We start from the raw sequence: 111,918 nt of genomic DNA on the forward strand, positions 1-111,918 counted from the left end.
CGGTCAGTGGCTGAACCCTTGCCTGCCGGGCCCTCGGGCCAGGCGGCGTCTGTTTCGTTCAGGGTTTCCACGCCGTTGTCCCAGCCGGTGACCCAGCCCTTGCCCGTCCGGGACCGGCCAGCCCGTGCGGCGTCCGCGGCGGCAATGGCCTGGTTTCGGGTGCGGTCTACGGTACCGGCGGCGAGGACCTGCAGGTACTCCATGGACCGGGACGCCTCCTCCACGGTGCCGGCGAAATTGGCGGCCTCGACATAGTCGGCCGCGGCGAGCATCGCGGGCGCGGCAGCGGCGGCAGCAACCAGCAGCCTATTAATTTCCGTCAGGCTCAGCGGCGCGTCAGGACCCGGCACGGTGGCCGGGGCGAGCGGCTCAGCAACGTGGGTCGCCACGGTGGCCGGGGCTTGGGGCCCAGCGTCATCCGTCCCAGCATCGTCCGGCCCAGCAGCGTCAGTGGAGACCGTGCCGGGAATGACGCGAAGGTGACCGGTCAGACTATGACCAGCGTCGTCGTCGTACGCCTGAGGATCACACGAGGGACTGCCACCAGCCCGCGTCAGCACGGCGGTCGAACCGCCGAACTGCGCAAGCTGATCCCCCATGGCCACCATAGGACAACTCTGCCAAAGACCACTGACATTCCTGCCCGCCAAGAACGCTATGTGGAAAACTGCGTCCGCCCTTGAGAGAGCAGAAAAAAAGCGCGCCCCGGGCCGCGGGCTGGAACCCGAGGCCGGGGCCTGCAAGGAGCTGTCAGTCCTCCGCAATCACCGCAACACTGCCGGCTGGCACAACCCCGTCAAAGCGCTGGCCGGACAGCAGGTCCACGCCGGATGCCTGGACAGCGCCGGAAGAACGGGTGTGGTTGATGGCGAACAGGAAGCTGCGGCCGTCGTCGGAACGCCGTCGCGTCAGCTCCACTCCCGGGTCGGCCGCTGCAACGGGCGCAACGCCGGACTCCTCCAGCAGCCGGTCCACGAGCGACTCGATCCCGTCCCGGTCCGGGAACGTGGCAAGGTACCACGCCGCGCCGGAGCCCACGGTACGCCGGGTCAGCGAGGGCACGCCCTCCAGCGGGTACTCCGTGAAGGTCTGGACCGCTTCGGCGCCGGCAAGGTGGACGTGCTCGCTCCAGGTAGAAGAGACACCGCCGTCGCTCAGTTTCAGCTGGCCGCCGGCAAGCAGCGGGTGGAATTCCTCGACGCGCACGCCCAGCAGCTCGCGGAATGCGCCCGGGTAGCCACCCAGCCGCACGTGGTCCTTCCCGTCCACAATCCCGCTGAAGTAGCTCACCAGGACGGTTGCGCCGGCAGAAGCAGCAGCTGAAACATTCGCGGCGGCCTCATCGGTGACTGAGTAGAGGGTGCACACCAGGACCAGGTCGTAACCTTCAAGCGAGGCCGACGGATGCACCATATCCACGGACACCCCCCGCAGGAACAGGGACCGGTGGAAGGCCCGCAACACGTCCAGGTACTTCACGTCCTGGCTCGGCTTGGAATCGATTTCGCTTGCCCACCAGGCCTCGTAGTCGAACACTATGGCAACACGCGATTCCACCCGCGAACCGCGCACCGGGGCCAGTTGCTTGAGGGCGGAGCCGAGGTCCACCACCTCGCGCCACACGCGGGTATCGCGCCCGCCGTGCGGCACCATGGCCGAGTGGAACTTCTCCGAGCCGGCAAAGCTCTGCCGCCACTGGAAGAACATCACGGCGTCCGCGCCGCGCGCTACATGAGCCAGCGAGTTGCGCAGCATCTCACCCGGCATTTTCGGCTGGTTGCGCGGCTGCCAGTTGACGGCCGACGTCGAATGTTCCATCAGGATCCAAGGGGCACCTCCCGCAATGCCACGGGTGAGGTCCGCGCTGAACGCGAGTTCGATCTGCCGCTCCGGATCGGCGGCCACGAGGTAGTGGTCGTTGGCAATGACGTCCAGGTCCTTGGCCCAATCAAAGTAGTCCATGGACTTCGTGGCGCTGGATGCCATCAGGTTGGTGGTGCAGGGGACCCCGGGTGTGACCTCGCGCAGGACGGCAACGAGTTCGCGGTAGTAGTCCATGAGCGCCCAGGAATTGAAGCGCTGGAAGTCCAGCTGCTGGCCGGGGTTCAGGGTGGACGGCGCGACGGCGGGTGGCAGGATCTCCTCGAACGAGCCGTAGTTCTGGGACCAGAATGCCGTACCCCAGGCCGCGTTGAGCACGCCGATGTTCCCGTACCGGCGCTCCAGCCACGTCCGGAAAGCCGCAGCGTCCTCCTCGCCGTAAAACTCGGAGACGTGGCAGCCCAGTTCATTGTCCACGTGCCAGAGCGCCAGGGCCGGATGATTTTTGTAACGCTCGGCCAGCACACGCGTGATGCCGGTGGCGTAGCGGCGGTAAATGGCCGACGACGGCGAGTAGTGCCGCCGGGAGCCCGGTCCCAGCACGGTTCCGTCCGCCGTGACGGGCAGGATTTCCGGATGCTTGCGTACCAGCCACGCCGGGGGAGCGGCCGTGGCAGTGGCCAGGGCAACCATGACGCCGATTCCGGCGAGGTTGTCCATCACCTCGTCCAGCCAGCCGAAATCGTACTTGCCCTCTTCCGGTTCCAACAGCGCCCAGGAGAAAATCCCCACACTGAGGAAGCTCACGCCCGCTTCCTTCATAAGTTCCAGATCCTCCAGCCGGACGCTGACCGGCCACTGTTCCGGGTTATAGTCGCCCCCATAGGCGATACCTTCGATGTTGTTCCAGACGCTGGCCGGGCTGGAGGTTTCCTGCAAAGTCATGGGACTCCTATGTCTGCTTGGAGGATGGAATAGGCCCGAAAACCAGATCTTTGGAAAACGCTTGCCCATTTCCGGGATTGCGGATATTGTATCGTTTCAGAAGCCGTGTAAGCCAGCTCACTACTCACGTTGTAGATTTGGGCGACGGGATTGCACACATCGAGCAAGGAGGCTCCCATGATCAACAGAAGGCATTTCCTCACCACCGTAGCCGTAGGAACCGCATCTGCCGCAGCACTGGCGGCCTGTGGAACGGGCTCCGGCACGAGCGCCGGAGAGACGGGCTCCGCGGAAAACCCTGTCACCATCAACTACACCTGGTGGGGCAACGACGACCGCGCTGAGCGCACCCGCAAGGCGATTGCCCTGTTTGAGTCGAAGAACCCGGACATCAAGGTCAACGGCAACTTCACCGACTTCGCAGGCTACTGGCAGAAGCGTGCCACCGAGGCCGCCGGCGGCGGCCTGCCGGACGTTATGCAGTGGGACCTCTCCTACCTCCGCGATTACGGCCAGCGCAACCAGCTCCTGGACCTGGGCACCGTCAACATCAACACCGATGCCTTTGAGAAGTCCCTCCTGCCCTCGGGCCAGATCAGGGGCAAGACCTACGGCATCCCTACCAGCACCAACGCCTTCGCCGTCTATTACGATCCTGCCAAGCTGGCTTCCCTGGGCATTGCCGAGCCGACCGGAAAGTGGACCTACAAGGAGTTCAACGACTTCCTGACCGAGGTGGGCACCAAGAGCAACAGCGCACTCTTCGGTTCAACCGACTACACCGGAGTGTGGTGGATGTTCAACATCTGGCTCCGCCAGAACAACATCGAGGCCTTCACCGAGGACGGCAAGCTCGGTTTCAGCAAAGACGACATGAAGAAGTGGTGGAACCTCACCGCTGGCCTGCGCGGCACCCCCGCCATCATCACCGAAGAGCGCGTCACCCAGCTTGCCCCCAAGTCACCATTCGGTTCCAATGTCACCGCGACCGAAGTCACCTGGGACAACTTCATGGCTGGCTACCTTGCGGACAGCGGCGCGAAGGAGCTCAAACTCGTGCCGGTCCCCTCTGACGACCCTGACAACCTGGGCCTGTTCCTCAAGCCGTCCATGCTGATGGTGGCCAGTGCCAAGACCAAGTTCAAGGACGCCGCTGCCCGCTTCATCGACTTTATGGTCAACGACCCCGAGGTGGGCCAGATTTTCAAGACCTCCCGCGGCGTCCCGGCCTCCAAGACCCAGCGTGACGGCACCACCTTCGAAGGCACGGACAAACTCGTGGTGGACTACGAGAAGTCCATCGAGCAGTACCTCAAGGACGCTCCCGAGCCGCCCATCGTGGGTTTCGGTACCCTCGAGGCTTCCTTCAAGCGGGTTGCCTCCGACCTGAACTACGGCAAGCTGACCATCGACGGCGCAGCCGACGCATGGTTCAAGGAAGCCGAAGACCTCATCAAGCAGAACGCCTGATTCAGGCCCAACTGACGGATTGAACTCGTGACTCAAAGCCCAACAACGAGCAGGCGTTCGGCGCAGTCCGACTCCACGCTGCCGCGCAAGTCGCGGCAGCGTGGGGGGGACGCCCGCGCCGGCTACACCTTCCTGCTGCCCTGGCTGCTGGGATTCATCATCCTGACCTTGGGTCCGATGATTTCCTCGCTGTACCTGTCCTTCACCAACTACAACCTGTTCGATCCGCCCAAGTGGATCGGCCTGGACAACTACACCACCATGTTCCAGGACGAGCGGTTCCTGCAGTCGGTGGGGGTGACCGTGGGCTACGTGGTCTTCGGTACCCCGCTCAAGCTCGCCGCCGCCCTGGCGGTGGCAATGCTGCTGAACAGCGCACGCCGCGGCCAGGGTTTCTACCGCTCCGCGTTCTACGCACCCTCCCTGATCGGCGCGTCAGTGTCCATCGCGATCGTCTGGAAGGCCATGTTCGGCGATTCCGGCCCGGTGGACCAGGGCCTGTCGCTCTTCGGCATCAACCTCGGCGGCTGGGTGGGCAACCCGTCCATGACCATGCCGATGTTCATCCTGCTGACGGTTTGGCAGTTCGGCGCCCCGATGGTGATCTTCCTGGCCGGCCTGAAGCAGATCCCGGCAGACCTTTACGAGGCGGCGTCCATGGACGGTGCCGGCCCGGTGCGGAAGTTCTTCAACATCACCTGGCCCATGCTCTCTCCGGTGGTCTTCTTCAACCTGCTGATGGAAACCATTCACGCGTTCCAGATCTTCAGCTCGGCCTACATCATCTCCAACGGTGAAGGCGGCCCGGCCGGCTCCACCCTCTTCTACACCCTCTACCTCTACCTGCGGGGCTTCAGCGACTTCCGGATGGGCTACGCCTCGGCCATGGCTTGGCTGCTCCTGATCGTCGTGGGCATCCTCACCCTGGTCATCTTCAAGACCTCCAAAGGCTGGGTCCACTACAGCGGAGACGCAAAATGACAACCACAGCAACCCCCCAGTCCACCATGGACGCCCAGGTGCCCCACTACAACCCCAAGTCCGAATCGGTCGGGGCCAAGCGGGCGAAGAGCACCCTCTTCCACATTGTTGCCCTCGCCCTGACGGCAGTGGTCCTGTACCCGGGCCTGTGGATGATCGCCTCCTCGTTCAAGCCGAACTCCGAGATCGGCGGCGGGAACACCTCGCTGTGGTCGGCCAACTTCAGCCTGGACAACTTCGTCACGGCCATGGAGGGCATCGGCGGGGTATCCACCCTGCAGTTCTTCACCAACTCGCTGGTCCTGGCCATCGGCGCCGTGGTGGGCACCATCCTGTCCGCGTCCGTCTCCGCCTACGCGTTCGCCAGGATCAAGTTCCCCGGCCGTAGCATTTTCTTCGGCATGATGATCGCCACCCTGCTGCTGCCGTTCCACGTGGTGATCATCCCGCAGTACATCGTGTTCCAGCAGCTCGGCCTCATCGACACCTACGTGCCGCTGTTGATCGGCAAATTCCTCGCCGCCGACGCGTTCTTTGTGTTCCTGATGGTCCAGTTCATGCGCAACCTCCCCGGTGAACTGGATGAGGCGGCAAGGATCGACGGCGCCGGGCACGTCCGGATCTTCACCTCCATCATGCTCCCGCTGATGAAACCGGCGCTGATCTCCACCTCGATCTTCTCCTTCATCTGGAGCTGGAACGACTTCCTGGGCCCGCTGCTCTACCTGAACACCCCGGACAAGTACCCGCTGCCGCTGGCGCTGCGGCTCTTCGTGGACCAGACCCAGAGCTCGGACTACGGCGCCATGATTGCCATGTCCGTCCTGGCCCTGCTCCCGGTCCTGATCTTCTTCCTGGTCTTCCAGCGCTACATCGTCGAAGGCGTCTCCACCCAGGGCCTCAAAGGCTGACGGAAGAACACAACAGAAAATGAGCATCATGGACAGCACCACACCCGCCCCCAACCACCATGAACCCGTCCCGGTGAACCGCTTCGCGCTGTTCTCCGAGACCCTCCTGGCAGGGGTGCTGGTGCTGGTGCTGTCCATCCCTTTGGTGACGATCCCTGCCGCCTATGCGGCGGGGACCGCCCACCTGGAACGGCACCTCGCCGGCCGCGACGATTCCGTTCGCGGCCTCTGGGGCACCTTCAAGGCTGCCCTGCCCGGCAGCTGGAAGCTTGGCATCACGACGGCGGCAGCCGCCGTCGTGATTGTCCTTAACCTTTTGCTCGCTTGGGTGGGGCAGCTTCCGGGGCGGGAAGTGGTCCTGCCGGCCACCCTGATCCTCGCCGCCGCGGGAGCCATCCTGCTCCTGCGCACCACCGCCGCCTGGTCCGACTACGCCGGCGCCCACACCGGCGCCGACGCCAAAACCGGCAACGCGGCCTGGCGCTCCGCACTCGAGACCGGCCAGGCGCTCTCCCTCAAAGACTGGACCGGATCCCTCCTGCTGGCCGCCGCGCTCTTCGGGGCCGTGGTGTTCGTCTGGATGCTCGCGGCGCTCTTCGTGGTGGTCCCCGGCACCCTGATCCTCGCCGCCGCAGCAGTCAAACTTCGCTCCACCCGCGCCTGAAGCACCACCTGTTTTCCTGGTTCTGCCCGTCACTAATGTGAGTTGAGTCCGACGTGTCTTCCGACCGCCAGCGTTCCGAACAGTCCCTCCGTTCCCCGAAGAACCAGCCGGCGTGGTACCAGCCCCTGAAACAGCGCAACTACCGGCTCTTCCTGGTCCTGGTATTCACCGGCAGCGTGGGGGTGTGGATGCAGCGGCTCGCCCAGGACTGGCTGGTGCTGCAGCTGACCGGCAGCCCCGCCGCCGTGGGGGTGGCGGTTGCCCTGCAGTTCCTTCCGATGCTGATCGTTGGCCCACTCAGCGGCCTGCTGGTGGACATGTTTCCAAAGCGCCGCATCATGCTGGTCTGCCAGTCGGTCATTGCTTTCCTCGCCCTGGGTTTGGCTGCGTGGGCCGCGAGCGGAACCATCACCGTGTGGGCCGTTTATGCCAGTTGCGTGGCCCTCGGCGTGACCTCAGCCATCAACCAGCCCGCCATGACAGTGTTCGTCAATGAGGTTGTGGGTGACGCTGCGCTCAGGCCCGCCATCGGAATCAACAACGCGATCGGCCAACTCGGCGCGATGGCAGGACCGGCCCTGGCTGGAATAGTGATCGCGCACGTCGGCTCGGCCGCAGCGTTTGCCGCCAACTCACTGCTGGGCCTGTTGGTGCTGTGCCTGATCGCCGCCATCCGTCCGGCCGAATTGCACCCGGGTATTCCCGCGGCGCGCGGGCGGGGCCAGCTCCTGGCCGGGTTCCGCTACGTCAAGGACCGGCCTTCCCTGCTGCTGATCATTGCCCTGGCCGGGCTGCTGGGGATGTTCGGGATGAACGGGCCGGTGGTGCTGGCAGCCTTTGCGGAACGTGTGTGGCACAACGGAGTTGAAGGGTTCGGCCTGTTCAACACCGTGAGTGCCATTGGGGCCCTTGCCGGTGCGTTGCTCGCCGCCCGCCTGCGGAGCCTGGGCCGGAAGGGGATCGTACTGGCGGCAGGCCTCTTTGGGCTCTCCCAGCTGGTTGCGGCCCTCATGCCCAGCCTCATCCTGTTCATGGTGATGCTGGTGGTGGTGGGCCTGATGACCCTGCTGTTCCTGACCAGCGCAGCCACGGCCGTGCAGCTGGAGGCCGGCCCGGAGATCCGCGGCCGGGTTATGGCCCTCTACCTTCCCTTGCTGCTGGGAGGCCACGCCCTCGGCGGGCTGCTGGCCGGCTGGCTGACGGAGCAGTTTGGCGTGCGGCTGGGGCTAGTGGCCACCGGCGGGCTTGGCATGCTGTCCGCCGTGGTGATCGGTGCCCTGCTGTGGCGGAACTCCCGCAGGAGCCAACCCGCCTGACCTCTCCCAACTGAGTAGCACTGGATGTCGTTTTGAGGGTTCAAACCATACTTGCTGCTACCTGGTTTGCAGGGGTGAAGGGTCCGCCGCCGGCGTGAATGTCCAGGCGCCGGCGTGGATCCGGAAGTCCACCTTTTGCCCCCTGCCGGCCGTGCCGCCGTCGGGAGTCATGCCCGCTGTCGCTGCACTTTCCGTACTGATAGGCTCGACGGCGGCCTCCGCCGTGGGGCCTTGGATCCGGTAACTGCCGGCGGGCAGGCGGACCACCGCGGTGGCTCCGGCGGGCACGGTGCACTCCAGCTGCACCCGGGCGGCGGTCCGGTTCCAGCTGACCTCCACGCTGCCACTGCCCGCGGGAACTGTTCCACGGGCATGTTCCAGCCGGCATAGCGGCGGTTCGACCAGGAGTTCCAGGCCGCCGGCCGAGGCGTAGCGGACGCCGAGCAGGTGTTCGAGGATTTCCTTGACCACGGAGGCCGACCAGGCATGCGACTGGCTGTAGTCCGAGCCCTCGGCCAGGTCCCAGGCCTCCCAGGTGAAGGTGGCGCCGCGGTCCAGGAGCCGTGCCCACCCGGGCTGGTCCTTGTTGGTGAGGAGGTCCAGGACAGCATCGGTCTGCCCCTGGGCCAGCAGCGCCCGGACAAGCCGGTGCACCGTCAGCGGCCCCTGTCGCATGCCCATGGCAGCAATCCGCCGGGCATCAGCATGGGCGTGCTCCGCGGCGGTAATTCCCAGGGACAGCGGGAAGGACGTTGCGTGCTGCGACGCGTGGGGGCTCGGTGTCCCGTCCCCATGGAGGCCATCCACCATCACGCCGTCCACGCGGAGGCGGGTGCGGATGGCGTCGGCGAGGGTGCGCGCCTGCCGGGCATACCCGACGGCGTAATCCTCCTGCCCGGCCAGGGCGCAGAGCCGGGAGGTGGAGATGAGAGCGGAGTACGCCTGGGCGTTGACGGTGGTCTTGGCGGCGCAGTCCATGTCGTAGCCGAAGCGGCCGGGCGCAGGCCAGTCCACGATGCCGTGGAGGTAGGGGCCGGAGCCGCCACCCAAGCGGGTGACCAGTCCCGCCGTCGGGCCTTCCGCCGAAATGTACCGCAGCGCGTAGTCCGCCGTGTCGCGAAGGTGCGGCAGCAGGTCTGCCATCAACGCGAGGTCTCCGGTGCGGCGGTAGTACTCCTCGGCCCACTCCGGGACCATGAGGGAAAAATCGGGGATGTCGCGTTTTCCGTCGCCGTTGGGATAAACGGCGTTGTAGCGGCCCTTGTCGTCGCCGTCCGCCCAGTAACGGGCCGCGGACCAGCCAAACTCCCGCAGTGCCTGGGCGGTGTACGCATGCTCGCCGAAAAGGGACATGGTGGCATAGGAGATGTTGACGGCGTCGGCAAGGAACTGGCCCTTCTCCCGCGTGGGTGTGTCCACGAACTGCTCCTGCACCCCGTAGAGCGCCGAATCCCGCAGCAGCCGGAACACGGCGTTCAGCGTGTCATCGCTGCTGCTGAAGCCTCCCTCGCCGGGGTGCCGGCCGTGGACCACCACGGCGCCAACCCGGGACAGGTCCGCCGCGTCCACCCCGGGCAGCTCCAGGTACCGGAAGCCCAGGTGGACCGTGGCCCGGTACTGCTGCGGGCCCGCCGCCTGGGTGTAGGGGAAGGACATGTCGGTGTTCTGGCTCGCCGTTTTGCCCGCGTCCACCCTGCCAACGGAGTCCAGGACGTAACCGGCCCGGATCATCACGGTGCGGCCGGGCACTCCGTCCAGGAAGTCCACCTCGGGCCGGCCGGGAATGACCTGGCCGAAGTCCGCCACGAGGGTCCCGTCGTCGGCCGTCAGGAACGTTTGCGGCGCCACAAACTCCTCCGCCAACTGCGTCCGGCGCGGATGCAGGGCGGGAAACCCGGGGCAGGGGTGGCTGCCGTAACTCAGGGCCGGCGGCATCTGTTCGACGGCGGGCAGTGCCGCTGCGGCCAGCCCGTCCAGGTGCTCCACGGGATCGCCCTCGTCATTGCGGTAGCCCGACTGCCGGTAGGGTGCCTCCGCCGCCAGCCAGTCCGGACCGGAAGCGAAAACCTCTCGCCGTCCGTCCGTGTAGTCAACGCTGAGGCGGACCAGCAGGCCGGGGAGCCCCGCGGCGCGGCCCTGCCCCGGGCCGTACCAGTGCAGCAGCGCGGTCAACGGCACCTCAATGTCCTGCCCCGGTGCCGCTCCGGCAGCCGTCGCGTCCGAAAAAGCCCCGGAGAGGAGGCCCGTGACGTCTGCGGCGTCGTAATATCCCTCGCCGGGATAGCCAAAGGAGGTGGTGCTGAGGCAATGGGTGCCGGCCAGGGAAACCTGGGCATGATGGTTGGCCGCCAGAAAGACACGGGCCCGGGACACCATTCCGGTGAGCCGTATGGCGGTGCTGAACAGCGTCCACTCGTCCGGCTGCCGGTGGGCTGTGGTGCCGGCCCAGTGCGCAAGATAGGCGGCGGCAAGGTCCGCGCCGGCATCGAACTGATGGTCAAGGAACGGCTCAGCGGGGTTCCCGCCGGAGGTGTCAGTGACGCGGAGCGATGCATATTCGGCCTGGCTTCGGGGCCCCTGGTGGAGGGCCAGCCGGCCCTGCCCGCCGGGAGCTGCTGGCTCCTTCCACGCCAGGAGCTCGACGCCGTCCACGGCAACGGTGATGGTTGCGCCGTCGTCCGTCACGTCCAGGTCCCGCCAGTTGCCCTCCGGGCGTGCCTGCGCGCTGGCCAGGATCCCGGTGGCGGGGGCGGACGGCGCGGGAATTTCCCACGCCGCGGCGTGCCGCAGCACTACGTCGCCGCCGGCACTGAGTTCCAGCAGCAGACCGGTTCCCGGACCGGAACTGCGAAGGATGATCCCGGCCGCGCCCATCACCGGGCGGACGCGGGCGTGGAGCCGGACATGGCGAAGCGGTGGGCAGGGGATCGGCAGGAAGGGCGTGCCGGCCACCCGCAGTGAGGAGTCCAGGACCTCCAGCGGAGCGCGGCCGCCCGGCGCGCGGTGCACCCAGTCCGCTCCCCAGCCTGCGCCAGAGAGCCCGGTGCTGAATTGCTGCGGCGCGGACCAGGAGCCCGGCAGGCCTGCCGCGTCCCACACCCGGACCCGCCACGCATAGTCCGCGTCGTCGTCGAGCGCTGGTCCCGCATAGGCTGCACAGGCGGGGGAGCTGGAAGCAATCCGTCCTGAGCTCCACAGCGGCCGCCCCGCGTTGTCCTCAACCACGATTTCGTAGCCGGTCTGGCGGGCCCGGAATGGATCCGAGTCCTCGGGCTGTCCGAGCTGCCAGCTGAAAGAAGGGCGCGGGCCGGCCGTGAGACAGGGGGAGAGGCCGTCCGTCTGCAGGGTGGTGGCCTGCAGCTGCCCTTCAACACTCACGGTGGAGAGCTGCCCGGTCAGCTGGTGCACGGACATTCAGGACGCCGGCAGGTTGAAGACGTGAGGGGCAGAGGTGGCCCAGGGGAGTCCGAGTTCGCTGAAGGTGGCATGCTGCCCGGCGGCCCGTTCCAGGGCCTCCTCGATGCCGGCGACCACTGCGTGCGCCGCATCTTCCGTGCCCTGCCAGCGGACGTGCGCCTCAGCGACGGGCGCCGGCAGCGGGGCGGTGCGGATGGCTTCCAGGACGAGCATAAAAGCGCCGCTGTCCAGGAGCGGGCTGATGAGCGGAGCCCCGCCGGTCCGGTGGTCCAGGAGGTTCTCCGTGAGGTCGTCCCGCCCGAAGGCTTCCTCAGAACGGCCGGCGGCGGTTTCCACCGTGAGGCGGTCCTCGGTGTAGTGGAAAATGGCAGTGCCCTTGGAACCCTGCAGGGTCACGTAGGGTTCCACGGATTCGCTGGCACAGAGTGTCAGGGCACACGTGATGGGCAGCCCCGAGCTGGTCCGGATCCGGATCACCGAGGTGTCGTCGGACTCGATGCTGTTGGCCCGGTACAGCTCGGTTTCCAGGGATGCGATATCAGCCGTGGTACGTGCCCCGGCAATCCTCAGCGCTGTTGCCACCGCATGGGCCAGGGGGTTGGTGGCAACGCCGTCAACAACATCGACGCCATCGATGGTGCGTTTGCCCGCCCAGCGGGACCGCTTGTAGTAGGCCCGGTCCCGGACCCAGCGGCCGGTGGCGGAGATGCCCTGCAAGGTGCCGATGGTTCCGTCCGCGAGGAGCTTTTCGATGGCCTTCAGCGCGTGGGAACCCAGGCTCTGGAAGCCGATCTGGACACTCCGGCCGTTGGCTGCCGCTGCTTCGCCAAGCCGGGTGAAGTCCGCGAGCGATGCGACCGGCGGCTTTTCCAGGTAAAGGTCGGCGGCGGTGGCCAGTGCTGCCAGGCCCAGCGGGGCATGGGTCTGGATGGGGGTGGCGACAATAATCAGATCCAGCCCGCTGGTCTCGGCGAGCAGTTCGGCCAGCCCCGGAAAGACAGCGGCTGTTGCCGGGACTGAGCCGGGAGCCGGGGGATTGGGGTCTGCAACGGCAACAAGGCGTACGACGCTGGCGGCCTGCAGGCGTTCCAGGTTCCGCAGGTGGTGGGTGCCGAAGCCGTGGACACCTACCAGCGCCACCCTTGCTGCAGGCGCTTCGGTGCGCTCCATGAGAGGCTGGGCGGCAGCCTGGGCGGCGGCAGGTGCGGGGTTGCTTGAGTCTCGGGGCTGGGCCCCGGCGACGGTGCCGGCTGGCGTTCCCATGGTGCTCCATTCCGCCCGGACAGGGCAGGGTATTCCTCGGCCCGCCGAGGAGGGCAAGCGCTTTCCGCTTCTCAGTGTGCGCCACCGCAGTCCCCGGCGTCCAGTTATGTAACGATTCAAAAAATGGCTTGACCTACCCTCGGGACGGGGTCTAGATTTCGAGAAACCGATTACTTACGTGACGGGGACCACTGAAGTCCCGTTTCTGCAACGATGGAGAACCGAAGGGAGCCGTGCCATGTCCACGTCGTCATGGAGCGCCCGCGCATACTCGTTCTTTGACACCCTGCTGTGGATCGCCTGCCTGAACATGCTGTGGCTCGCCTTCACCCTCCTGGGCCTCGGCGTCCTGGGTGCGGGACCAGCCACCGCGGCCGCGCAGGTCCTGGTCCGAAAGAGGGCCACCGGCGATACTGCCCGCCTGCTGCCCGGTTTTGCCCGTGAGTACTTCCGCAACTTCGTCCTGGGCAATGCACTGGCTTTGCCCATCATGGGAGTGGCCGTGGCCCTCGCCATGAACTGGAACTACTTTGCCGGCAGGGGCGACCTGCTCTCCCAGCTGGCTGCTGCGGCCACCTTTGTCGGAGCCATCTTTGTGGCCGGCACCGTGTGCTACCTGTTTCCCATGTTCGCCAGGTACCGCCTTCCCCTGGCCCAGTACTTCCTGATGGCGTCACGCTTCGCCCTTCGGCAGCTCGCAGGCACCGTTATCCTGCTGTTCGTGTCCGCAGCCGCGGTGTACGCCAGCGGTGCAGTGCCGGGCCTGATCCCGTTCTTCAGCATCGGAGCCTGGCTCTTCCTCACCGGCTGGCTGTGCGACCGCTTCTTTACTGCCAACGATGACGCCATGGCCGCGCTGGCGGAGCAACAACAGACTTCTGCCCTCCCCGGCAGCAGACCCGCCGGCACCGGCCGTCCGCTGCACGGCGCACTTGAAACCGCGAACGGCTGACGCCCCGGCCGCACTCAAAGGCGGCTGAACCGCAGGATGCCCACCTGCTCAACCCAACAAGAACTGACCTGCTGCTGCCCGGGCTCAACGCTGCCTGGACGCAGAGAAACCAACCCCGAAGAAGTGGAAAAGGAACCAAATGATCCGCAGGAAAATCTCCCTGGCCGCCGCCGTCGTCACCGCGACGGCCCTTACCCTCACGGCATGCGGCGGGGGTGAAACACAGTCCGCAGATATCACGACGGTAAACATCATGGCTCCTTTCCTCGAGGCGCAGCCGCCGTCCGCGGACGGCGCCGTCCAGAAGAAGCTCGAGGAACTGACGGGCAAGGACGTCAACATCACCTGGGCTCCCAACGCCTCATACGAGGACAAAACCAATATCACGCTGGCCTCCTCGGAAATCCCGCACGTGATGGTCATCCAGGGCAAAACGCCAGGCTTCGTCAAGAATGCCGAAGCCGGTGCGTTCTGGGACCTGACGGACAAGCTGGCTGAGTATCCGAACCTGAAGACCACCTTCCCGGACATCCAGCAGAACGCAAGCATCAACGGCAAGGTCTACGGCGTGTACCGCGGCCGCGCCCCCATGCGGGCCGCCGTGATGTTCCGCCAGGACTGGCTGGACAAGCTGGGACTCGAGGCGCCCAAGACCACCGAGGACCTGTACGAGGTTGCCAAGGCATTCACCGAAAAGGACCCGGACGGCAACGGCCAGAACGATACCTGGGGCATCACCATCCCCAAGTGGGGCGCACTCGGAACCAACAGCCCGTACGACTTCATCGAGACCTGGTACGGCGCCGGCAACCGCTGGACCGAAAAAGACGGAAAGCTGATCCCGAGCTTCGAGACCGAGGAATTCCTCGAAGCCAACCGCTTCGTCAAGAAGATGGTGGACGAAAAGCTCATCAACCCGGACTTCGCCACCTTCGACGGCACCAAGTGGAACGAACCGTTCTTCAACGGCAAGGGCGGCATCATTGTCGATGTCGACTCCCGGGTCAGCGTCCTCATCAACCTGTTCAAGCAGGCAGATCCGGCCAGCTTCGACAACAAGGTGGGTTTCGTAGGCAACCTCGAAGGACCGGACGGCAAGCTGAACGCCCACCCCACCGACGGCTACTCCGGCTTCCTGGCCATCCCCAAGTCCAGCGTCCGCACCGAAGCTGAACTGAAGACCGTACTGGAGTTCCTGAACACCATGAACGGCAAAGACGTGGCCGTGCTGATGAACAACGGAATCGAAGGCGTGAACTTCACCCTGGAGGACGGCAAAGCCGCCACCATCAAGCCGGAGACCGAAGAAGCCAAAGCAGTCAACACGGACATCAAGAGCTACGCCCAGCTGGGCATGAACGTTGCCGGAAACACCTTCCACCCGGTCAAGCAGGCCACCGACTACGAACAGCAGGTCTTCGACAAGCGCACCGAGGTTATGGCCGAAGATCTCAAGAGCGCCGTCTACAACCCCGCCGCGCCCTTCGTCTCCGCCACCTATGTATCCAAGGGCGCGCAGCTGGACAACATCGTGGCTGACGCCCGGATTAAGTACCTCGCCGGCCAGATCGACGAGCAGGGCCTGAAGGACGCCATCAAGCTGTGGAACACCAGCGGCGGCGACAAGGTCAAGGAAGAAATCAACAAGCTCTGGCAGGACACCAAGTAAATGACAGCCCCTGTCATTGACCCCAAAGCCGGGGAACGGGTGCAGCCTCCTGCGTCCGTTCCCCGGAAGCGGGGCAGGTTCTCCGTCCACTTCGCGCACTACAAGTGGCTGTACCTGCTGCTACTGCCCGGCGTGGTGTACTTTGCCGTGTTCCGCTACGGACCCATGTACGGGGTCAGTATCGCCTTCAAGGACTACGTCCCGTTCCTTGGCGTCAACGCCAGCCCGTGGGTGGGTTTCCAGCACTTCCAGGACTTCTTCGCCAACCCGGACTTCCCCCGGCTGCTGGGCAACACCCTGATCCTGGCGTTCCTGAACCTGGGCATCGCGTTTCCGCTCACCATCGTCCTGGCGCTGCTGCTGAACGAGGTGCGCCTGAGCATCCTCAAACGCACTGTCCAGACCCTCGTGTACATCCCGCACTTCCTGTCCTGGACCATCGTGGCGTCGCTGAGTTTCCTGCTCTTCGCCCTGGATTTCGGCCCGCTGTTTTTGTTCCTGAACTCGGTGCTGGGCACCAACATCGACTTCCTGTCCGATCCGAACTGGTTCCGGCCCCTGATTGTGCTGCAGGAAATCTGGAAGAACACCGGCTGGGGCACCATCATCTTCCTCGCCGCACTCGCCACCGTGGACCAGGACCAGTACGAGGCAGCGATCATAGACGGCGCCGGCCGCTTCCGCCGGGTCTGGCACATCACGCTGCCCGGGATCCGGTCCACCATCATCGTGATGCTGATCCTGGCGATCGGGCAGATGCTCAACACCGGCTTCGAGCAGATCTACCTGATGACCAACGCCCTGAACCGGTCCGTGGCCGATGTGTTTGACACTTACGTGTACTTCGTGGGCATCACCCAGGGCGCCTACAGCTACTCCACCGCCGTCGGGCTCTTCAAATCCCTGGTGGGCATCGTGCTGATCTTCGGCACCAACGCCCTGGCCAAACGCTTCAACCAGAGCGGACTGTTCTAATGAAGATTCACAACACCACCGGCGGGCGGATCTTCGATGCCGCCAACTACGTTTTCCTGTCACTGATCGGCATCATCACCCTGCTGCCGTTCATTTACGTGATTGCCGGGTCCTTCGCCAACGAAGCGGAAATCACCCGGCGGGCGTTCTTCGTCTGGCCCGAGCAGTTCACCCTGGGCTCCTACGAGTACATCTTCTCCACGCCCGCCTTCATCCGGGCGCTGGTGACCACCGTCCTGGTTACGGCCGTCGGCACCCTGGTCCAGCTCGCCTTCACGGTCACCATGGCCTACCCGCTGGCCAAGAAGACGCTCCGGGGGCGGAACGTCATCATGTCGCTGGTGGTTTTTGCCATGGTGTTCTCCGGCGGCATGATCCCCACCTTCCTTCTGGTGAAGGACCTGGGCCTGCTGAACTCCTACTGGGCCCTGATCCTGCCGGCGGCGATCAACCCGTTTAGCCTGATCATCATCAAGAACTTCTTCCAGGAACTTCCCGCCGAGCTGGAGGAATCGGCCAAGATGGACGGCGCCACCGAGATCGGGATCCTCTGGCGGATCCTGCTCCCGCTGTCCAAACCCGTCCTGGCCACGTTCGCCCTGTTTTACGCCGTGGGGATCTGGAACGACTTTATGTCGCCGCTGCTCTACCTCAGTGACAACTCCAAGTGGACCCTGCAGATGTACCTGCGCCAGGTCACCGCCGCGTCCGACCTTTTGGGCACGGGCAACGTGGACCCCGCCTACATCCCGCCCGAACAGGGCATCAAGTTCGCGGTAATCGTGGTGGCCACCCTGCCCATCCTGATCTTCTACCCGTTCCTGCAGAAGCACTTCGCCAAAGGCATGCTCATCGGCTCCGTCAAGGGCTGACCCACCCTCGCTTGCGCTGTCACTTCTGGTCCCCAAGCCGGCGTTTTAGGGACCACAAGTGATAGGTCAACGGTGCATCCAACAGAAAGCACATCATGAAAATCCTGCTCGCCGGAGACTCCACGGTCGCCAACTGCCCCACGCACGAATACCCCATGAGTGGCTGGGGAGCGCAGCTGCCTCCGCACGTCGTCACGTGGGCTGCCGTGCACAACTTCGCCAAGGGCGGGGCCAGTACCGAATCCTTCCGGGAGGAAGGGCTGTGGGCCCGGCTGCTGGCGGAGGCGGGCGGCGGCGACCTGGTGCTGATCCAGTTCGGCCACAACGACCAGAAAAGGCCGCACCTCGCGGCACGGACGGGTTACGCCGCCAACCTGCGCACCATGGTGGCCGACGTCCGTGCCCTGGGCGCGCTGCCTGTCCTGTGCACCCCGGTGGAGCGGCGGCACTTACTGGACCGCCCGTCGTCGGACGCTGTTTTGGAGGAGAGCCTGGAGGACTACCCGGAGGTGGTCCGCGAACTGGGCCTGGAGCTGGGCCTGCCGGTCATCGACCTGAACGCCTGGACCCGCGGGCTGTACCAGCGGCTGGGCAGGGAGGCTTCGAAGGATCTTTTCTGCCACTTCGGGCCGGGGACGCACGCCTTCTGGCCCGGCGGCCTCACCGACAACACACACTTCTCGCAGGAAGGCGCCGCCCTGGTGGCGGGGCATGTGGCCGCACAGCTTCAGACGCTGGGCTTCGGTCCCCAGCAACGCGGGGTCACATCCGGCCCAAAGAATGGCGAATATTGGGCCCAAAGTGACTCCGCGTTGTCAGGTACGACGGCGGGACGCGGCTAGGTGGGCGCCGCTGGCTTGGGCACGAAGGTGCTCTACAGCAACCCGCTCAGCGGTCCCGCGGACGTGGCGGACTGGGTGGCCGAAGGGCCGCTGAGCATGGGAAACCTTGGCGGCGCGCTGGAACTTTCCGGTTTGCTGGACCACGAGGAGTTTGGCGACCACGCCCACTGGACGTTCTGGTGCCCGGAGCAGTTCCCGGACGGCATCCGGATCAGCTGGGAGTTCTTTCCGGTGGAGGAACCCGGGCTGGCCATGGTGTTCTTTTCAGCGAACGGGCACGGCGGGCGGGATCTGTTTTCCGCCGGGCTCGCGCCGCGGACGGGCTACTACCCGCAGTACCACTCCGGCGACATCGACGCCCTGCACGTCTCCTATTTCCGGCACAAATACCAGTCCGAACGCGCCTTCCGCACCTGCAACCTGCGGAAAAGCGCCGGTTTCGAGCTCGTGGCACAGGGAGCTGACCCATTGCCGCCCGCAGAGGACGCCGTTGATTTCTACCGGATGGAAGTGGTCAAGGACGGCCGGCGGGTGGCCTTTTCCATCAACGGGTTGCCGCTGCTGGACTGGACGGACCCGTCGGAGAAGGTGCTGGGCGGAGGCCATGTGGGGTTCCGGCAGATGGCACCGCTCCGTGCGGCCTACCGGAACCTGGTGGTGGAGAAGCTGTAGCAGGGCAGGCCGATCAGGCCGCGGCTTCCAAGGCGAGTTCCTGGACCGCACACTGAAGGGCCCCAATGTCGAACCACTCGACGGGCAGCACCTCGTGGATGAAGGCATCAAAGTCAAAGGGGTGGCAACGCCCGCCATGGTTCCAGTAGAGGATCCAGAGGTCGATCAGGCCAAGATCATTGCGCTGCAGCAGGTGTCTGGCTGTGTGCCGCAGGTCGTCCATAACCAATCCTTGCTTCTGCTGCCCCTGCCCCACAAGGGCAGCGGCAGGGTTTGGCGGATCAGATTCTCCAGCGCGGCGTCACTGGGGTAAGGACGCTGAAGATGGCAGCGCCGCGGTGATGATCTGCTGTAGCTGCAGCGCGCTGTTTTCGGTGGTGCCGCTTGCGTCGATGACAGCGAAGCCGGGGTACCAGGGCAGCTCGGTGTAGGCCTTGTGGAACCGCTGGAGGTCCTCGAGGGTTTCCTGGTCCTCGCCCCTGAGGGCAATCCGTTCGTGCGCCTGCTCCGCCGGGATGTTGAAGTAGACCACTGCTTGGGCCTGCGGCAGCACCCCGAGCAGGGCTTCGAGCAGCCTGCGGCTGCGGATACCCCGGGCTTTCCGCAACGCCAACTGGCAGTACAGGTGCCTGTCCATGATGACCACCCCGTCAAAGCGGGCGGCGCGCAGGTGGTTGAGCAGGACGCTGAAGACCCTGACAGTGGTTTCAAGGACGTCTGCAACCTGGCCGGGAAGCGGCAACCGAAAGCGCTGGGCCAGGGCGGCGATGGTTTTCCGCCCGGAGTAGTTTCCCAGGACCAGCACCGGCGTGCCGGGCAACAGCCCGGCCACTGCCTCTGCTGCAGTTGATTTTCCGGCACCATCGATTCCCAGCACCACAATAAGGGTGGATGGTCTGATCGCGCGTTGTGTCATGTCTCTTTCTTACGGACGGGCGCTGTGCCTGCGGTTCGGGAAGCCTGTGGGCAGGCTGTGCAACAGGTCAGGGCGGCCGCCGGGTCAAAGTGGGAGCAGAATAGGGGAGTCTGCACTGGGAGGGAGACTGGGTATGGAGCCTGTAGTGGTTGATGGTGGCAAGGGCACCGTGGAGTTGCGTTCCGACGGCGTCATCCACCTTATCTGGGAGCCGCAAGTCCGTATAGAACAGCAGGACGCCCAGGCGGCTATGGCAGCCGTCAACGAGATAGCTGGGGACAGGACTTTTCCCATGCTGGTGGACATGGCCACTACCGAGAACGTCACCAGGGCGGCCCGCTCCGTGTTCTCGATCCCGTGTGCGGCGAACCGGATCGCGCTGCTGGGCTCCAGCCCGGTGGACCGGATCCTGGCCAACTTTTTCCTGGGTGTGCACGTCCCGCCGTGCCCCACCCGCTTCTTTACTTCCAGGCCGGAGTCCATGGCCTGGCTGCGGCAGGCCGGTTAGCCCGCCGCACTGCCAGGCCGGTTAGTTCGCGGACGGCGCCCCGGTACTCTGCCGAACCACCAGCTCGGGGGTGAAGATCACCGCGCGGTGCCGGGGATGCTGGGCTTCAACCTCCTCGGCCAGGAGTTCGATGGCCGTCCTGCCCAGCGCCTCGGTGGGCTGCCGGATGGATGAGAGGGGCACCACGGCGGAGACGGCGAAGTCAATGTCGTCGTAGCCGATCAGGGCAATGTCCTCCGGAATTCGGAAGGTGTGCGTCATGGTGAGTGACTGCATGACGCCGAGCGCCAGGAGGTCGTTGGCGCAGAAGATCCCGTCCGGCAGATCCCCGCGGTCCCGGGCCACCAGCGTGTTGCCCACGCTGCGTCCGGCCAGGACAGTCATGCCGTCTGACTGAAGTACCTCCAGGGTGGCGTCCGGCGCTTCCTTCACCGCACGCCGGGCGCCCTGCAGGCGGTCCGCCACCTGGCGGATGGACGTGGAGCCACCCACAAAGGCGAGCCGACGGCGGCCGGTGTCCAGCAGGTGCCGCGCAGCCAGGTACCCGCCGGCGTCGTCGTCAACGGCAACTGAGCTGAACTTGTCCTCGTCAGCCAGGCGGTCCACCAGCACGGTGGGCACACCGCGCTCGCGGAGATGGTCCAGGCGCTCGGTGACATCGCCCACGGGCGAAATGAGCAGCCCCTGGACGCGCTGCTCCTGGAACAGATCGATGTAGTTGGCCTCGCGGCCGGCGTCGTGCCCGCTGTCGCCCAGCAGCACCGCGCTGCCCTGGAGCGCGGCGGCGTCCTCGGCCGCGCGCACCACGGAGGTGAAGAACGGGTTTCCCACGTCCAGGACGATCAGTCCAATGGTGCGGCTGTGGCCGGCGCGCAGTTGGCGGGCAGCGTCATTTCGGACGAAGCCGAGTTCGTCGATGGCACGCAGCACCCGCTCCTTGGTCCGCTGCGAGACCCTGTCCGGGTAGTTCAGCACATTCGAAACAGTTCCTACCGCCACGCTGGCATGGTTGGCGACGTCCTTGATGCTGGCTGAGCGGTTCATGATTCTCCGTGCTGCTGGGCCGGGCGCATCCGCCTCCCGGTCTTGGTAAGGAACAGGTCCCGGAATGCTTGACACCTGCTCTCGTTCAAGAGTACTTTGAATCGTAACAATGAAACGATTCAAAGATTTGCGAGTTCAGGAGAGTTCCAAATGAGGGTGTGTTTCCGTTCCTCGGTCCAGCCGGCGCTGATTGACGAGTACCGCCGCCGCCACGCTGCCGTGTGGCCGGAGATGCTGCGGGCGCTGAAGGACGCCGGCTGGAACAACTACTCCCTTTTCCTCGGGGAGGACGGGCTCCTGATCGGGTACCTGGAATGCGACGATTTTGACGCAGCCCGGGCACGCATGGCGCTTGCCGGCGTCAACACCCGTTGGCAGGCCGAGATGGCCAAACTTTTCGAAAACACGGACCAGGCGCCCGATGAGGGGTTCCTGATCCTTGAGGAAGTCTTCAACCTCGACAGCCAGCTGGCGGCGGCAGAGGCCTCCGCAAGCTGAGAGGCGCAGGATTCCACACCCAGGGGCTCCAGCAGTGGGGCCGCACCGGAACACATCAGCACCAACCAGACCACAGCTCACCAAGACACCGGAAAGAACCACCATCATGAATGACGTAGCAACGGCGCTGGGCAGGCTCGAGGAGCTTGCCATCGAGGTCCCCTCGTGGGCTTATGGAAATTCCGGTACGCGGTTCAAGGTGTTCGGCACGCCCGGCACCCCGCGCACCGTGCAGGAAAAGCTCGCGGATGCTGCAAAGGTCCACGAGCTGACCGGGCTGGCTCCTACGGTTGCGCTGCACATTCCTTGGGACAAGGTGGATGACTACTCCGCTTTGAAGGAGTACGCTGCAGGGCTGGGCGTTGGCCTGGGCACCATCAATTCCAACACCTTCCAGGATGATGAGTACAAGTTCGGTTCGCTGACGTCCTCGAACGAGTCTGTCCGCCGCCGCGCGATCGATCACCACCTGGACTGCATCGAGATTATGCACGCCACCGGGTCCAAGGACCTGAAGATTTGGCTGGCTGACGGCACCAATTATCCGGGCCAGGATGATATCCGCGGCCGCCAGGACCGCTTGGCCGAGTCCCTGCAGGAGATTTACGCCGCCCTGGGTGCTGAACAGCGGCTGGTGCTGGAGTACAAGTTCTTCGAGCCGGCTTTCTACCACACCGATGTTCCGGACTGGGGCACCTCCTACGCCCAGACCCTCGCGCTGGGGGAGAAGGCGTTTGTCTGCCTGGATACCGGCCACCACGCGCCGGGCACCAACATCGAGTTCATCGTGATGCAGCTGTTGCGCCTGGGCAAGCTGGGCTCGTTCGACTTCAACTCGCGCTTCTACGCCGATGATGACCTGATTGTTGGCGCGGCGGACCCGTTCCAGCTGTTCCGCATCATGCATGAGGTGATCCGCGGCGGCGGCTTCGGCAAGGACTCCGGCGTGGCCCTGATGCTGGACCAGTGCCACAACCTGGAGGAGAAGATCCCGGGCCAGATCCGTTCGGTCCTGAACGTCCAGGAAATGACCGCCCGCGCCCTGCTGATCGACACCGAAGCCCTGGCCGAGGCTCAGCGCGCCGGCGATGTGCTGGCCGCGAACGGCATCTTCAACGATGCCTTCTACACCGACGTCCGCCCGGTCCTGGCCGAGTGGCGTGAATCCCGCGGCCTGCCCGCGGACCCGCTGGCCGCGTTCAAGGCCAGCGGCTACCAGAAGAAGATCAACGAGGACCGCGCAGGCGGCCAGCAAGCCGGATGGGGCGCCTAAGAGTTATGACGAACAAGACTGTTGAAGACCTGATTTCCCGTTCCAACCGCCTGGGCGCGGACAAGCGGAACACCAACTTCGCCGGCGGCAACACCTCGGCCAAGGGCACCGAGAAGGACCCGGTCACGGGTGAGGACGTCCAGCTGCTCTGGGTCAAGGGTTCCGGCGGGGACCTGGGCACGCTGAGGGCCCAGAACCTGGCGGTGCTGCGCCTGGACCGGCTGAACGCGCTGAAGAACGTCTACCCCGGCGTTGAGCGGGAAGACGAGATGGTGGCCGCGTTCGATTACTGCCTGCACGGCAAGGGCGGCGCCGCCCCCTCGATCGACACCGCCATGCACGGCCTGGTGGACGCCGCGCACGTGGACCACCTGCACCCGGACTCCGGCATCGCCATCGCTACCGCGGTGGACGGGGAGGCGCTGACTACGAAGATCTTCGGCAACAAGGTCCTCTGGGTTCCCTGGCGCCGCCCCGGGTTCCAGCTGGGCCTGGACATCGCCGCGATCAAGGAGATGAACCCGCAGGCCATCGGCACCATCCTGGGCGGGCACGGCATCACCGCCTGGGGCGCCACGTCTGAGGAAGCGGAAGCGAACTCGCTGTGGATCATCGATCAGGCCGAGAAATACATCCGCGAGAACGGCAAGGCCGAGCCCTTCGGTCCCAGGCTCCCCGGCTACGGCGCCCTGCCCGAATCGGAGCGCCGCGCGAAGGCAGCAGCCCTGGCGCCGGTGATCCGCGGCCTGGCCTCCACCGACAAGCCGCAGCTGGGGCACTTCAGTGATGACGCCGTCGTCCTTGACTTCCTTGAAGCTGCGGAGCACCCGCGCCTGGGCGCTTTGGGCACCTCCTGCCCGGACCACTTCCTGCGCACCAAGGTAAAGCCGCTCATTCTGGACCTGCCCGCCGACGCGACGGTTGAGGACTCCATTGCCCGGTTGCATGAGCTGCACGCCGACTACCGCGAGGACTACCAGGCCTACTACGACCGCCACGCCGATTCCGAGTCCCCGGCCCTGCGCGGCGCGGACCCGGCCATCGTCCTGGTTCCGGGTGTGGGCATGTTCTCGTACGGTGCGAACAAGCAGACCGCCCGGGTGGCCGGGGAGTTCTACCTCAATGCCATCAACGTGATGCGCGGGGCTGAGGCGATCTCCACCTACGCCCCGATCGAGGAATCCGAAAAGTTCCGGATCGAGTACTGGGCGCTGGAGGAAGCCAAGCTCGCCCGGCTGCCCAAGCCCAAATCCCACGCGACCCGCATCGCACTGGTGACCGGCGCGGCGTCCGGCATCGGCAAGGCCATCGCCACCCGCCTCGCAGCGGAGGGCGCGTGCGTGGTCATCGCTGACCTGAACCTCGAGAACGCCGAAAAGGTCGCCGAAGAGCTGGGCGGGCCGGACGTTGCCATCGGCGTCCAGGCCGACGTCACGGACGAAGCGCAGGTCGCGGCAGCGATCGACGCCGCCGTGCTGGCGTTCGGCGGGGTGGACCTGGTGGTCAACAACGCCGGCTTGTCCATTTCCAAGCCGCTGCTGGAAACCACCGAGAAGGACTGGGACCTGCAGCACAACGTCATGGCGAAGGGCTCGTTCCTGGTGGCCAAGGCCGCCGCGAAGGTCATGATCGCCCAGGGCCTGGGCGGGGACATCATCTACATCTCCTCCAAGAACTCGGTGTTCGCCGGCCCGAACAACATCGCCTACTCCGCCACCAAGGCAGACCAGGCCCACCAGGTGCGGCTGCTCGCCGCGGAACTGGGCGAGCACGGCATCCGCGTCAACGGCATCAACCCCGACGGCGTGGTCCGCGGCTCCGGGATCTTCGCCGGCGGCTGGGGCGCCAAACGCGCCGCCGTCTACGGGGTGGACGAGGAAAAGCTGGGCGAGTACTACGCCCAGCGCACCCTGCTCAAGCGCGAGGTCCTGCCCGAGCACGTGGCCAACGCCGCCGCCGTCCTCACCAGCAACGAACTGTCCCACACCACCGGCCTGCACATCCCCGTGGACGCCGGAGTGGCCGCAGCCTTCCTGCGATGAGCACCGGACGCACCCATGAAACTGCCCCGGCTTCGGCCGGGGCAGTTTCCGCAGGGCCCGCCAAGGTGTTCGCCGCGGTCGATATTGGCGCCTCCTCGGGCAGGGTCATCCTGGGCCGGGTTCGGGCCGGCGGGGACAACAGTGTGGAGCTCGAAGTTGTGCACCGCTTTCCCAACGGTGTGGTGGAGATCGACGGCGGCCTCCGCTGGGACTTCAACGCACTCTTCGGCGAGGTGCTCAAGGGCCTCGCCGCGGCAGCTACCGTCGCCGCCGCGCAGGGTGAGAGGGTGGCCAGCATCGGCATCGACACCTGGGCCGTGGACTACGGCCTGGTCAACGCCGCGGGCGAGCTGACGGGCCAGCCTTTCAGCTACCGCGACGACCGCAGCCGTACCGCCGTCGAGCCCGTGCACCGGAAACTGGACCCCGCGCGCCTGTACGGCACCACGGGGCTGCAGTTCCTGCAGTTCAACACTATCTACCAGCTCGCCTCCGAGCCGGACCTGGCCGGGGTGCAGGCACTCCTGATTCCGGACCTGATCGCGTTCCTCCTCACCGGACAGCGGCGGACCGAGGCGACCAACGCCTCCACCACCGGCCTGTTCGACGCCGTGGCGGGGGAGTGGGCCACCGAGTTCCTCACCGCCCTGGGCCTGCGAAAGGACCTGTTCCCGCCGCTGATCCAGCCCGGGGAAACCGTTGGCACCCTCCTGCCGGCCATCGCCGCGCAGGTGGGACTGCCCCAGGACACCCGGGTGGTGGCAGTGGGCTCGCACGACACAGCCTCCGCCGTCGCCGCCGTCCCCGCGCAGGAGGAAAACTTCGCTTACATCTCCTCCGGCACCTGGTCCCTCGTGGGGCTGGAACTGAAACACCCCGTCCTCACCGAAGCCAGCCGCGAGGCGAACTTCACCAACGAACGCGGCGTGGACGGCACCATCCGCTACCTCCGCAACATGGGCGGACTCTGGCTCCTCAGCGAATGCCAGCGGACCTGGGCCACCGAAGGATTCCGGCCCGAGCTCCCCGCGCTGCTGGCCGCCGCGGCCGCACTGCCGCCCGGCGGGCCGCAGATCAACCCGGATGATCCCTGCTTCATCGCCCCGGACAACATGCCCGAACGCATCCGCGCAGCGGTCCGCCTCGTTGGAGAAGTGCTGCCGGACGATCCCGCGGCCATCACCCGCTGCATCATGGACAGCCTCGCCACCGGCTACGCCCGCACCATCCGCGACGCCGAACGGCTCGCCGACCGTTCGGTGGACGTGGTGCACGTAGTGGGCGGCGGTTCCCAGAACCGGCTGCTCTGCCAGCTCACCGCTGACGCCACCGGCAGGAAAGTGGTGGCAGGTCCGGTGGAGGCCACAGCGCTGGGCAACGTCCTGGTACAGGCGCGCGCTGCGGGGGCCATTGACGGCGTGCTGAGGGACCTCCGGGCCCTGGTGGTTGCCGGCAGCCCCCTGGAGGTCTTCGCGCCGGAGCTTTCGCGGCTGTAACCCACGGCGGCGCCGGGCACATAGGGCGTACAGCAACCACACCAACAGGACGGACTCCGATGCCCCTCTTTGACCTCCCTCTGGCCCAGCTCCGGAACTACACCTCGGAGGTCACGCCGCCGGAGGACTTCCGCGAATTCTGGAATGCCACCATCGAGGAGGCGCAGGCGTTTCCGCTGGCCGCCTCCTTCGAGCCGGTGGAGAACCACCTCTCCGTCATCCACACCTTTGACGTGACGTTTGCCGGGTACGGGGGTGCCCCCATCAAGGGCTGGCTGCACCTTCCCGTCAACCGGGCCGCCGGCAGCAGGTTGCCGGTGGTGGTTCAGTACGTGGGGTATTCGGGCGGCCGGGGACTGGTGAACCAGGACACGAGATGGGCGCAGGCAGGTTACGCGCACTTCATCATGGATACCCGGGGCCAGGGCTACGGCGGGACGCTGGGCGAGACGCCGGATCCGCATCCTTCCGCCGGGGAGGTGGCACATGCGGGCCTGATGACCCGTGGTGCCGTCAGCCGGGAGGACTACTACTACCGCCGCGTGTACGTGGACGCCTTCCGTGCGGTGGAGGCTGCCCAAAGCCACCCGGCCATCGACCCGTCGCGGGTTGTCCTCGCGGGTGTCAGCCAGGGCGGGGGGATCGTTGTGGCTGTTGCCGGCTTGGCGGCAGGCAGGCTCGACGGCGTCGTGGCGGCCATGCCCGATGTCCCGTTCCTGCAGGACTTCCCGCGCGCCATCGACATCACCCCGCGGGGCCCGTACCCGGAAATCGCAGCCTTCCTCGCCCGCCACCGGGACCGGTACGAGCCCATGCTCGCGGTCCTGCGCTATTTCGACGGCGTCAACCTGGCCCGGTGGGCAACGGCACCTGCCTTGTACTCGGCTGCCCGGATGGACGACATCTGCCCGCCATCCACCGTGTTCGCGAGCTTCAATGCCTACGGCGCCGGCGCCGCCGATTCATCCGGTACCGGCGCGCCCAAGGAGATCGAGGTTTACCGGTTCAACAACCACGAAGGCGGCCAGGAACACCACTGGATCAGGCAACTGCTGTTTCTGCGCAAGATTTTGGGGTAAGTTCCTTCCTGCGGGTGTGAGAAAACGGTTTCCGAGCCCGCAGGACAAGGGACTCATGAAGAAGCTCAGCAGGCTCAGTGTTTTCGGCTACGGAGCCGGCGATGCTGCCAACAGCATGATCATCACCACCGGGAACATGTTCCTGCTGGTTTACTACACGGACGTCGCGGGCATCGGCGCCGCGGCGGCAGGAACGCTGCTGCTGGTGGCGCGGGTATTCAACGCCTTCACGGATATTGCGGCCGGCCGCATCGTGGACCGTGTGCACAGCAAACGCTGGGGCAGGTTCCGGCCCTTCCTGATGTTCGGCTTCATCCCCCTGCTGCTGAGCGTTGCGGTCTTCCATGTCCCGGACGTCGACCCCGCACTGAAACTGCTCTACGCGTACTGCACCTACGGGCTCGTGTGCGTTGCCTACAGCATGGTCAACGTTCCTTACGGCTGCCTGGTCGGAGCCATGACGCAGGACGCCAGGGACCGGGCCCGGCTTGGCGGCGCCCGGACCCTTGGCGGGTTGTCCGTGGGCGCCACTCTTGGCTTCTTCATCGCACCGCTCCTCGGGGCGGGGCAGGACATGCAGCAGGTCTTCACCTGGCTCACCATCGCGTTCGCCATTGTGGGATCGGCGCTGTATGCCTTCACGGGCACGATCTGCCTTGAACGGGTTCCCGGCAGTATCCCCAAAATCACCCTCAGCCAGAGCATCGCAGCCCTGAAGGCCAATTCGCCGCTGGTGATCCTGTGCGTCAGTTCCATCCTCTTCGTCACCGGCACATCCGCCACCGCCGCCTCCCAGTTCTACTACCTCCGCGACGTTATATTCCGTGTGGACCTGTTCCCGGTCATGGCCGGCGCGCAGGTGGCCATCACCTTGATATTGGCCGTCCTGATGCCGCGTCCGGTGGCGCGGTGGGGCAAGCGCGCCGTCTACAGCGCGGGCGGGGGACTCGGGACGCTCGGCGGCGCGCTGGTCTTCCTCGCGCCCGCGGACGTTCCACTGCTCGGCTTGGCAGGCCTCGTCCTGGGGCTCCTTGCGTCGGCCTCGGTCAGCATCCTCACGTGGGCTCTGATCGCCGACACCGTGGAGTACGGCGAATGGAAAACCGGAGTCCGGGTCCAGGGCATCAACTACGCACTCCTGGCCGCCACCCGGAAACTGGGCATGGGTTTCGGCGGAGCCCTGGTAGCCTTCTCGCTCGCCTGGGGCGGCTACGTCTCCGGCACGGCCGAGCAATCTGAGGCAGCCACCCTCGCCATCAGGGCAGCGGCGGGGCTGCTCCCCGGAGCGCTGGTGCTGGCCGCCGTCGGGATCATGCACTGGTACCGCCTGACAGACCAAAGGCACGCGGAACTGGTGGCCAGCCTGTCCCGCGATGCGACGTAACACTTTTGCGGCGGCGGCAGCTTCCGGTTATGGTTCATGGCATGACAAACCGTTGGTATGCGTATTTTTCGTTGGCTCTGGAGGGGCCCGCGTCTAACTGACACGCATCCAACTTTCCTTCAGAGCCAACAGGGCAGAGACTATTCTCTGCCCTTCGCCGTTTCTCCGGCGGGTTCTGACTGGGCCCGCTTCCCTTCTGGAACAGGACCCGAACATGAGCACCGCAACAGCCCCCGCAAGCGCCACCGCCGGCAACTCCCGCAGGGAATCCACGGCGAAGTCCACGTCCAACCTGCGCGTCAGCGAATTCACCGCGCTGCCCACCCCTTCCGGACTGATCGCGGAACTGCCGCTGGATGCCCGGGCGGCAGGCGTCGTCGAACGCGGACGTGACGAAGTCCGCGCCATCATGGACGGCGTGGACGACCGCTTGCTGGTGATTGTGGGACCGTGCTCCATCCACGACCCCAAGGCCGGGCTGGAGTACGCACGGCGGCTGGTCAGCCAGGCGGAGAAGCACAAGGAAGACCTGCTGATCGTGATGCGGACCTACTTCGAGAAGCCCCGCACCACCGTCGGCTGGAAGGGCCTGATCAACGATCCGCGCCTGGACGGCAGCCACGACATGGTCACCGGGCTCCGGACGGCACGGCACTTCCTGCAGCAGGTCACCGCGCTCGGACTTCCCACCGCCACCGAATTCCTCGAGCCCATCAGCCCGCAGTACATGGCGGACCTGATCTCCTGGGGTGCCATCGGGGCCCGCACCACCGAGAGCCAGATCCACCGGCAGCTCGCCTCCGGCCTTTCCATGCCCATCGGCTTCAAGAACGGGACCGACGGCGACCTCCAGGTGGCCATCGACGCCTGCGGTGCCGCCGCGGCGGCCCAGGCTTTCCTCGGCATTGACGGCGACGGCCGGGCCGCGCTGGTGGCCACCGCCGGCAACCCGGATACCCACGTCATCCTCCGCGGCGGACGCAAGGGACCGAACTACTCAGCGGCCGACGTCGAAAGCGCCTCTGCCAAGCTCGCCGGCAAGCAGCTGAACCCGCGCCTCATCGTTGACGCCAGCCACGCGAACAGCGGCAAGAGCCACCACCGCCAGGCCGAGGTGGCGCTGGAGATCGGCGCCCAGCTTGAGGACGGCGGGGCTTCGGCGCAGGCCATCGCCGGGGTCATGCTCGAAAGCTTCCTGGTGGGCGGCGCGCAGAACCTCGATGTTGCCGAGCACGCTGCCGGCCGGTCGGAGCTCGTGTACGGGCAGAGCGTGACGGACGCGTGCATGGATTGGGACGTTTCCGTCCCGGTGCTGGACCAGTTGGCTGCGTCCGCACGCAAGCGCAGGACGGCTAAATAGGGGAGTAAGTAGGGGGACGGTACTACTTTCACTTCTGCCACAGGAACATCTAGAGTATCTAGAAGGTGGTTGGTGGATGGCTCAGCATCGGAACACCGCATTGGCACGTACATGGGGTCACTGTTGTCCATCCGTCAGCAAAGGAAAATAGGGAAATGTCTGCAGAACAGAACTTCTCCAACGCGAAGTTCCTGACCGTGGCTGAAGTTGCCCAGGTCATGCGCGTCTCCAAAATGACCGTTTACCGCCTGGTCCACTCCGGGGAGATGCCGGCAGTGCGGTTCGGCCGCTCCTACCGGGTCCCCGAAACCGCTGTGGACCAGTACCTCAAAGGCGCCGTAGTGGACGGCCACACGGAAACAGCCTGAGCCTTCCCGTCGCATTCGCCGTAATTCCGCCGGTCGGAGTCCCTCCGGTCAGAAGCCGCCCCCGATAGGCGGTACCCTGTTAAGGAACGTTTTACGTCATTGTAAGAATCTGTCAGTTGTTCAGTTCGTAGCTCTGTCCACGAACACTTTCCATCAGACAGGTACTGCATCTAGTTTGTGAGGAACTTTCGTGGGTTCAGTTATTAAGAAGCGTCGCAAGCGTATGGCCAAGAAGAAGCACCGCAAGCTGCTTCGCAAGACCCGTCACCAGCGCCGCAACAAGAAGTAGAGATACTTTCAACAGCGTGGAAATGCCCGTCGCCTTCCGAGGCGGCGGGCATTTCTGTTCTACCCAACCAGGTAGCGCCAAGTGTCGCTTTGGGTGCCCGGAACGACACTTCGCGCTACCTAGATGCGGGGGCCACGGATGCGGGCGAAGCCTTTCCACAGTCCGTACACCGCACCGCCGGCGGTGGCTGCCTTGAGGCCGAACGTTGCCGCCCGCCTGCCGGCCCGGAAATCGTAGACCGGCCAGTTGTTATCGCGGGCATGGCGGCGGAGGCGGGCGTCCGGGTTGATGGCCACCGGATGGCCCACCAGGGTGAGCAGCGGGATGTCGTTGTAGGAGTCGCTGTAAGCCCAGCAGCGTTTAAGGTCCAGCTCCTCGGCGTCGGCGATCGCCTGGACGGCCACTGCCTTGGCGGAGCCGTGCAGGATGTCCCCCACCAGGCGGCCGGTGTACATGCCCTCGGAAACCTCCCCGACGGTGCCCAGTGCTCCGGTGAGTCCCAGTCGGGTTGAGATCACGGTGGCAACTTCGATGGGGGTCGCGGTCACCAGCCAGACACGCCGCCCCACCCGCAGATGCTGCTCGGCCAGGGCTTTGGCGCCCGGCCAGATCCGGGAGGCGATCATCTCGTCGTAGACCTCCTCGCCGAGGGCCTTGACGTCGTCCACGGTGATGCCTGCGGCCAGGGTGAGTGCGGAGTCCCGGACGGCGTGGACGTCGTCCATATTCTCGCCGCGGGCCACGAACTTGAATTGCTTCCACGCGAACCCGGCAGCCTGGGCAAGCGTGAAGGCGCCGCGCTGGTGCATCTTGCGGGCAACATGGAAGAGGCTGGCGCCGCGCATGAGGGTGTTGTCCACATCGAAGAACGCCGCCTCGCCGGGCTGCGGCGCCGCAACCGGCTTTGTGACTACGGCGACGTACTTCTCCTCGGGCATAAAGCTGAGTCTAGTCAATCCAGTCGGTGGCCACCGTCGGCGTCGCGGGCCCCAGCCAACGGGGATACGGTTAACCCATGGCTACACCGCGCGTCGTCCTGATCACCAAAGCTGACTGCCACCTGTGCGAAGAAGCGCGGGACGCCGTCGGCCGGGTCACTGCTTCGTTGGGGCTTGAGTGGACGGAAGAGCTGGTGGACCACCAGCCGGAACTGCGGGACCGCTACGCCGAGGAAATCCCGGTGGTGCTGGTGGACGGTGTGCAGCGCGACTTCTGGAAGATCGACGAGACCCGGCTGGAACGCGTGCTGCAGCGGGCCATGGCCCAGTAGGGAAGCAGTGCCGGTGAGCACGTACGTTTTGTGGCCCGCTGCTTTGTTGGCATCGGCCGGAGGGCTCTAGAGTGGAGTCACAACGCGATGCGAGGGAGGGGCTGGTGGCTTCGCTGGATCCAACTCCCCAGGCTGTCCCGGATCTTCCGGACACCACGGGTACGCCGGCCAAACAGATTCCACCCGCAGCGGTGGCCCGGCTGACGCTCTATTTGCGTGCCCTGAACACCCTGCTCGCCGAAGGGGTGGAGCGTGTCTCCTCCGAATCCCTCGCTGAAGCCTCCGGTGTCAGTTCAGCCACGCTGCGCAAGGACCTGTCCCACGTGGGCTCCTACGGTACCCGCGGTGTCGGCTACGAGGTGCAGTACCTCAGCCGTCACATCGCCGCGGCACTGGGACTGACGCACGACTGGAAGGTGGCCATCGTTGGTGCCGGCAACCTCGGCAAGGCCCTGGCGCGGTACGGCGGCTTCGAATCCCGGGGCTTCGACGTCGTGGCCATCTTTGACGCGGACCAGATGGTGGTGGGGAACGAGGTGGGATGGCTGCGCGTCAGCGACGTCGCCGATCTGGAAGCCGTGCTGCACCGGACCGGAGCGAACATGGTGGTACTGGCGCTGCCGGCCGCCGTGGCGCAGGATGTCTGCGACCGGGTGGTGGCCGCGGGGGTCCGCAGCGTCCTGAGCTTCGCCCCCGTGATGCTCCAGGTGCCGGAGGGGGTCAACCTCCGCAAAGTGGACATGGCCACGGAACTGCAGATCCTGGCTTACCACGCACAACGGGCGCAGGCCCCGGGGCAGACCGCCTAGGGTTCAGGCGGTTCCGGGACCCACGCCCGCAGGTGTGGAAAAAGAGCGTTGCTTACCGGCCGTAAGGGTTGCCCATGCCGCCGCCGTACGGATTGGCGAAGGGCTGCTGCTTCTGGAAGTAGGGAGCAGCTGCCGGCAGGTACAGCAGGACGATGGCGGCGATCCCCAGGAGCGTGCCGAGGGTTCCGATGCTCGGGACGCCGAACAGGCCGAAGATGGACAGCGCCGCGAAGACGGTCCCCAGGATCCGGGCCCAGTTCTTGCCCTTGCGGATGAAGAAGGCCACCAGCAGGTAGAGTCCTGCGCCCAGGAGCGCGAAGACCACCAGGGTGCCGGCAATGACGCCCTTGATGTCCTCGTAGGAGACACCGGCTCCGGTGCCCTCCACCTGTTGCTCGAAGGTCTGCCGGAAAACCGGATCATCCAGCTGGGTGAGTCCGGTAAGCATCGAAATGACGAAGATCGCGGCGGAGGCGATCAGCAGCCAGAACGAGATGTTGACCAGCTGCGGCACGCCTTGGCTGCCCGCGGGCTGCGGCTGCTCCGACGGGTACTGGCTGTAGGGGGACTGCCCGTATGGCTGCTGCCCGTACGGCTGCTGGCCGAAGCCCGGAGCCTGCGGTGGGTTCTGGCCATACTGCGGAGTGTTTTCCCCGTACTGCGGCGCACCGGATTGGCCAAACTGTGGCGGGTTCTGGCCATACTGCGGCGGGTTCTGCCCGTACTGGGGAGCGTTCTGCCCGTACTGCGGGGCATTTTCCCCGTAACGCGGCTCCTGGTTGCCCTGCTCCGGATCGTTGGGCACGGGGGGCGGGACGGGAGGATTACTCATGAGCTGTCCTTTGGCGTGGCGGGTTCTGGTAGGCTGCCGGGTTTCGGTCCTGTGCCCTACCCCCAGCATGGCTTAAGTCCACCGTACCCCCGGACCGGCGGCAGATGAGTCATTCCAGGGAGGTATTCCGCCCCCTGCCCGGGCGGTTGTCCTGTGAGGACCCGCTAGCCTCTGTTCCTTACCGCTGCAAACCATGCCTGCGAGTTGGGCAGCCAGAGCAGGACCGTTGCTGCGAGGCTGATCAGGAAGCCCGCCCAGTTGCCGCCTTGGCCAACCCGCATCGCCATGTTGATAAGGGCCAGGAGCAGTGCGACGCCGGTCAGCACCGTGAGGGCCAGCCGCGCCCACTGCTTTCCCTCCTTCATCCTGAGCGCAAAAACGATCTGCGCGGCACCAACGGCAGCGGCCAGCAGCATAAGCAGCACCACCCCAACGGCCGCAGCGGGCGCCGCGGCAAAAAGCACCAGCGAGGCGAGCATGCCCAGCATTCCGCCCAGAAGCCCGAGGATGCCGCCGAGGAACCAGATCCAGAACGAGACCTTGAGCTCGGTGGGAAGGCCCGCCACGGAGAACATGCCGGCGAAGCCGTTGCGGGGCCTGGTGCTGTCGAAGTTGCTCATGGCCATCACTGTAGCCCTGCGTGCCTGGGGAGGGGCCGGTTTAAAAGGCGGCACCCCGGCGCTGGCCGAAGCCGGTGCCGGGGTGCCGTGAATCAGGTGCGCTGATGCAGGAACTGCTGATGCAGGATCCCTGCTGGTGCGGGAACTACGCTGCAGGAGCGATGAAGGCGAGTTCGAGGTTGATGGCAACCTTGTCGCTCACCAGGACGCCGCCGGTCTCGAGGACGGCGTTCCAAGTCAGGCCAAAGTCCTTGCGGCTGATGGTGGTCTCAGCGGAAACGCCGGCGCGGGTGTTGCCGAACGGGTCCACGGCCACGCCGTTGAACTCGGTGTCCAGCGTGACGGGGCGGGTGACGCCCTTGATGGTGAGGTCGCCGGTCAGCTCGTAGCTGTTGCCCTTGGCCACGAGACCGTTGGAAACGAAGGACATCTCGGGGAACTTCTCCACGTCGAAGAAGTCCTCGCCACGGACGTGGCCGTCGCGGTTGGCGTCGCCGGAGTCGAAGCTGGCGGTCTGGATGGTGGCGCTGATTTTCGAATCTGCCACGTCCTGGCCGAGTTCCAAGGTGGCTGCGGCGTCCTTGAACTGGCCGCGGACCTTGCTGATGCCTGCGTGGCGGACGGTGAAGCCAATCTCGCTGTGGGAGTTGTCCAGGGTCCAGGTGCCGGTGGTGACGTCTGCGGGAAGTGCCATGATGTTTCTCCTTGGGGTGTTACCTGTTTGTCGGGTGGCGTTGAAGCTTCATTTGTTGAATCATCAACTAACTGCTGCATCCAGTATAAACATGCATTTGCATCTTTTGTTCCCGGGTTCGGAACATTTCTTCAAATACTTGAGTTCTACTGGGTGTAGAAGATTTCGGATCGCACGCCATCTTTGAGAAACTGGTAAACATGCCCCAAGCCACTGTCCATCTGCTCCGCCACGGCGAGGTCCACAATCCCGACGGCGTTTTGTACGGAAGGCTGCCCGAATTCCACCTCTCCGAGCTGGGAAAGGAGATGGCCCTGACCCTCGCGGAGCACTTCCGGCAGCGTGCCGAAAGCGGAGCGCGCATCACCTACCTGGCCGCCTCCCCGCTGGACCGGGCGCAGGAAACTGCCCGGCCGACGTCGGACGCCCTGCAGCTGCAGATCCACACCGACGAGCGGATCATCGAAGCGGAAAACTACTTCGAGGGCATGAAAGTTTCCAAGGCTGAACTGCGCAGGCCCAAGCACTGGCCGCGGCTGGTCAACCCCCTGCGGCCGTCGTGGGGCGAGCCCTACAAGCAGCAGGCAGCCAGGGTCATGGAAGCGGCGCAGGAGGCCCGCCTCCGCGCCATCGAGCTCGCTGACGGCGATTTTGGGACAGACGGACCGGAAGCGATCATGGTCAGCCACCAGCTTCCCATCTGGGCCACCCGGCTCAGCGCCGAGGGCAAGCCCCTGTGGCACGACCCGCGAAAGCGTGAGTGCACGCTGACCTCCATCACGTCGCTGGTGTTCGACGACGACGGCGCACTTGTGCGAGTCACCTACAGCGAACCCGCGGCGTCCCTTCTTCCCGGTGCGGCCAGCACCCCTGGAGCCTAGAAGTGACCGACAGTTTCACCACCAAGGGCCGGCCGGGCCAGCCCGCCACCTCCCGCCGCAGCGTGCTCGCCGCCGGCGGTCTCGCCCTGACCGCGCTCACCCTGGGCCTCTCGGCGTGTGCCCAGGAGGATGCCCTCGCCGAGCAGGCCAGGGCCGGGGACAACAAAAACTACGTGGCCGGCGACGGCTCCGTCACCGAGTTTGCGGCGGAGGACCGGAAATCCGCCGTCCAGGTCAACGGCACTTTGTTCAACGGCACGGCGGTTGCGCCGTCCGACTTCCAGGGCAAAGTCACCGTCCTGAACTTCTGGTTCGCCGCCTGCGCCCCCTGCAGGGTGGAGGCGCCCATCCTGGAAGAGCTGCACCAGGAGTTCCAGCCCCAGGGCGTGCAGTTCTTCGGCGTCAACCTGCGGGATGAGAAGGCCACCGCCGAAGCCTTCGACAAGTCCTTCAACCTGACCTACCCCAGCTTTGACGACAAGGACGGCGGCGTCCTGCTGGCCGTTTCCGGACTGGTTCCCCCCGGCGCTGTCCCCACCACGCTGGTGCTGGACAAGCAGGGGCGGGTGGCCTCCCGCGTCCTGGGCGAGATCCAAAAGGGCACGCTGAAAGCCCTCATCGCTGCCGCCGTGGCCGAGTAGCCGTGAACAGCCCTTTCGCCGAAGCCATCCTCAACGGCTCGCTCCTCCTCGCCATTCCGGTGGCGCTGCTGGCCGGACTGGTCTCCTTCCTGTCCCCCTGCGTCCTTCCGCTGGTTCCCGGCTACCTGGGGTATGTCACGGGGCTCAGCGGCGTTGACCTGGAGAAGCAGAAGCGCGGCCGGATGCTGGTGGGTATCGGGCTGTTCGTGCTGGGTTTCTCCGTGATCTTCGTCCTCCTCGGCGGTGCGTTCGGGCAGCTGGGCACCCTGATCACCGGCTCGCAGAATGCCTGGATCACCCAGGTGCTCGGCATCCTGGTGATCGTGATGGGCGTGGTGTTTATGGGCGGCTTCAGCTGGCTGCAGCGGGACGCCAAAATCCATGCCAAGCCACCGGCGGGGCTGTGGGGCGCACCGCTGCTGGGCCTCACGTTCGGTCTCGGCTGGGCCCCGTGCATCGGGCCCACCTATTCCGCGGTCCAGCTCCTGAGCCTCTCCGGCGGCTCGTCCGCCGCGAAGGGCGCCTTCCTGGCCTTCGTGTACAGCCTCGGGTTGGGCATCCCCTTCCTCCTGATTGCCCTGGCGCTCCGCCGCGGGATGGGCGTGATGGCGTTCTTCCGGAAGCACCGCCTCGCCATCCAGCGGATCGGCGGCGGCATCCTGGTGGTCCTGGGGCTGCTGATGGCCAGCGGCGTGTGGGGGACCTGGGTGACCGGGCTGCAGTACTGGTTCCAAACCGACGTGAAGTTGCCGATCTGATGAGCGAGCGTGTGAACGTAGACAAGAAGTCCCCTGCCCCGGTGGCCGGCGCCAAAGTATCAGAGGCCAAGGCGGAAGCGACGCTGCCTGCGCTGGGGCCGATGGGCATGCTCCGCTGGGCCTGGACCCAGCTGACCAGCATGCGCACCGCACTGTTCCTGCTGCTGCTCCTCGCCGTCGCGGCCGTCCCGGGCTCACTGTTTCCGCAGCGGCCGGCCAACCCGTCCGTGGTCACGCAATACATCAAGGACAACCCGGACTACGGGCAGCTGCTGGACACCCTGCAGCTGTACGACGTCTACTCCTCGGCCTGGTTCTCGGCCATCTACCTGCTGCTGTTCATTTCCCTGATCGGCTGCGTGGTGCCCCGCGCTATCGCCCACTACAAGGCCATGCGCTCCCAGCCGCCGCGCACCCCCAAACGCCTGTCCCGCCTCCCGGAGTACGGCACGCTGGTCATTCCGTCCGACGCCGGGATCCCGGCGTCGGAGGCCATCACCAGCGCTGCGGGAGTGCTGAAGAAGCGCGGCTACCGCGTGGAGGTCCGGGACAGCGGCGGCGAGCGTCCCTCGCTGGGCGCCGAGCGCGGCTTCACGAAGGAAGTGGGAAACCTGGTTTTCCACACGTCCCTGATCGGGGTTCTGGTGTCCGTCGCCATCGGCGGCCTGTTCGGCTACAGCGGACAGCGGATCCTGGTGGAGGGCGACACGTTCGTCAACACCCTGGTGGGCTACGACCAGTTCACCCCCGGCACCAACTTCCAGTCCAACCAGCTCCAGCCCTACTCAGTGCAGCTGGACAAGTTCGACATCACTTTCGACCGCGAGTCGGAGGGCAAGGAAGGCCAGCCCATCGACTTCTCAGCCGCGGTAACCACCAAGGAAAACCCGGACGCTCCGGCGCAGCAGGAAATCCTGAAGGTCAACGATCCCGTCACACTGGGCGGCACCAGCATCTACCTCACCGGCAACGGCTACGCGCCCGTGGTGACCATCCGGGACGGCGACGGAAACGTGGCCATGCAGGGACCTGTGGTGGCCAAGCTGCAGGGGGACAACTACTACTCCTCGGTGGTGATCAAGGTTCCGGACGCCAAGCCGGACCAGCTGGGCTTCGCCGGCTTCTTCCTGCCCACGGCCTTCATCTCCAACGAGGGAATTTCCTTCAGCGGCGATCCCGAACTCTTCAACCCGCAGCTGACGTTGAACTCCTACTACGGCGACCTGGGCCTGGACGACGGCTCCCCGCAGAACGTCTTCGAACTGGATGTCCAGGACCTAACACCCCTGAACGCGAGGAACCTGGACGCCGGCGGCATCACCCTTGCCCCCGGAAGCAGCTACACCCTTCCCGACGGCAAAGGCACCATCAGCTTCGACGGCGTCAAGCGCTACATCGGCGTGGACATCCACCACAATCCCGGCCAGCTCTACGCCCTGATCTTCGCGCTCCTCGCGGTGGTCGGCCTGATCCTGTCCCTCTACGTCAACCGCCGCCGCGTATGGGTCCGCACCGGCACCCACGCCGACGGCCGCACGATGGTGGAGTACGGGCTCCTTGCCCGCGGCGAGGACCACCGGCTTGCCGCCGAAGCCGAAGCCGTCAGGAAGCTGCTGTCCGGGGAATGGCACCTGGACCCTGACCCGGATCCCACCGGGTCCTTCCAAGAAACTCCCAGCAGCGCGCGCGATAATAGCGCGGGCCCTGCCGCAAAGGCAGGCTCAGCCACCACCCCAGCAGGCCCCACCGGGCCCGAAAAGGATCAGTAATGCCGTACGGAATCAACGAAACCATGGGCCAGTACAGCGAGCTCTTTATGCTGCTGGCTGCGGGGACCTACACGGTGGCATTCATCGCTTTCGCCTGGGACCTGGCCAAGAGCAGCAAGGCACTGCGCGCCATCGACCTTAAGGCGGCGCAGGCAGAAGAAGAGCCCGCGCGGGTGCCGGTAGGCGCCAACGCGGGAAGCCGCAGCGAGTCCCAGCTCGCCGGGCCGGCGGGCAGGGCTGAACGGCCGACGTCGTCCTCTGCCCGGTCAGCAAGCAACGGCGCCGGGGGAGGCATCACCGCCGACGCCGACATGCGGTACGCAGCCGAGCGGCGCGCGCCCGCCCGGGTGGCCGTTGCCCTGACAGTCCTCGGTGCGCTGATCCACGGAGCCGGCGTGCTGACCCGTGCGCTGGGTGCGGGGCGGGTGCCCTGGGGCAATATGTACGAGTTCCTCACCACCGGCGCCTTCGTTGCTGCCGCCGTGTTCCTGCTGGTGCTGATCCGCCGCGACCTGCGCTTCCTCGGCACGTTCGTGGTGGGCCTGGTGATCATCATGCTGGTAGCCGCCTCCGTGGCCTACTGGACACCGGTGGGCCACCTCGTCCCGGCGCTGCAGAGTTACTGGCTGATCATCCATGTGTCCATCGCGGTGCTTTCCTCGGCCCTGTTCACCCTGACGTTTGCGATGTCGGCGCTGCAGCTCGTCCAGGCGCGCCGGCTGAGGACGGTTGCCGCGGGTGGTGCCGACAAGCTGGGCTTTATGCGCCTGGTGCCGTCCGCCCTGAGCCTCGAGAACCTGTCCTACCGCATCAACGCCATCGCCTTCATCGGCTGGACCTTCACCCTGATGTTCGGGGCCATCTGGGCTGAAAAAGCCTGGGGCCGTTTCTGGGGCTGGGACACCAAGGAAGTGTGGACGTTTGTCATCTGGGTTGTTTACGCAGGCTACCTGCACGCCAGGGCAACGCGGGGCTGGACCGGCACCAGGGCTGCCTGGCTGTCAATCGTGGGATACCTCTGTGTCATCTTCAACTTCACTATTGTCAACCAATTCTTCAACGGGCTGCATTCGTACTCAGGACTCTGAACAGGAGTTTCTCACTAACGCCAGCGGTACGGCGGCAGAATAACGATCGGCGCGGCAAATAGGGCTGTTCGCGGTCAAGCCGTGATGCTACGTTGGTGACGTTCGCCGGTAATGAAGCTTGCAGGCGAAACGTTAGCTTTGCCGAGGTCCCCATGAACTACGTTCTCGCCATTGATGTCGGGACAAGTTTCACTGCTGCCGCCATTGCCCGGCTTGATCAAGGATCATCTCCTTCCCCCGAATGCCTTCCTTTGGGCCTTCGGGGAGCATCTGTGCCCTCGGTCATCTACTATCCGGAGGTTGGAACCATCCTGGTGGGGGAGGCGGCAGAACGCCGCGGCCTTGATTCCCCCGCAAGGGTAGTCCGCGAGTTCAAGCGCCGGGTCGGCGACTCGGTACCCATCTCCGTGGGCACGCTGTCCCTTCCCGCGGAGGATGTTTTCGCCACGATGGTGCGCTGGGTGGCGGACCGGGCCGAAGAGCGCGAGGGCGCGCCGCCGTCGGAAGTCGTCCTCACCCATCCCGCCGCCTGGGGTGGCCACCGCACCTCGGTAATCCGGGCGGCCATGGCCGCCCGGGGCCTGGAGAACGTCACCCTCATCGCTGAGCCTGAAGCGGCCGCCGTGTACTACGCCTCCCAGGTCCGGGTGGAAGAGGGCAGCACCATTGCGGTCTACGACCTCGGCGGAGGTACTTTCGACACCGCTGTCCTGAGGAAGGCAGGCACGGGCCGGTTCGAGTTGGTGGGACGCCCGGAGGGCATCGAAAACCTTGGCGGTGCCGACTTTGACGCCGAAGTGTTCCGTTACGTCGCCGGGCACACCGGAGATGTCCTCTCGAAACTTGACCCCGGGGATGCAGGGGTGCGCGGGGCCCTGGCACGGCTGCGGCGTGAGTGCGTGGAAGCCAAGGAGGCGCTCTCGGCCGACAGCGAGGCTACTATTTCCGTGCTTCTTCCCGGTGTCCAGCAACAGGTCCGCCTGGTCCGTTCGGAGTTCGAAGCACTGATCACGGATGCCGTCCGCGACACGGTGGATGCGCTGGAGCAGTCTTTAACCGGCATGGCACTGGAGCCGGCAGACCTTACCGCCGTGCTGCTCATTGGTGGATCATCGCGGATTCCGCTCGTGGCCCAGCTGATATCGGAACAGCTGGACCGGCCCCTGGCCGTCGACGCCGATCCGAAGTCATCCATATGCATGGGCGCCGCAGTTTCGGCTGTCTTGGCACGTGCAGAAGTCCCCGAAGCCGGGGAATCGGCGGCGGGGGCGGCGGCCGTGGAAGCCGGCTTCACCGCCGTCGGGCTTCCTGCAGACCCTGCCGGGCACGTTCCCGAACGCCGGGCCAGCTGGTCGCGGAAGGGTGCGTCCCCGGCGGGTGCGGTGGCCGCGGGGGCGGCCCACGGGCATGGCCACGGGGGCGCGCATGCTCCGAAGCCGGCGGTCCGGGTGACTGCCATCGCAGCTGCTGCGGCATTGTTTTCAGTCCTCACGGCAACAGCGGCGCAGAGCCCGGAAGGCTTCGGCAACCTGACCGCAATGTTCATTCCAGATGCCGAGGCTGCGGACGGCACGGATCAGGGAACTGCTCCCGGCCCGGGTAATCCAGGCGGCGGCAGTGGAGCAGGCCAGGGAGCCGCGGCGGCTGCCGGGGTGCCCGTAGCAGGCATAGAAGCAGGCGCGAACCAAAAGGCAGCGCCTGTGGGCGGGCCGGGACTGAACGTGGCGGCCTCGCCCACCAGCCGCCCCTCATCTGGCGGGACAGGCGCAAGCCCAACCGGTGGTGCGGCTGCCGACGGTTCCGGAACCACAGGTGCTGCGGCCGGCGGAGCAGCTGCCGGGCCGCAGGATCCTGCCGGGACGACTGGCCCTCTCACGGGCGACACGACCGGACCAGGGACCCCTGCCCCCGGTACTACCGCCCCAGGTACTCCCTCAACTGAACCTCCGCCACCTCCCGTGGCGACCGAAGAACCGCCCCCACCGACTCCCGTGACGGAACAACCGCCGCCGGTGACGGAAGAACCGCCGCCGGTGACGGAAGAACCGCCGCCGGTGACGGAACAGCCGCCGCCTCCTCCGGCAACTGAGGTGCCGACGCCTGTGACCGAAGGGCCGCCACCGGCGACCGAGCCCCCGGTTACTGTGTCAGCTACCGAGACGTCTCCCGCTCCACCACCGGTGACGACCTCCGAGCCGGCGGTCTAGGATGACTGGTCACCAAACCCGCGAGGAAGTGCATGGATTTCTGCAGCCGGACCTGAACCACCAGGGCCAAACGCCCCGCGCTGCCGAGCAGATGGCCCGGCAGCTCAAGGGTGAGAACGCTGCGGTGCGCGAGCTTCTGCTGGCGCTGTCGGTGGGTTTCGCGTTGCCCGGGCCCCTACCGGCAGAGCTGCAGCGGAAGATTGACTGCGGCGAGGTGGAAAGCGTTGACGCCCTGGTGGAGCGGGCCGAGTCCGCAGGCCTGCTCTCACCGGATGGAAGCGTCGTGGGACCAGCCCAGCATGCACTGTTGAACGTAGCCCCCACTGCGAGAGTTCACGCACTCCAGCGCGAACTTGTCACGCTATACGTCGCGGACCGCCAGCCGTGGGTGGACTTTGCCCGCGGGCTGGCCCGGGGTGGCCTGGCGGATCCCCGGGTTGCCGCCGAGCTGGAGCACGCGGGCGACAAGGCCTTGGAGCATGACCCCGCCCTGGCTGCCCAGCTCTACGACGAAGCTTTATTGGCAGGAGCGGACGAAATGGAAACCGCCGCACGGCGTGCCCAGGCCTCCGCAGCCGACGGGGATCTCGACACCGCCGCACGCACCATTGACACCCTGCTGGTATGTCCGGATCCTCCCGACGTCCTGCGCGGGGTGGACGTAGCGTCAGCAGTCTGGGCGCAGCGGGGAATGCTGGCAAGCAGTGCTGAGACCTACAGCTGGCTGGGTGCCTCCAGGTTGGGGCGGTCGGCGCCACTGGCCGCAGTGGCCCTGATTGGCTGCGGCAACCGGTCCGCGGCCGAGTCGCTGTTCCGGCCGAATTTGCCCCCGGTGTCTCCCACGCTGCTGGCCGCCGCGCTGGCCCAGACCGGAAAGGGCATCCTTGAGTCGTTGGCGCAGGATCCGCAGCAAGCGCTCCCGTTGCTGATCCATGCCTCGGACATGCTCAATGCAACTGGTATTGCGCTTCCCCTTCCGGACACTCCGGCCGCTCTTGCCGCGCTGGTGGCCCTGCACAGTGGAGAGCCGCAGTTGGCGGAAACCATATGCCGGTCTGCCGCTGGCGCAGGCCAGGGCGGTAACGCCGCAGGACCACGGCTTTTCCTGCTTCAGGCCTGGTCGGCCATGCAGCAGGACAAACTTGAAGACGCCAGGCTCGCGATCAATGAGGCGTCGAAGGCCAACCACTGGCCCTTGGTGCCGAGGGATGAGTTCCTGCGGGCCGCACTGGAAGTGGGTCTTGCCCGACGGAACGGCGAGATAGCCGAACTTGTTATGGCCTGGGAGCGGGCACGTGAAGCAATGCTGCACACTTCCGTGGACCTGTACAGCCTCCTGCCATGGGGGGAGTTGATGATTGCCGCCGCCCGGCTGCGGGAAACCCGCCGCGTGGCGCATTACCTCGATGAGGCAAAACAACTGCTGGCCCGCCTTGGTAATCCACCCTTGTGGGCAGTGCCCTTCCACTGGGCGGCCGTGCAGGCAGCGCTGCTTGGCGAGAGCCCCGCAGAGCTGGCCCCGCATGCTGCAGCCCTCGCGCGGGCAGCCCAGCACAGCCACTTGGCCACCATGCTGGCCGCAGCGGGCAAAGCCTGGGTCTCTGTGCTGGCCGGCAGGTTCCAGACCGCGGACGTGGAAGTGGCAGCCCGGGGCCTGGGCAGGGTGGGAATGCCCTGGGAAGGTGCCAGGCTTGCGGGGCACGCCGCTGCCCGGGCAGAAGAGCGGAAGGACATGGTGCGTCTGCTGTCCTGCGCAAGGGACCTTCACCCCCAGGGCAATACAGCAGGGAATGGAACCTCCGGGGGGACGGACCCGCGCAACCCATCCGCTGCCGAGTCGACGAACAGCGTGCAGCCGGGCGGCTCGGGGCTGAGCGAGCGGGAAAAGGAAGTGGCCCGGCTGGTGCTTGAGGGCAAGACATATCGTGAGATCGGAGAGGCCATTTACATCTCTCCCAGGACTGCCGAACACCACATCGCCCGCATGCGCCGCCGCCTTGGCGCTGAAAACCGCTCGGATTTGCTGGCCAGGCTGCGTCTGGCGTTGGGCACCGAAAACCCCGAACAGGAATAACCCCTAGTACCCCTAACAACAGGTCCGTACGTTCCCCGGCAAGGGAACCGCCGGTAGGGGGAAACGGCCCGATGCCCGGTCCTCGAAGGGAACCGTACGTTTGATTCAAGCCCGGCAACGCAGCCTGGCGATCCGCATCCTAGAGAAGACTGAGGACCATCAAATGACACTCGCAAACGATCTCGTCCAGTTCCTGATGCACCTCTTTGGCGACCGCCAGGCGGCCCAGGACTTCCTGGATAATCCGGAGAAGGTTCTGGATGACCACGGCCTGGGCAAGGTTTGCTCAGCTGACGTTGACGCCGCAATGCCGGTGGTCCTGGACTACGCCCCCGTCACGGTCAACGCCTCCCGGTTCGACCGGGAGTACAACACCGGCGGCAACAGTGCCCGCACTGATGACAACGGCGGCGGCGGCAGCACCGGCGGCGGAAACAGCGGCGGGGGGCATCATGGGGGCGGAAACGGCGGAGGAAACAACGGCGGCGACGATCACGCCCATGCCGTCCAGCAGCTGCACCACGTTGTGAACAACTACTCCTACACCTCCACGGTGGACGACCGGGACACCATCACGGACCAGTCCGTCAACCAGAACATCTGGGCTGACGGCGACGTGGAGCAGTGGTTCGACAACGACTCCGTAGTCGCGTCCGGTGACCGCGCCATCGCCGCCGGCGACGATGCGGATGTTGAAGACTCCAACAACATCGAGGATTCCTACAACACGGACAACTCCACGGATAACTCGAAGGACAGCTCCATCAACGCCGGCCGGGATGCCACCGTTGGCAACGAGCGTACGGATATCAACGACTCGTTCAATACCGATGTCGATCTGGACGCTGACATCCAGGATTCGTTCAACGACAACTCCGACAACCGCGAGGACAACTCGACCACCATCGACGTCCGCGACTCCGGCAACGATAACTCCCTGAATGATGTCGGCAACACGGAAATTGAGCTTGAAAACGTCGGCAACGAGACGACCGAGCTTGAAAATGTCGGCAACGAGACGACCGAGCTGGAAAACGTCGGCAACGAGAACAGCGAGCTTGAAAACGTTGGCAATGAGGAGACCAACATCGAGCTCGAAAATGTGGCCAACCAGAACACTGAGCTGGAAAACTTCAACAACACCGATGAGTCTGTAGAAATTGGCGACGTCGAAGCCGAATTCACCAGCATCGATGAGTCGCTTATCGTCAGTGACAACGAGTTCGATGTCACTACCGCGGTCGCCGGTGACGACGCAGAAGCGGAAAGCTAATAGTCCTGGGGGACCAGAAGTGCCCGGCAGGAGGCGCAAACCTCCCGCCGGGCATTTCGTGGGCCCGAACGTCCCATTTCTCGAGACATGAAGTAAGGACATGCTGTGGCGGAAGCAGGACAGGCAAGACCCTCAGCACCGATGACGGCGGCTCAACTCGTACGACTGGTGCAACAAGGCCTCGAATTGGTGGGCACTGGAGACCGCGCCGACCTCCGCAAACGCCTGGACCAGGCGATGGGAAGGCTGGAGGATCCAAGCATCCGGGTCATCGTCGTCGGCGAATTCAAGCAAGGCAAAAGCAAGCTCATCAATGCGCTGGTGACCGCTCCGGTCTGTCCTGTCGATGACGACATCGCAACCTCTGTCCCCACCGTGGTCCGCTACGGAGACCCGGCCTCGGCTGCCATCCTGGTTCCCAGGGCCGGCGCGGACCCCGGCGACGAAGCCGGCGTCGAGCGCCAATCCGTTCCCATAGCTGACCTGGCCAGCTATGTCTCCGAGCGGGGCAACCCCGGCAACAGCAAAAAGCTTGTGGCAGGGGAGGTGTACCTGCCCCGGAAAGTACTGATGGGCGGCCTCACCGTCATCGACTCCCCGGGCGTGGGGGGACTGAACTCGTCACACACCCTGACCACCCTTACTGCCCTCCCCACCGCAGACGCCATGCTGCTGGTTTCGGACGCCTCCCAGGAGTACACGGAACCGGAGTTGCGCTTCCTGCGCCAGGCCATGAGGATCACCCCCAGCGTTGTGGGTGTCCTGTCCAAGACAGACCTCTATCCGGACTGGCGGCACGTCGAGGAGATCGACCGGGGGCACCTTGCCCAGGTGGCCGCCGACATTCCGCTTTTTTCGGTCTCTTCCGACCTTCGCTTGGAAGCGGCACGGCTGCAGGACGGCGAGCTGAACGCGGAGTCGGGCTTCCCGGTGCTGATGACCCACATCCGCCAGGAGATTGTGGGCAAGGCCGAACGCCTCCAGCGGCGCTCGGTCAGCCAGGACCTGCTCTCCGTGTGCGAGAACCTGCGGTTGTCGCTGCAGTCAGAGCTTGAAGCCCTCGAGAATCCCGAACGGACGCCGCAGATGATCGCCGGCCTCGAGGCGGCCCGGGCTGAGGCTGACGACCTGCGCAAACGCTCCGCGCGGTGGCAGATCACGCTGAACGACGGCATCAGCGACCTCATTGCAGACATGGAGTATGACCTTCGGGACCGCTTGCGGCGGATTCAGCGGGAAGGTGAAACCGCCATCGACCAGGGCGATCCCGGGCCGGCCTGGCCCGAGTTCTCCAAGTGGCTGGAGGAATGCGCCGCTGCCGCCATCTCGGACACCTTTGTGTGGACCAACGAGCGGGCGCAGTGGCTGGCGGCCCAGGTTGCCGAGCACTTCGCTGCCGAGGAGGTGACGTTGCCCGTCCTGCACGTCTCGGACACGGGAGATGCACTGGACCCCGTGGACGACATGCCAACCCTCGACGACGGGCGGATCAACTCCGCGCAAAAGGTGCTGATCGGCATGCGCGGCTCCTACGGCGGCGTGCTGATGTTTGGCCTTCTGACGGGCATCTTCGGCATGGCCCTGATCAATCCCCTCTCCGTCGGTGCCGGCCTGTTGCTGGGGCGCAAGGCCTACCGGGAGGACAAGGAGGCCCGGCTCAAGCGCAGGCAGAGCGAAGCGAAGGCCCTGGTACGGCGGCAGTTGGACGACGTCACCTTCCAGGTGGGCAAGCAGTTGAAGGACCGGCTGCGCCTGGTGCAGCGCTCCACCCGTGACCACTTCACGGAGATCGCGGACGAGCACCACCGTTCACTGGCTGATTCCGTTGCCGCAGCCCAAAAAGCCGCCACAACGTACGCGTTGAAAAAGGACGTGCGCATCCGCGAGATCAAGGCAGAACTGAAAAATGTTGATGCCCTGTCCCGGGCTGCGGAAGCAGTGGCTGCCGAAGTAGCCTCGGGGGCAGCCAAACACCCCCGCACTTCCGGCCCGAAGACTTCCGGCCCATCAGCTGGGGGCCCGAACGCTTCCGGCCCAAGCACTTCCGGCCCGGACAGCCCAGGCCCTGCAAGCGGTGCAGCGCGCATGGGAGCGGCGCCGTCCTCGGCTGTGGCGGCGGTGGGATGACAGCGTCAACCCTCGCGGAAGCGGCGGACCTCGTCCAGGAGGCGTTGGAGGTCTACCGTGAAGATCCTGCAGCTGTGGCAGCGCTGCAGGGGTATGCCAAAAGGCTTGCCGAACCACTTCGGATTGCCGTGGCCGGGATGGTGAAGGCCGGAAAGTCCACCCTACTGAACGCCATCCTCGGTGAGGAGATAGCGCCCACGGACACGGGGGAGTGCACACGGATCGTCACCTGGTACCGCTACGGTCATACCCCCAGGATCACGCTTCACCCCGTGGAGGGCGAACCGCGCAGCCTGCCGGTCAAACGCGTGGACGGCCGCCTCGTTTTTGTGCTGGGCAGCATGCAGGCCCACGAGGTGGACCGGCTGGAGGTGGAGTGGCCGTCACCGGGCCTGCGGGACATGACGCTGATCGATACCCCGGGCATTGCATCGCTCTCAGAGGATGTGTCCGCCCGGTCCACAAACTTCCTGACGCCGGCTGATACCCCCTCAGAGGCCGACGCCATCATCTATCTGATGCGCCACATGCACGCCTCCGATCTGCGGTTCCTCGAATCGTTCAAGGACACCGAGGCCGGGAGGTCCGGCACTGTCAATGCCCTGGCGGTCCTCTCCCGGGCAGATGAGGTGGGGGCCGGACGGATTGATTCACTCCTCTCCGCCGGCGAGGTGGCCGAAAGATACCGCCGGGACCACAGCCTGCGGAAGCTGGCGTTGGGGGTGGTCCCGGTCGCCGGGCTCCTGGCCCAAAGCGCCCGGAGCCTGCGCCAGTCCGACTTTGAGGCGCTGCAGCTGCTGGCCGGGATGGAGCGGGCAGCGCGGGAAAAGCTGCTGCTCTCGGCGGACCGGTTCCTGCGCTCGGCCGGCCCGGAAGGACTGACGACGGCGGCGCGCGCCTTTCTGCTCGAAAGGTTTGGTCTGTTCGGCATCCGCCTGGCAGTGGTGCTGCTCCGCAATGGCTTTGCCGAGCCCACCCCCCTGGCGCACGAACTCGCCCGGCGCAGCGGACTGGATCCGCTGATGGAGATGCTGGGGCGCCAGTTCCAGGCCCGTGCCGGGGCGCTCAAGGCCAGGACGGCTTTGGTGGGGGTGGAGACCCTGCTGCGGACAACACCGAGGGAGGGGACAGGGCATCTGGCCGCCGCCCTCGAACGGCTGCAGGTCAACGCCCACGAATTCCGTGAACTGCGGCTGCTGGCGGTTCTGCGGACCACAGGCGTACCGCTGGATCCGGAACTGGCCAACGAAGCCGAGGGGCTCATCGGAGGATGGGGCGCCTCGTCACACGTCCGTCTCGGCCTCGACGCTGATGCGGGTGCGGAACAGCTGGGGACGGAAGCCCGCCGCTACCTGGAGCGGTGGCGGGCAGTGGCGGAAAACCCGCTGACCGACCGCTCCGCCCTTGATGCCTGCCGGGTGGTCATCCGCAGCTGCGAGGGTGTCGTTGCCCAGTGTGCGTTGCAACCGGCCAAACTGCCCGTGTGAGGCACTGACAACAGCCTAGGTCCGGCCCGACTTCAGCCACGCGTTGGCGGAAGGCACAAAGAACAGCACCAGCCCAAGGAGCGCCAGCAGGAGCTGGAGTCCCCAGAGCAGCACCACGTAACTGCCGGCGTCGCCTTCGGGCACAAGGAAAACGGCCGCCACCGCCAGGACCAGGACGTGTCCGGCCAGGAGCGGCAAAAGAGCCCAGCGTGCCCAGCCCTGCCGGCCCATCACGACGCCGAGCATCGCCGCCTCGAGCAGCATCACCAGGAGGACAGCCCCGCCACTGCCCCAGAAGACGATGCCCGTGGCCGCGGTGACGGCTTCGGCGTCCCCGCCGGGGGCCATCTGCTCCACCACCGTGCGGAGCCGTTCAAGATGGGAGTCGCGGGTGAGGAAGGACCCCGCCAGGACCGCGAGCCCGGCCACAAAACTGAGCAGCCAGAGGGTCCGCGCAGTCCGGACGCTCCGCGGAGCCGCCGGGATGACGGCTATGGGGGCGGGCGTGGAATAGGACAGCCCCGGCCTGGGCGGCGGCGCCGGCGGACCTGAGGGCGAAGGCGGGGCTGCAGCCCCTTGGGACGTGGTGCGCAGCCGGTCTTCTCCGTCAGGTTCCTGAGCCATACGCCCTACTTCAGTCCGTCGGTATCGTGCTCGTCGGTCTCGTGCTTGTCCCTGCCGCTGCCCTTGGCGTCGTCGTCTTTCGCCTTGGCATCCAGGTCTTCCTTGAGCTTCTTGAGCCGTTCCTCCTCCGCCTGGTGGCGACGGCGGGCCTCAAGGTTGCGGAGGAAGTCCGGATCGTCGTCCGGGGCGGCGGGAGGACGCTGGCTCTGCTGCCGGGCGGAAGACGCGCGGGGCCGGCCGATCAGGAGCCAGAGAATGGCGCCCACTACCGGCAGGACAATCATGACCACGATCCAGGCCGGCTTGGAAATACCCCGGGTAAGGCGTCCATCAGTGCGGATCACATCCACGAGGCCATACACAAAGATGACGAGGACTGCGACGGCCAAAGCCACACGGAGGAGCATGCCATCAAGTCTATCGTCAGGAGGCGCAGGGGCCTCGGGCGGGAGGCGGCTAAACTGGAATAGTGGCCTTTTTGAAATATTCCCTGATCCGCCTGGCTCTGTTCGCCCCCCTGTTTGCAGTCTTTATGCTCCTCCAGCTGGGCGCGCTGATGTCGGTCATCTGCGCGGCACTGATCGCCTTCGCCGTGAGCTACCTTTTCTTCCAGAAGCAGCGGGACGAGGCAGCCGCGGCCATTCACCAGCGTTTCTCCGGCAAGGCCAAGCCGATCCGTTCAGCAGGTGAAGCCCAGGACGCGCACGCGGAGGACTCGCTCCTGGACGCCCATCCGGACATCGCCATCAGCAACGATGCCAAGGACCCCAAGCGCCCCTAAGCCAAGGGCCGCGCAGCCCCGGTGCCAGCGGCACCGGCAGCCCTAGAAGCCGTGGCTCAGCACCAGGCCCAGTGAGAACAGCAGGCTGTAGCCGAGGTTGATCAGGCCGGTCTGCTTCAGGACCGGGATCAGGCTCTTGCGCTTGCGGCCGTTGATCATCAGCCACGCGGGCATCAGGCAGGCCGGAATCAGCAGCAGCACGATCAGCATCCACGGCCGCCCCGGCGCAAGGATCACCACCAGCATGATGGCCACGGCGAGCATCAGCACGTAGCTCTCCCGCGCGTGCTTGTCGCCGAGCCGCACGGCGAGGGTCTTCTTGCCGGCCTGCATGTCCGTGGGGATGTCCCGGACGTTGTTGGCCATCAGCAGCGCCGTGGCGATCAGGCCCGTACCGATCGCTCCAATGATGGCCGGCAGGTTGATCTGCCCCGCCTGTGTGTACGTGGTGCCCAGCGTTGCCACCAGCCCGAAGAACACAAACACAAAAACGTCGCCCAGTCCCATGTAGCCGTACGGGTTCTTGCCGCCCGTGTAGCCCCAGGCCGCCATCACGCAGCCGAGCCCCACCAGGATCAGCCACCAGCTCTGGGTGATCACCACCAGGACCAGCCCGAAGACCATGGCGGCAGCAAACGCACCGAAGGCTGCCCGCTTAACATGCTCCGGGCTGGCGGCTCCCGAACCCACCAGGCGGAGCGGGCCCACCCGGTCGTCGTCAGTTCCGCGGATACCGTCCGAGTAGTCGTTGGCGAAGTTCACGCCCACCTGGAGCAGGAGGGCCACCAGCGCCGCGAGGATGGCGTTGAAGAGCAGGAACGAATCCATTTCATAGGCAGCCGCGGAGCCGATCAGTACCGGCGCGATCGCGGCCGGCAGTGTTCGGAGCCGGGCGCCTTGGATCCATTGTGCGGCTGTAGCCACGGTCAGTACCTCGCGTTACTTTGGGGAAGGCGGCAGGATGGGGCCCTGCCGGGTGGTGCAGGTCTACTTTACTTTCCCTGGTGCAGGGCGTTGAGTTCGGCGGCCATGGCCAGCCGGTCGGGTTTGCCGTTGGGCAGCATCAGCAGGGAGGATGCAGCCAGCACGGTTTTAGGCGCGAGGATCCCCAGCGTCCGGTGCCATTCCTGTGCAAGGACGGCTCCGTGTTCCCCGCTGGTCGGAGAGCCCGCACGCCCGTCGGTGCCCCGCGGCGGCCCGGCCAGTGCGACGTAAGCCGCCACGGCCTGGCCCCATTCCGCAGACGGCACGCCGGCTACAAAAGCCGCGGCCACGCCGTGGGACTTTTCCAGCTCCTCCTGGACGTGGGCGGCCGAAACCTTGATCCCGCCGGTGATGATCACGTCGTCGGCGCGGCCCAGGACGGTGAGCCGGCCGTCATCGTCGATGCTGCCGAGGTCGCTGGTGCGGTACCAGCGCACGCCGTCCTCCTCGAAGAAGGTGGCGCCATCCTCGTCCGGCGCTTCCAGGTAGCCGGCGGCGATGGTGTCGCCTCCCAGCAGGATGCGGCCGTCCTCCTCGACGCGGACGGACACCCCTTCGAGCGGGAAGCCGTCGTAGACGCAGCCGCCGCAGGATTCGGCGGAACCGTAGGTGGTGATGACCCGGACACCGGCATTCGTTGCGGCGGCCAGCAGCGAGGCGGGTGCGGGCGCGCCGCCCAACAGGACGGCGTTAAAGCGGCGAAGGACCGCAAGGGTCTCCGGGGCCGGTGAATCGAGCAGGCGCCGAAGCTGGGTGGGGACCAGCGACGTGAACCGGATCTTGTCCGTCAGTTCCTGTGCCGCCGCGGTGAAGGCTTCGGGCGTAAAGCCGCCGGACATGTCCATCACCCAGGGCCGGGTGCCCGCGAACAGCGAACGCACCAGGACCTGGACCCCTGCCACGTACTGGACGGGAAGCGCCAGGAGCCACTGGCCCTCGCCCTTGAGCGCCAAGGCAGTTGCCATCGAGGACGCGGCCAATGATTCCACTGTCAGGACGGTGGCCTTGGGCGTTCCGGTGGATCCGGAGGTGCGCACCACGGCAACGGCGTCATCGCAGCCGGGCGTTTCGAGGTGGCTCACTACCAGCGTGCCGTCTTCCTCGGAGAGTTCGACGGCGGGACCCTCGCCGTGGAGGGCGGCGGCCAGCGCCTTCAGTGCGGGGTCGATATCGAGGACGCCGGCGGCTCCGCCTGTGTCGAGCGGCTCGCTGTTTGCGACTTGCGTGTCTTGGGGTTCGGTGTTCATTGCCCGTCCTGCCTTAGAAGTAGTGCGGGAAGCTGGACCAGTCGGGGTCGCGTTTTTCCAGGAACGCTTCCTTCCCCTCCACCGCTTCATCTGTCATGTAAGCCAGCCGGGTGGCTTCACCTGCGAACACCTGTTGGCCGGCCAGGCCGTCGTCGGCAAGGTTGAAGGCGAACTTAAGCATCCTGATGGCCTGGGGCGACTGCCGTGCAATATCGGCCGCGTACTCCAGGGCCACCTCTTCGAGGCGTTCGTGGTCCACCGCCTCATTGACGGCCCCCATCCGGACCATGTCCTCTGCGGAATATTCGCGGGCCAGGAAAAAGATCTCCCGGGCGGCCTTCTGCCCGATCTGCCGTGCCAGCAGGGCCGAGCCGTAGCCGGCGTCGAAACTGCCGACGGTGGCGTCCGTCTGCTTGAACTTTCCGTACTGGCGGGAGGCGATGGTGAGGTCGGAGACCACGTGCAGGGAGTGCCCGCCCCCAGCCGCCCAGCCGTTGACGACGGCGACGACCACCTTGGGCATGGTGCGCATGAGCCGCTGCACCTCCAGGATGTGGAGCCTGCCTGCCCGCGCGGGATCGATGCTCTCCTGGGTCTCACCGTCGGCGTACCGGTAACCGTCCCGGCCCCTGATGCGCTGGTCCCCGCCCGAGCAGAAGGAGTGGCCGCCGTCCTTGGGGGAGGGGCCGTTGCCGGTCAGCAGCACGGTGGCAACATCGGGGGACATCCGGGCGTGGTCCATCGCGCGGTACAGCTCATCCACTGTTCCCGGCCGGAAGGCGTTGCGGACCTCGGGGCGGTTGAAAGCGATCCGCACCGTGGGCAGGTCACGCAGCCAGCCGCCGTCGGAATCCCGCTCCACCTGCCGGTGGTAGGTCATGTCCTGGAAGTCGTCAAAGCCAGACACAACACGCCAGCGGGTGGGATCGAAGACGTCGGACACCGAGGCGGGGATTTGGTTGCTCACCGTCCAAGTCTAGTAATCGGGGTCAGCTGATGCAGAACTCGTTGCCCTCGGGGTCAGCCATCGTGTGCCAGAAATGGGGCCCCTCGTTGGCTGTCCACAGGAACGTGGCGCCGCGGGCCTCAAGTTCGCGGCGCACCTCGTCCTTGTCCCGGCCCGCCAGGTTGATGTCCCAATGAACGCGGTTCTTGCCCGTCTTCCCCTCAGGCACCGTCTGGAAAAGAAGCCGCCGCTCCGGCGCTTTTGCTTCGAGTTCCTCAGGCGGCCGGATTGCGCAGCCGGTACGCCACACCAGCTTGCCGTTGTGCACGGTGGTCTGGTCTTCCGTGGCAAAACCCTGGTCAATCATGGAGCGGATGAAGCCCTCATCCTGCGGTTCCACCGCCCACTCCAGCGACTCGGCCCACCACGCGGCGAGGTAGTGCGGATCCCTGCAGTCGATGACAATCTGGATGTTCAGTCCCATCCCACCAAGGTACGTGGCCCGGGTACCGTGCAACAGGGGTTTGCAGGGCCTGGCACGCCGGGAGGAGGGGCTGGCCTCAGACCGGAACCTGCTCGAGTTGTTCGAAGAACTCCGGCGGGATGGCATAGATGAACACCACCGCCAGAAGGTTCTTCGCGGCATGGACAAAGTAGGCGAACATCAGGTTCTGGCCCGTCCAGACATACACAAACACCAGCGTTGCGCCCATGGCCAGGTAAGGCATCAGGACCGTGAGTGTCAGTTCCTCCTGCCCCACGATGTGCAGGGCGGCGAACAGCACCACGGACAGCACGCAGCACACCCAGATGTTCACCCGGCGGCTTAGCTTGCCAATCAGCAGGTGGCGGAAGATGAATTCCTCCACGAACGGGCCCACCACCACCAGCAGCGGAACCATCAGCCACGCCGGGACCTGCTGCATGAGGGCCTGGAGTCCGGCCTGGTTCTCCGAGGTTTCCACGTTGCCGCTGGCAGCCACCGCGATGGCGGAGAGGATCATCATGGCGACGACGGCGGCCGGGACCATCAGCAGCGTGAACCATGGACGGGTGGCCAGCACGCGCAGGTCGCGCCACACCACGCGGCGGGCAGCAACGAACGCCAATATGCCCACGGACGCATAAAAGAGCAGGTTGATCGCGTAGGAAGCAGCCGCAGGGGTGGGGGCAATCTGCCGCAGGAAGGGCGCGAGCAGATCCCCGGCCACGGTGAAGAACCCGGCCAGGGCCACGTAGAGAATCATCGCAACCACATCCAGGGCCGAAAACCTGTAGAGCTGTGGCTGTGGTGCGGGTGGTACCCGGTGTGCGGTGGCCATGGTTTCAGCCTATCGCCCGACTGCCCCACCGCACCGTTGCCCTATCACTTCTGGTTGTCATTCGGCGGTTTTGGGGACCACAAGTGATAGGGCAACGGGGTGGGGGAGGCTGCGCGACGTTGCCGGGGGAATCGTGCTTCCCCTAGAATATTCGGTATGCCTAAACTTTCGTTTCGGTGCGCCAAAGTAGCCGCCCGAACCAGCTCCCTCCGCAAGGTGCGCCTCCGCACAGCCGCGGTGGCCGCCGTCGTCCTTTCCCTGCTGCTGACTGCCTGCGGAGGGGGCGCCGCCGGGAATGGAAGCGACAGCAAGCCTGTGGTGCTGACCACCTTCACGGTACTGGCCGACGTCGCGCGGAACGTCGCGGGGGACAAGCTGACGGTGGAGTCCATCACCAAGGCCGGCGCCGAGATCCACGGCTACGAACCCACCCCCGGGGACATTCGGAAGGCCTCCAAAGCGAACCTCATCCTGGACAACGGGCTCAACCTTGAAGCCTGGTTCGGCCAGTTCGTCGAAGGCCTGGACGTGCCGCACGCCGTGGTGAGTGACGGCGTGGAGGTGATGTCCATCAGCGAGGACTCGTACCAGGGCAAGCCCAACCCGCACGCCTGGATGTCGCCCGTGAACGTGCAGATCTACGTGGACAACATGGTGAAGGCCTTCAGCGAACTGGACCCGGACAACGCCGACGTTTTCAAAGCCAACGGTGACGCCTACAAGGCTGAGCTGCAGGCTGTGCAGGACCAGATGAAGTCCAGCCTTTCCGCCGTTCCCGAAACCCAACGCGCCCTGGTCACCTGCGAAGGCGCGTTCTCCTACCTGGCCCGTGACGCCGGGCTGACGGAGGTCTACATCTGGGCCGTCAACGCCGAGCAGCAGGCCACCCCGCAACAGATCACCCGCGCCATCGAGTACGTCAAAGCCAACAAAGTCCCGGCAGTCTTCTGCGAATCCACTGTCTCCGACGCCCCCATGCAGCAGGTGGTGGGGGCTACCGGGGCCTCGTTCGGCGGCACCCTCTATGTCGACTCGCTTTCTGAAGCGGACGGGCCGGTACCCACCTACCTGGACCTCATCCGGCACGACGCCGAGGTCATCACCAAGGCGCTCGCCGGGGCAGGATCATGACCACCCCGGCAATCCTCGTGGAGAACGTCACCGTCCATTACGGCGAGGTCCGGGCACTGGATGCAACCACCCTGACCCTTGAGCCGGCCCGGATCTGCGGCCTGGTGGGCATGAACGGGTCCGGCAAGTCCACGCTGTTCAAGGTGATCATGGGAATGATCAAGCCCGACGCCGGGACGGTAAGGATCAACGGACAGTCACCGGCCAGGGCGCGAAAGCAGGGCGGGATCGGCTACGTGCCGCAGAGCGAGGACGTGGACTGGCAGTTTCCGCTGTCCGTGCAGGATGTGGTGATGATGGGCCGCTACGGCCACCAGGGATTCACCCGGCGTGCGTCCAAAGCGGACCGCGCCGCCGTCGACGAGGCCCTGGACCGGGTGGAACTGGGGCCATACGCCGGCCGTCAGATAGGCCAGCTCTCCGGCGGCCAGAAGAAACGCGCCTTTGTGGCCCGCGGTATCGCGCAGGGAGCCACCACCATGCTCCTGGACGAACCCTTCGCCGGTGTGGACAAGCGGTCCGAAGCCACCATCACCCGGCTGCTGCGGGAGCTCGCCTCGGACGGCTGCACCATTCTGGTGTCCACGCACGATCTGCACGCCCTGCCCCAGCTATGCGACGAGGCTGTCCTGCTGATGCACAAAGTACTGATGCACGGGCCGCCGGAAGTGGTACTGCAGCCAGAGAACCTCGCGATGGCATTCGGCCTGGACGTGCTGGATCGGGAGCTGCCGGAGGGCAATACTTCGGCCAGGCATGCCGGCACGGTTCCCGGCAGTCCGGACGGCAAACGGGTGAACCACTGATGGAGATACTCCTCGAACCGCTCAGCTATGACTTTATGGTCCGTGCCCTGGTCACCACCGCCGTGGCCGCCGTGGTCTGTGCCGTGCTGAGCTGCTGGCTGGTGCTGATCGGCTGGTCACTGATGGGCGATGCCGTGTCCCACGCCGTGCTGCCCGGCGTAGTGCTCGCGTACATCGTGGGCGCGCCGTTTGCGCTGGGAGCGCTGGTGTTCGCCCTCATTGCCGTGACTTTGATCGGGGTGGTCCGCAACACCAGCCGGGTGAAGGAGGACGCCGCGATCGGCATCGTGTTTTCCTCGCTGTTCGCCCTGGGCCTGGTGCTGATCTCGGTGACCCCCAGCCAGACAGACCTCAACCACATCATCTTCGGCAACCTGCTCGGCGTCAGCGTGCCGGACCTGATCCAGGTCCTGGTGCTGGGTGTGGTGGCGTTTGCCATCCTCATCCTCAAACGGCGCGACCTCACCCTTTACGCCTTCGACCCCACCCACGCCCACGCCATCGGGCTCTCACCCCAACGGCTCGGCGCGCTGCTCCTGGGCCTGCTCGCCCTGACCTCGGTAGTGGCTCTGCAGACCGTGGGTGTGGTCCTGGTGGTAGCCATGCTGATCATCCCCGGAGCCACGGCATACCTGCTGACCGACCGCTTCTCGCACATGCTGGTCATCGCCCCCGTGGTCTCGGCCGTGTGCTCCCTCGCGGGCATCTACCTCAGCTACTACCTGGACACCGCCTCCGGCGCCATGGTGGTCCTCACTCAGGGTGTGGTGTTCGCCGCCGTCTATCTGTTCAGCCCCCGGCAGGGACTGATCGGCACCCGGCTGGCGAAGGCCCGCCGCAGGAAGGCCGTTGCTGTCGCGGCATAGCCGCCGCTTGGAAACGCGCGACGGCGGCACCTGGCTGGGGTGCCGCCGTCGGCCTTCGCTGCCGCTTGGGCCGGCGGATGCTTGACTCACCATCCCCCGGCGGGCAGGCTGGAGCGATGAAGTCCTAGCCCAGCAGCCCGGTTTCGCCGGGCTGTTCCCCACCTCCAGGGCCGCCGTCGAGCACGAGCCAACCCGGTTCAGCTCCGGCGGCCACACTGCGGAACTTATGCGAGGACTTCCCTTGACCGAACACATCAACCTTTCGGATGTCTCCCACGGCTACGGGGACCGCCTGCTGCTCGACGGCATCAGGCTGACCATTGCTGCGGGCGAGCACGTGGCGGTGGTCGGCGAAAACGGCGCCGGCAAATCGACGCTGCTGCGGATCCTGGCCGGGCTTGAATCGCCGAACGAAGGATCCGCCACCATCGGCGGCCGCGTGGGCTATCTCGCCCAAACCCATCGGCTGCCCGAGTCCTTCACCGTGGGCGGCGCCGTGGACGCGTCGCTCGCATCGCTGCGGGCCCTCGAAGCGGAGCTGGACCGGCTCGAAACCGGCCTCGCCGACGCCGGGGACAGCGACCTGGAAGCCTACGGCAGGCTGCAGACGGAGTACCAGCTGCGCGAAGGCTACGCCGCCGAATCGCGGGTGGAGGCTGCGCTGGACCGGCTGGGCCTGGGCGGCCTGGACCGGAACCGTGCTTTGGGCTCGCTCTCCGGAGGGGAACAGGAGCGCGTGGCGCTGGCCTGCGTCCTGGCCGACCCGCCGGACATCCTGCTCCTGGACGAACCCACCAATCACCTCGACGCCCGCGGAACCGCTTGGCTGGAGGACCGGCTGGCGGCCCACCGCGGCACGTTGGTGGTGGTGTCCCACGACCGGATGCTGCTTCGCAAGGTGGCGGCCACCATTATCGAGGTGGATGCCGAGCGCCGTGCCGTGAACCGTTACGGCAACGGCTACGACGGCTACCTCCGGGAGAAGGCAGCCGAACGCCAGCGCTGGGTCCAGCAGTATCACGGCTGGTTGAACGCCATGGAGGCCGAAAAGCGACAGGCGGAGACGGTGGCCGGGACCATGGGGTACGGCCGCAAGCGCGACGGCGACAAGATGGGCTTCGACTTCAAGGCGGGCACCTGGCAGAAGGCCGCCAGCAGTCAGGTCCGGAATGCCCAGGAACGGCTGCGGCGCCTTGAGGCCAGTCCCGTGGAGCAGCCGCCGGTTCCGCTGCGGCTTGCCGCGCCGGAGTCCTTGAATTCCGGGGCGGCGGCTGCCGTTGCCGGCGGGGAGCCAGCTACCCTGCTGGCCGTCCACGGGGTGAGCGTTCCGGGCCGGCTTAAAGCCACGGACTTCCAGGCGGGCCTGGGCCAGAAGGTCCTGATCACCGGCCCGAACGGCGCCGGCAAATCCACGTTGCTGTCCGTGCTGGCGGGCACCCTGGTGCCCGCCGAGGGAAGGGTGACCCGGCCGGAGCGGGTGGGCTACCTGCAGCAGGAACTTGAGCTGCCGCAACGGCCCTCGCTCCGGCTGCTGCCGGCGTTTGCGGCCGGGCTGGGCGGCAACATCGACGAGCATGCCGAAGCCCTGTTGCGGCTGGGACTGTTCCGCACCAGCGAATTCCACGTCCCCGTCGGGAGCCTGTCCGCCGGGCAGCAGCGCCGGCTCGCCCTCGCCCGCCTGCTCCTGGGCGGCTACAACACCCTGATTGTGGACGAGCCCACCAACCACCTGGCACCCGTCCTGGTGGAGCAGCTGGAGGCGGCGCTCGCGGCCTTCACGGGGACCCTCGTGATGGTCAGCCACGACCGCGCCCTCCGCGAATGGTTCGCCCGGTGCCGGCGCGCTGCCGAAGACGGCGGGGTGGCGGGCGGAAGCCTCGGCGGCGACACCGTCACCGGGCAGTGGCTCCGCTACTCCATGGACAAGGGCGTGCTGGCGCGGGCCTGATTCTGGCCCACGGCTGCTGGTGACCACGGCTGCCCGCGCCCGTTTCGACGGTTCCCCGTAGACTCGACGCGCGCCGCGGACTACCGGCCGCCCATATCGACGGTTCCCTGCAGACTCGACGCGCGTCGGCGTCGAACGCGCAGGGAACCGTCGAATCGGAGGACGACGGCGGGGAGTCACCCTGGTCCCGCGGGCGGCGGGAGACCCCGGTGTAGCCCGCGTCACGTAGCACCCCGTTGCGTCTTGTAGGATAGACGAGCCGCTCGAAGCTTCGGCGCCACGAGAGATTCCGATCACATTCGGTTGTCCAACAGGGCAAAACACCGAATTACTGAGCGGAATCATGCGTAGCCCGGATGCGGCCAACCCCCAACCCACAAGGAATCGTTGTGCCTCAAAGTACCCCCACAGATCTTCAGCAAAACACGGCACCATCCACCGCCGTCGACCCCACCCTCAGCGCCGAGGGTTATAGCAAGACCCTGGGCAGGCGCCACGTCACCATGATCGCCATGGGCGGTGCCATCGGCGTCGGCCTGTTCATGGGAGCCGGCGGACGCCTGGCCTCCACCGGCCCGGCCCTGATCTTCTCCTACGCCATCGCCGGCCTCATCGCCTACCTGCTGATGCGGGCGCTGGGCGAGCTCATCATGTACCGCCAGACCTCCGGCTCCTTCGTGAGCTACGCCGGTGAGATGTTCGGCAAAAAGGGCGCGTTCCTCTCCGGCTGGATGTACTTCATCAACTGGGGCATGACCGGCATCGCCGAACTGATCGCCATCGGCCTCTACTTCCAGTTCTTCTTCCCAAACGTCCCGGTGGAGGCCTCGGCCATCGCCGCGCTGGCCCTCCTGGTGGCCGTCAACCTGCTGAGCGTCAAGGCGTTCGGCGAGTTCGAGTTCTGGGCCTCCTGCCTCAAGGTCGGTGCAATCCTGATCTTCCTGGTGGTGGGCACCTACATGGTGGTCACCAACGCGCAGGTGGGCGACGGCAATGCATCGGTCGCCAACCTCTTCGCCGCCGAAGGCGGTATGTTCCCCAAGGGCGCGCTGGTGATGGTCCTGGTCCTCAACGCCGTGATCTTCGCCTACAACGGCATCGAACTCGTGGGCATCACCGCCGGCGAGATGCAGAACCCGGAACGCGAAGTGCCCAAGGCGATCCGCGCCGTCGTACTCCGCATTGTGGTGTTCTACGTTGGTTCCGTGACCCTGCTGGCCATGCTGCTGCCGTCGGACCAGTACGTGGCGGGCACGTCCCCGTTCGTCACGGTGTTCGGCCAGATGGGCCTTGCCTGGGTGGGTGACGTGATGAACATGATCGTGATCACCGCGGCACTGTCCTCCTGCAACTCGGGCCTGTATTCGATCGGCCGCGTGTTCCGCACCATGGCCAACAACGGCCACGCCCCGCAGTGGCTCACCCGGATGTCCCGCCGCCACGTCCCGTACGCGGCCATCCTTGCCATCGCCGCGTTCTACCTGGTGGGCATCATGCTGAACATCTGGCTGGGCGGTTCGCACGCGTTTGACCTGGCACTGAACACCGCATCGATCGGCGTGATCTTCACCTGGGGCGCCATCTTCGCCAGCCAGATCGCGCTGCGCCACCGGAAGGGCGTCACCTCCAGCCTGCCGATGCCCGGTTCGCCGTGGACCAGCTGGGCCGGTTTGATCGCGCTGCTGGCCATCACCGTGCTGATCGGCTTCGACACCATGACCAGCAAGTCCGGCGAGGTGTTCTACCTGGGCCTCTGGACCCTGGCCACCATCCCGTTCTTCGCGGTGGTCCTGTGGCTGGGCTGGCAGAAGGTCAAGAACAACGAGCCCAAGAACGCGCTCTACAGCTAATCCTCAAGCAGTACGACGACGGCGGGATCCCCTCGGTGGGGGTCCCGCCGTCGTGCGTTCCCGCCTTAATCCCCACCGGCGCCTCAAAACGGCGGTTACGGCGCAACGGATGGGGCTGGAACGGTGGTGCGGGGCGCCGGGCCGGGGCAGACTGGGGCGTGTGAGCGAACCGTGGGTGCTGCATGTGGACCTGGACCAGTTCATCGCCGCCGTGGAAGTGCTTCGGAGGCCCGAGCTCGCCGGCAAGGCGGTGATCATTGGCGGACGTGGGGACCCCACCGAGCGGGCGGTGGTGTCGACGGCGTCCTACGAGGCCCGTGCGTACGGCGTCGGCTCGGGAATGCCACTGCGCATCGCGGCACGGAAAGTGCCGGACGCCGTCATCCTGCCCGTGGACCATGTGGCCTATCTGGAAGCGTCCGAACAGGTTATGTCCGTCCTGCACTCGCAGCCAGGCGCCACGGTGCAGGTGCTTGGGTGGGACGAAGCGTTTGTAGGGGTGCAGACGGAAGATCCCCTGGCCTACGCCCGGCAGCTGCAGCACGCCGTGCTGGAGCGGACCCGGCTGCACTGCAGCGTCGGTATTGGCGACACACTGGTCCGCGCCAAGGTGGCGACGTCCTTCGGCAAGCCCGCCGGCGTCTTCCGGCTGACCGAAGAGAACTGGCTGGACGTTATGGGGGACCGGCCGACGATCGAGCTGTGGGGCGTGGGCACCAAGGTGTCGCGCCGCCTCGCCACCCTTGGCATCAAGACGGTTGCCCAGCTCGCAGCGTCCAACCCTAATGACCTGGTTCCGGAGTTCGGCCCGAAGATGGGTCCGTGGTACGCCCAGCTCGGGCGGGGCGACGGCGCACGGACCGTCGACGACACGCCCTGGGTGGCGCGCGGGCACAGCCGGGAAACCACCTTCCAGCGCGACCTGACGGAATCCGGCCAGATTGACGACGCCGTCAGGGAGTTGGCGGCGCGCGTCCTGGAGGATGTCGCTTCCGAGGGGCGGCCGGTGATCGGACTGACGCTCAAAGTCCGCTATGCGCCGTTCCTCACCAAGACGTACGCCCGGAAGATCCCCGAGACGTCGGACCCGTCAGAGGTGCTTGCGCGCACCCTCGACCTGATGGCCAGGATTGAGCCGGACCGCCCCATCCGGCTTCTGGGACTGCGGGCCGAAATGACGATGCCCAACGATTCCCGGCAGGGGCATACCCCCACCCGCAGCGGCTGGTGACTTGCTTGACGGTGTGGCCGCCTGGCGTGGATGACAAAAAGAACGGCGGCGGATCCCTGGGGATCCGCCGCCGTTGCGCTCTGTTACAGCTGGCCTTTGTGGGCGGGCTGCCGCAGCAAGAGGCTAGTCGCGCTTGAACTCGTCCTTGACGCTTTCGCCGACCTTCTTGGCGTCAGCCTTGACCTGGTCGGTCTGGCCTTCGGCCTTGAGGCGGTCATTGTCGGTGGCATTGCCCGTGGCTTCCTTGGCCTTGCCGCCGATATCTTCTGCTGCGTTACTGATCTTGTCTCCGAGGCCCATGGTGGTGGCCTCCTTTCGTTTCCGATGATCAAACAGTGCATTTTCACACTAACACGAAGCTTGCTTACTATTTCAAGTCGGTTGTTCCTGCCCGGGAGGGGCGCCTGTTGATTGTCCGTGCCCGCCGCTAGGCTCGGAACATGGACCACAGCATCAGCCTCACCCAGCACGTCAACGCGTCCCCGGAAAGGGTCTGGTCCGTCATTACGGACATCCCCGGCTCGGCCGCAACGCTGTCCGGAGTCGACTCCGTGCAGCTCCTCACCGACGGCCCCTACGGGGAGGGGACGCGCTGGAAGGAGACCCGGAAGATGCTCGGCAAAGCGGAAACCGTGGAGATGTGGGTGGCCGAGGCCCACCAGCACCGCAGCACCACCGTTAAAGCCCTTCAGGGCGGTGCGGACTACACCACACGCTTCGGCCTTGTCCCCCGCGAGGGCGGCACAGACCTTACCCTGTCCTTCGGCGCCGAAGTCATCAAGCCGACTTTCGCGAGCCGCCTGATGATGCTGCTGTTCGGCAGGATGGGTATGGCCGCCACCCGCAAGGCACTGACCAAGGACCTCGCGGAGATCGCGGCCAAAGCAGAGTCGCTTCCGTAATGGCCGGGCGTCCTGCCACGGCAGCTGCCAAAGTTACAGCGCCCAGGCTCACGCCGGTCCGGCTGGAGAACCTGACGGAGCAGCCGCCGTCGGACTTCCGCCGCGGTGAACGGTACGACGGCGGCCGGTACAGCCGTGCCGAGGCCGACGGTCTGGAATTGAGCGGCACAGACTTCGCGGAGTGCGAGTTCGAGGGGGTGTCCTTCAACGACACCCAGCTCCGCGGTTCCTCCTTCCGGGACTGCATCCTCGGGGAGCTGTACGCGCCGGTGTTCAAGGCCGCCCGGTCCGCGTGGCGCGACGTTGAGTTGCGGAACCCGCGGCTGGGTTCGGCGGAGCTTTATGAAAGCGGCTGGCAGTCGGTGCACATCGACGGCGGCAAGCTGGACTTCCTCAACCTGCGCGGCGCCAAACTTGCGGATGTGCTCATCACCGATTGCATCATCAACGAACTGGATCTGGGCTCCGCCGCCGGCACGCGGGTGGCGCTGAAGAACTGCACCATCGGCTCCCTCGACCTTGCCGGGGCGAAACTCAAGGACTTCGACCTCCGCGGCACGGAGTTCCGCAGCATCAGCGGGCTCGGCAGCGTGGCCGGCGTTGTGGTGGATGAATACCAGCTGGGCCTCCTGGCGCCTTTGCTGGCCGCGCACCTGGGCGTCACGGTCCTCTAAGCCCGGTACCCATAGGAGAACCGCCCGTGTACTATTTACAGAACGAACGGTCGGTAAGTGGATCCAACTAGGTAGCACTAAGTGTCGTTTTGAACGCTCATAACGACACTTGCTGCTACCTGGTTGGGAATTGCACGCAGCCGGCCGCCGATGACAGTGCTGTTTATCGCGTGAAGGGTGTTTCCATGGCTGCAACCGCAGGTCCGCAGGCTTTCCTTGTTGGCGGGGTCAGAACGCCGGTGGGCAAATACGGTGGTGCGCTCTCGTCCATCCGCCCCGACGACCTGGCCGCCCTGGTCATCCGGGAAGCCGTCGACCGGGCCGGGCTTGATCCGGACAGCATTGACGAGGTCATCCTGGGAAACGCCAATGGCGCAGGTGAGGAAAACCGGAACGTCGCGCGGATGGCCACCCTGCTTGCCGGGCTGCCGCTCCACATCCCCGGCATCACGGTCAACCGGCTCTGTGCCTCCGGCCTCAGCGCCATCATCCAGGCAAGCCACATGATCAAGGCCGGCGCCGCTGACATCGTTATCGCCGGCGGCGTGGAATCCATGAGCCGCGCGCCCTGGGTCCAGGAAAAGCCCACTTCCGCTTTCGCCAAGCCGGGCCAGATTTTCGATACGTCCATCGGCTGGCGCTTCACCAATCCGCAATTCCATAAGGGCGATCTGTCCCGCGACGGGAAAATGACCTACTCCATGCCCGAAACGGCCGAAGAAGTGGCCCGCGTGGACGGCATCTCCCGCGAGGACGCCGACTCCTTCGCGGTCCGCTCGCACCAGCGGGCACTGGACGCCACGGCGGCCGGGCGGTTCAAGGACGAGATCGTGGGCGTTACCGTCAAGACCCGGAAATCCGAGCATGTTGTGGACACTGACGAAGGTCCCCGGGCAGGCACCACCATGGACGTCCTCGCCGGGCTGAGGCCGGTGGCCAACGGCGGAAGTGTAGTCACCGCCGGCAACTCGTCGTCGTTGAACGACGGCGCCTCAGCCATCATCGTCGCCTCGGAAGCTGCCATCGAACGGCTGGGCCTCACGCCCCGCGCGCGGATCCTCGACGGCGCCTCGGCCGGCTGTCAGCCCGAGATCATGGGCATCGGCCCGGTGCCGGCCACCCAGAAAGTCCTCAAGCGGAGCGGCCTCAGCGTAGGCGACCTTGGCGCCGTCGAACTTAATGAAGCGTTCGCCACGCAGTCCCTCGCCTGCATCCGCCGGCTGGGCCTCGACCCGGAGATTGTGAATAACGACGGCGGTGCGATCGCTTTGGGGCACCCGCTGGGTTCCAGCGGGGCGCGGATCGCCATCACCCTGCTGGGGCGGATGGAGCGGGAGGACGCTCCGGTGGGGCTGGCCACCATGTGCATTGGCGTGGGCCAGGGCACCGCGATGCTGCTGGAGAAGGTCTGATGCCGGGCGCCGTGGACCTGGCGGCGGAGAAGTTCCATGCGCTGCTGGTGGAGGAGCGCAGTGACCGCGTGGTGGTGCTCCTCAACCGTCCCGAAGTCCGGAACGCCATCGACCAGCAGATGGTAGATGAACTTCACGTGGTCTGCGCTGCCCTGGAGCAGGACCCGAGGGTGCTGATCATTGCGGGCGTGGACGGTGTGTTTGCCTCCGGGGCGGATATCGGGCAGCTGCGCGAGCGGCGCCGGGACGATGCCCTGCAGGGGATCAACTCCACCATCTTCGTCCGGATCGCCAAGCTGCCGATGCCTGTTATTGCTGCCCTCGACGGGTACTGCCTGGGCGGCGGGGCGGAGCTGGCCTACGCGGCCGACTTCCGGCTCGGCACACCCAGCGTCCGCATCGGCAACCCGGAAACCGGGCTGGGAATCCTCGCCGCGGCCGGGGCCAGCTGGCGGCTCAAGGAACTGGTGGGGGAGCCCGTGGCGAAGCAGATTCTGCTGGCCGGCCGGGTCCTCGGCGCCGAGGAAGCGCTGGCCGTGAATCTCATGACCGAAGTCCACGAGCCGGCGGAGCTCCTTGACGCGGCACATGGCCTGGCAGACCGGATCGGCCGGCAGGACCCGCTGGCAGTCCGGATTACCAAGTCCGTGTTCCACGCACCGGCGGAAGCGCATCCGCTGATCGACCAGCTCGCCCAGGGCATCCTGTTCGAATCCGAGGCCAAGTTCGACCGGATGCAGCGCTTCCTCGACAAGAATGCCGCCAGGAAGGCGGACAAGGACGCCGGTGCGAAAGCCGGCAACGAGACCGGAGAGAAGAACTGATGAACACACCGCAACCTGCCCCCAGCCTTCCGTCCCGTGTGGGTGTCCTCGGCGGTGGCCGGATGGGAGCCGGCATTGCCCATGCCTTCCTGGTCAAGGGTGCTGACGTACTGGTGGTCGAGCGTGACGAACAGTCTGCCGAGGCTGCCCGGGAACGGGTTGAGTCCGCCGCTGCCAAGAGCATCGAGCGTGGCGCCGTGGACGCCACCCTGGATGACCTGGTGTCCCGGCTTGCCGTGGGCGTCGACTACGACGCGTTCAAAGACCGCCAGCTGGTGGTCGAAGCCGTGCCTGAGGACTGGGATCTGAAGGTCGCCGCGCTGCGCGGCATCGAAGAGCGGCTTGCGGCTGACGCGTACTTGGCCTCCAACACCTCGTCGCTGTCCGTGAGCGGCCTGGCGGGTGAACTGGAGCGTCCCAGGCATTTCCTTGGCCTGCATTTCTTCAACCCGGTCCCGGCATCCACGCTGATCGAGGTGGTGCTCGGAACTCGCACGTCTGGCGAACTTGCTGCCGCGGCACGGGGGTGGGTGGAGGCACTCGGCAAGACAGCCGTCGTCGTCCATGATGCCCCAGGCTTTGCCTCCTCAAGGCTCGGCGTTGCCATCGCACTGGAGGCCATGCGGATGGTGGAGGAGGGAGTGGCGTCGGCCGAGGACATTGACGCCGCCATGGTCCTGGGCTACAAGCACCCCACCGGACCGCTGAAAACCACCGACATCGTGGGGCTGGATGTCCGGCTCGGGATTGCAGAATACCTGCATTCCACACTGGGCGACCGCTTCGCTCCGCCCCAGATCCTCAAGGACAAGGTGGCCCGGGGCGAATTGGGACGCAAGACCGGAAAGGGCTTCTTTGAGTGGCCCGGCTAGGCACGTGCCCGGGAGCAGCCGACACCGGTAGCCGGAGCTCCGGGCGGGGGTTGAATCCTTGACAGGAGCTGGGTGACTGCGGTGAGCATCTGGCTGAACCCGGGTTCCTCGATGGGAAAGTGTCCGCAGTTGTCCAGGACGGTGAGGGCTTTTGGTGCCGCTATCCGATCGAAAAACGCCCGGCTGGCGGCAAGGGGGGTCCAGCGGTCCTCGCCGGGATGGACCATCAGGACCTCCGGGCCGGAGAATTTTTCGGGTTCTACACGTGGTGCCGATTCCAGGTAGCTGCGCATCCATCCCAACGAAACTCGTCCCCCGCCGCCGCGCTTGTCCGACAGGACCTCAGCTACGAGTTGCTTGTTGTTGGCGATCTGGCGCATGTTGGCAATCCAGGGGAGGGGCACGCGTACATTCGCCAGGGGCCCGGCCAGCAGCTGCAACGCGGGACCGGCGAGGCGGGCAAGGGCGGGATGCCACGTCAGGGAGCGGCGTACCTCCCGGTCGCGGGGGTCCAGCAAACAGGTGACCACCAGCGCCGACGCCAGGCCTGTTGCCGCGGCGGTGTCGTATGCCAGCATTCCACCGATGCTGGCGCCCATGATGACAAGTGGACGCCCGTCCTCTTCCCGCCGGACGAGATCCGCCAGCAGCCGACGCCAGTGGCTATACCGGACCTGCCCCGGCTTCTTCGATTGGGTGGCACCGTAGCCGGGCAGGTCCGGAACAGTGACGTAGAAACCCTGGCGGGCAAGGTGGGAGGCAAACGGCCACATGGCCGCGGCATTGCCACCTGCGCCGTGCACCAGCAGCAGGCGGACAGCAGATCCGGGATCACCTACGTGCTCCAGGTGGACCTGGGTCTCCTCCCAGTGCCAGAGGCGGGACGTCCTCGCTGGAGTCCCGCCAGCGGGCGGGGGGACATGGCCGGAGTACCTGTTGGGATCTTGGCTTTTGTTATGGCGAGCCGGCACCCGGAAGCCAGCCGGTAATAAGCGCACGCCTAGTCGAAGAAGCCCACGATGTAGCCGATGAAGTACAGGAGGAACAGCAGCACGCCTGCCCCGATGGCGCCCATCCAAAAGATCTGCTGGCCTTTCCCCGATCCCTTCTGCCTGGGCTCCTGCGTGCCGGCCACCGAACCTTCACCTGGCGGCGTTTCGCCGGGGGGAACTCCGCCGCCCGGCTCCAGGCCTGTGATTTTGTCGTCCTCCGGGTCCGGATTGGTTCCTGACACGTTAACTCCCTCGCTCGCGGTCCTGGTGCTTTCCCCAGCGTAACGGGCCGGGGTGGTTGGACCTAGGCTGGTGCGGTGACCTTCCTTGAACCCCTTACCCTGACCGGCCGGTACGTAACCCTGGAACCCCTGGCCCCGGATCATCACGACGGCCTGGTTGAAGCGGCCAGTGACGGTGAGCTGTGGCGGCTCTGGTACACGTCCGTGCCGGCGCCCGACGAGATGGCAGCGGAAATTGAGCGGCGACTCGCCCTCCAGGAGCAGGGTTCCATGGTCCCGTTCACCACCCGCCTGGTTGATCCGGAGACCGGCGCTCCCGGCAGGATCATCGGGATGACCAGCTACATGAATATCGACGCCGGCACTCCCCGGTTGGAGATCGGCTACACCTGGAATTCCGCGTCAGTGCAGGGAACAGGGACGAATCCGGACTCCAAGCTGCTGCTCCTGCGGCACGCGTTTGAGGTTCTTGGCTGCGTGGCGGTTGAGTTCCGGACGCACTGGCTCAACCACCAGTCGCGCGAGGCCATCGCACGGCTGGGCGCCAAGCAGGACGGTGTGCTCCGCAACCACTCCCGGACCCGCGACGGCATCCTGCGGGACTACGTGGTGTTCTCCATCCTCGAGCACGAATGGCCCATGGTCCGCGCCGGGCTCGAATACCGGCTCGCCCGGCGCGGCTAGGAGGAGCTAGTTATAGAAGCCCTCGCTGTAGATCGCGGTGAAGTAGGCCTTGTAGCCCTCAGCATTAGGGTGGAGATTCTCGGTGCTGTTCAGGGCACGTGGGTCGAAGTTGATCCAGGAGTCGCTCTGTAGCAAGTTGATGCCATGGCCCGCAAACTCGTCCGTGACGTCGACGTACTCCGTTCCGGTGGCTAGGGCGGCCGCCTCGATGGTGGCGTTCAGCTCGGACACCAGGAGATTGGCCTCATTGATGAAGACAGACGTCGGATTGGTCGAATCGAAGGGGATTGGATCGAAGAGGTAGGGGTACCCGGTCACCACAATCTCGGCTTTCGTTGCGGCGGCCTGCACGGTGGCGATCATCTCGACTAGGTCACGGTACAGAGCTTCGCTGGCAATCTGGGCTCGAGCGCCCGTGATGGCGCCGAAACACGCCGGACCGGCGGCAGAATCGATCAGGGCGGGGCCGCAAGCCGCAGCGAGGGTCCCAAAGCCGAGGTTGTTGCCGCCAGCGGTGATGGTGACAAGATCGGTCTTTTTGTCGAGCAGGGTGAGTTGGGTTTGCACCACTTGCTGAGTGGTAGCTCCGCCGCACGCCACGTTTGTGACATCCCTGACGGATTTGAGACGGTCCGCGAGTTCGGAATAGGCGTTCGCACTGCGGGCACAATCTTCGATCACGTACGCTCCACCTCCGATTCCGGCGGCGTAGGAGTCGCCCAAGGCGACGTAGTCCTGGACTGTGCGCGCCTGAGCAGGAGACGCGAGACTCAAGGTCATGGCGAGTGCGGCGAGGCCGGCCGCAAAAGCCGAGTGGCGCCGTCGTACGAATGCATTTCCCATGGGTTTCTCCTTTGAACGGTGGCAGAAGGCATGTGGGTGTCACCGTACTACTGTGCAGAGGCAATCGTCATCGGTCGTGAGTACCTGATTTTCACGTAAACGTCCCCTAATATGACGTGCGGCTGATGTGGCCAGTGTGGTTAGCTGTCCGGATGAGCAACGGGGACGGGTCCATGGACTGGGATGGTGCTGTCAACGCGTGGCATGTGGCCGGCGGTATTTACCGGATGGGGCGGCGGGAATGGCTGACGGAGGCGGGCTGGCGGCAGGCGTACGACGACGGCGTCCGCACCGTGATTGACCTCCGTAACACTGCGGAGGTGCGGCGCCGGGACAGCGACCCACTCGTGGGCGAGACAGTCCTGGCCGGGATGACGGTAGTTTCTGCGCCCACCGAGGAACCGGGCAATCCGCGCTTCACGGAGCTGGCCGGGCCCTACCTCAACGACCCCGCCTACTATGCAGACAACGCCCGGCTCTTCCCGGAGAAGCTGGCCGGCGTCTTCGGTGAGCTTGCGGCAGCAGCGGCGCGCGGTGATGTAGTGCTCCATTGTGCAGCCGGCAGGGACCGCAGCGGCATGGTGGCCGCCATGGTCCAGGATCTCGCCGGGGCCTCCGACCAGGAGATCGCCGACGGCTACCGGCGCGCAGCCCGCGGCATCAACGAGCGCTACCGCACCCACGGCCCGCCGCATGCCCGGGAACGCTACGTCGAGGAAGTTGAGCTGGCGCCGCTGCTCGAACAGCGCGGGGACGCGGTGGTCAACTTCGTGCGGAGCCTCAACACGCGTACTTTCCTGCTGAGCAACGGCCTCACGCCTGCGGAGCTGGACGCGGTGCTTGCCCTCTGCGGAGCCGGGGTGTCCCGATGAGGGCGGGCAAGGTGCGTCGTCTTCTCGCCGCTGGTGCGGCTGCTGGAGTGTTGGCGTCCGCCGGCCAAGCCACCGGTCCGGCGTGGGCGAAGAGTCCTGCGCTGCCTGCCCCTACTGTCGTGGCCGAGGCCAGTGATTCCGGCCTGTCCGAGGATGCCCTCCAGGAAGCCGTTTTGCGCGATCTTGGCATGACCGCCGAGGAATTCGCCGCGGCAGGGGAGTTGGGTACCGCGGCCGCGGAGGTGGCCAAACGGCTGCAGAACGTTCCCGGATATGCGGGGATCCGGCTGCAGGACGGGCACATACTTGTGTCCGGTTCTGGCGCGGAACTGCTGGCGGAAGTGGCCGTGCTTTCCAGCAGCACCCCTGTCCTGGCCGTTGAGGACCCCGCGCAAGTACGGCAGGGGAAAGCAGCCGGACAAGGTGCAAAATTGCAGCCCCGCGGCACGGAACTGGCCGTCAGTACCGAGGAATTATTCCAGGCCTACATCCGCGAAGTAGGCGCGGACGGGCTGCAGGCGGTGGTGTCATCCGGCGGGAAGTTTGTCATCCGGACAGGCGGCGTCAACCTGCCGGAATCGACGGCGGGCCCAACTGCTGGTTCGACCGCTTCGGCTGGCACGGCGGACGCCACGGCGGAGGCCGTGGCGTCCGGCAAAAAGTCCGCGGCTGAGTTCGTGTCGCGCTATGCCAACGTTGAGCTCGACGGCGGCACTCCACTCACGCCAGAAGCGGACGTTCCCGGGGGAGTTGGCTTCATTGCCGATACCGGCTGGGTGTGTTCCACGGGTTTTTCGGCGTTCGATCCCTCAGGTCTGCCGGCAGTCCTCACCGCCGGGCACTGCGCATCCGACGGGGCTGCCACAACGGCTGACCTGACGTTCCAAGGTGTGTCGGTGGGGCTCCTGGGCAGTTTTGGTTTCAGCCAGTTTGGGGGTCCGGGCAATTCCTGGATAGCGGAAAACCCGCTTGACCCAGACAACCCTGGCAATGTGGGAACAGATGTCGCGGTCATTAATGACATCCGTGCAGATCTTGACCCGCTGGCTGCGGCGAGCACCTTTGGCGACCCGGAGCAGCCCGGCCCCGATGTCAAGATCATTGGTACCGCTGATCCGGTTGAGGGAATGGACGTCTGCCGCTCCGGGAAAACCTCTGGCTGGTCCTGCGGAACCGTAGATGAAGTGGGGATCTATACCGTGCCCGGGTCAACGTACGTCGAGCCAAGCGATACCACTGATCCCGCCGAACCCCTGGACCTGCGGGCTTTCCGCGGCTTCCTGTCTTATGACGTCCAGTCCAGCGGAGGGGACTCCGGCGGCCCCTATGTCAGCGGCAACTACGCCGTGGGAACCCATGCCGCCGGTGAACCCCAGCCAAAGCCTGGGGAACTTCCGCCTCCGAACCAGGCCATTGGTGCCACGCTGACCGGCAGCCTCGCCGTCCTGCCGGGTTACCAGCTGGAGCTCTTCCTCAACAAGCCTGTGGTTTCGACTCCAGCGCCGGGAGCAACGTATGAGCCGGGGCAGGCAATCGGCGGAACGGTTCCGGCAGCGCCCGCGTCGGCGGTTGCCGCGGGGTCAGCGGTGCGGATTGCCGTCGAGGGGCAGGAACCTTTCGAGGTTCCCGTGAACGCCGACGGCGGATGGAGCTTCCCCGCGTCCGGGGCCGAGGGAACGCTGCGGTTCACAGCTGAAACGGTAAACGGATTCAGCACTTCTGGAACCAGCAGCTTCGAGTTCGCACCTGCCGTTCAGGAACCGCCGGTGCCGGCCGCTCCGCAGGAGCCAGCCGCCGCTGACCCAGCCCCGGCGGCACCGCCAGCTCCCGCGGACAGCCCGCCCGCCGTCGTCGTAATCCCCGCTGACACTGCGCCTCCCGCTGGCCTGGCAAACACCTCAGGCACCGGGTATGACCGAACGCACCGCGGCGCCCTCGCCAACACCGGAGCTTCGGCACTGGGACAGGCGGCGGCCGCAGCCGGAGCGGCGATCGTCGTCGGGGGCGTACTTATGGTCCTGGCGCGCCGCCGGAGGCAGCGCACCCACAAATGAGCCATCAGTTAACGTTGCCAAAAGCGGGGAATGGCGACGTTATCTGATAGGGCAAGGGTTATTTGTGGCGCCGCATCAGCAGGTTGGTGATGCGCATGGTGCAGAGCCGCTGGCCGGCCTCGTTGGTGATGACCACCTCGTGCGTGGTGAGTGTGCCGCCCAGGTGGATGGGGGTGGCAGTGATGGTGATCTGGCCCTCGCGTGCCGAGCGGTGGTGGGTGGCCGAGACGTCCACGCCCACCGCCGTCTTCCCCATAGTGCTCGCGTGAAGGACCGCGGCCCAGGAGCCCACCGCCTCGCCAACGGCCAGCGACGCCCCGCCGTGCAGCAAGCCGAAGGACTGCCTGTTCCCCTCCACGGGCATGGTGGCCACCACACGCTGCACTGACTCCTCGAGGATCTTCACGCCCATCTTCTCGTCGAGCTCGCCGAGGGTAATCTTCCACAGTTGATGCGCCTCCAGGTGGTTCTCCACAGCTGCATCCTCCGGTGATGGGGCGTTCATACGTTCTCCTTCAGGGTGGCCATTTCAGGCCGGGCCTTCTAGTGTGCACCACGGACTTTCATGTATGGTGAATATATTACCGAACGGACGGTCAGTAATCACTGGCCGCCTTTGTATGCCCCTTGTTGGAAGGACCGTCAACGATGACCACCACCGCCACAGCTCCCCAGGCCACGGTAGACACCGTGGAGACAGTGCCCAGCTTCATCATGGATGCGTGGTGGACGCCCGACGCCGGCTCCACGGCCTCCGCTGTCCCCGTGCGTGACGCGAGCACAGGGGAGATCCTGGCCAAGGTGAGCAGCGAGGGACTGGACCTTTCCACTGTGGTGGACTACGGCCGCACCACCGGGCAGGCGGAACTTGGCCGGCTGACCTTCCACCAGCGCGCCCTCAAGCTCAAGGAACTGGCGCAGTACCTTCAAGCGCGGCGCGAGCACTTCTACACCTTTTCCGCCCAGACCGGCGCCACCAAGGTCGACTCAATGATCGACATCGACGGCGGTATTGGTGTCCTGTTCACGTTCGGCTCCAAGGGCAGGCGCGAACTGCCCAACTCGCAGGTAGTGGTGGACGGGCCCATGGAGGTGCTGTCCAAGGACGGGTCCTTCGCCGGTGAGCACATCTACACCCGCATCCCGGGCGTTGCCGTGCAGATCAACGCGTTCAACTTCCCGGTGTGGGGCATGCTGGAGAAGTTCGCCCCGGCCTTTCTCGCCGGCGTCCCCACCATCGTCAAGCCCGCCACTCCCACCGGGTACGTGGCGGCCGCCGTGGTCAAGGCGATCGTCGAATCCAACATCCTGCCCAAGGGCTCGCTGCAACTGATTTCCGGCTCCGTCCGCGGGCTGCTTGATGTACTCGACTACCGCGACCTGGTCGCTTTCACGGGCTCGGCCACCACTGCGCTCTCCCTGAAGTCCCATCCCAACGTGGTCCAGGGCGGCGTCCGCTTCACCTCCGAAACGGACTCCCTGAACGCCGCCATTCTCGGCCCGGACGCGGTGGAGGGCACGCCGGAATTCGATGCCTTCGTCCGGTCCGTGGTCGCCGAGATGACGGCCAAGGCAGGGCAGAAGTGCACCGCCATCCGCCGCGCCATCGTCCCGCAGCAGCTGGTGCCCGCGGTGTCTGCTGCCGTGGGCAGGCGCATCTCCGAACGGATTGTCCTCGGGGATCCGCGGGCCGAGGGTGTCACCATGGGTGCCCTCGCCTCCGTGGAGCAGCTCGAGGACGTGCGCGCTGCCGTCCAGTCAATGCTCGACGCCGGCGGTGAGCTTGCGTACGGAACGCTCGATTCGCCGTCGGTCACCTCCGCCGACGGAACCACGGGCGTAGTGGACGGCGGCGCGTTTATGGCGCCCGTCCTGCTCAACTGGCAGGACCCCGAGGCTGAAGAGGTCCACTCACTGGAGGCATTCGGCCCCGTTTCGTCCGTTATTGGCTACAAGGACATTCCCGACGCCGTCCGTCTCGCCGCCCGCGGCAGCGGCTCCCTGGTCGCCTCGGTCTGCACGAACGATCCCGCCGTTGCCCGCGAACTCGTCACCGGAATCGCAGCACACCACGGCCGCGTCCTGATGCTCAACCGCGAAGACGCCCGCAGCTCCACCGGCCACGGCTCGCCCGTGCCCCACCTGGTCCACGGCGGTCCCGGCCGTGCCGGCGGCGGCGAGGAACTGGGCGGCATCCGCTCGGTGATGCACCACATGCAGCGCACGGCCATCCAGGGCTCGCCCAACATGCTGACCGCCGTCACCGGTATCTGGCACACCGGCGCAAACCGCAACTTCACCGTGGAAACCGAAGGGACGCACCCGTTCCGGAAGTCGCTGGAGACGCTGCGGATCGGCGACGCCGTCCGCTCCGACCTCCGCCAGGTCACCCTCGAGGACATCTCCGCGTTCGCCACCACCACGGGGGATACGTTCTACGCCCACACCAACCAGGAAGCCGCGGAGGCCAACCCGTTCTTCCCTGGCATCGTGGCGCACGGCTACCTGCTGCTCGCCTGGGGCGCCGGGCTGTTCGTGGAGCCCGCGCCGGGCCCGGTCCTGGCCAACTACGGACTCGAGAACCTGCGCTTCATCACCCCCGTAGCAGCAGGTGAGTCCATCCGGGTGACCCTCACCGCCAAGAAGATCACCCCGCGCGAAACCGACGAGTATGGCGAGGTGGCCTGGGACGCCGTCCTGACCAACCAGAACGACGACATTGTGGCCACCTACGACGTCCTCACCCTCGTGGCGAAGTAGGCCTCCCACACCCCCCGATGCGCTATCACTTTTGGTCCTCATTCGGGGGTTTTGGGGACCAAAAGTGATAGCGCATCCGGGGAAACGGGCGGGGTCTTTTCGGGCTGTTCGGGCGTAAAATTCTGCCCGTAGGAGGTGGCCACATGAGCCTAAGAATGAACACAGCCACCACCGTTCTGCCAGTCGATGATCCGATGCGCGCCCGCAGGTTCTACACCGAAAAACTCGGGCTCCCGCACCGCGGTATGACAGACGATGGAAGCGAACTACTCGGCATCAACGGCGGCCCCATGCTGCAGCTGATGCCCGTCTCGGACGGCAAACACTCCGAGCACACGGCCCTGAGTTTCGAGGTGACGGACATCGAGCGGACGGTCCGGGACATGGAAGCCAAAGGCGTGCAGTTCCAGGACTACGACCTGCCGAACCTCAAGACCGAGAACCACATCTGCACCACCAACTCGGAGAAATGCGCGTGGTTCATGGACACGGAGCACAACATCCTCTGCGTCCACGAATCGCTCGGCGTCCAGGCGGAGTACGAACTCTAGGTACCAATCGAAAACGGTAGGGGCGCCCGGGATTAACCGGGGCGCCCCTACCGTCATTTCACGCCGAGAGCGTCAGGACTCGGCGCCGCCGTGCAGGCCGTCGTCGCTGCTGTCGTCCGACGGCGCTGCACCGGTCTGGTCCGAAAGGTCCAGGTTGCCGCGGGCCTCGTCCATGGTGGGGCCACCGGAAGGAACGCTGTAGGTGTCAGGGCGGATGCCGTGCGACTGTTCCTCGATCAGGGCCTGCTCCTCGCTAAAACGGATCGCGTTTGCTTCGTCGCCTGCATCGCCGGGGATATCCTCGCGCAATTTTGACGGGTCCGGGGTGATGAAGCCGGCGTCCGGTTCTTCCTTGGGATTGCTCATTGTCTAACCTTTCTCTCGGGTTTTACTACTGTGTTGGCCGGTTGATGAGGTCCGCTTTGATCTCCAGTGTCTGGTTGTTCCGCCGGACAGTGAAGCCGACGGTGTCGCCGGGATTTCGGTTCCGGAGTTCGGCCAAGAGCTTCTCGGGTGCGTTCAGCTCCACCCCCTCCATGGATTCCAGGACGTCGCCGGGGCGGATTCCCGCACGTCCGGCGGGGCCGTCCTCGTCAACGGACAAAACTACGACGCCGGTGGTTGCGTCGATACCCAACTGGTCCGCAATCTGCGGTGTCAGTTGGGACGGGGTGAGGCCCAGGTAGGCGTGTTCGGCGGTTCCGTCGGCCAGCAGTTCCTCCGCCACCTCCACTGCGGTGGCGGCTGGTATGGCGAAGCCCAGCGAAACTGCTCCCGCAGACGGCGGGATGTAGGCCTCGCTGATGCCGATGATTTCGCCGCGCATGTTGATGACCGCGCCTCCGGAGTTGCCAGGGCTGATGGGCGCGTCAGTCTGGATCAGGTCCACCAGCGAAAGGCTGTTGGAGGCCGAACCCGGAATGGAGCGGTGGAGTCCGGAGATGATGCCGGCGGTGGCAGTGTTCTCAAATCCGAGCGGCGAGCCGAGCACCAGCGCGCTCTCACCAACGCGGGGCAGATTGGCCTGGTAGACGGGCTTGGGCAGGCCGGTTCTGTCGGCCTGGACGAGGGCAAGATCCGTGACGGGATCCGTGGCCCGCACCGTACCCGCCACCCGCTGGCCGTCCGCAAAACCGACCTCCACGGTGGTGTTGTCCCGAACCACATGCTCGTTCGTGAGGATGAGGCCGTCCGCCGAATAGACCACGCCGCTTCCCAGCCCGCCGTCGCCGGTGAAGATGGTCACCACGGACGGGGAAAGGTTCGCCACCAGATCGGGGATGCCGCCGGCCGCATCGGGCGCCGGAGCGGTGGTCCCGGTGCCTGGCGAACCCGTGCCGCCGGGCGAGGCGTTCCCGGTTGGCGCAGCGAAGGTTTCGCTGGGCGCCGGTGGAGTGGGGGAGCCGGTGCACGCGGTGAGGGTTAGGAAAGCCGCGAGCACCGCGCCGCCGAGTGCTGCACGCCTCCGGGCCGAACGGCAAAAGCCCTGGCTGACGGTGGTACTCATGGTTCGACCTCCTGCGGATGCTGGCTGGTCCTACCACCGTAGCCGGGCAACAACAGAAATACCAAGCACGCTTAGTATGTTCGGTGCGGGAGGAAACTAGGGCTGGGAGTGGAGGCCGTCGAACGCCATGGTGATGACGTCGTCGGCAAGCTTCTCCGGCGAGAGGGGGCCGCCGGGTTTGTACCATTCCACGATCGAGTTGATCATGCCGAACAGGAGCCGGGTGACCGTCCGGGGGTCGATGTCCTGGCGCAGGGAACCTTCGTTACCGGCGGCGGAGATCAGTCCGGCCACCTTGTGGTCGAAGGTCCGGCGCCGTTCCAGAGCATCGCGTTCAATGTCGGTGTTCCCGCGCAGCCGCAGGAGCAGCGTGACGAACGGGAGGCGGTCCACCAGCACCGCTACGGTCTGCCGGAGCACGAACTCAAGCCGGGAATCGGCTGCGCCGGAGGTAGCCTCGGGTTGTTCCAGAATGGCCTCAAGGCCGCCGAGCGCGTGGTCCAGGGCGAGCTTGAGGAGGTCGCCCTTGGACGGCACGTGATGGTAGATCGCGGACTTTGAGATGCCCAGGTTGTCCGCGAGGATGCCCATGGACGTTGCGTCGTAACCGTGCCGGTTGAAAACGTCGACGGCGATGCGCAGCACCGACTGCTGGTCGTATCCGGGCCGGCCGCGCTTGGCTCCGGCGGCGGTACTGGCTGTTTCAGTGGTGCTGGGCATGGTGCCTAGTTTCTCATGAACGGTCGGTCGGTCGGCGCGTGCGCGCTGCTAGCCCTTCGGCCGCAGGTCGTAGATGCGCCGCAGCTTGCCGTTGGACCGCTCAAGCGAGCCCGGCTCCACAACGTCCACCGAGCACGAAGAACCTACGTGGATCTTGATCTGCTCCTTCAAGGCGCGTGCCGCCGTCGTACTCTGCTCGGGGGTGACGGCATCCCGGCGCTCGATCCGCACGGTCAGCTGGTCCATCCGCTGGCCTTCGGGGCGGGTGAGTTCGAGCTGGAAGTGCGGGCTGAGTTCGGGGATGCGGAGCGCGATTTCCTCGATCTGGGACGGGAAGAGGTTCACGCCGCGGAGGATGATCATGTCGTCGCTGCGGCCGGTGATGCGGCCCATCCGGCGGTGCGCGGGGCGGGCCGTGCCGGGCAGGAGCCGGGTGAGGTCCTTGGTGCGGTAGCGGATGATCGGCAGGGCTTCCTTGGTGAGGGATGTGAAGACGAGTTCGCCGTGTTCGCCGTCGCGCAGGACGTTCTCCTTGCCCACCACGGGGTTGAAGGCGTCGATGATTTCGGGGCGGAAGTGGTCCTCCCAGATGTGGCTGCCGTCCTGGGTCTCCACGGCCTCGCCGGCGACGCCCGGGCCCATCACCTCGGAGAGCCCGTAGATGTCGCAGGCCTTGATGTTCATGGTGACTTCGAGTTCGTGCCGCATCTCCTGGGTCCACGGCTCGGCGCCGAGGACGGCGAACTTCAGCGATGTGGAGGCGGGGTCGATGCCCATGTGCGCCATGGCATCGGCGATGGTCAGCAGGTACGTGGGGGTGGCCAGGATGGCGTCGGGCTTGAAGTCCTGGATGAGTTGAATCTGGCGTTCGGTCTGCCCGCCGGACATCGGAATGACGGTGCAGCCGAGGGCTTCGGCTCCCGCGTGGGCCCCGAGGCCGCCGGTGAACAGGCCGTAGCCGTAGGCGTTGTGCACCTTCATGCCGGGCCGGATGCCGGAGGCGCGGAAGCTGCGGGCCACGAGTTTGGCCCAGTCTGCCAGGTCCTGCTTTGTGTAGCCGACGACGGTGGGCCGGCCTGTGGTGCCCGAGCTGGCGTGGACGCGGGCTACTTCACTCTGCGGGACCGCGAACATGCCGAACGGGTACTCAGCGCGCAGATCGTCCTTGGTGGTGAAGGGAAAGTTGCCCAGGTCACTGAGTTCGCGCAGGTCGCCGGGGTGGATGCCGGCGTCATCGAACTTGCGCTTGTACAGGGGCACACGCTCGTAGGCGTAGGCCACGGTGTGCTGCAGGCGGCTGAGCTGCAGGGCCTCGAGTTCGTCGCGGGAGATGGTCTCTTCGCGGTCCAGGGCGGGGTCTGACGCTGCCGTTGTGGCGGACGTGGGGGTTTCGGGGGCGTGGAGGGTCATGGTTGTCCTACTTCTTGGGGATGGTCCGGCTGCGGCCACGGAACTCGGCGATGAGTTCGCCCGGAGCCTGGGCGCCGGCGTCGGCAGCGAAAATCTGGATGTCGTACAGGCCGCTGCGGCCTGCGCTGGAGCGGCGGTCGGCCACGGCGGTGATCACCTGGCCTTGGTAGGCCGGCTTCAGGAAGTTGATGTCGACGCCGGCAGCTACGGTGATGTTGTTTTCCTCGCCGGGTGCCGGGTCGACAGGGTTGCAGGCCATGGCGAAGGCTGAATCCGCGAAGGCGAAGATCATTCCGCCGTGCGCCATGCCGAAGCCGTTGAGCATTTCCTGGCGGAGGGTCATCCGGATGGTGGCATGCCCTTCGCTGACGGCGAGGACCTCGATCCCCATCCATATGGAGGCGTAGTCGTTTTCCAGGATGGGGTGGATGGCCCCGGAAACTGTTGTTTCAGCCATGCGTCATTGCCTCCAGCTTTATTTACCGAATGTTCATTAGGTAATCCCATGAGGGGGTCCGGTGTCAAGGGCGGGAGCGCACGACGGCGGGCCGCACCATGGGTCCGGCGGCCCACCTGATGTGCCGCCCCGCCCAACTAGGTAGCAGTAGTTGTCGTTATGGGCCCCCAAAATGACAACTACTGCTACCTAGTTGGGTCTGGGGCTTGCCGGATGCCCTCCGCCGAAAAGTGCAAGGATGGAGGACCGGCACCAGCAGACCAGCAAAAGGGCGGACCATGGCCAAAAGCATCTACGTCAGCGCAACAACTCCCGGATCAGGCAAGTCCCTTGTGGCCCTGGGCCTGGCGGACACCCTGCACCGCCATGCGGACAGGATCGGCTTCTTCAAACCGGTGGTCCACGGCCCGTCTGCGGCCGACGATCCGATGGTTGCCCTGATGAAGTCGAGGTTCGCGCTGGAGGATGAGCGGTGCCGCGGCGGCCTCACCCACGAGGAGGTCCGGTCCCTGCTTGCTGAAGGCAACCGCGAGGAAATCGACTCACGCTGTGTGGAAATTTTCGCCGAGATCTCCCGCCACTGCGACGTGGTGATTGTGGAGGGGACGGACCTCACCGGCCAGGACGCCGCCGTCGAATTCGACCTCAACGCACGCCTGGCCAACAACTTGGCCGCCCCGGTGGTTGCGGTTGTCGGCGCCAAGGGGAGGACCGTCGCGGAGGCCGCGGCCGCCGTCGAGGTTGCCCGCAAGGAGCTTGCCGCCGAGAAATGCGCGCTGCTGGCCATCATGGTGAACCGCGCTGACCCGGACGACGTCGAGGCTATCGCCGCCGCCGTGAAGCCCGGCGCCTCCAAGCGGCCCGTGTACGTCCTGCCCGAGCTTGAGGAGATTGCGCGCCCCACCACCGGGGAAGTGGCCGCCGCGCTCGGTGTGCGGCAGATCGCCGGGCGGGCGGACATGGAGCGGGACGTGAAGGACATCAAGGTGGCGGCCATGAACGTGGGCAACTTCCTGAACGTGCTGGACGAGGGCGCCCTGGTGATCGTTCCGGGCGACCGCGCGGACGTGATGGTCGCGTGCCTGGCGTCGTCCTTCTCACCCGAATTCCCTGTGGCTTCGGCGCTGATCCTAACCGGCGGGCTGGCGCCGGACGCCAACATCTACCCCCTCCTGGCACAGGCGCCGTTCCCGGTGTTCGCCGCTACGGATGACACCTACACCACCGCCCGCCGCGTCGCCGAGGTCCGCAGCGAGATCTGGTCGGGGCACCGCCGTAAGGTCGCCTCCGCCCTGGGGCTCTGGTCCCGCACAGTGGATGAGGCCGAGTTGGTGGAGCGGCTGCACCTGCCACGGGCGGAACGGATGACGCCGCTGCGCTTCCTGCACGACCTCATCGAGCGGGCCCGCGGCCAGCGCCGGCACGTGGTCCTCCCCGAAGGGACGGACGTACGGATCCTGCGGGCAGCCGAAATCCTGCACCGGCGCGACGTCTGCGACCTCACCGTCCTGGGTCCGGAATCGGACGTCCGCGAGCTGGCCGCCGCCCGCGGCATCGACCTGGCCGGCATCAACGTTGTTGACCCCGCCACCTCGGACCTCCGGCAGAAGTTCGCCGAGCAGTACTCGGAGCTCCGGGCGCACAAGGGTGTTGACCTGCCCAAAGCCCTGGAAATCATGCAGGACGTCAGCTACTTCGGCACCATGATGGTCCAGCTCGGCGTGGTGGACGGGATGGTGTCCGGCGCTGCCCACACCACCGCGCACACCATCCGCCCGGCGCTCGAGTTCGTGAAGACGCGAGAGGGCGTGAAGATCGTCTCCTCGGTGTTCCTGATGCTGATGCCGGACCGGGTGCTGGTCTACGGCGACTGTGCCGTGAACCCGGACCCGAACGTGGAGCAGCTGGCGGACATCGCGCTGGCCTCCGCAGAGACGGCTGTCCAGTTCGGTGTGGAGCCGCGCGTGGCCATGCTGTCCTATTCCACCGGCGGGTCGGGCTCGGGGGAGGCGGTGGATGAGGTGCGGCAGGCCACCGAACTGGTCCGCGAGCGCCGCCCGGATCTCGCCGTCGAGGGCCCCATCCAGTACGACGCCGCCGTGGACGCCTCGATCGCCGAGTCCAAGATGCCGGGATCTTCGGTGGCCGGGCAGGCCACCGTGTTCATCTTCCCGGACCTGAACACCGGCAACAACACGTACAAGGCGGTGCAGCAGAGCTCAGGGGCGGTCGCCGTCGGGCCGGTCCTGCAGGGGCTGCGGAAGCCGGTCAACGACCTCTCCCGCGGCTGCACGGTGGAGGACATCGTCAACACCGTGGCCATCACCGCCATCCAGGCGCAGGCGCCAGCCTCCTAGCAAGGCGGGGTCACCTCAGGCCCTCTCGAGGGCGGAAATTGGGCTTTAAGTGACCCCGCGTTTGCCTGTCTGCCGCCATTTTCCCGGACACACGGGCTCACTTCCGGCCGGCAGGCGGACAATAAAAGAACGGGCAGGGGACTCCCTGCCGTGGTTTCCGGCAGCAAGGACGGTGCGGGATGAAACCGGTTGGACGTAAGGCAGCAGTACTGTTGATGGCCGCGATCCTGGTGGGCGGTTGCGCCCCGGGCGGCGGAAGCGGAACCGGTACCGCGCCGCCGGGAGGAGCCAGCACCGCCGCAGCGCCGGCGGCAGCGGCCACCATCTCCATCAAGGACTTCAAGTACGGCGACCCAATCACGGTGGCGCCCGGCGCAGTGGTCGCGGTCATCAACATGGATTCCGCCCCGCATACCGTCACTGCTGACAAGGACAAGGTCTTCGACGTTGATGTCCGCGGAAGCGGCGGAACGGGCACCTTCACGGCCCCCTCGGAGCCGGGCACATATCCCTACTTCTGCGTGTACCACCCCAACATGAAGGGAACGCTGACGGTCAAGTGAACATGACCCTGAGGGTGCTGACCGCCCTGGCGCTGTTCATCGATGCCGGGGTGCATATCCTGCTGGCCCCCGGTTACCAGGCGGCCAACCCCGGCGGGATCGGGCAGGGCAACCTGTTCCTGCTCCAATCGGCGGCGGCGGTGCTGGTGGCGGTCTATGTCCTGATCCGGGGCAGCAAGCCCGCCTACGCCATGGCGCTGGTTGTTTTGCTGAGCGCGTTCGCGGCAGTGGTGCTGTACCGGTACGTCGACATCCCGGCCTTTGGTCCGTTCCCTGCCATGTACGAACCCGTGTGGTTCTTCGAAAAGACGCTCAGCGCAGTGGCCGAAGGGTTGGGCGCCGTGCTGGCCGCCATTGGCCTTGTCCGCGCGCCCTCCACACGGCGCGTGCATGGAGCGCCGGGGCCTGCGCGCGGGCGTCCCGCCTGAGGTCCGCCAAGCAAAAGGACGACGTCGGCACCCGGCCGGGTGCCGACGTCGTCCTTTGTTGGTGTCAGCTGTTCTCTGGCTTGGCCAGGCTTTCCGGATCCTCCTGCTGGGCCGGTTCGTCGGCAAGGCCCTCCGGGGTGAGGTCAAGGTCTTCCACATTCTCCGGAGCAGCCGGGGCCTCGCCGGTCTCGCCCGCCTTGACGGCGCCGGTGTCGTCCAGCGCCGGGTTCGCGCCGGTGGGGTCCTTCGATCCGGAACCTGCGCCTCCCTGGGCGTTGAGCGCAGCGGTGTTGCCGGATCCCGTGTCGGTGGGGTTGTTCTCGTCGTATGAAGTGGGCTCATTCGTCATGGAAATGTCCTCTCGAGCGTGGTCCAGCCTGTCAACCGACTCTAGGCACAGCCCGCTCCGATCCACAAGGAAAACCGTGCGCCGCCACGGCAACCTATAGTGTGGTTTGAACTGCAGACGCCAGGCTCAGGAGGCCCGCATGCTCGTGCTCGTCATCAATTCCGGCTCGTCCTCGCTCAAGTACCAGGTGCGCGATGTGGCCGCCGGGAGCGTCCTCACGGAGGGACTGATCGAAAAGATCGGCATGGGCAACGGCGGTGACGGGGACGGCGAGATCGTGGGCCCGCGGGACCACGCCGAGGCCCTGGAACAGGTGGACGCCGCCATTCACCAGGAACTCGGCGACCTGGAGCTGGCCGCGGTGGGGCACCGGGTGGTGCACGGCGGCGAGCGGTTCGCCGAGCCGGTGCTGGTGGACAACGAGATCACCCGCGCCATCGAGCGGCTCAACCCGCTGGCACCCCTGCACAACCCGGCCAACGTGCTGGGCATCCGTGCCATTACCAAGAAGTGGCCGGAGATGCCGCAGGTGGCAGTTTTTGACACCGCCTTTCACCGCACCCTTCCCGAGCATGCCTGGCGCTACGCCGTCCCGGAGCAGCTCTACACGGAGCACGGCATCCGCCGCTACGGCTTCCACGGCACTTCGCATGAGTACGTCACGCGCCGGGCCGCTGCGCTGCTGGACCTTCCGGTGGACGGGTTCGACGGTGTCATCGCCCACCTGGGCAACGGCGCCTCCGTCACGGCCATCCGCGGCGGCCACTCGGTGGACACCTCCATGGGCTTCACCCCGCTGGAGGGTCTGGTCATGGGAACCCGGTCAGGTGACCTGGACCCCTCCATCCTGGTCTTCCTCGGCAGGGCCGGCTGGACTCCGGAGGACATCGACACCATGCTGAACCGCGAATCCGGGCTGAAGGGCCTGGCCGGCAACAACGACATGCGCTCGGTGGTGGAGGCAGCCGAGGCCGGCGACGCCAAGGCGGCCACCGCACTCGGGGTCACCTCGTACCGGCTGGCCAAGTACATCGGCGGCTACCACGTGGCCGTGGGCGGGGCGAAGGCGCTCGTGTTCACCGCCGGGATCGGCGAGAATTCCCATCAGTTTCGGGCGCTTGTGGCGGAAAAGCTGGGCGCCCTGGGCATAGAGCTCGACGCCGGCCTGAACGCTGAGCGGTCCAGGGAACCCCGCGTCATTTCCACGGCCCAGTCCAAGATTCCCGTCCTGGTGGTTCCCACTGACGAGGAGCGGGCAATCGCGGAGGCGACGGCCGCCGTCGTCTCCTCTGACCATGCCTGAGATTGCCCTGCCGATCCGCACCGGACGGCTGATCCTGCGCCGCTTCGAAGGCCCGGACCTGGACGCCTTCCACGCCTACCACGCGCTGGCGGAGACTGCCAGGTTCCTGCCGGGGCCTGCGAAAACCTACACGCAGTCGATGGAGCGGGTGGGCAGGTACGCCAATTTCGTTTTCGAGAAGGAGGGCGACTGGGTGGCGCTCGCCATTGAGGCAGCGGACGACGGCGGGCTGCAGGGTGAGGTGGTCCTCAAATGGCTGCCGGGGTGCGGGCAGGGCGAAGTGGGCTGGACCCTGGCTCCGGGTGCCAGGGGCAAGGGCTACGCCACGGAAGCTGCGGAGGCGGTGCTCCGGCTCGGCTTCGAAGAGCTGGGGATGCACCGGATCGAGGCACGCCTGGATGAACTCAACACGGCTTCCGCCGAGCTTTGCCGCCGCCTGGGCATGCGGCAGGAAGCACGGCACGTGGACAAGTGGCATTACAAAGGCCAGTGGGCCACGGAGTTGATCTACGCCGTCCTGGCGGACGAGTGGCGCGTGGGCCAGTCGTTGAAGGCCGCTACGCCCGCCCCTTGAGGATCAGGTTCCAGTACACCTGGGGGAACATGTCCCGGTCCACCACCCAGGACAGCTTGCTCTCGTTCCACGTGGGGACGCGTGGGATGGTGGGCAGGGGGCGGTACCTGTCATCGAACTCGGCAAACACCACCGTGTTGCGCGAGACCGTGAACGGGCAGACAGAGTAGCCGTTGTACTTGGCCGGCAGCGCCTTTCCCTTCCGCGCAGCCACCAGGTTTTGGGCCAGCACCTTTGTCTGCTTCCGCAGGGCGCCGCCGGATTTGGAGTTGGTGGTCCCGGCGGCGTCGCCGAGGGACCAGACGTTCTGGAACCGGATGTGCCGGAGGGTCTGCCGGTCCACTTCCACAAAGCCGCCGGCATCATCCGGGGCTGGCAGGTTGGTTGCCTTCAGCCAGTCCGGGGCGGACTGCGGCGGGACGGCGTTGAGGACGTCGTAGTGCAGGTTTTCCTCCGTGCCGGACACAAGGTCCCGGATGGTGGCTTTTTGGCCCGCGGCATCGACGGACACCAGTTCGCTGTTGGTCCGCAGTTCAATGCCGTACTCCGCGATCTTGCGGTCCAGCTCCCGGTCCACCTCCGCCACACCAAACACCGTCGGGTAAGGCTGGACCATCACCACCCGGATCTTGTCCAGCACGCCCTGTTCTCTCCAGTAGTCGCAGGCAAGGTACATCGGCTTTTGGGCGGCGCCGCCGCACTTGATGGGCCCGGCGGGCATGGTGAACACGGCGGTGCCGGCCGTCAGCCCGCTCAGCAGCGTCCACGCCTTCGGCGCCAGCTCGAACTCATAGTGCGAGGCGCCGTGGGGCGAATGGACAGCCGCCGCCAGGCCTGGCACATCGTCCCAGTCGTACTGCAGGCCGGGGCACACCACCAGCTGGCCGTACGCCACGGTGCCGCCGGACACCAACGTGACGGTGTTCGAGTCCGTATCCACGTCCGCAGCCGAGTCACGGATCCACGTCACACCCTTCGGAATCAGGGGTTCCTGCGGCCGGACGGCTTCCTTGGCAGCGGCCCTGCCCCCGGCAATGTGTGAGAACAGTGGCTGGTAGAAGTGGTGGTCCCGGGGCTCTATGACGGCCACGTCCTTGACGCCGTAGCGTTCCAGCCGGGCGGCCAGCGAGATCCCGGCGTTGCCGCCGCCGATGATAACAACCTCGTGCTGTGCGGCCACCGTGCTACTTCTTTTCCGTCAGGGCGGAGGCCTTGTGTGCGGCCCGCGCGCCGGTCTTCGCCGATTCCACCACGTACTGGGGCTCATCCTTGCTGGCGCGGTGTGTATGGCCGTCCAGCTCGAAGTCGCTGGTTTTCTTCTCCACAATCTTGCCGTGCGTCTTGCCCTGCGGCGTGTTCCATTCCACGGACGTTCCCTTGCTCAACGACATTTGTTCTCCTAGCGGGGGCTTGTGGTGGTTACGGGTTCCACGGCGGGGGCCGTGCCCCCAGTATCCGCCGTTGGGACCGGCGTCTCAACGGGTGCGTACGACGCCGGCGCGTCACCGGGGGCGGGTTGCGTCGCCGGGGCGGTTGCAGCCCCCGTCCCTGCCGGAGCAGGTGCGGCGGGCGCCGTTGCGTTGGTGCCCCCGGGCGCCGCGGTTCCCGTGGTTCCCGCGGGTTCGCCGGTGGGTGCGCCGGCTGGCACGGTCGCCGGGGGTGAAGCCGCGGGCGCGGGCGTTGCGGCTGCTTTTGTGGCACTCGGATCGGCCCTGATAATGGCCGTGATCTGTTCCTTGAAGGCGGCAAGCCTGGCTTGAATGTCTGAGAGCGGCACGTTCCGGATGTTCCGGCCGTACTCGGCAATCTCGGCCCACAACGCCGTCAGTTGCTCCACGCCGGCGCCGCTCAGCGGGCCGTCCAGGGTAAGGACGAGCTGGCTGGCCAGTGCATAGGTGAGGCATTCGACGCAGTTGTAGTTGGCGGCGGCAGAGAGGTTTTCCGGAACCACAACGTCCGCCTGCCCCACGATGAGGACCACCTGGAACCCCACCGCCACGGCGGCGCAGCCGGTGCAGCTGGCAAAGGCGTAGGCCTCGTTCCGGGTATCCACGGGTTCGCCGTCCTCGGCCCACACGAGGGCGAAGGCCACGTTGTAAGTGACCGAGCCGTCGGTGGTGTTGACCGCAAGTGCCTGGTTGCCGTCCTCCTCCGGTGCCGCAGGCCGGTCGAACGGGAACACCCAGGACGGCGCCGCGGTCCCTGCGGGGGAGCTGGAAGGCGAAGACGCAGCGCCAACGCCCGGCGAAGCCTCCACCGGAACCAGCACCATGCTCAGCTGCGGGTTTTCCCGGGTCGGCTTGGCGGCACCTTCGGGCCACAGCGCAACCGTCCTGCCGCTGCCGCCCTCCCGCAGGACGGGGTCCGCGACCGGAAGTACCGACGTCGTCGCATCCGCCAGCGTGCCGCGTTCGTACGGCTGCACCGGACGGTACGTCCCGCCGTCGGGCCACCATGCCCAGGCGAGCCCGGCCAGCAGAACCGCCACGGCACCCATGGCGGCGGTGCGCCGGAGTGCCCGGCCGCGGGTTTTCTGCCAGAGCCCGGTGACCAGCTGCCTCAGCAGCCGGAGCAGGATGTACAGCATGCCCAGCATGGGAAGGGCCACGGCCACGATGGCCAGGACACGCACCGCCCCGCCGGCCAGATCTCCCGCGGAAAGACTTTCGGCGAGCAGTCCCTGCTGCCGTGCGGCGCTGCTCCAGGCCGTGGCCAGCAGCCGCGGCATGGAGAGCACCATCATGGCCAGGCTGAACAGCAGCAACGGCACGGTGACCAGCACCCATACCGTCACCACGGCGCGGGCCCACGGCTTGAGGACCTTGTTCTCCGGCCTTCCCCACCGCCAGGGCAGCAGTCCCAGCAGGACGGGCCTGATGCGCTGGAAGAGGTCGGGCACGCCGGTGGCGTCCGCCAGGATGTGATAGCCGTCGAACCTGACCAGGGGGAGCAGCTGCCGGACCATCTGCAGGATCTGCGTGACCACCACCAGCAGCAGCGCGTCGAAGCCGGTGGCCCACCACACCGCCATAATGGCCGCCGCCACGATGGCGTTGAAGTACAGGCCGCCGAGGTCAGTGCGGAGCCGGCCGCCGCGGCCCAGGCGGTAGGAATCGGTGACGTCGGTGAAGAACGCCGGCCAGACGAGGTACAGCCCGGCTCCCATGGCACCGGGCGTGGCGCCGCCCCTGCGCGCAGCCGCGGCATGCCCGAACTCGTGGAAACCGGCGGAGAGGATGGTGATCGCAAAGATCAGCAGGAGCAGGACGGGGTTCTCGAACGCTTGATGGGTGGCCGATCCCAGCCCCTTCACCATCAGCACCCACCAGCACGCGGCCAGGAACACCGCGGCCACCGCCACCACGATCAGCGGATTGAACAAGGCCGCGAAGGGTGCCGTAATCCGGCGGGTGCGCTCCGGATCCGTCACGGTGTAGCGGAAGCGCATCCCCAGCAGCGGGTCGGCCTTCCGGACCTCCGGCTGGGACCCGTCCGCGAGGCGGAGCAGGCCCAGCGGCAGCAGTTGGGAGTCCATCAGGGAGCGCACATTTTCCGCGCTGACAAGCCTGCCGGAACCGGCACTGGCATGCTGCGCGATGTCCTCCAGGCTGCGCTCGCCGTCCACCGCCTCCAACACCAGATACAGCAATGGCGTCAGCTGGAGGGTCTGGCCGTCCGCGCGGCGGACCAGCGAGGGCGCCTCGCGGTAGCCCGACCCCTCCGCCCTGCCGATGAGCTGGACGCCGTCCGCCCGCGCGGGAACCTGCCGCGGGTGCTCGGCAACGGGGGCAGCGGACGACGGCGGGCCGGCCTGGGGGCGCGGCCCGCCGCTGGTGTGGGTCATCTGTGCTTACTGCTCGAGGTCGGACTGCTGGTCGGCAGAGGCGTTGGCTTCGCCCTCGATGTGCTGCGAGATGATGGCGTCCTGTTCAGCCACGGCAAAGGCCTGGCTGTCGATGGAACCGATGTTCGCTGCGACGGCGGCATCGATCGGGGCGGCCACGTTCGCGTTGGCCGCCACTGCACCGTTGATGGGTGCGGCGATGTCCGCGTCAGCGGCCAGGTCCACGTTGACGTTGAGCAGGTCCCCGTCCAGCGCGGCGGCGGGATCCACCGGCAGCGCGCCGACGTCGGGCAGTGCACCGTCGTCGGGCAGGGCGCCGCCCAGGCCGTCCTCGGGCACGACGCCATCGGTGGACGTTCCGTCGGGGAGGAGGCCGCCGGCGTCGGCCGTGGCCCCGGCGGCACCTGTGCCGGTGCCCTCAGTGGCGGCACCGCCGTCGTCAACGGTGTCGTTGCCCTGGTTGATGGTGCTGTCCTGGGTGGACTCGGCGTTCGCGTCGGCCACGATGCCCTGCTCGATCACAACCCCCTGGTCAGCCAGCGCCTGCGCGTCAGAACCGAAGGAGAGGATGTTGGCGGAGGCGGCGGCATCGATCGGCGCGGCCACGTTCGCGTTGGCTGCCACGGCCAGGTCGATGGGTGCCGCGGCGTCGATGCCCAAGTCCAGATCCGCATTCAGGTCAAGGACGGAGGCGACTTCCTTGTCCGGCAATGCCGTTGCCTGCTCCGCAATCAGTTCGTCGTCGGTCAGGGGCCGCAGTTCCTGTTCCATGCTCACGCAAACCTCCAGTGTGGCGCGGGTTGTCTACCCCCAGTGGGCAGCCCGACGCCAAACAATAGTAAGCATGATTATGTTTTTTTGAAATCAGTATTGAGGCTGTTCAGGCCCCCGCGGCGGGTTTGCTGGACGTTGCGATGCCATCCCCGGCGGCACTCGGGTCGGCTTGGATGATCGTGAGGATCTGTGCCTTGTAGGCTTCGAGCTGGTTCTGGACCCCGGAAAGGGGGACGTCCTCAAGGTCGTCGCCGTAGTCGTCGATTTCGCACCACAGTGCTGACAGCTGGTCCATGGTGTCCTCAGTCAACGGGCCGCCGAGGGACACGACCAGCTGGTTGGCCAGCGCGTAGGTGGTGCATTCGGTGCAGTTGTAGTTCACGGCCGCGGAAAGGTTCTCCGGGGCTATGACATCGGTGGGTTCCTCAATCAGCACCACCTGAAATCCCACGGCCACCGTGGTGCAGCCCGTGCAGCTGGCGAACGCGTAGGCCTCATTTTTTGTCTGTACCGGGTCGCCATCCTCGGCCCAGACCAGTGCGAAGTCCACGCTGTAGTCCACTGAGCCGTCTTCGGTGTTCACCGCCAGGGCCTGGTTGCCGTCCCCGTCCGGACGAGCCGGCCGGTCGAACGGAAAAACCCAGGACCGGCCGGAACCGTGCCACCCGCCGGGTGCACTCCGCCGGTCGTCGTGCTGACCGGAGGCGTACGCTGCGGCGCCGGGCAGCCACACCCCCGCGAGCCCGGCCAGGAGCGCTGCAACGGCCGCCCGGGAAAGGACGCGCACGGGGGCACCCGCTCCAAGGCGCGGGCCGCCATTTGTTCGATCGTCGCTGTGCTGGGAAACCATGCTCACGTCACCTCATGTTCCGGCGCGGGTTGAGCTGCCTCCCAGCGGACAGCACTGCGTCAGATAAGGGTAAGCATGATTAGCTTTTTTGGATACAGGGCCCGTCCCCTAACCTCGCAGGCCAGCGCCGGGAAGCAGCTCCGTGGCACCGAGGGAATCGGCAATGAAGGCGTAGTCCCAGGCCCTCTCGCGCCACTGGACGTAGCGGCCGGACGCGCCGCCGTGGCCGCCGTCCATCTCGATCTTCATCACCACCGGCTCGGATCCGGTGGTGTTGTTCCGCAGCTCCTGCACCCACTTTGCCGGTTCCGTGTACAGGACGCGGGTGTCGTTGAAGGACGTCACCGCGGCGATCTTCGGGTACGCCTTCGGCCCCACGTTCTCGTAGGGGGAGTACGACCTCATGTAGGCGTAGACCTCGGGGTCCGTGATGGGGTTGCCCCATTCCTCCCACTCAAGGGCGGACAGCGGCAGTTCCGGGTCCAGGATGGTGGTGAGGGCATCCACGAAGGGCACCTGCGCCACGACCGCTGTGTACTTCTCCGGCGCCATGTTGGCCACGGCGCCCATCAGCAGTCCGCCGGCTGAGCCCCCCAGTGCCGCGATCCGGGACGGATCCACCCAGCCCGAGTCCGCCAGCCAGTCCGTGGCAGCCACGAAATCCGTAAAGGTGTTCTTTTTCGTGAGCTTCTTACCGTTCTCGTACCAGTGCCGGCCCAGTTCGCCGCCGCCGCGGACGTGCGCGATCACAAACACCACACCGCGGTCCAGCAGGGACAGCCGCGCGATGCCAAAGCCCGGGTCCATGCTCAGCTCGTAGGAGCCATACCCGTACACCAGGCCAGCCGCCGTCGAATCCTGCTTGACGCCCTTGTGGCGCAGCACGGAGAGCGGGATTCGGGTGCCGTCCGCCGCCGTCGCCCATTCGCGGGTGGCCACGTAGTCGTTGCCGTCGTAGCCGCCCAGGACCGGGCTTTCCTTCCGGAGCAGCAGCTCGCCTTCGGGCTGCCCGGGAGTGGGCAGCACGAAGTCGTAAACGCGCGACGGCGTGAAGTAGGACGTATAGCCGAGCCGGATCACCGGTGCCTCGTAGTCCGAACCGCCCACACCCGCCGTGTACAGCTCTTCATCGAACGCCGGCTCCACCGGTGCCTCCTGGGCGGCGGTGCCCAGGCCCTGCAGCCCGATCACCTGGACCCGCTCGATGGTGTCCTTCCGGATGGACGCGACGAGGTGCGTGGAGGTGACGCCGGCACCATTGACGCGGACGTCGTCGGAATGTTCGACGACGGTGTCCCACGCCTGCTCGGCGAGCGGCTTGCGAAGCTCTGCCCAGTCAGTGAGCGAGACCATCGAGTTGATGGCGCCGCGGTTGTGGGTGAGCAGGATGCGTTCGGTCTTCAGTCCGTCCGGGCCGGGCAGCAGGAACGGCTCGGCCTCGTAAAGCACACGCTCGTTCCGGGAAATGACGGTGGTGAGCTCCTGGGCAGGGTCATCGAACCGGAGCAGGCGGGTTTCGCTGTACTCGGAGCAGCCGATGCCCAGCACGAGGTAGCGCCGGTCAGCGGAGAGTTCGAAGCCCAGCCACATGGCGACGTCGTCCTCCTGGTAGATCACCACGTCCTCGGTGACGGACGTGCCCAGGGTGTGGGCCTTCACCTGGTAGGGGCGCCAGGAGTCGTCCACCACTGTGTAGAAGATGCGGGTGCCGTCCGGGGAGAAGGAGACGCCGTAGAACACGTTCTCGATGACGTCCGGCAGCAGTTCGCCCGTCCGGAGGTCCTTGATGCGCAGGGTGAAGCGTTCATCGCCGGCGTTGTCCACGGCGTAGGCATAGAGGTTGCCGTCCACGGTGACAGCAGTGCCGCCAACGGAGAAGAACGGCTTCCCTTCGGCTTCGACATTGCCGTCCAGCAGGATCTCCTCGCCCGGGATTTCGACGCCGGGGTCCACTGCCGGGGGAGTCCAGTCCGCGACGGGGGAGCCGGTGTTCTGCGCGCGGACGCGGCATTGGATGCCGTACTCCTTGCCTTCCACCGAGCGGCTGAAGTACCACCAGCCGTCCTTGCGGTGGGGGACAGACAGGTCTGTCTCCTGGGTGCGGCCCTTGATCTCCTGGAAGATCGCCTCGCGCAGCGGTTCCTGGTGCGCCGTCACCGCTTCCTGGTAGGCGTTTTCGGCCTTCAGGTGCTCCACTACCTCGGCGGATTCCTTGTCCCGCAGCCACTCATAGTTGTCCACGAACGTGTCCCCGTGGTGAATGCGCTCGGACGGAATCTTCTTGGCAACCGGGGGGACCGGGGTGGTGGCGGCAGCGCGGGCGGAGTCCTGCAGCGGTGTCTGGGTCATGGGTTCAAATATATCCATCCGCCCTGACAATAACCCGGCCGTTCGCTACCGGACGAGAGCCCCCTCCACCCCCTGGCTCCCCATCCCCACCCTCTCCCCACCGACGCTCTCTCACTTTCTGCCGCTTTTCCGTGAACGCTCTCTCACGTTGTGCCGCTTTTCCGCAAACGCTCTCTCACGTTGTGCCGCTTTTCCGCAAACGCTCTCCCACGTCAGGCAGGCAACGAAGGAGCCCAAGGGGACTGCGGCCGCAACGGGCTGCCGAGGTGAGAGGCGGTTGGTCCAAAACGTGCAGGAGGTGAGAGAGCGTCGGGGGAGGTGGGGCGGCCCTAGTAGGGTTCCGGCGGCAGGCGTATCCTGTTCACGCTAAGGCACATCCGCCCAGCGTGAGAGGGGAAGTTTATGACCATCCCGCCAGTGCACGAGCCCGAGCCGTTCCCGCCGGAGCCAGGCCCAACCCCTGATCCCGCCCAGCCCGGCCACCCGGGTCCGCCGTCGCCCAACCCGTTCCCCGTGCCGGAGCCCCCAGGGCCCCTGCCCGTGCCAGATCCGGGTCCTGCGCCGCTCCGGCCGGATCCCACCCGGGACAAGATCGGATAGCCGCGCGCTGAAGGGGCCTTTGCGCATGCGAAGGCCCCTTCTTTGTGCCCGCACGCGTCCAAACCGGCTGGAAAATTCTTGCCAAAAAACCGCTTGCAGATCTCTCGGCCCGGTGCTACAAAATCTATATCAGCCACTACAGATCGGCTGGTAATAAAAATAGTGTTGGACCGTCTCCCCACGAGGAGGGAAGCCATGTTGATGCGAACCGATCCGTTCCGCGAGCTGGACAGGCTGGCCCAGCAGGTCTTCGGCACGGCAGCGCGCCCGGCAGCGATGCCGATGGACGCTTGGCGTGAAGGCCAGGACTTTGTAGTCGCCTTTGATCTGCCCGGTGTTTCAGCGGACTCAGTGGACCTGGATGTCGAACGGAATGTCCTGACGGTACGGGCAGAGCGCCCGGAACCTGCGGGCAAGGACACCGAGTTGATTGCCTCCGAGCGGCCCCGCGGCGTGTTCAGCCGCCAGCTCATCCTCGGGGAAACCCTGGACACCGACAACGTGAAAGCGTCGTACGACGCCGGCGTCCTGACCCTGAGGATTCCTGTCGCTGAAAAGGCCAAGCCGCGTAAGATTGAGATTGAGACCAAGGGGGCGAAGCACGAGATTTCCGCCTAGTCCCCAGCAGGATCGGGATGTCGGGTAAAGATTGTTGACTGCCTTTGGGGCGGATAGCCATTCTGAGCACGCCACAGCGCTTAACGCGCATCGGCAGAGTAGGCCTGAACTTCCCGGTACGGTGGCCCCCGGCTTTGGCCGGGGGCCATCCCACGCCGGGGCCTCAAGCCGGACAACGCGGGGTCACTTATGGCCCTCAAAACCGCATAAAACGGGCCGGAAGTGACCCCGCGTTGCGTCAAGCCCTAGGTATTGAGCTCCAGCATCAGGGCGGGAAGTTCGTCAGCCAGTTCACGGGCCAGGAACCCAAGGGGGCCCAACCGGCTGGCAAGCCGGTCTGCTGCCGCGGCATGGAGATGGGTTCCCCAGCATGCGGCCTGCGCGCTGGTGGTTCCCCGGGCGCGGAGGCCCGCGATCGCCCCGGCCAGGACGTCCCCGCTGCCGGAGGTCCCCAGTCCGCCATAGCCGGTGGTCATCTTCCAGAGTTCGGACTCCTCCGGAGCGTCCCCGCCGGCAGGCCGCGCGATGAAGCCCTGGCAGCTCACCACCGCCTGGTACGTGTCGGCGATCTCGGCGATATCGGCCGCCAGGTCCTCCACGTCGCGGCCCAGCAGGATAGCGGCCTCCTTGGGGTTCGGCGTCAGGATCAGCCGCCCCTTCCACGGCTCCAGCCGGTCCGCCATCTTCACCACGGCCCCCAGGGCATAGGCGTCAAGTACGACGACGGGACCACCGTCCGCGGTTCCGTCACCAGAACCCGAATCACTAGGGCCCGAACCCCGGGAGCCTGAGCCGCCAGTGCCGGCTTCCCGCTCCAGCAGCGCCCGCAGCAGTTCCTCCGCGAGCTCCAGATCATCCAGCCCCGGCCCAACCAGGATCACGTCCGCATTGTTGAGGTCTGAAGAAATCCTGTCCAGGCCCTCACCGGTCACCGATCCCTTCGCAGTTTCCGGCAGCCCCGTGGCCCCGCATTCTGGCAGCGCCACCCCCAGCTGCAGCGCGGCCGACTCCGCGACGGCAAGGGTGAGCTTTCCTGCGCCGGCCCGCAACGCGGCGGTACCGGCCAGCAGTGCCGCACCGGGTGTGGCCCGCGCGCCGCCGATCACCAGTACCGAGCCGCGGGAGTACTTGTCCGCGCCCGGCGCCGGCAGCGGCCAATCGCGGAGCAGCGACGGCGTCACCAGGGTCGGCGAAGCAGTGGCCGTTCCGGCGGTGGCCACGGAATCACTTCGGGTGGACACTGGCGTCTCCCGCGTGTTCGGTGACAGTCACACCATGCTCGGTGAGGTGGTCCGCCACGTTGAAGCTCTCCAGAGTCCACGGCCCCTCCCCGGACGGCCGTACATACCGGGTAAGTGAGGCATTCAAAACGGACGTGCCCGCGGCCAGGTCCAGGAGCTCGGCCTCGTTCATGCCTTCCAGCACGTACCGGAACAGCAGGATCACGGCGTCGTGGCAGACCAGCATCACCCGGTGCCCGGTGCTGAGGTTGTTCAGTTCATCCAGCACGGACCGCAGCCGCAGTGCCACGTCAGCCCAGGACTCGCCGCCCGGCGGCCGGTAGTACATCTTGCCCAGCCACTCGCGGCGCTCGGCTTCTTCGGGGAACCGGCTTTCGACGCCACGGCGAGTCAGCCGGTCCAGGATGCCGAGTTCACGGTCACGCAGGCGTTCGTCGCTGCGGATCTTCACCGGCCAGCCTGCTGCCTCAACAGCAATTTCGGCAGTCTGGAGCGCCCGGGCGTACGGTGAGGAAACCACCGCGTCCGGGCGGAGGTCCTCGGCGATCCGTGCCAGCGCGGAGCCCAAGGCCTTGGCCTGCTCCTGCCCGGTCCCGGACAGGTTCACGTCCGCATCCCGGGCCGGTACCTCGATGATCTCGGCGCCGGCCAGCCGCGCATCCGTGGCCGCCACATTGCCTTCGCTCTCACCGTGGCGGATCAGGATCAGCTCCACCGCCCCGGCTTCCTGGACAGCCTCTGTCAGTCCGTCCTCTTTCACAAAGAATCACCCCGTCCGTGTGCCTTGCCGAATGCAGGAACATTACCAGCGGCGTACCCATGGGCAGTGAAAACTAAACGGACGCATACGGAAGGCACGGCGTGCCGCCCAGCAACACGGGGTCACTTAACGCCCAATAACCCCCAGTAATTGGGCTGGAAGTGACCCCGCGTTGCCACCCCTAACGTTCCGGCGTCAGCACCGTCGAGAACACGGTGCCGCCGTTCGCGTTCCGCAGGCTGGCGGTGAAACTGTTGTCTTCCCCCAGCTGGACGTGCCCAAAAAACTGGTTTTCGCCGTCGCGCGGTGACTCTCCGGGGAAACGTCCCGCCTTGGAGAAGACCACCTCGGGGCCGAAGGTGCCGTCCATCGCGTTGGGTCCGAAGGATCCTGCGGCGATCGGCCCGGCCACGAATTCCCAGAACGGGTCGAAGTCGGTGAAGGCGGCACGCTCGGGGGAGTAGTGGTGCGCGGCGCAGTAGTGCACGTCGGCGGTCAGCCACACCACGTTCTTAACCCGGTTGCGCTTGAACGCGCTGAGTACCCCGGCGATCTCCAGTTCCCGGCCCAGCGGTGCGCCGGCGTCGCGGTTTGCCAGGCTCTCCTGGTTCACGGCACCGTCGGGCACGATGATGCCCAGCGGAAGGTCGGCGGCGATGACCTTCCACGTGGCCTTGGACCGGGAGACCTCGCGGATCAGCCAGTCCACCTGCTCCTGGCCAAGGATGGACGTGGCGTAGGCCTCCTTGCCGTCCGTGTTGGGGGACTTGAAGGTGCGCATGTCCAGGCAGAAGATGTCCAGCTGCGGGCCGCGGCTGATCTTCCGGTAGATGCGCGCGGGCTGGTACTGGCCGGCGTCGTCGAATGTCCCCGGGCGCCACAGCGCTGACGAGTCGGCGATCGGCATGTTCTCCTGCCATGCCTGCCGGCCGCGCGCCGCAAGCGTGTTGACGTCGCGGACGGTGTAGCGGGGATCGTCCAGGATTTCGCCGGGGTACCAGTTGTTGGTGGTCTCGTGGTCGTCCCAGTTTGCGATCACGGGCACGTCCGCGAACATGGCCCGCATGTTCGCGTCCAACATGTTGTAGCGGTGCCGGCCGCGGTATTCGGTGAGGGTCTCCGCCACCTTGGATACCTCCTCGGTCACCACGTTCCGCCACACCTGGCCGTCCTTTTCCACCACAGTCTCGGTTAGCGGACCGTCCGCGTACACGGTGTCGCCGGAGTGGATAAAAAAGTCCGGCCGGGTCTGGTGCATGGCCCGGTAGCCGCGCATTCCGCCGATTTCCTCGTTGATGCCCCAGCCCTGCCCGGCGGTGTCACCGGTCCACACAAAACTTTGGGCGGACGACGCCGGCACCTGACCTCCGTTGCTCGTCCCACCAGTGCGGCCCTTGCCGTTGACCGTCCCGGCGTCGGGGGCCGTGCGGAAGGTGCCGCGGACCGTCTCACCGGTCGCGCCGCCGTCGTCCTCGAAGCTGATCTCCAGCGCAAAGCGGGTGTTGGACGGCAGGTTTCCGGCATGGATCTTGGCCGTGAAGTCGGAAGCCTGGGTGGCCCGGGGGCCTCGCATGACACGCTCGAAGGCTCCACGGCCGCGCAGGACCTCGCCGCCGTCGTCCACCGCCCGCAGCGCCGCCGTCATCCGCCCGGCGCCCGAAGCGCGGGACCACAGCACGGCCGAGTCGGAGGTGACGTCGCCGGTGGCGATGCCGCTGGGAAGGGTGAGCCGGTTCCGGACCAGGGCAACACCGGCGGGCGCGCGGCCGGCGGTGGCCTGCGCGGCTGCGGGCGTGGCGGCCAGTGCGGCGGCGAGGACGGAACCTTTGACGATGGTGCGGCGCGAAATGTCAGTCATGATGCCAGCTTTTCCGCATCCGGCGCACGGACTGTTTCCTTCCGATGAACGAAGGGTAAGCCCGGGCTGAACACCGGGTCGCTCAGTGGTCGTTGCCGCTTTCCGACACCCGCATCCCATGACGAAGCGCATATTCCGTGGCGCGCCCGTATAACCGGAGCGCCAGGGAATTTCCGCGTCGACGAAACTTCGTGTGTCTCGGACCCGCAGTCCGCCCGCCTACGGCACCGCGAACTCCCCAATCCGCCCTTCCCGCAGGGCCGCCCCCACGGCGGCAATGGCGCCGTAGTCCGGGAACAGCACGGACTGCCCGGCGATGAATCCGCTCCCGGCCGTGGGCAGGGTCATGGTGCCGATGGCGTTCGCATCAAGGTTGCGCAGGCTGTAGGCGAGTATGGCGGCCTGCACGGGGTCGAAGCCCTTGTCCACGGTGAGGCAGCAGGACGCGAATTCCACCAGGCTCCGGACCGCCGTCACGTCGTTCAGTGCACCGCCGGCAGTGAGGCGGCCAAGGACGGCGCGGAGCAGGACCTGCTGGTTGCGCACCCGCTGGAAGTCGCCGTCGACGAATGCATACCGCTCCCGGGAGAACTCCAGCGCCGCCTGGCCGTCCAGATGGTTCACGCCCGGCCCGAAGACATGTCCCGTATCGTGTGTGGACTGGAACGGGACCGGGACGTTGACGTCGATGCCGCCGAGCCCGTCCACCATCAGCTTCAGACCGCCGAAGTCCAGCATCAGGGTGTGGTCGATGGTGATCCCGAACAGCTGCTGCACGGTGTGGGTGGTCATGTCGATGCCGCCGTACTGGAGCCCAGCGTTGATTTTTCCTCCACCAAAACCGGGGATGTCCACCCACATGTCCCTGTTCATGGATACGAGGTACAGGGTCCGGCGGTCGGCCGGGACGTGGACCAGCATCAGGACGTCCGAGCGGTGGTCCATGGGCTGGCCGGTTGCCGCCGTATGGGCTGCTGCGTCCTTGGCGATGCCGCGCATGTCGCTGCCAATCACCAGCACGTTCATGGCAACGGAAGGGTGCTCCGGAATGGGTGGAGGCGGCGGTGGGGGAGGTGGGGGAGGCGGTGCCGGCGCCGGCGTTTCGGAAGGTGTCTCCGTTGGTGTGGGCGAGGGGGTTTGGCTTTGTGTTGCGGCGGGCTGGGCCTCGGTGCCCGCGCGGTTGAGGCTGAAGACGGTGACGACGCCTACTGCCACTAAGACCAGTGCCAGCAGTGCCGCAATCCAGCGCCGCCGCCCGTGTGCCACCCAGCCAAGACCGTGCGGGTGGGGGCCGGCGGGGTTTGGACCGGGTTCAGAACCGCCTGGCGTGCTCATGGTGCCTCACCTCATTGTGGGGATGGTGGGATCAGTGTCCGCCCGCCGGGGCCTCCCTGGCTAGGGACGTATCCAAACTGTCATCTGCGGGCTGATTTCGACGGCGTGCGGGTCCGGCGGGCACGACGGACCCGCAGGTGAGACAGGGCGCCGTCGTGAACCCGGCGGTGAGATGCCGGGGCTTGCCGAAGGCTACACAGACCCCGCACGCGTCCCGGCGACAGGGGCGTTGAGCCGTGCGTGGCGCAGGATGGACACGATCGCGGGCGCGAGTTCGTCTTCCATTTGCCGGTACACCTCAGGGGCCCGGCGGTAGGGGTCGATGATGTCGTTCTCGGACGAGTCCGCAGGCAGCGACAGGTGCCGCACTGCCGCCGCGCGCGCCGGCAAGCCCCGCCAGAAGGCGTGATTGGCTGCCAGCGGATTGCCGCCGTCGGACGTTCCCGGCACTGGTTCCCCCTCGGAAGCAGCAGCACGCTCGTCCAAAACGTCAAGCATCCGGGCGAACTCGCGGATGGTGAACGTCCGCTTGAGGAGGGACGCATCCAGTTGCAGGACTTCGCCGCGGTGCCCGGAGGTCATGGTGAGCACCAGGTCCACGCCGCGCAGGATCTTTGGCGTCAGCTGGCGGGCGGCAAAGTTCCCGGGGTCACCGCCGAACGTGCTCACGATGTCGGCGGAAATTGGCTGCATGGGGTCGCCCACCATGGCCCGGGTCCCGGCGCTGGCCACCACGAAACCGCCCGGCAGTACCTGGTTGAGCCCCGCCTGCAGCAGCCGTTCGGCCACGGGGGACCGGCAGATGTTGCCCGTGCAGACAGTCAGGATTCTTACTGGTGCGGGTGAGTCCAAGGGAGATTTCTCTTTCCAGCCGGTGCGTCCGTGCTTTTCAACTTAACACGCAACGGCCCGACGCCGGCCGCCCCACCCCGACGCTCTCTCACCTTTCGCAGGTCCCCGGGGATCCTCTCTCACTTAATGTCGGTTTTCCGGCGACGCTCTCTCACATACTGCGGGTTTTCCGGCGACGCTCTATCACCTTCCACAAAGGGGCACGATGATATGACTGTGAAAAGCTTTATCGAACGCGACTGCGTCATTGCCGGCGGCGGCCCTGCAGGCATGGTGCTCGGGTACCTTCTCGCCCGGCGCGGCCTGCGGGTCACCGTGCTGGAGAAACACGGGGACTTCCTGCGCGACTTCCGCGGCGACACCGTGCATCCCTCCACCGTCACCCTGCTGGGCGAGCTCGGGCTGCGGGAAAAGTTCCTCGAGCTGCCGTTGACGCGGTTGTCCACCCTGGACGCAGTGGTCGACGGGCAGCGCATCACCTTCGTCGACTTCGGCTCGCTTCCTGCCCCTGACAACTTCCTCGTCCTCGCACCGCAGTGGGACTTCCTGAATTTTCTCGCACGCGAGACGGCGGCGTTTCCCAACTTCGAGCTGCGCATGCTCACCGAGGCAAGCGGCCTCCTCATCGAGAATGACAAGGTGTGCGGCGTTCAAGCCAGAACGTCCGACGGCGGCCTGGAGATCCGAGCGCCCCTCACCGTCGCTGCCGACGGACGCAGCTCTACCCTGCGCGCCGCTGCCGGGCTGACTCCCGAGGGGTTCGGCGTGCCCATCGACGTACTGTGGTTCAACCTTCCCAAGCCGCCCAATCCTCCGCCGGTAACCCTGGGATACATATCCGCGCAGGGGATGGTCCTCACGATTGACCGTGGCGACAGGTATCAGTCCGGCATGGTTATCAAGAAAGGCGGCTTCGACGAGCTTCGGGCTTCGGAGGTGGGAGCTCTTCAAACCAGGATCACCGCCGCAGCGCCCTTCCTGCGCCCGGTGGTCGGCACCCTCACAGACTGGGACCAGGTCAAGCTCCTGTCAGTCCAGATCAACCGGCTTCGGCGCTGGCACCGTCCGGGGTTCATTGCGATCGGGGACGCGGCCCACGCGATGTCCCCGATGTTCGGTGTCGGCGTCAACTTCGCCATCCAAGACGCCGTCGCACTGGCCAACGCCATCGCGGAAGACCTGGCCACCGGCACCGCACCGACTGAGAAGCTGGCCCGTGTGCAGCGGCGGCGCGAGAAGCCGGTGAAGATTATGCAGCGGCTTCAGCGCAACGGACACAGGGTGCTCCTCAGGGCAACCACCGGCAACCGCGTCGCGCCACGGTGGCTCGTGGTGCTGCTGCGGGCAGCCTCGCCGGTGCTCCGCCCGATCACAGCCCGGTTCGTTGGGATAGGAATCCTCCCGGAACACGTCAACCGCCCCGAACACAAACACTAGGCGCGGCACCTGACGCACCATCCCGCATCCCAAGGGACGCTCTCTCACTTGATGCGGTTTACACGCAGATGCTCTCTCACTTTCGTAAGAAAAGTGAGAGAGCATCTGCCGATTCTTTGCATTAAATGAAAGAGGGTCTGGGGGAGGGGGGGCTAGAAACCGGTCAACAGGTGGTTCATCTCGGCGATCTCCGCTTCCTGGGCCGTGACGATATCCCGTGCCAGCTGAACCGCGTCGGCATGCTTGCCTGCTCCGATCTCCTGCCGGGCCATGTCGATGGCGCCTTCGTGATGCCGGATCATCTGCTCCATAAAGAGCTTTGCGGCCTCGGCGCCCTGGGCGGCATTGAGTTTGTCGATGCCTTCGGTGTCAACCATGCCCGACATGCCGTGGCCGGAATGGTCCGGCATAATGGGCACCTTCCAGCTCGTGAGCCACCCGCTCATGGTTGCGATTTCCGGTGCCTGCGCGCCCTTGATTCTGGTGGCCAGGGCCGTGGCCTCCGCGGGGATGTCCGGCTTGGCCAGAATGATGTCTCCCATCTCCACGGCCTGTGCGTGGTGCGGAATCATCATCTGGGCGAACATGATGTCGGCCTGGTTATGGTCTGCTGCCGCGTCCGGCATCATGCTGGACATCGCGCTGGGGCTGACGTGGTTGGGGCCATGCGTGCTGGTGCCCGAAGTATCTGAACCGGATGCACAGCCCGTAAGCCCAAAAGAAGCGGCGAGGGCCGCGGCGACGGCGAAGCTACTGATCTTCATGGGGATGTCCTTCTGCTGGATCTGCAAGAGCGTTGGGGTGTGGGCGGCGGGTAGTGATGGAGCGTTGGGGTTTCGGCGGCAGAAAGTGAGAGATGGTCATGTCAGGCCGTACGCATCGGGGTTGAGGCGCAGCCGCCGCAGCAGCTGGGCGTTCAAGGCCACCACGACTGTGGATGCGGACATCAGCACCGCGCCGGCGGCCGGAGAGAGCACCACCCCGGCGAAAGCCAGGACGCCCGCCGCCAGCGGCACGGACACGATGTTGTAGCCCGTTGCCCAAACGAGGTTCTGCCACATCTTGCGGTAACTCGCCCGCGACAGGTCTACCATCGAGAGCACCGCGCGCGGGTCGTTTCCGGCGAGCACTACACCGGCCGATTCCATAGCAACGTCCGTGCCCGCGCCGATCGCGATGCCCACTTCAGCACGGGCCAGGGCAGGGGAATCGTTGACGCCGTCGCCCACCATGGCCACTTTCAGGCCGCGTGCCTGCAGCTCAGCCACTTTCTTGTCCTTGTCCGCGGGCAGGACCTCCGCGAACACCTCGTCGATGTCCAGGTCTGCAGCCACGGCCTGGGCCACCTGCCGGGCGTCGCCGGTGACCATGGCCACCTTGACACCGCGCTGCTGCAGGGCTCCCACCGCCTGCCGGGACTCAGCCCGCACCGCGTCCTCCAGGCTGACCGCCCCAAGGACTCTGCCGCCGTCGTCAATGACATGAAGGACAGCGGCGCCGCGGTCCATCCACCCGCGCGTCGTGGCCGCCAGGGCAGGAGGTACGACGGCGGCCAGCTCACTCAGGAGCGCGGGCCCGCCGACGTGCACCCTGCGGCCGTCCACGGAGGCGCGCACGCCACGGCCAGTGAGCGACGCGAATTGGGCCACCGCGGGCAGGGCCAGCTTCCGCTCCCGGGCCGCGCGGACAATGGCCCGCGCCACGGGGTGCTCGCTGTCCGACTCGACGGCGGCGGCCAGGGCCAGCAGCGCATCGGCCTCAATGCCCGGAGCAGCCGCCAGGTCCGTCAGCTCCGGTTCGCCGGTGGTGAGGGTGCCGGTCTTGTCGAAGAGGACCACGTCAACCGTGCGCATCCGCTCCAAAGCCATCCGGTTCTTGAGCAGGACCCCGGCGCGGGCGGCCTGTTCCGTGGAGATGGCGATGACCAGCGGAATGGCCAGGCCCAGGGCGTGCGGGCAGGCGATCACCAGGACGGTCACGGTGCGGGTCACTGCTTCCGGGATGCTGCCCAGCAGCGTCCACACGATGAAGGTGAGCACGCCGGCGCCGGCCGCGAAGTAGAACAGGAAGGCGGCGGCGCGGTCGGCCAGGGCCTGGGCGCGCGACGACGATGCCTGCGCCTCGGCCACCAGCCGCTGGATTCCGGCCAGCGCGGTGCCCTCGCCCACAGCGTCAACCCGGACCCGCACGCTGTTGTCCGTTGCTACAGTTCCAGCCACCACCGCATCGCCGGGACCACGGGCCACCGTCTTGGATTCGCCCGTAATCATGGACTCATCGAACTCGGCCTGTCCTTCCACCACGGTTCCGTCGGCGGGCATGCGGGCACCGGAGCGCACCAGGACCAGGTCGGCGGGCCGGAGTTCCGCGACGGAAACAGTCTCAGTGCCGCCGTCCGTGATGCGTTCGGCTTCATCGGGCAGCAGGGCGGCGAGGGCGTCGAGGGCGCCCTGGGCGGAACCCAGTGCCCGCATCTCGATCCAGTGGCCCAGCAGCATGATGGCCACCAGGAGGGCCAGCTCCCACCAGAAGTCCAGGTCGAAGCCGCCCAGTCCGAGGCTGGTGACCCAGGAAGCCACGAACGCGACGGTGATGGCCATGGCGATCAGGAGCATCATCCCCGGCCGCCGGTCCTTCAGCTCCTGCAGCCCGCCCTTGAGGAACGGCTGGCCGCCGTAGAGGAAAATCACCGTGCCCAGGACGGGCGGGATCCAGGTTGAGCCCGGGAATATCGGGGCCATGTAACCGAGGATGTGGCCCACCATGGGGCTGAAGTAGACCACGGGAGCAGACAGCGCCAGTGTGAGCCAGAACCTGTTCCTGAACATGGACGTGCTGTGTCCGGCGTGCTGCCCGTGGGTGTGGACGGCGTGGTCGTCGTGATGGATGTGGGCGGGTGAAGCAGCCCCCGCCTTGGTGCGGGTGGCACCTGGGGGGCCGTCGTCGTCGTGATGGCGCGTGTGGTGATGAGAAACGCGGGAGAGCATCATGTCAGTTTCCATTCCTTGGCGAAGGTCCATGGGCGCTGGGGTTGAACGGCTGTGAAAGCCGGTGGGGGCACCGGCCGGGACATACCACTTCACTGACAACACCGAAAATATACCCCCAGGGGGTATAGCTGTCAAGAGTCGGCACCACCCGCCCTGCCCGCGTACAGCACAAGGGCGCCCGGCCTATCCGCCGTGCGATAACAACGACATACTGGTGTTAAGGGCAAAGACGCCCGCGCCCGCGCTGGGGCAGGGCTGGAAGATAGACCGGAGGTGGCTCTGTGGCTGAACTGAGCGGCCCCTACACGTACTCAAGTGCCTTGGGGGACAACCAGTGCGTGGCGGGCACGTTCCACGTGGATCTGGACGGCTGGAAGGTCCAGTGGTCGGACGGCATGTTCCAGCTGCACGGGTATGAGCGCGGCGAGGTGGTGCCCACCGTGGAGTTGCTGTTCTCGCACAAGCACCCGGAGGACCGGCCCAGATGCGAGGAAATTGTGGCGCAGGTGTCCCAAGCCGGCGGCTACTTCTGCATGTACCACCGGATCATCGACTCCCGCGGCCGGACCCGCCGGGTGTTGACGTCCGGCGAGGCCATTGTGGACGATGCCGGAAAGGTCACCGCCCTGGAAGGCGTGATGATTGACCTCACGTCCACGCTCCAGCGCGAAACCGAGGAGAGAACCCGGGAAGCGGTGGCGGGCGCTACCTCCACCCGCAGCGTCATCGACCAGGCGCGGGGCATCCTGATGGGCCAGCTGAACCTGGGCTCGGAGGACGCGTTTAGGGTGCTGGTGAGCACCAGCAGTCACCGCAACGTCAAGCTGGTGGTGGTAGCAGCCGAGCTGGTGCAGCTGGCAAACTCGTCAGCGTCCGGCGGCTACCTTGACGCCGCCGTCAAAGCCATAGCCCACGACAGCAGGCCGCCGGGAAGCACCCGGCGGCGGGCAGGCTGAGCGGACAAGCCTAATGATGCTCCACCCAGCACGCCAGGATCGTGGTGGACAGCTGGTAGGCCAGGGCGTTCCGGGTGATGGCGTCCGGACCCAAGGCCTGGGGCAGGTCTGAGGCGTCCACCTGCAGCACGAAGTTGTCCTTCTGGAACACTACCTGCCCGTCCGCCGTCTCATAGGCAGGAAACCCCAAGTTCGCCAGGCCCTCGATGGGTTTCGCGTCGCCAGCGAGCGCCTGCATGGCGTCAAAGTAGTTCAGTGCCGCCGCTTGGTCCCCGGCTTCCCGGACGGAGATTTCCAGCGCCCCTTCATCCAAGTGGTAAATGCAGGTGAACGTGCTGTCGGCCCAGCTGTTCACCGTGTGGGGATCCTGCTCCAGATCGAGGATTGAGGCGAGCCTGTCCATCGGCTGGTCCCCGCACACCATTTGGGCGGCTTCGCTCGGCCCGTCCGCGGAGGCGCGGGGGGAGGAGGTGCCGGAGTTGTGATGCCCGCCGCTGTGCCCGGCCGACGCCGGCGTGCTACGTGATGAAGAAGCGTCCGACGCCGGTGCGGGAACCGCTCCCACGGACCCCGCCGCCGCGGCGCAGCCCGAGAGCAGAAGGCACGAGAGTGTCAACGTCGCCAGAAGTGGTGCGCGGTTTTTCATCGCTTTTCCGTCCTGGCCGTTCCCGGTGAGGGTTTGCGGCCGGTAGTTATGTTCGCGGTTCCCGGGTCAGGCTTTGAGTTTGGCGTAGATCACGTAGTTGTCGTCGAAGAGGCCTGTGGCGGGATCGTAGCCGTCGCAGGTTATGAGCCGAAGTTCAGAACCGGCAGTGTTTCCATAGACCTCGAGGGTGGGGAAACTGTCTTTGCCGTAAAGCTCGCCGCGGTCAACGGTGAACACGGCCGTGCTGCCGTCGGTTCGCGACACGTTGATCTCGGTGCCTGGACGTAGCTTTCGGAGATCGGCGAAAACGCCGCCCTGTCTGTTGGGTGAGTTAACGTGGCCCAGCATGACCGACGGGCCGCGTTCGCCGGGGGTGGGTGAACCGTTGTACCAGCTGGCAGGGGCGCCGTTGCCATCGTCCTGGGGGACCTCGAGGGTGCCGTCATCCCGCAGGCCAAGCTTCAGGAGCTCGGTACGCACGCCGATGGCCGGAATTTCAAGGGTTACCGGCTCAGAGCGGGGCAGGACAGCAGGCTGCGAAGCGGCAGGTGCGGCGGGCGCCGGGCTCGAAGCCGCTGGTGCGGGTCCTGCCGGGCTCGTCGCGGCGGTGGTGGGTGCCGCGGAGGTTGCGGCTGAAGCCGAAGGTGGGACGCCGGCGTCGGGCGTTCCGGAAATTCCGGTGCCGCAGCCTGCCAGGGCGAGCAGGAGCAGAACTCCGGCGGCCGTGGTGGCCCGCAGGCCCCCGCGGCCGCCGGAATTCATTGTTGTCACAGTAGTAATCCGTTTGGCCGGTGCTTAGGCTGCGGCAGCGACGGAACGGCGGCGGACAACGTAGGCTCCGCCAGCGAGGGCGATCAGGGCGAGGCCACTGCCGATGGCGAGTGCTCCCGTGTCGGTGCCGGTTTCGGTGGCGACGCCGGTGTCAGCGCCACCGGCGGGCATCTGCATCTGACCGGGGGTCAAGGTTCCACACAATGCGGGGGAGGTAGCGGCGAGCGGAAGTGTCGGTGCCAGGTCGCTCTTGGCGGCTTGACCCGCTGCGCTGAGCGTGGCGGGGTCAAGGCCGTGGACAACCACCACTGCGGTGCCCGCTTCCAGGGCCGCCTTGGTTTCGGCGTTCAGTTCGAACGTGCGGTCAACGGTGTAGGCAGCACCTTGGCCGCCGACCTTGAGGTCAAGGCCTGCTGCGGGGCTGGTGTCACCGCTGGTGGAAAGGGTGGTGACGATGCCGCCGTAGGACGGGGCGCCTTCAGTGGTGGAAATGACCTGGTCGCCGTCCTTATCCGCTGAAGGGTCCGGGCAGACGCCCTGGGCTCCGCCATGGATGTGCTGGACGTGGGGATACGGTGCGTCCATGAACGTAGCCGGCATGCCCGAAACGTTCAGGACCACGTGAGCCTGGTTGCCCGTGACATCAACGGTGATGGTGCCTGAGCCGGCGCTGCCGTTGAGCTGGGCCAGGGTGGACTGGTAGTGGTGGGCGCCGTCGTGGGCCATGACAGGGGAGCCGGTGAGGGCCAGGCCGCCCAGAGCGAGGGTGGGAACAGCCATAAAGCGGAGTGTCTTGTTCATCAAAAATAGTCTCCTCATACAAGTGACGATGTCATCCCAGGTGAGGGACATAGGTACTTCGCGGCTGCTCCTGTTACGGATGGGAAAAAAGTGAACCCCGCCACAAGCCAACCCCGTTTGTGGAGATCCCGCATGCTGCCCGCTCCGGGTGTCCCGGAACCAGCCCTGTAGGATGGATCGAAGGTGCGCCGGGAAGTCTGGTCGGCATAGTTTTGCCGACCCCGAATTTGAGGACTTCATGAGCCAGACGCCCCCAGCCCCAACCCGCTCCACCATCTTCGGACGGGGCAGCTATGCCGAAGCGCTGCGGATCGGGGAGCTGCTGCGCAAAGAGACCGTGGGCGGAGCGCTGCTGGTTTCCGCGGCGCTTATCGCACTGGTCTGGGCCAACTCACCTGCCGCGGACAGTTACTTCGCCTTGCGGGATTACAAAATTGGCTACGAGCCGTGGCACCTTGACCTCAGCCTCGGTGCCTGGGCGGCCGACGGGCTGTTGGCCATCTTCTTTTTCCTCGTGGGCCTGGAGCTCAAACGGGAATTCGTGGCGGGGGACCTGCGGCAGCTGGACAAGTCGATCGTTCCGGTGGCCGCGGCCGCTGGAGGGGTGGCCGCCCCGGCCATCATTTACGCCCTGATCAACCTCACCAGCCCGGAGACCCTGCGCGGCTGGGCCATCCCCACGGCCACGGACATCGCCTTCGCGGTGGCGGTCCTGGCCATCATCGGCTCCCACCTGCCCAGCGCCCTGCGGATCTTCCTCCTGACCCTGGCCGTGGTGGACGATCTCATCGCCATTGGCATCATCGCGTTCTTCTACTCCAGCGATCTTCAGGTTCTGCCGCTGCTCCTGGCCCTGCTTCCGCTGGCCCTCTACGCGTTCCTGGCACACAAGTACCGCCACTTCTTCGGCCGCAAGACGGCGGCGGCGTGGTTCATCCTGCTGCCGCTCGGCGCGGTTACGTGGGCACTTGTCCACTCGTCGGGCATCCACGCCACGGTGGCAGGGGTCCTGCTGGGCTTCGCCGTTCCCGTGATCCGTTCACAGGCAGGCGGCGGGCCGGAAGCAGGACCGGGCCTCGCGGAAATCTTTGAGCACCGCTTCCGGCCGATTTCCGCAGGCCTGGCGGTGCCGATCTTCGCGTTTTTCTCGGCCGGTGTGGCAGTGGGCGGCTTGAACGGGTTCGCCTCCGCCCTTGCCGACCCGGTGGCTTTGGGCATCATCGTTGCCCTTGTCCTCGGCAAGCCGATCGGCATTATGGGTACCACCTGGCTGCTGACCAAAACCAGCAGGGCGCGGCTGGACGACTCATTCAAATGGATCGACGTTTTCGGTGTGGCACTGCTGGCGGGCATCGGCTTCACGGTGTCGCTGCTGGTGGCCGAGCTGAGTTTCGGCCAGGGCACCCTGCAGGATGACCACGCCAAGGTGGGAATCCTGACCGCCTCATTGCTGGCGGCGCTGCTGGCCACGGCCGTGCTCCTGACCAGAAACCGCCAGTACCGCGCGGCCGAGGAGGCCGAGCAAGTGGACGCGGACCACGACGGCGTCCCGGACGTTTACCAGGACCGGGGCTAAAGCTAACGCGGGGTCACTTACGGCCCATCAGTAGTGCTCAGATGGGCTGTAAGTGACCCCGCCCTGACTTCATAACGGGGTACTTTCCCTAGCGGCGTACTGAGCGGCGCCCGACGACTGCCTCCGCGGTGCCCACCAGGAGCACCGAGGCGATGACAGCCACGATGAACCCCAGGAAGTTCAGTTCGAAGATGTTGCCGGTGCCCAGGAGTGAAGCCACCACTCCGCCGATGACCGAGCCGACAAGCCCCAGCAGCAAGGTGGCGAGCAGGCTTAGGTTTTGTTTGCCCGGCTTGATGAGGCGGGCAAGCGCGCCGATGATCAGGCCGGCAACAATGAATCCAATCACGGTGTGCTCCTTCGTGGTTGCGGGCATGTGACGCCCGGACTTCCGCGGTGGTTCCGCATGAAACTCATTCTATGCACGGCCCCGGACACTGCCCCCGAATCAGCGCCCCAGTGGACGTCGGCCTTCAGGCCGTAGCCAGCGGCGCCACCGGAGCCTCGACGTGCCGGATCTCCAGCGCCTCCGGATCGAGCAGCTTCCGCGTGCCGGTCCTCGCGTCCAGGATCCAGAACAGTTCCAGGGCGGGTACGACGTCGGTGACCCGCCCCCGGTGGAAGAGCTTGCCGTTGTGCCACGCCTCGATCTGGTCGCCGATGCGGAGCTGGGCCGTCAGTACTTTTTGTGCCTCCATAATGCGGTGCCTCCTGCAGTAGTGTCCCCGTACGTCCAGCTTGCCCCGCGGAGGTTGCTGAAATGTTTCAACAGGGTGTTTTTCCTGTGACCAGGGATCAGGAACCGCGATGCGGAGACTCACCTTCGACGCGCAAATTCATCGACGCGCCGGAATCCGGGCCGCGTCAGCGAATACGCGCGTCGATTCTGCGGCAGGGTGTCGAAACTCACCCGGCCGTCAGGATGACGCCTCGCGCCGGGCTGTTGCCACTGCCTCCGCGACGCCGGCCGTCCAGGGTTCGCCGTGCCCGGGCAGCACCAGGGAAGCGCCGGTCCGT

The 111,918-nt window shown here is 66.2% G+C and carries 107 protein-coding genes and 1 pseudogene (1 of these 108 only partly in view); 60 read left to right on the forward strand and 48 right to left on the reverse strand.

All coding sequences use genetic code 11. From position 1 onward, the window contains the following. Window positions 1-608, reverse strand: a pseudogene (locus ACFVYC_RS10050) (HNH endonuclease); the annotation flags it as partial. Between the two features lie 142 nt (window positions 609-750). Continuing rightward, on the reverse strand, window positions 751-2,766 hold the full coding sequence (locus ACFVYC_RS10055; RefSeq protein WP_387549460.1) for a beta-galactosidase: 2,016 nt from the start codon (window positions 2,764-2,766) through the stop codon (window positions 751-753). A gap of 177 nt (window positions 2,767-2,943) precedes the next feature. Here ACFVYC_RS10055 and ACFVYC_RS10060 point away from each other — a divergent pair, with 177 nt between their 5' ends. Genes ACFVYC_RS10060 through ACFVYC_RS10080 form a run of 5 tightly spaced genes read left to right on the forward strand, consistent with a single transcriptional unit; the run spans window position 2,944 to window position 8,108 of the window. After that, window positions 2,944-4,236, forward strand: coding sequence for an ABC transporter substrate-binding protein (locus ACFVYC_RS10060; protein ID WP_387549461.1), 1,293 nt, complete (start codon window positions 2,944-2,946; stop codon window positions 4,234-4,236). A gap of 27 nt (window positions 4,237-4,263) precedes the next feature. Then, window positions 4,264-5,217 carry a carbohydrate ABC transporter permease gene (locus ACFVYC_RS10065; RefSeq protein WP_387549463.1) on the forward strand — a complete coding sequence of 318 codons (954 nt, stop codon included), beginning with the start codon at window positions 4,264-4,266 and terminating at the stop codon, window positions 5,215-5,217. After that, entirely contained in the window at window positions 5,214-6,128 is a 915-nt protein-coding gene (locus ACFVYC_RS10070) for a carbohydrate ABC transporter permease (RefSeq protein ID WP_387549465.1), read from the forward strand. The genes ACFVYC_RS10065 and ACFVYC_RS10070 overlap by 4 nt, the downstream gene beginning before the upstream one ends. A 19-nt stretch (window positions 6,129-6,147) precedes the next feature. Continuing rightward, window positions 6,148-6,792, forward strand: a complete 645-nt coding sequence (locus ACFVYC_RS10075; protein ID WP_387549466.1) for a Poxvirus protein I5 — start codon at window positions 6,148-6,150, stop codon at window positions 6,790-6,792. 53 nt (window positions 6,793-6,845) lie between these two features. After that, a complete protein-coding gene (locus ACFVYC_RS10080; RefSeq protein ID WP_387549467.1) occupies window positions 6,846-8,108 on the forward strand; it encodes an MFS transporter in 1,263 nt (420 codons plus the stop codon). A 57-nt stretch (window positions 8,109-8,165) separates the two neighbouring features. Here the strand turns inward: ACFVYC_RS10080 and ACFVYC_RS10085 are convergent, their stop codons facing one another. Both ACFVYC_RS10085 and ACFVYC_RS10090 read right to left on the reverse strand, forming a co-directional pair. After that, window positions 8,166-11,522: a family 78 glycoside hydrolase catalytic domain gene (locus ACFVYC_RS10085; protein WP_387549469.1), complete on the reverse strand. Its 3,357-nt coding sequence runs from the start codon at window positions 11,520-11,522 to the stop codon at window positions 8,166-8,168. After that, entirely contained in the window at window positions 11,523-12,788 is a 1,266-nt protein-coding gene (locus tag ACFVYC_RS10090) for a Gfo/Idh/MocA family protein (protein ID WP_387549471.1), read from the reverse strand. Window positions 12,789-13,026: 238 nt separating this feature from the next. Here ACFVYC_RS10090 and ACFVYC_RS10095 point away from each other — a divergent pair, with 238 nt between their 5' ends. The 6 genes from ACFVYC_RS10095 to ACFVYC_RS10120 all read left to right on the forward strand — a co-directional run bounded on the left by ACFVYC_RS10095 (window position 13,027) and on the right by ACFVYC_RS10120 (window position 18,770). After that, window positions 13,027-13,740, forward strand: coding sequence for a YesL family protein (locus tag ACFVYC_RS10095; protein ID WP_387549473.1), 714 nt, complete (start codon window positions 13,027-13,029; stop codon window positions 13,738-13,740). Between the two features lie 139 nt (window positions 13,741-13,879). Next, a complete protein-coding gene (locus tag ACFVYC_RS10100) occupies window positions 13,880-15,409 on the forward strand; it encodes an extracellular solute-binding protein (protein WP_387549475.1) in 1,530 nt (509 codons plus the stop codon). Then, window positions 15,410-16,384: an ABC transporter permease gene (locus ACFVYC_RS10105; protein ID WP_387549477.1), complete on the forward strand. Its 975-nt coding sequence runs from the start codon at window positions 15,410-15,412 to the stop codon at window positions 16,382-16,384. After that, a complete protein-coding gene (locus ACFVYC_RS10110) occupies window positions 16,384-17,256 on the forward strand; it encodes a carbohydrate ABC transporter permease (protein ID WP_387549478.1) in 873 nt (290 codons plus the stop codon). The genes ACFVYC_RS10105 and ACFVYC_RS10110 overlap by 1 nt, the downstream gene beginning before the upstream one ends. Before the next feature lie 95 nt (window positions 17,257-17,351). Then, a complete protein-coding gene (locus ACFVYC_RS10115; protein ID WP_387549480.1) occupies window positions 17,352-18,098 on the forward strand; it encodes a rhamnogalacturonan acetylesterase in 747 nt (248 codons plus the stop codon). A gap of 15 nt (window positions 18,099-18,113) precedes the next feature. Then, complete coding sequence (locus ACFVYC_RS10120; RefSeq protein ID WP_387549482.1) at window positions 18,114-18,770, forward strand: DUF1961 family protein; 657 nt, start codon at window positions 18,114-18,116, stop codon at window positions 18,768-18,770. A 13-nt stretch (window positions 18,771-18,783) separates the two neighbouring features. On the opposite strand, the gene ACFVYC_RS10125 is transcribed toward ACFVYC_RS10120, so the two are convergent. After that, entirely contained in the window at window positions 18,784-18,993 is a 210-nt protein-coding gene (locus ACFVYC_RS10125) for a hypothetical protein (RefSeq protein ID WP_387549484.1), read from the reverse strand. Between the two features lie 78 nt (window positions 18,994-19,071). After that, window positions 19,072-19,686, reverse strand: coding sequence for a thymidylate kinase (locus ACFVYC_RS10130; RefSeq protein ID WP_387549486.1), 615 nt, complete (start codon window positions 19,684-19,686; stop codon window positions 19,072-19,074). Between the two features lie 133 nt (window positions 19,687-19,819). Between ACFVYC_RS10130 and ACFVYC_RS10135 the strand changes: the two genes are divergently transcribed. After that, complete coding sequence (locus tag ACFVYC_RS10135; protein ID WP_387549488.1) at window positions 19,820-20,194, forward strand: STAS/SEC14 domain-containing protein; 375 nt, start codon at window positions 19,820-19,822, stop codon at window positions 20,192-20,194. 21 nt (window positions 20,195-20,215) lie between these two features. Here ACFVYC_RS10135 and ACFVYC_RS10140 read toward each other — a convergent pair whose 3' ends face one another. Further along, the gene (locus ACFVYC_RS10140; RefSeq protein ID WP_387549490.1) at window positions 20,216-21,238 is read right to left on the reverse strand and encodes a LacI family DNA-binding transcriptional regulator; all 1,023 of its coding nucleotides are present in this window, start codon (window positions 21,236-21,238) and stop codon (window positions 20,216-20,218) included. 150 nt (window positions 21,239-21,388) lie between these two features. Here ACFVYC_RS10140 and ACFVYC_RS10145 point away from each other — a divergent pair, with 150 nt between their 5' ends. The 9 genes from ACFVYC_RS10145 to ACFVYC_RS10185 all read left to right on the forward strand — a co-directional run bounded on the left by ACFVYC_RS10145 (window position 21,389) and on the right by ACFVYC_RS10185 (window position 31,027). Further along, window positions 21,389-21,736 (forward strand): L-rhamnose mutarotase, encoded by a 348-nt coding sequence (locus ACFVYC_RS10145; protein WP_387549491.1) that lies wholly within the window; start codon window positions 21,389-21,391, stop codon window positions 21,734-21,736. Window positions 21,737-21,842: 106 nt separating this feature from the next. Then, window positions 21,843-23,009 (forward strand): L-rhamnose isomerase, encoded by a 1,167-nt coding sequence (rhaI, locus tag ACFVYC_RS10150; protein WP_387549493.1) that lies wholly within the window; start codon window positions 21,843-21,845, stop codon window positions 23,007-23,009. A gap of 5 nt (window positions 23,010-23,014) precedes the next feature. Beyond that, the gene (locus ACFVYC_RS10155; RefSeq protein WP_387549495.1) at window positions 23,015-25,051 is read left to right on the forward strand and encodes a bifunctional aldolase/short-chain dehydrogenase; all 2,037 of its coding nucleotides are present in this window, start codon (window positions 23,015-23,017) and stop codon (window positions 25,049-25,051) included. Continuing rightward, window positions 25,048-26,547, forward strand: coding sequence for a rhamnulokinase family protein (locus ACFVYC_RS10160; RefSeq protein ID WP_387549497.1), 1,500 nt, complete (start codon window positions 25,048-25,050; stop codon window positions 26,545-26,547). Before ACFVYC_RS10155 ends, ACFVYC_RS10160 begins: the two co-directional genes overlap by 4 nt. A gap of 59 nt (window positions 26,548-26,606) precedes the next feature. Further along, the gene (locus tag ACFVYC_RS10165; protein ID WP_387549498.1) at window positions 26,607-27,626 is read left to right on the forward strand and encodes an acetylxylan esterase; all 1,020 of its coding nucleotides are present in this window, start codon (window positions 26,607-26,609) and stop codon (window positions 27,624-27,626) included. A gap of 55 nt (window positions 27,627-27,681) precedes the next feature. Beyond that, window positions 27,682-29,010: a glycoside-pentoside-hexuronide (GPH):cation symporter gene (locus ACFVYC_RS10170; RefSeq protein ID WP_387549500.1), complete on the forward strand. Its 1,329-nt coding sequence runs from the start codon at window positions 27,682-27,684 to the stop codon at window positions 29,008-29,010. Window positions 29,011-29,224: 214 nt separating this feature from the next. Next, window positions 29,225-30,370 (forward strand): 3-deoxy-7-phosphoheptulonate synthase, encoded by a 1,146-nt coding sequence (locus ACFVYC_RS10175; protein WP_387549502.1) that lies wholly within the window; start codon window positions 29,225-29,227, stop codon window positions 30,368-30,370. A gap of 155 nt (window positions 30,371-30,525) precedes the next feature. Beyond that, window positions 30,526-30,738, forward strand: a complete 213-nt coding sequence (locus tag ACFVYC_RS10180) for a helix-turn-helix domain-containing protein (protein WP_104044967.1) — start codon at window positions 30,526-30,528, stop codon at window positions 30,736-30,738. A gap of 190 nt (window positions 30,739-30,928) precedes the next feature. Continuing rightward, complete coding sequence (locus ACFVYC_RS10185; RefSeq protein ID WP_003792170.1) at window positions 30,929-31,027, forward strand: 30S ribosomal protein bS22; 99 nt, start codon at window positions 30,929-30,931, stop codon at window positions 31,025-31,027. A gap of 119 nt (window positions 31,028-31,146) precedes the next feature. Here the strand turns inward: ACFVYC_RS10185 and ACFVYC_RS10190 are convergent, their stop codons facing one another. After that, entirely contained in the window at window positions 31,147-31,965 is an 819-nt protein-coding gene (locus ACFVYC_RS10190) for an HAD family hydrolase (protein ID WP_387549504.1), read from the reverse strand. Between the two features lie 77 nt (window positions 31,966-32,042). On the opposite strand from ACFVYC_RS10190, the gene ACFVYC_RS10195 reads away from it, so the two are divergent. Together ACFVYC_RS10195 and ACFVYC_RS10200 are read left to right on the forward strand one after the other, a co-directional pair. Then, window positions 32,043-32,297, forward strand: a complete 255-nt coding sequence (locus tag ACFVYC_RS10195) for a glutaredoxin family protein (RefSeq protein WP_387549506.1) — start codon at window positions 32,043-32,045, stop codon at window positions 32,295-32,297. 104 nt (window positions 32,298-32,401) lie between these two features. Continuing rightward, window positions 32,402-33,106 (forward strand): redox-sensing transcriptional repressor Rex, encoded by a 705-nt coding sequence (locus ACFVYC_RS10200; protein WP_387549507.1) that lies wholly within the window; start codon window positions 32,402-32,404, stop codon window positions 33,104-33,106. A 52-nt stretch (window positions 33,107-33,158) separates the two neighbouring features. On the opposite strand, the gene ACFVYC_RS10205 is transcribed toward ACFVYC_RS10200, so the two are convergent. The 3 genes from ACFVYC_RS10205 to ACFVYC_RS10215 all read right to left on the reverse strand — a co-directional run bounded on the left by ACFVYC_RS10205 (window position 33,159) and on the right by ACFVYC_RS10215 (window position 35,252). Beyond that, window positions 33,159-33,938, reverse strand: coding sequence for a hypothetical protein (locus ACFVYC_RS10205; RefSeq protein ID WP_387549509.1), 780 nt, complete (start codon window positions 33,936-33,938; stop codon window positions 33,159-33,161). Between the two features lie 164 nt (window positions 33,939-34,102). Beyond that, the gene (locus tag ACFVYC_RS10210) at window positions 34,103-34,558 is read right to left on the reverse strand and encodes a hypothetical protein (protein ID WP_387549510.1); all 456 of its coding nucleotides are present in this window, start codon (window positions 34,556-34,558) and stop codon (window positions 34,103-34,105) included. Between the two features lie 145 nt (window positions 34,559-34,703). Continuing rightward, the gene (locus ACFVYC_RS10215; protein WP_387549511.1) at window positions 34,704-35,252 is read right to left on the reverse strand and encodes a YceI family protein; all 549 of its coding nucleotides are present in this window, start codon (window positions 35,250-35,252) and stop codon (window positions 34,704-34,706) included. 200 nt (window positions 35,253-35,452) lie between these two features. Here ACFVYC_RS10215 and ACFVYC_RS10220 point away from each other — a divergent pair, with 200 nt between their 5' ends. From ACFVYC_RS10220 to ACFVYC_RS10265, 10 genes are all read left to right on the forward strand, one after another. Then, entirely contained in the window at window positions 35,453-36,133 is a 681-nt protein-coding gene (locus ACFVYC_RS10220) for a histidine phosphatase family protein (RefSeq protein WP_387549513.1), read from the forward strand. 62 nt (window positions 36,134-36,195) lie between these two features. After that, the gene (locus ACFVYC_RS10225) at window positions 36,196-36,774 is read left to right on the forward strand and encodes a TlpA family protein disulfide reductase (RefSeq protein WP_387549792.1); all 579 of its coding nucleotides are present in this window, start codon (window positions 36,196-36,198) and stop codon (window positions 36,772-36,774) included. A 2-nt stretch (window positions 36,775-36,776) separates the two neighbouring features. After that, window positions 36,777-37,532, forward strand: a complete 756-nt coding sequence (locus ACFVYC_RS10230; protein ID WP_387549515.1) for a cytochrome c biogenesis CcdA family protein — start codon at window positions 36,777-36,779, stop codon at window positions 37,530-37,532. Beyond that, the gene (locus ACFVYC_RS10235; protein ID WP_387549516.1) at window positions 37,532-39,301 is read left to right on the forward strand and encodes a cytochrome c biogenesis protein ResB; all 1,770 of its coding nucleotides are present in this window, start codon (window positions 37,532-37,534) and stop codon (window positions 39,299-39,301) included. Before ACFVYC_RS10230 ends, ACFVYC_RS10235 begins: the two co-directional genes overlap by 1 nt. After that, on the forward strand, window positions 39,301-40,389 hold the full coding sequence (gene ccsB, locus ACFVYC_RS10240; RefSeq protein ID WP_387549517.1) for a c-type cytochrome biogenesis protein CcsB: 1,089 nt from the start codon (window positions 39,301-39,303) through the stop codon (window positions 40,387-40,389). The genes ACFVYC_RS10235 and ccsB overlap by 1 nt, the downstream gene beginning before the upstream one ends. Before the next feature lie 152 nt (window positions 40,390-40,541). After that, window positions 40,542-42,596, forward strand: coding sequence for an Hsp70 family protein (locus tag ACFVYC_RS10245; RefSeq protein ID WP_387549519.1), 2,055 nt, complete (start codon window positions 40,542-40,544; stop codon window positions 42,594-42,596). 1 nt (window position 42,597) lies between these two features. Next, window positions 42,598-44,670 (forward strand): LuxR C-terminal-related transcriptional regulator, encoded by a 2,073-nt coding sequence (locus tag ACFVYC_RS10250; protein ID WP_387549521.1) that lies wholly within the window; start codon window positions 42,598-42,600, stop codon window positions 44,668-44,670. Window positions 44,671-44,833: 163 nt separating this feature from the next. Next, a complete protein-coding gene (locus tag ACFVYC_RS10255) occupies window positions 44,834-45,943 on the forward strand; it encodes an IniB N-terminal domain-containing protein (RefSeq protein WP_387549523.1) in 1,110 nt (369 codons plus the stop codon). 141 nt (window positions 45,944-46,084) lie between these two features. Continuing rightward, window positions 46,085-48,070: a dynamin family protein gene (locus ACFVYC_RS10260; RefSeq protein WP_387549793.1), complete on the forward strand. Its 1,986-nt coding sequence runs from the start codon at window positions 46,085-46,087 to the stop codon at window positions 48,068-48,070. Beyond that, complete coding sequence (locus ACFVYC_RS10265; RefSeq protein ID WP_387549525.1) at window positions 48,067-49,557, forward strand: dynamin family protein; 1,491 nt, start codon at window positions 48,067-48,069, stop codon at window positions 49,555-49,557. The genes ACFVYC_RS10260 and ACFVYC_RS10265 overlap by 4 nt, the downstream gene beginning before the upstream one ends. Window positions 49,558-49,572: 15 nt before the next feature. On the opposite strand, the gene ACFVYC_RS10270 is transcribed toward ACFVYC_RS10265, so the two are convergent. Further along, on the reverse strand, window positions 49,573-50,181 hold the full coding sequence (locus ACFVYC_RS10270; protein WP_387549526.1) for a hypothetical protein: 609 nt from the start codon (window positions 50,179-50,181) through the stop codon (window positions 49,573-49,575). 5 nt (window positions 50,182-50,186) lie between these two features. Beyond that, window positions 50,187-50,588, reverse strand: coding sequence for a PLDc N-terminal domain-containing protein (locus ACFVYC_RS10275; protein ID WP_387549528.1), 402 nt, complete (start codon window positions 50,586-50,588; stop codon window positions 50,187-50,189). A gap of 62 nt (window positions 50,589-50,650) precedes the next feature. Between ACFVYC_RS10275 and ACFVYC_RS10280 the strand changes: the two genes are divergently transcribed. After that, window positions 50,651-50,962, forward strand: coding sequence for a DUF4229 domain-containing protein (locus tag ACFVYC_RS10280; RefSeq protein ID WP_387549530.1), 312 nt, complete (start codon window positions 50,651-50,653; stop codon window positions 50,960-50,962). Between the two features lie 42 nt (window positions 50,963-51,004). On the opposite strand, the gene ACFVYC_RS10285 is transcribed toward ACFVYC_RS10280, so the two are convergent. The 5 genes from ACFVYC_RS10285 to ACFVYC_RS10305 form a co-directional block, all read right to left on the reverse strand. Next, window positions 51,005-51,886 (reverse strand): 1,4-dihydroxy-2-naphthoate polyprenyltransferase, encoded by an 882-nt coding sequence (locus ACFVYC_RS10285; protein WP_387549532.1) that lies wholly within the window; start codon window positions 51,884-51,886, stop codon window positions 51,005-51,007. A 68-nt stretch (window positions 51,887-51,954) separates the two neighbouring features. Further along, window positions 51,955-53,193 carry an AMP-binding protein gene (locus ACFVYC_RS10290; RefSeq protein ID WP_387549533.1) on the reverse strand — a complete coding sequence of 413 codons (1,239 nt, stop codon included), beginning with the start codon at window positions 53,191-53,193 and terminating at the stop codon, window positions 51,955-51,957. A 13-nt stretch (window positions 53,194-53,206) separates the two neighbouring features. Continuing rightward, window positions 53,207-54,160 carry a 1,4-dihydroxy-2-naphthoyl-CoA synthase gene (locus tag ACFVYC_RS10295; protein ID WP_387549535.1) on the reverse strand — a complete coding sequence of 318 codons (954 nt, stop codon included), beginning with the start codon at window positions 54,158-54,160 and terminating at the stop codon, window positions 53,207-53,209. A gap of 22 nt (window positions 54,161-54,182) precedes the next feature. Further along, window positions 54,183-54,623 carry a VOC family protein gene (locus ACFVYC_RS10300; RefSeq protein ID WP_387549537.1) on the reverse strand — a complete coding sequence of 147 codons (441 nt, stop codon included), beginning with the start codon at window positions 54,621-54,623 and terminating at the stop codon, window positions 54,183-54,185. A 76-nt stretch (window positions 54,624-54,699) separates the two neighbouring features. Next, window positions 54,700-55,461 (reverse strand): CPBP family intramembrane glutamic endopeptidase, encoded by a 762-nt coding sequence (locus ACFVYC_RS10305; RefSeq protein ID WP_387549539.1) that lies wholly within the window; start codon window positions 55,459-55,461, stop codon window positions 54,700-54,702. A gap of 156 nt (window positions 55,462-55,617) precedes the next feature. Here ACFVYC_RS10305 and ACFVYC_RS10310 point away from each other — a divergent pair, with 156 nt between their 5' ends. From ACFVYC_RS10310 to ACFVYC_RS10335, 6 genes are all read left to right on the forward strand, one after another. Beyond that, window positions 55,618-56,592 (forward strand): metal ABC transporter substrate-binding protein, encoded by a 975-nt coding sequence (locus ACFVYC_RS10310; RefSeq protein ID WP_387549541.1) that lies wholly within the window; start codon window positions 55,618-55,620, stop codon window positions 56,590-56,592. Beyond that, window positions 56,589-57,398: a metal ABC transporter ATP-binding protein gene (locus ACFVYC_RS10315; RefSeq protein ID WP_387549543.1), complete on the forward strand. Its 810-nt coding sequence runs from the start codon at window positions 56,589-56,591 to the stop codon at window positions 57,396-57,398. The genes ACFVYC_RS10310 and ACFVYC_RS10315 overlap by 4 nt, the downstream gene beginning before the upstream one ends. Continuing rightward, window positions 57,398-58,264, forward strand: a complete 867-nt coding sequence (locus ACFVYC_RS10320; RefSeq protein ID WP_387549544.1) for a metal ABC transporter permease — start codon at window positions 57,398-57,400, stop codon at window positions 58,262-58,264. The genes ACFVYC_RS10315 and ACFVYC_RS10320 overlap by 1 nt, the downstream gene beginning before the upstream one ends. Before the next feature lie 241 nt (window positions 58,265-58,505). Then, window positions 58,506-60,212, forward strand: a complete 1,707-nt coding sequence (gene abc-f / locus ACFVYC_RS10325; RefSeq protein WP_387549546.1) for a ribosomal protection-like ABC-F family protein — start codon at window positions 58,506-58,508, stop codon at window positions 60,210-60,212. 389 nt (window positions 60,213-60,601) lie between these two features. Then, on the forward strand, window positions 60,602-62,062 hold the full coding sequence (locus ACFVYC_RS10330; protein WP_387549548.1) for an amino acid permease: 1,461 nt from the start codon (window positions 60,602-60,604) through the stop codon (window positions 62,060-62,062). Between the two features lie 175 nt (window positions 62,063-62,237). Next, window positions 62,238-63,293 carry a DNA polymerase IV gene (locus ACFVYC_RS10335; protein WP_387549795.1) on the forward strand — a complete coding sequence of 352 codons (1,056 nt, stop codon included), beginning with the start codon at window positions 62,238-62,240 and terminating at the stop codon, window positions 63,291-63,293. Window positions 63,294-63,416: 123 nt separating this feature from the next. On the opposite strand, the gene ACFVYC_RS10340 is transcribed toward ACFVYC_RS10335, so the two are convergent. Then, a complete protein-coding gene (locus ACFVYC_RS10340) occupies window positions 63,417-63,593 on the reverse strand; it encodes a CsbD family protein (protein WP_013602191.1) in 177 nt (58 codons plus the stop codon). Between the two features lie 140 nt (window positions 63,594-63,733). Between ACFVYC_RS10340 and ACFVYC_RS10345 the strand changes: the two genes are divergently transcribed. The 5 genes from ACFVYC_RS10345 to ACFVYC_RS10365 all read left to right on the forward strand — a co-directional run bounded on the left by ACFVYC_RS10345 (window position 63,734) and on the right by ACFVYC_RS10365 (window position 67,977). Beyond that, on the forward strand, window positions 63,734-64,195 hold the full coding sequence (locus ACFVYC_RS10345; RefSeq protein WP_387549550.1) for an SRPBCC family protein: 462 nt from the start codon (window positions 63,734-63,736) through the stop codon (window positions 64,193-64,195). After that, a complete protein-coding gene (locus ACFVYC_RS10350) occupies window positions 64,195-64,869 on the forward strand; it encodes a pentapeptide repeat-containing protein (RefSeq protein ID WP_387549551.1) in 675 nt (224 codons plus the stop codon). Before ACFVYC_RS10345 ends, ACFVYC_RS10350 begins: the two co-directional genes overlap by 1 nt. Window positions 64,870-65,054: 185 nt before the next feature. Then, a complete protein-coding gene (locus tag ACFVYC_RS10355; RefSeq protein ID WP_387549553.1) occupies window positions 65,055-66,281 on the forward strand; it encodes a thiolase family protein in 1,227 nt (408 codons plus the stop codon). After that, on the forward strand, window positions 66,281-67,105 hold the full coding sequence (locus ACFVYC_RS10360) for an enoyl-CoA hydratase/isomerase family protein (RefSeq protein ID WP_387549555.1): 825 nt from the start codon (window positions 66,281-66,283) through the stop codon (window positions 67,103-67,105). Before ACFVYC_RS10355 ends, ACFVYC_RS10360 begins: the two co-directional genes overlap by 1 nt. Continuing rightward, the gene (locus tag ACFVYC_RS10365) at window positions 67,105-67,977 is read left to right on the forward strand and encodes a 3-hydroxyacyl-CoA dehydrogenase family protein (RefSeq protein WP_387549557.1); all 873 of its coding nucleotides are present in this window, start codon (window positions 67,105-67,107) and stop codon (window positions 67,975-67,977) included. Before ACFVYC_RS10360 ends, ACFVYC_RS10365 begins: the two co-directional genes overlap by 1 nt. Here ACFVYC_RS10365 and ACFVYC_RS10370 read toward each other — a convergent pair. After that, window positions 67,974-68,948, reverse strand: coding sequence for an alpha/beta hydrolase (locus ACFVYC_RS10370; RefSeq protein WP_387549559.1), 975 nt, complete (start codon window positions 68,946-68,948; stop codon window positions 67,974-67,976). The genes ACFVYC_RS10365 and ACFVYC_RS10370 overlap by 4 nt on opposite strands. A gap of 29 nt (window positions 68,949-68,977) precedes the next feature. Further along, the gene (locus tag ACFVYC_RS10375) at window positions 68,978-69,211 is read right to left on the reverse strand and encodes a DUF6480 family protein (RefSeq protein WP_174177928.1); all 234 of its coding nucleotides are present in this window, start codon (window positions 69,209-69,211) and stop codon (window positions 68,978-68,980) included. 75 nt (window positions 69,212-69,286) lie between these two features. On the opposite strand from ACFVYC_RS10375, the gene ACFVYC_RS10380 reads away from it, so the two are divergent. Next, window positions 69,287-69,895, forward strand: a complete 609-nt coding sequence (locus ACFVYC_RS10380; protein WP_387549561.1) for a GNAT family N-acetyltransferase — start codon at window positions 69,287-69,289, stop codon at window positions 69,893-69,895. A 6-nt stretch (window positions 69,896-69,901) separates the two neighbouring features. Here the strand turns inward: ACFVYC_RS10380 and ACFVYC_RS10385 are convergent, their stop codons facing one another. Next, complete coding sequence (locus tag ACFVYC_RS10385) at window positions 69,902-70,738, reverse strand: SGNH/GDSL hydrolase family protein (RefSeq protein WP_387549563.1); 837 nt, start codon at window positions 70,736-70,738, stop codon at window positions 69,902-69,904. 152 nt (window positions 70,739-70,890) lie between these two features. Here ACFVYC_RS10385 and ACFVYC_RS10390 point away from each other — a divergent pair, with 152 nt between their 5' ends. Both ACFVYC_RS10390 and ACFVYC_RS10395 read left to right on the forward strand, forming a co-directional pair. Next, window positions 70,891-71,610: a tyrosine-protein phosphatase gene (locus ACFVYC_RS10390; RefSeq protein ID WP_387549564.1), complete on the forward strand. Its 720-nt coding sequence runs from the start codon at window positions 70,891-70,893 to the stop codon at window positions 71,608-71,610. Window positions 71,611-71,729: 119 nt separating this feature from the next. Continuing rightward, window positions 71,730-73,664, forward strand: a complete 1,935-nt coding sequence (locus ACFVYC_RS10395; protein ID WP_387549565.1) for a S1 family peptidase — start codon at window positions 71,730-71,732, stop codon at window positions 73,662-73,664. A gap of 58 nt (window positions 73,665-73,722) precedes the next feature. Here ACFVYC_RS10395 and ACFVYC_RS10400 read toward each other — a convergent pair whose 3' ends face one another. After that, entirely contained in the window at window positions 73,723-74,169 is a 447-nt protein-coding gene (locus ACFVYC_RS10400; RefSeq protein ID WP_387549567.1) for a PaaI family thioesterase, read from the reverse strand. A gap of 143 nt (window positions 74,170-74,312) precedes the next feature. Here ACFVYC_RS10400 and paaZ point away from each other — a divergent pair, with 143 nt between their 5' ends. Both paaZ and ACFVYC_RS10410 read left to right on the forward strand, forming a co-directional pair. Further along, entirely contained in the window at window positions 74,313-76,424 is a 2,112-nt protein-coding gene (gene paaZ / locus ACFVYC_RS10405; protein ID WP_387549569.1) for a phenylacetic acid degradation bifunctional protein PaaZ, read from the forward strand. A gap of 143 nt (window positions 76,425-76,567) precedes the next feature. Beyond that, window positions 76,568-76,975 (forward strand): VOC family protein, encoded by a 408-nt coding sequence (locus ACFVYC_RS10410; RefSeq protein WP_387549571.1) that lies wholly within the window; start codon window positions 76,568-76,570, stop codon window positions 76,973-76,975. A gap of 72 nt (window positions 76,976-77,047) precedes the next feature. Here ACFVYC_RS10410 and ACFVYC_RS10415 read toward each other — a convergent pair whose 3' ends face one another. The 5 genes from ACFVYC_RS10415 to ACFVYC_RS10435 form a co-directional block, all read right to left on the reverse strand. After that, window positions 77,048-77,341, reverse strand: a complete 294-nt coding sequence (locus ACFVYC_RS10415) for a hypothetical protein (protein ID WP_387549573.1) — start codon at window positions 77,339-77,341, stop codon at window positions 77,048-77,050. Between the two features lie 25 nt (window positions 77,342-77,366). Next, a complete protein-coding gene (locus ACFVYC_RS10420) occupies window positions 77,367-78,482 on the reverse strand; it encodes a S1C family serine protease (RefSeq protein ID WP_387549575.1) in 1,116 nt (371 codons plus the stop codon). 96 nt (window positions 78,483-78,578) lie between these two features. Continuing rightward, on the reverse strand, window positions 78,579-79,202 hold the full coding sequence (locus ACFVYC_RS10425) for a TetR/AcrR family transcriptional regulator (RefSeq protein ID WP_387549577.1): 624 nt from the start codon (window positions 79,200-79,202) through the stop codon (window positions 78,579-78,581). 48 nt (window positions 79,203-79,250) lie between these two features. Further along, complete coding sequence (gene paaK, locus ACFVYC_RS10430; protein ID WP_387549579.1) at window positions 79,251-80,612, reverse strand: phenylacetate--CoA ligase PaaK; 1,362 nt, start codon at window positions 80,610-80,612, stop codon at window positions 79,251-79,253. Window positions 80,613-80,619: 7 nt separating this feature from the next. Then, window positions 80,620-81,069: a hotdog fold thioesterase gene (locus ACFVYC_RS10435; RefSeq protein ID WP_387549580.1), complete on the reverse strand. Its 450-nt coding sequence runs from the start codon at window positions 81,067-81,069 to the stop codon at window positions 80,620-80,622. Window positions 81,070-81,347: 278 nt separating this feature from the next. Between ACFVYC_RS10435 and pta the strand changes: the two genes are divergently transcribed. The 3 genes from pta to ACFVYC_RS10450 all read left to right on the forward strand — a co-directional run bounded on the left by pta (window position 81,348) and on the right by ACFVYC_RS10450 (window position 84,417). Continuing rightward, window positions 81,348-83,426, forward strand: coding sequence for a phosphate acetyltransferase (pta, locus tag ACFVYC_RS10440; protein ID WP_387549582.1), 2,079 nt, complete (start codon window positions 81,348-81,350; stop codon window positions 83,424-83,426). A gap of 179 nt (window positions 83,427-83,605) precedes the next feature. After that, window positions 83,606-83,989: a cupredoxin domain-containing protein gene (locus tag ACFVYC_RS10445; RefSeq protein ID WP_387549584.1), complete on the forward strand. Its 384-nt coding sequence runs from the start codon at window positions 83,606-83,608 to the stop codon at window positions 83,987-83,989. Between the two features lie 2 nt (window positions 83,990-83,991). After that, window positions 83,992-84,417 carry a hypothetical protein gene (locus ACFVYC_RS10450; protein ID WP_387549796.1) on the forward strand — a complete coding sequence of 142 codons (426 nt, stop codon included), beginning with the start codon at window positions 83,992-83,994 and terminating at the stop codon, window positions 84,415-84,417. Between the two features lie 64 nt (window positions 84,418-84,481). Here ACFVYC_RS10450 and ACFVYC_RS10455 read toward each other — a convergent pair whose 3' ends face one another. Then, window positions 84,482-84,766: a hypothetical protein gene (locus ACFVYC_RS10455; protein WP_387549586.1), complete on the reverse strand. Its 285-nt coding sequence runs from the start codon at window positions 84,764-84,766 to the stop codon at window positions 84,482-84,484. A 139-nt stretch (window positions 84,767-84,905) separates the two neighbouring features. Between ACFVYC_RS10455 and ACFVYC_RS10460 the strand changes: the two genes are divergently transcribed. Further along, entirely contained in the window at window positions 84,906-86,069 is a 1,164-nt protein-coding gene (locus ACFVYC_RS10460; protein ID WP_387549588.1) for an acetate kinase, read from the forward strand. Next, complete coding sequence (locus ACFVYC_RS10465) at window positions 86,062-86,643, forward strand: GNAT family N-acetyltransferase (RefSeq protein ID WP_387549589.1); 582 nt, start codon at window positions 86,062-86,064, stop codon at window positions 86,641-86,643. The genes ACFVYC_RS10460 and ACFVYC_RS10465 overlap by 8 nt, the downstream gene beginning before the upstream one ends. On the opposite strand, the gene ACFVYC_RS10470 is transcribed toward ACFVYC_RS10465, so the two are convergent. The 6 genes from ACFVYC_RS10470 to ACFVYC_RS10495 all read right to left on the reverse strand — a co-directional run bounded on the left by ACFVYC_RS10470 (window position 86,627) and on the right by ACFVYC_RS10495 (window position 94,460). Then, a complete protein-coding gene (locus tag ACFVYC_RS10470; protein ID WP_387549590.1) occupies window positions 86,627-87,823 on the reverse strand; it encodes an NAD(P)/FAD-dependent oxidoreductase in 1,197 nt (398 codons plus the stop codon). The genes ACFVYC_RS10465 and ACFVYC_RS10470 overlap by 17 nt on opposite strands. Before the next feature lie 4 nt (window positions 87,824-87,827). Further along, window positions 87,828-88,034 (reverse strand): DUF2945 domain-containing protein, encoded by a 207-nt coding sequence (locus tag ACFVYC_RS10475; protein WP_387549592.1) that lies wholly within the window; start codon window positions 88,032-88,034, stop codon window positions 87,828-87,830. A gap of 8 nt (window positions 88,035-88,042) precedes the next feature. Continuing rightward, complete coding sequence (locus ACFVYC_RS10480) at window positions 88,043-90,487, reverse strand: hypothetical protein (RefSeq protein ID WP_387549593.1); 2,445 nt, start codon at window positions 90,485-90,487, stop codon at window positions 88,043-88,045. Window positions 90,488-90,493: 6 nt separating this feature from the next. Next, a complete protein-coding gene (locus ACFVYC_RS10485) occupies window positions 90,494-91,258 on the reverse strand; it encodes a peptidoglycan-binding protein (protein WP_387549798.1) in 765 nt (254 codons plus the stop codon). A gap of 109 nt (window positions 91,259-91,367) precedes the next feature. Continuing rightward, a complete protein-coding gene (locus tag ACFVYC_RS10490) occupies window positions 91,368-92,111 on the reverse strand; it encodes a hypothetical protein (RefSeq protein ID WP_387549595.1) in 744 nt (247 codons plus the stop codon). A 108-nt stretch (window positions 92,112-92,219) separates the two neighbouring features. Continuing rightward, the gene (locus ACFVYC_RS10495) at window positions 92,220-94,460 is read right to left on the reverse strand and encodes a S9 family peptidase (protein WP_387549597.1); all 2,241 of its coding nucleotides are present in this window, start codon (window positions 94,458-94,460) and stop codon (window positions 92,220-92,222) included. Between the two features lie 402 nt (window positions 94,461-94,862). Between ACFVYC_RS10495 and ACFVYC_RS10500 the strand changes: the two genes are divergently transcribed. Together ACFVYC_RS10500 and ACFVYC_RS10505 are read left to right on the forward strand one after the other, a co-directional pair. Next, a complete protein-coding gene (locus tag ACFVYC_RS10500; protein ID WP_387549598.1) occupies window positions 94,863-95,060 on the forward strand; it encodes a hypothetical protein in 198 nt (65 codons plus the stop codon). Window positions 95,061-95,255: 195 nt separating this feature from the next. Further along, window positions 95,256-95,678, forward strand: coding sequence for an Hsp20/alpha crystallin family protein (locus ACFVYC_RS10505; protein ID WP_387549600.1), 423 nt, complete (start codon window positions 95,256-95,258; stop codon window positions 95,676-95,678). Window positions 95,679-95,923: 245 nt separating this feature from the next. Here ACFVYC_RS10505 and ACFVYC_RS10510 read toward each other — a convergent pair whose 3' ends face one another. From ACFVYC_RS10510 to ACFVYC_RS10530, 5 genes are all read right to left on the reverse strand, one after another. Then, complete coding sequence (locus ACFVYC_RS10510; RefSeq protein ID WP_387549602.1) at window positions 95,924-96,919, reverse strand: NAD(P)H-hydrate dehydratase; 996 nt, start codon at window positions 96,917-96,919, stop codon at window positions 95,924-95,926. After that, window positions 96,903-97,679 (reverse strand): histidine phosphatase family protein, encoded by a 777-nt coding sequence (locus tag ACFVYC_RS10515; protein WP_387549604.1) that lies wholly within the window; start codon window positions 97,677-97,679, stop codon window positions 96,903-96,905. Before ACFVYC_RS10515 ends, ACFVYC_RS10510 begins: the two co-directional genes overlap by 17 nt. A gap of 181 nt (window positions 97,680-97,860) precedes the next feature. Next, window positions 97,861-99,537: an alkaline phosphatase D family protein gene (locus tag ACFVYC_RS10520; RefSeq protein ID WP_387549605.1), complete on the reverse strand. Its 1,677-nt coding sequence runs from the start codon at window positions 99,535-99,537 to the stop codon at window positions 97,861-97,863. A 219-nt stretch (window positions 99,538-99,756) separates the two neighbouring features. After that, on the reverse strand, window positions 99,757-100,872 hold the full coding sequence (locus tag ACFVYC_RS10525; protein WP_387549606.1) for an LCP family protein: 1,116 nt from the start codon (window positions 100,870-100,872) through the stop codon (window positions 99,757-99,759). Between the two features lie 192 nt (window positions 100,873-101,064). Continuing rightward, window positions 101,065-101,724 (reverse strand): low molecular weight phosphatase family protein, encoded by a 660-nt coding sequence (locus ACFVYC_RS10530; protein ID WP_387549608.1) that lies wholly within the window; start codon window positions 101,722-101,724, stop codon window positions 101,065-101,067. A 210-nt stretch (window positions 101,725-101,934) separates the two neighbouring features. Here ACFVYC_RS10530 and ACFVYC_RS10535 point away from each other — a divergent pair, with 210 nt between their 5' ends. Next, window positions 101,935-103,161 (forward strand): FAD-dependent oxidoreductase, encoded by a 1,227-nt coding sequence (locus ACFVYC_RS10535; RefSeq protein WP_387549609.1) that lies wholly within the window; start codon window positions 101,935-101,937, stop codon window positions 103,159-103,161. A 152-nt stretch (window positions 103,162-103,313) separates the two neighbouring features. Here ACFVYC_RS10535 and ACFVYC_RS10540 read toward each other — a convergent pair whose 3' ends face one another. Both ACFVYC_RS10540 and ACFVYC_RS10545 read right to left on the reverse strand, forming a co-directional pair. Next, window positions 103,314-103,925: a DUF305 domain-containing protein gene (locus tag ACFVYC_RS10540; RefSeq protein ID WP_387549611.1), complete on the reverse strand. Its 612-nt coding sequence runs from the start codon at window positions 103,923-103,925 to the stop codon at window positions 103,314-103,316. A 96-nt stretch (window positions 103,926-104,021) separates the two neighbouring features. Beyond that, the gene (locus ACFVYC_RS10545) at window positions 104,022-106,148 is read right to left on the reverse strand and encodes a copper-translocating P-type ATPase (protein ID WP_387549800.1); all 2,127 of its coding nucleotides are present in this window, start codon (window positions 106,146-106,148) and stop codon (window positions 104,022-104,024) included. Between the two features lie 284 nt (window positions 106,149-106,432). Here ACFVYC_RS10545 and ACFVYC_RS10550 point away from each other — a divergent pair, with 284 nt between their 5' ends. Beyond that, window positions 106,433-107,107 (forward strand): PAS and ANTAR domain-containing protein, encoded by a 675-nt coding sequence (locus tag ACFVYC_RS10550; protein ID WP_387549613.1) that lies wholly within the window; start codon window positions 106,433-106,435, stop codon window positions 107,105-107,107. Window positions 107,108-107,117: 10 nt separating this feature from the next. On the opposite strand, the gene ACFVYC_RS10555 is transcribed toward ACFVYC_RS10550, so the two are convergent. The 3 genes from ACFVYC_RS10555 to ACFVYC_RS10565 form a co-directional block, all read right to left on the reverse strand. Next, entirely contained in the window at window positions 107,118-107,753 is a 636-nt protein-coding gene (locus ACFVYC_RS10555) for a hypothetical protein (protein WP_387549614.1), read from the reverse strand. 66 nt (window positions 107,754-107,819) lie between these two features. After that, window positions 107,820-108,515 carry a class F sortase gene (locus tag ACFVYC_RS10560; RefSeq protein WP_387549801.1) on the reverse strand — a complete coding sequence of 232 codons (696 nt, stop codon included), beginning with the start codon at window positions 108,513-108,515 and terminating at the stop codon, window positions 107,820-107,822. A 33-nt stretch (window positions 108,516-108,548) separates the two neighbouring features. Continuing rightward, window positions 108,549-109,325 (reverse strand): hypothetical protein, encoded by a 777-nt coding sequence (locus ACFVYC_RS10565; protein ID WP_387549615.1) that lies wholly within the window; start codon window positions 109,323-109,325, stop codon window positions 108,549-108,551. 238 nt (window positions 109,326-109,563) lie between these two features. Between ACFVYC_RS10565 and nhaA the strand changes: the two genes are divergently transcribed. Next, on the forward strand, window positions 109,564-110,901 hold the full coding sequence (nhaA, locus tag ACFVYC_RS10570; RefSeq protein WP_387549617.1) for a Na+/H+ antiporter NhaA: 1,338 nt from the start codon (window positions 109,564-109,566) through the stop codon (window positions 110,899-110,901). Between the two features lie 88 nt (window positions 110,902-110,989). On the opposite strand, the gene ACFVYC_RS10575 is transcribed toward nhaA, so the two are convergent. The 3 genes from ACFVYC_RS10575 to ACFVYC_RS10585 all read right to left on the reverse strand — a co-directional run. Further along, entirely contained in the window at window positions 110,990-111,250 is a 261-nt protein-coding gene (locus tag ACFVYC_RS10575) for a GlsB/YeaQ/YmgE family stress response membrane protein (protein WP_387549619.1), read from the reverse strand. A 124-nt stretch (window positions 111,251-111,374) separates the two neighbouring features. After that, window positions 111,375-111,599 (reverse strand): hypothetical protein, encoded by a 225-nt coding sequence (locus tag ACFVYC_RS10580; RefSeq protein WP_387549621.1) that lies wholly within the window; start codon window positions 111,597-111,599, stop codon window positions 111,375-111,377. A 219-nt stretch (window positions 111,600-111,818) separates the two neighbouring features. Further along, on the reverse strand, window positions 111,819-111,918 hold the 3' portion of the coding sequence (locus ACFVYC_RS10585; protein WP_387549622.1) for an MBL fold metallo-hydrolase. Its footprint extends 671 nt past the window's final position; 100 of the gene's 771 nt are visible here — the last part of the coding sequence; its start codon lies beyond the right edge, outside the window; the stop codon is at window positions 111,819-111,821.

It is taken from the genome of Pseudarthrobacter sp. NPDC058329, from assembly GCF_042879835.1.
In the GTDB taxonomy this organism is placed as follows: domain Bacteria; phylum Actinomycetota; class Actinomycetes; order Actinomycetales; family Micrococcaceae; genus Arthrobacter.

Excerpts from the sequence above, each read along its gene's own strand:
- ACFVYC_RS10055 (WP_387549460.1), bottom strand. The coding sequence starts at position 2,766 with ATGACTTTGCAGGAAACCTCCAGCCCGGCCAGCGTCTGGAACAACATC.
- ACFVYC_RS10060 (WP_387549461.1), top strand. The coding sequence starts at position 2,944 with ATGATCAACAGAAGGCATTTCCTCACCACCGTAGCCGTAGGAACCGCA.
- ACFVYC_RS10070 (WP_387549465.1), top strand. The coding sequence starts at position 5,214 with ATGACAACCACAGCAACCCCCCAGTCCACCATGGACGCCCAGGTGCCC.
- ACFVYC_RS10075 (WP_387549466.1), top strand. The coding sequence starts at position 6,148 with ATGAGCATCATGGACAGCACCACACCCGCCCCCAACCACCATGAACCC.
- ACFVYC_RS10085 (WP_387549469.1), bottom strand. The coding sequence starts at position 11,522 with ATGTCCGTGCACCAGCTGACCGGGCAGCTCTCCACCGTGAGTGTTGAA.
- ACFVYC_RS10090 (WP_387549471.1), bottom strand. The coding sequence starts at position 12,788 with ATGGGAACGCCAGCCGGCACCGTCGCCGGGGCCCAGCCCCGAGACTCA.
- ACFVYC_RS10095 (WP_387549473.1), top strand. The coding sequence starts at position 13,027 with ATGTCCACGTCGTCATGGAGCGCCCGCGCATACTCGTTCTTTGACACC.
- ACFVYC_RS10100 (WP_387549475.1), top strand. The coding sequence starts at position 13,880 with ATGATCCGCAGGAAAATCTCCCTGGCCGCCGCCGTCGTCACCGCGACG.
- ACFVYC_RS10105 (WP_387549477.1), top strand. The coding sequence starts at position 15,410 with ATGACAGCCCCTGTCATTGACCCCAAAGCCGGGGAACGGGTGCAGCCT.
- ACFVYC_RS10110 (WP_387549478.1), top strand. The coding sequence starts at position 16,384 with ATGAAGATTCACAACACCACCGGCGGGCGGATCTTCGATGCCGCCAAC.
- ACFVYC_RS10115 (WP_387549480.1), top strand. The coding sequence starts at position 17,352 with ATGAAAATCCTGCTCGCCGGAGACTCCACGGTCGCCAACTGCCCCACG.
- ACFVYC_RS10125 (WP_387549484.1), bottom strand. The coding sequence starts at position 18,993 with ATGGACGACCTGCGGCACACAGCCAGACACCTGCTGCAGCGCAATGAT.
- ACFVYC_RS10130 (WP_387549486.1), bottom strand. The coding sequence starts at position 19,686 with ATGACACAACGCGCGATCAGACCATCCACCCTTATTGTGGTGCTGGGA.
- ACFVYC_RS10135 (WP_387549488.1), top strand. The coding sequence starts at position 19,820 with ATGGAGCCTGTAGTGGTTGATGGTGGCAAGGGCACCGTGGAGTTGCGT.
- ACFVYC_RS10140 (WP_387549490.1), bottom strand. The coding sequence starts at position 21,238 with ATGAACCGCTCAGCCAGCATCAAGGACGTCGCCAACCATGCCAGCGTG.
- ACFVYC_RS10145 (WP_387549491.1), top strand. The coding sequence starts at position 21,389 with ATGAGGGTGTGTTTCCGTTCCTCGGTCCAGCCGGCGCTGATTGACGAG.
- rhaI (WP_387549493.1), top strand. The coding sequence starts at position 21,843 with ATGAATGACGTAGCAACGGCGCTGGGCAGGCTCGAGGAGCTTGCCATC.
- ACFVYC_RS10155 (WP_387549495.1), top strand. The coding sequence starts at position 23,015 with ATGACGAACAAGACTGTTGAAGACCTGATTTCCCGTTCCAACCGCCTG.
- ACFVYC_RS10160 (WP_387549497.1), top strand. The coding sequence starts at position 25,048 with ATGAGCACCGGACGCACCCATGAAACTGCCCCGGCTTCGGCCGGGGCA.
- ACFVYC_RS10165 (WP_387549498.1), top strand. The coding sequence starts at position 26,607 with ATGCCCCTCTTTGACCTCCCTCTGGCCCAGCTCCGGAACTACACCTCG.
- ACFVYC_RS10170 (WP_387549500.1), top strand. The coding sequence starts at position 27,682 with ATGAAGAAGCTCAGCAGGCTCAGTGTTTTCGGCTACGGAGCCGGCGAT.
- ACFVYC_RS10175 (WP_387549502.1), top strand. The coding sequence starts at position 29,225 with ATGAGCACCGCAACAGCCCCCGCAAGCGCCACCGCCGGCAACTCCCGC.
- ACFVYC_RS10180 (WP_104044967.1), top strand. The coding sequence starts at position 30,526 with ATGTCTGCAGAACAGAACTTCTCCAACGCGAAGTTCCTGACCGTGGCT.
- ACFVYC_RS10190 (WP_387549504.1), bottom strand. The coding sequence starts at position 31,965 with ATGCCCGAGGAGAAGTACGTCGCCGTAGTCACAAAGCCGGTTGCGGCG.
- ACFVYC_RS10195 (WP_387549506.1), top strand. The coding sequence starts at position 32,043 with ATGGCTACACCGCGCGTCGTCCTGATCACCAAAGCTGACTGCCACCTG.
- ACFVYC_RS10205 (WP_387549509.1), bottom strand. The coding sequence starts at position 33,938 with ATGAGTAATCCTCCCGTCCCGCCCCCCGTGCCCAACGATCCGGAGCAG.
- ACFVYC_RS10210 (WP_387549510.1), bottom strand. The coding sequence starts at position 34,558 with ATGAGCAACTTCGACAGCACCAGGCCCCGCAACGGCTTCGCCGGCATG.
- ACFVYC_RS10215 (WP_387549511.1), bottom strand. The coding sequence starts at position 35,252 with ATGGCACTTCCCGCAGACGTCACCACCGGCACCTGGACCCTGGACAAC.
- ACFVYC_RS10220 (WP_387549513.1), top strand. The coding sequence starts at position 35,453 with ATGCCCCAAGCCACTGTCCATCTGCTCCGCCACGGCGAGGTCCACAAT.
- ACFVYC_RS10235 (WP_387549516.1), top strand. The coding sequence starts at position 37,532 with ATGAGCGAGCGTGTGAACGTAGACAAGAAGTCCCCTGCCCCGGTGGCC.
- ccsB (WP_387549517.1), top strand. The coding sequence starts at position 39,301 with ATGCCGTACGGAATCAACGAAACCATGGGCCAGTACAGCGAGCTCTTT.
- ACFVYC_RS10245 (WP_387549519.1), top strand. The coding sequence starts at position 40,542 with ATGAACTACGTTCTCGCCATTGATGTCGGGACAAGTTTCACTGCTGCC.
- ACFVYC_RS10250 (WP_387549521.1), top strand. The coding sequence starts at position 42,598 with ATGACTGGTCACCAAACCCGCGAGGAAGTGCATGGATTTCTGCAGCCG.
- ACFVYC_RS10255 (WP_387549523.1), top strand. The coding sequence starts at position 44,834 with ATGACACTCGCAAACGATCTCGTCCAGTTCCTGATGCACCTCTTTGGC.
- ACFVYC_RS10260 (WP_387549793.1), top strand. The coding sequence starts at position 46,085 with ATGACGGCGGCTCAACTCGTACGACTGGTGCAACAAGGCCTCGAATTG.
- ACFVYC_RS10265 (WP_387549525.1), top strand. The coding sequence starts at position 48,067 with ATGACAGCGTCAACCCTCGCGGAAGCGGCGGACCTCGTCCAGGAGGCG.
- ACFVYC_RS10270 (WP_387549526.1), bottom strand. The coding sequence starts at position 50,181 with ATGGCTCAGGAACCTGACGGAGAAGACCGGCTGCGCACCACGTCCCAA.
- ACFVYC_RS10275 (WP_387549528.1), bottom strand. The coding sequence starts at position 50,588 with ATGCTCCTCCGTGTGGCTTTGGCCGTCGCAGTCCTCGTCATCTTTGTG.
- ACFVYC_RS10290 (WP_387549533.1), bottom strand. The coding sequence starts at position 53,193 with ATGAACACCGAACCCCAAGACACGCAAGTCGCAAACAGCGAGCCGCTC.
- ACFVYC_RS10300 (WP_387549537.1), bottom strand. The coding sequence starts at position 54,623 with ATGGGACTGAACATCCAGATTGTCATCGACTGCAGGGATCCGCACTAC.
- ACFVYC_RS10305 (WP_387549539.1), bottom strand. The coding sequence starts at position 55,461 with ATGGCCACCGCACACCGGGTACCACCCGCACCACAGCCACAGCTCTAC.
- ACFVYC_RS10310 (WP_387549541.1), top strand. The coding sequence starts at position 55,618 with ATGCCTAAACTTTCGTTTCGGTGCGCCAAAGTAGCCGCCCGAACCAGC.
- ACFVYC_RS10315 (WP_387549543.1), top strand. The coding sequence starts at position 56,589 with ATGACCACCCCGGCAATCCTCGTGGAGAACGTCACCGTCCATTACGGC.
- ACFVYC_RS10320 (WP_387549544.1), top strand. The coding sequence starts at position 57,398 with ATGGAGATACTCCTCGAACCGCTCAGCTATGACTTTATGGTCCGTGCC.
- ACFVYC_RS10340 (WP_013602191.1), bottom strand. The coding sequence starts at position 63,593 with ATGGGCCTCGGAGACAAGATCAGTAACGCAGCAGAAGATATCGGCGGC.
- ACFVYC_RS10345 (WP_387549550.1), top strand. The coding sequence starts at position 63,734 with ATGGACCACAGCATCAGCCTCACCCAGCACGTCAACGCGTCCCCGGAA.
- ACFVYC_RS10350 (WP_387549551.1), top strand. The coding sequence starts at position 64,195 with ATGGCCGGGCGTCCTGCCACGGCAGCTGCCAAAGTTACAGCGCCCAGG.
- ACFVYC_RS10355 (WP_387549553.1), top strand. The coding sequence starts at position 65,055 with ATGGCTGCAACCGCAGGTCCGCAGGCTTTCCTTGTTGGCGGGGTCAGA.
- ACFVYC_RS10360 (WP_387549555.1), top strand. The coding sequence starts at position 66,281 with ATGCCGGGCGCCGTGGACCTGGCGGCGGAGAAGTTCCATGCGCTGCTG.
- ACFVYC_RS10365 (WP_387549557.1), top strand. The coding sequence starts at position 67,105 with ATGAACACACCGCAACCTGCCCCCAGCCTTCCGTCCCGTGTGGGTGTC.
- ACFVYC_RS10385 (WP_387549563.1), bottom strand. The coding sequence starts at position 70,738 with ATGGGAAATGCATTCGTACGACGGCGCCACTCGGCTTTTGCGGCCGGC.
- ACFVYC_RS10390 (WP_387549564.1), top strand. The coding sequence starts at position 70,891 with ATGAGCAACGGGGACGGGTCCATGGACTGGGATGGTGCTGTCAACGCG.
- ACFVYC_RS10400 (WP_387549567.1), bottom strand. The coding sequence starts at position 74,169 with ATGAACGCCCCATCACCGGAGGATGCAGCTGTGGAGAACCACCTGGAG.
- paaZ (WP_387549569.1), top strand. The coding sequence starts at position 74,313 with ATGACCACCACCGCCACAGCTCCCCAGGCCACGGTAGACACCGTGGAG.
- ACFVYC_RS10410 (WP_387549571.1), top strand. The coding sequence starts at position 76,568 with ATGAGCCTAAGAATGAACACAGCCACCACCGTTCTGCCAGTCGATGAT.
- ACFVYC_RS10415 (WP_387549573.1), bottom strand. The coding sequence starts at position 77,341 with ATGAGCAATCCCAAGGAAGAACCGGACGCCGGCTTCATCACCCCGGAC.
- ACFVYC_RS10420 (WP_387549575.1), bottom strand. The coding sequence starts at position 78,482 with ATGAGTACCACCGTCAGCCAGGGCTTTTGCCGTTCGGCCCGGAGGCGT.
- ACFVYC_RS10425 (WP_387549577.1), bottom strand. The coding sequence starts at position 79,202 with ATGCCCAGCACCACTGAAACAGCCAGTACCGCCGCCGGAGCCAAGCGC.
- paaK (WP_387549579.1), bottom strand. The coding sequence starts at position 80,612 with ATGACCCTCCACGCCCCCGAAACCCCCACGTCCGCCACAACGGCAGCG.
- ACFVYC_RS10435 (WP_387549580.1), bottom strand. The coding sequence starts at position 81,069 with ATGGCTGAAACAACAGTTTCCGGGGCCATCCACCCCATCCTGGAAAAC.
- pta (WP_387549582.1), top strand. The coding sequence starts at position 81,348 with ATGGCCAAAAGCATCTACGTCAGCGCAACAACTCCCGGATCAGGCAAG.
- ACFVYC_RS10445 (WP_387549584.1), top strand. The coding sequence starts at position 83,606 with ATGAAACCGGTTGGACGTAAGGCAGCAGTACTGTTGATGGCCGCGATC.
- ACFVYC_RS10450 (WP_387549796.1), top strand. The coding sequence starts at position 83,992 with ATGACCCTGAGGGTGCTGACCGCCCTGGCGCTGTTCATCGATGCCGGG.
- ACFVYC_RS10455 (WP_387549586.1), bottom strand. The coding sequence starts at position 84,766 with ATGACGAATGAGCCCACTTCATACGACGAGAACAACCCCACCGACACG.
- ACFVYC_RS10460 (WP_387549588.1), top strand. The coding sequence starts at position 84,906 with ATGCTCGTGCTCGTCATCAATTCCGGCTCGTCCTCGCTCAAGTACCAG.
- ACFVYC_RS10465 (WP_387549589.1), top strand. The coding sequence starts at position 86,062 with ATGCCTGAGATTGCCCTGCCGATCCGCACCGGACGGCTGATCCTGCGC.
- ACFVYC_RS10475 (WP_387549592.1), bottom strand. The coding sequence starts at position 88,034 with ATGTCGTTGAGCAAGGGAACGTCCGTGGAATGGAACACGCCGCAGGGC.
- ACFVYC_RS10480 (WP_387549593.1), bottom strand. The coding sequence starts at position 90,487 with ATGACCCACACCAGCGGCGGGCCGCGCCCCCAGGCCGGCCCGCCGTCG.
- ACFVYC_RS10485 (WP_387549798.1), bottom strand. The coding sequence starts at position 91,258 with ATGGAACAGGAACTGCGGCCCCTGACCGACGACGAACTGATTGCGGAG.
- ACFVYC_RS10490 (WP_387549595.1), bottom strand. The coding sequence starts at position 92,111 with ATGGTTTCCCAGCACAGCGACGATCGAACAAATGGCGGCCCGCGCCTT.
- ACFVYC_RS10495 (WP_387549597.1), bottom strand. The coding sequence starts at position 94,460 with ATGACCCAGACACCGCTGCAGGACTCCGCCCGCGCTGCCGCCACCACC.
- ACFVYC_RS10500 (WP_387549598.1), top strand. The coding sequence starts at position 94,863 with ATGACCATCCCGCCAGTGCACGAGCCCGAGCCGTTCCCGCCGGAGCCA.
- ACFVYC_RS10505 (WP_387549600.1), top strand. The coding sequence starts at position 95,256 with ATGTTGATGCGAACCGATCCGTTCCGCGAGCTGGACAGGCTGGCCCAG.
- ACFVYC_RS10520 (WP_387549605.1), bottom strand. The coding sequence starts at position 99,537 with ATGACTGACATTTCGCGCCGCACCATCGTCAAAGGTTCCGTCCTCGCC.
- ACFVYC_RS10525 (WP_387549606.1), bottom strand. The coding sequence starts at position 100,872 with ATGAGCACGCCAGGCGGTTCTGAACCCGGTCCAAACCCCGCCGGCCCC.
- ACFVYC_RS10535 (WP_387549609.1), top strand. The coding sequence starts at position 101,935 with ATGACTGTGAAAAGCTTTATCGAACGCGACTGCGTCATTGCCGGCGGC.
- ACFVYC_RS10540 (WP_387549611.1), bottom strand. The coding sequence starts at position 103,925 with ATGAAGATCAGTAGCTTCGCCGTCGCCGCGGCCCTCGCCGCTTCTTTT.
- ACFVYC_RS10545 (WP_387549800.1), bottom strand. The coding sequence starts at position 106,148 with ATGCTCTCCCGCGTTTCTCATCACCACACGCGCCATCACGACGACGAC.
- ACFVYC_RS10555 (WP_387549614.1), bottom strand. The coding sequence starts at position 107,753 with ATGAAAAACCGCGCACCACTTCTGGCGACGTTGACACTCTCGTGCCTT.
- ACFVYC_RS10560 (WP_387549801.1), bottom strand. The coding sequence starts at position 108,515 with ATGAATTCCGGCGGCCGCGGGGGCCTGCGGGCCACCACGGCCGCCGGA.
- ACFVYC_RS10565 (WP_387549615.1), bottom strand. The coding sequence starts at position 109,325 with ATGAACAAGACACTCCGCTTTATGGCTGTTCCCACCCTCGCTCTGGGC.
- nhaA (WP_387549617.1), top strand. The coding sequence starts at position 109,564 with ATGAGCCAGACGCCCCCAGCCCCAACCCGCTCCACCATCTTCGGACGG.
- ACFVYC_RS10580 (WP_387549621.1), bottom strand. The coding sequence starts at position 111,599 with ATGGAGGCACAAAAAGTACTGACGGCCCAGCTCCGCATCGGCGACCAG.